The sequence below is a fragment of the Agrobacterium burrii genome, assembly GCF_017313405.1.
GTDB classification, from domain to species: Bacteria; Pseudomonadota; Alphaproteobacteria; order Rhizobiales; family Rhizobiaceae; genus Agrobacterium; species Agrobacterium burrii.
Window position 1 is genome coordinate 1 of sequence record NZ_JAFLNA010000011.1, and the last position, 112,744, is coordinate 112,744.

At 59.1% G+C, this 112,744-nt stretch carries 109 protein-coding genes, 1 tRNA gene and 5 pseudogenes; 40 read left to right on the forward strand and 75 right to left on the reverse strand.

Features of this window, described 5'->3' with window-relative positions; translation table 11 throughout:
* Both JZX89_RS19275 and JZX89_RS19280 read right to left on the reverse strand, forming a co-directional pair.
* Nucleotides 1-206 (reverse strand): annotated as a pseudogene (locus tag JZX89_RS19275) (recombinase); the annotation flags it as partial.
* Nucleotides 207-224: 18 nt separating this feature from the next.
* On the reverse strand, nt 225-944 hold the full coding sequence (locus tag JZX89_RS19280) for a GntR family transcriptional regulator (protein WP_046802150.1): 720 nt from the start codon (nt 942-944) through the stop codon (nt 225-227).
* 197 nt (nt 945-1,141) lie between these two features.
* On the opposite strand from JZX89_RS19280, the gene JZX89_RS19285 reads away from it, so the two are divergent.
* From JZX89_RS19285 to JZX89_RS19330, 10 genes are all read left to right on the forward strand, one after another.
* Entirely contained in the window at nt 1,142-1,975 is an 834-nt protein-coding gene (locus JZX89_RS19285; protein WP_207135056.1) for a substrate-binding periplasmic protein, read from the forward strand.
* A 67-nt stretch (nt 1,976-2,042) separates the two neighbouring features.
* The gene (locus JZX89_RS19290; protein WP_046802149.1) at nt 2,043-2,825 is read left to right on the forward strand and encodes an amino acid ABC transporter ATP-binding protein; all 783 of its coding nucleotides are present in this window, start codon (nt 2,043-2,045) and stop codon (nt 2,823-2,825) included.
* A gap of 9 nt (nt 2,826-2,834) precedes the next feature.
* A complete protein-coding gene (locus tag JZX89_RS19295; protein WP_207135057.1) occupies nt 2,835-3,497 on the forward strand; it encodes an amino acid ABC transporter permease in 663 nt (220 codons plus the stop codon).
* Between the two features lie 9 nt (nt 3,498-3,506).
* Nucleotides 3,507-4,172, forward strand: a complete 666-nt coding sequence (locus tag JZX89_RS19300; RefSeq protein WP_207135058.1) for an amino acid ABC transporter permease — start codon at nt 3,507-3,509, stop codon at nt 4,170-4,172.
* 25 nt (nt 4,173-4,197) lie between these two features.
* Entirely contained in the window at nt 4,198-5,076 is an 879-nt protein-coding gene (gene dapA, locus JZX89_RS19305) for a 4-hydroxy-tetrahydrodipicolinate synthase (RefSeq protein ID WP_174374755.1), read from the forward strand.
* Between the two features lie 57 nt (nt 5,077-5,133).
* On the forward strand, nt 5,134-6,372 hold the full coding sequence (locus tag JZX89_RS19310; RefSeq protein ID WP_369809571.1) for an NAD(P)/FAD-dependent oxidoreductase: 1,239 nt from the start codon (nt 5,134-5,136) through the stop codon (nt 6,370-6,372).
* Nucleotides 6,373-6,407: 35 nt separating this feature from the next.
* A complete protein-coding gene (locus JZX89_RS19315) occupies nt 6,408-7,883 on the forward strand; it encodes an aldehyde dehydrogenase family protein (RefSeq protein ID WP_207135060.1) in 1,476 nt (491 codons plus the stop codon).
* An 11-nt stretch (nt 7,884-7,894) separates the two neighbouring features.
* Nucleotides 7,895-8,929, forward strand: coding sequence for a proline racemase family protein (locus JZX89_RS19320; RefSeq protein WP_207135061.1), 1,035 nt, complete (start codon nt 7,895-7,897; stop codon nt 8,927-8,929).
* Nucleotides 8,930-8,937: 8 nt separating this feature from the next.
* A complete protein-coding gene (locus tag JZX89_RS19325; RefSeq protein ID WP_207135062.1) occupies nt 8,938-9,696 on the forward strand; it encodes an SDR family NAD(P)-dependent oxidoreductase in 759 nt (252 codons plus the stop codon).
* Between the two features lie 14 nt (nt 9,697-9,710).
* A complete protein-coding gene (locus tag JZX89_RS19330; RefSeq protein WP_207135063.1) occupies nt 9,711-10,466 on the forward strand; it encodes an SDR family NAD(P)-dependent oxidoreductase in 756 nt (251 codons plus the stop codon).
* 284 nt (nt 10,467-10,750) lie between these two features.
* On the opposite strand, the gene JZX89_RS19335 is transcribed toward JZX89_RS19330, so the two are convergent.
* Nucleotides 10,751-11,137 carry a GFA family protein gene (locus tag JZX89_RS19335; RefSeq protein WP_207135196.1) on the reverse strand — a complete coding sequence of 129 codons (387 nt, stop codon included), beginning with the start codon at nt 11,135-11,137 and terminating at the stop codon, nt 10,751-10,753.
* Here JZX89_RS19335 and JZX89_RS19340 point away from each other — a divergent pair.
* The 3 genes from JZX89_RS19340 (at nt 11,047) to mctR (ending at nt 13,619) form a co-directional block, all read left to right on the forward strand.
* On the forward strand, nt 11,047-11,286 hold the full coding sequence (locus JZX89_RS19340) for a hypothetical protein (RefSeq protein ID WP_153515625.1): 240 nt from the start codon (nt 11,047-11,049) through the stop codon (nt 11,284-11,286). The two genes, JZX89_RS19335 and JZX89_RS19340, sit on opposite strands and share 91 nt — an antisense overlap.
* Nucleotides 11,287-11,592: 306 nt before the next feature.
* A complete protein-coding gene (mctS, locus tag JZX89_RS19345; RefSeq protein WP_153515626.1) occupies nt 11,593-12,990 on the forward strand; it encodes a two-component system sensor histidine kinase MctS in 1,398 nt (465 codons plus the stop codon).
* Nucleotides 12,987-13,619 (forward strand): two-component system response regulator MctR, encoded by a 633-nt coding sequence (gene mctR / locus JZX89_RS19350; protein ID WP_046802201.1) that lies wholly within the window; start codon nt 12,987-12,989, stop codon nt 13,617-13,619. Before mctS ends, mctR begins: the two co-directional genes overlap by 4 nt.
* A 63-nt stretch (nt 13,620-13,682) precedes the next feature.
* Here the strand turns inward: mctR and JZX89_RS19355 are convergent, their stop codons facing one another.
* The 10 genes from JZX89_RS19355 to JZX89_RS19400 all read right to left on the reverse strand — a co-directional run bounded on the left by JZX89_RS19355 (nt 13,683) and on the right by JZX89_RS19400 (nt 24,311).
* Entirely contained in the window at nt 13,683-14,795 is a 1,113-nt protein-coding gene (locus tag JZX89_RS19355) for a TRAP transporter substrate-binding protein (protein WP_174374752.1), read from the reverse strand.
* An 81-nt stretch (nt 14,796-14,876) separates the two neighbouring features.
* Nucleotides 14,877-16,382, reverse strand: a complete 1,506-nt coding sequence (locus JZX89_RS19360) for a TRAP transporter large permease (RefSeq protein ID WP_369809575.1) — start codon at nt 16,380-16,382, stop codon at nt 14,877-14,879.
* 15 nt (nt 16,383-16,397) lie between these two features.
* Nucleotides 16,398-16,946, reverse strand: coding sequence for a TRAP transporter small permease subunit (locus tag JZX89_RS19365; protein ID WP_153515628.1), 549 nt, complete (start codon nt 16,944-16,946; stop codon nt 16,398-16,400).
* Nucleotides 16,947-17,503: 557 nt separating this feature from the next.
* Nucleotides 17,504-17,863: a hypothetical protein gene (locus JZX89_RS19370; RefSeq protein WP_207135065.1), complete on the reverse strand. Its 360-nt coding sequence runs from the start codon at nt 17,861-17,863 to the stop codon at nt 17,504-17,506.
* Nucleotides 17,817-18,437: a DsbA family protein gene (locus JZX89_RS19375; protein ID WP_207135066.1), complete on the reverse strand. Its 621-nt coding sequence runs from the start codon at nt 18,435-18,437 to the stop codon at nt 17,817-17,819. The genes JZX89_RS19370 and JZX89_RS19375 overlap by 47 nt, the downstream gene beginning before the upstream one ends.
* An 18-nt stretch (nt 18,438-18,455) precedes the next feature.
* Complete coding sequence (locus tag JZX89_RS19380; RefSeq protein ID WP_305820700.1) at nt 18,456-19,247, reverse strand: amino acid ABC transporter ATP-binding protein; 792 nt, start codon at nt 19,245-19,247, stop codon at nt 18,456-18,458.
* A gap of 10 nt (nt 19,248-19,257) precedes the next feature.
* On the reverse strand, nt 19,258-20,547 hold the full coding sequence (locus JZX89_RS19385; protein ID WP_207135067.1) for an amino acid ABC transporter permease: 1,290 nt from the start codon (nt 20,545-20,547) through the stop codon (nt 19,258-19,260).
* 1 nt (nt 20,548) lies between these two features.
* Nucleotides 20,549-21,802 carry an amino acid ABC transporter permease gene (locus tag JZX89_RS19390; protein WP_207135068.1) on the reverse strand — a complete coding sequence of 418 codons (1,254 nt, stop codon included), beginning with the start codon at nt 21,800-21,802 and terminating at the stop codon, nt 20,549-20,551.
* Between the two features lie 104 nt (nt 21,803-21,906).
* Nucleotides 21,907-22,923 (reverse strand): amino acid ABC transporter substrate-binding protein, encoded by a 1,017-nt coding sequence (locus JZX89_RS19395; protein ID WP_153515634.1) that lies wholly within the window; start codon nt 22,921-22,923, stop codon nt 21,907-21,909.
* A gap of 149 nt (nt 22,924-23,072) precedes the next feature.
* Complete coding sequence (locus tag JZX89_RS19400; protein ID WP_369809572.1) at nt 23,073-24,311, reverse strand: MalY/PatB family protein; 1,239 nt, start codon at nt 24,309-24,311, stop codon at nt 23,073-23,075.
* Nucleotides 24,312-24,429: 118 nt separating this feature from the next.
* Here JZX89_RS19400 and JZX89_RS19405 point away from each other — a divergent pair, with 118 nt between their 5' ends.
* Entirely contained in the window at nt 24,430-25,329 is a 900-nt protein-coding gene (locus tag JZX89_RS19405; protein ID WP_153515635.1) for a LysR family transcriptional regulator, read from the forward strand.
* Between the two features lie 58 nt (nt 25,330-25,387).
* Here the strand turns inward: JZX89_RS19405 and JZX89_RS19410 are convergent, their stop codons facing one another.
* Nucleotides 25,388-26,836 carry a multicopper oxidase family protein gene (locus tag JZX89_RS19410; protein WP_207135069.1) on the reverse strand — a complete coding sequence of 483 codons (1,449 nt, stop codon included), beginning with the start codon at nt 26,834-26,836 and terminating at the stop codon, nt 25,388-25,390.
* A gap of 98 nt (nt 26,837-26,934) precedes the next feature.
* Nucleotides 26,935-27,204 (reverse strand): hypothetical protein, encoded by a 270-nt coding sequence (locus JZX89_RS19415; protein ID WP_153515637.1) that lies wholly within the window; start codon nt 27,202-27,204, stop codon nt 26,935-26,937.
* A gap of 174 nt (nt 27,205-27,378) precedes the next feature.
* On the opposite strand from JZX89_RS19415, the gene JZX89_RS19420 reads away from it, so the two are divergent.
* Both JZX89_RS19420 and JZX89_RS19425 read left to right on the forward strand, forming a co-directional pair.
* Nucleotides 27,379-28,098: a response regulator gene (locus tag JZX89_RS19420; RefSeq protein ID WP_153515638.1), complete on the forward strand. Its 720-nt coding sequence runs from the start codon at nt 27,379-27,381 to the stop codon at nt 28,096-28,098.
* Entirely contained in the window at nt 28,095-29,522 is a 1,428-nt protein-coding gene (locus JZX89_RS19425) for an ATP-binding protein (RefSeq protein ID WP_207135070.1), read from the forward strand. Before JZX89_RS19420 ends, JZX89_RS19425 begins: the two co-directional genes overlap by 4 nt.
* A 39-nt stretch (nt 29,523-29,561) precedes the next feature.
* Here the strand turns inward: JZX89_RS19425 and JZX89_RS19430 are convergent, their stop codons facing one another.
* The 11 genes from JZX89_RS19430 to JZX89_RS19480 all read right to left on the reverse strand — a co-directional run bounded on the left by JZX89_RS19430 (nt 29,562) and on the right by JZX89_RS19480 (nt 41,212).
* Nucleotides 29,562-30,419: an alpha/beta hydrolase gene (locus JZX89_RS19430; protein WP_207135071.1), complete on the reverse strand. Its 858-nt coding sequence runs from the start codon at nt 30,417-30,419 to the stop codon at nt 29,562-29,564.
* A gap of 45 nt (nt 30,420-30,464) precedes the next feature.
* Nucleotides 30,465-31,697: an MFS transporter gene (locus JZX89_RS19435; protein ID WP_153515640.1), complete on the reverse strand. Its 1,233-nt coding sequence runs from the start codon at nt 31,695-31,697 to the stop codon at nt 30,465-30,467.
* A gap of 52 nt (nt 31,698-31,749) precedes the next feature.
* Nucleotides 31,750-32,430: a cupin domain-containing protein gene (locus JZX89_RS19440; RefSeq protein WP_153515641.1), complete on the reverse strand. Its 681-nt coding sequence runs from the start codon at nt 32,428-32,430 to the stop codon at nt 31,750-31,752.
* Nucleotides 32,417-33,457 carry an alcohol dehydrogenase gene (locus JZX89_RS19445; RefSeq protein ID WP_174374740.1) on the reverse strand — a complete coding sequence of 347 codons (1,041 nt, stop codon included), beginning with the start codon at nt 33,455-33,457 and terminating at the stop codon, nt 32,417-32,419. Before JZX89_RS19445 ends, JZX89_RS19440 begins: the two co-directional genes overlap by 14 nt.
* A 3-nt stretch (nt 33,458-33,460) precedes the next feature.
* The gene (locus JZX89_RS19450) at nt 33,461-34,597 is read right to left on the reverse strand and encodes a flavin monoamine oxidase family protein (RefSeq protein WP_207135072.1); all 1,137 of its coding nucleotides are present in this window, start codon (nt 34,595-34,597) and stop codon (nt 33,461-33,463) included.
* A 38-nt stretch (nt 34,598-34,635) separates the two neighbouring features.
* Complete coding sequence (locus JZX89_RS19455; protein WP_207135073.1) at nt 34,636-34,917, reverse strand: hypothetical protein; 282 nt, start codon at nt 34,915-34,917, stop codon at nt 34,636-34,638.
* Between the two features lie 119 nt (nt 34,918-35,036).
* Entirely contained in the window at nt 35,037-35,963 is a 927-nt protein-coding gene (gene gcvA, locus JZX89_RS19460) for a transcriptional regulator GcvA (RefSeq protein ID WP_207135074.1), read from the reverse strand.
* A gap of 32 nt (nt 35,964-35,995) precedes the next feature.
* Complete coding sequence (locus JZX89_RS19465) at nt 35,996-36,499, reverse strand: TetR/AcrR family transcriptional regulator (protein WP_207135075.1); 504 nt, start codon at nt 36,497-36,499, stop codon at nt 35,996-35,998.
* 80 nt (nt 36,500-36,579) lie between these two features.
* Nucleotides 36,580-40,089: a Hint domain-containing protein gene (locus JZX89_RS19470; RefSeq protein WP_207135076.1), complete on the reverse strand. Its 3,510-nt coding sequence runs from the start codon at nt 40,087-40,089 to the stop codon at nt 36,580-36,582.
* The gene (locus JZX89_RS19475) at nt 40,073-40,636 is read right to left on the reverse strand and encodes a hypothetical protein (protein WP_153515654.1); all 564 of its coding nucleotides are present in this window, start codon (nt 40,634-40,636) and stop codon (nt 40,073-40,075) included. The genes JZX89_RS19470 and JZX89_RS19475 overlap by 17 nt, the downstream gene beginning before the upstream one ends.
* Before the next feature lie 54 nt (nt 40,637-40,690).
* Nucleotides 40,691-41,212 (reverse strand): GNAT family N-acetyltransferase, encoded by a 522-nt coding sequence (locus JZX89_RS19480; RefSeq protein WP_207135077.1) that lies wholly within the window; start codon nt 41,210-41,212, stop codon nt 40,691-40,693.
* A gap of 254 nt (nt 41,213-41,466) precedes the next feature.
* On the opposite strand from JZX89_RS19480, the pseudogene JZX89_RS19485 reads away from it, so the two are divergent.
* Nucleotides 41,467-42,193: pseudogene (locus tag JZX89_RS19485) on the forward strand (IS66 family transposase); the annotation flags it as partial.
* A 5-nt stretch (nt 42,194-42,198) separates the two neighbouring features.
* Here the strand turns inward: JZX89_RS19485 and JZX89_RS19490 are convergent.
* The 6 genes and pseudogenes from JZX89_RS19490 to hutC all read right to left on the reverse strand — a co-directional run.
* Nucleotides 42,199-42,473: pseudogene (locus JZX89_RS19490) on the reverse strand (transposase); the annotation flags it as partial.
* A 199-nt stretch (nt 42,474-42,672) separates the two neighbouring features.
* Nucleotides 42,673-43,623, reverse strand: a complete 951-nt coding sequence (locus JZX89_RS19495; RefSeq protein ID WP_207135078.1) for a Csu type fimbrial protein — start codon at nt 43,621-43,623, stop codon at nt 42,673-42,675.
* On the reverse strand, nt 43,620-46,058 hold the full coding sequence (locus tag JZX89_RS19500) for a fimbria/pilus outer membrane usher protein (RefSeq protein WP_207135079.1): 2,439 nt from the start codon (nt 46,056-46,058) through the stop codon (nt 43,620-43,622). The genes JZX89_RS19495 and JZX89_RS19500 overlap by 4 nt, the downstream gene beginning before the upstream one ends.
* A complete protein-coding gene (locus JZX89_RS19505) occupies nt 46,030-46,749 on the reverse strand; it encodes a fimbrial biogenesis chaperone (RefSeq protein WP_174374730.1) in 720 nt (239 codons plus the stop codon). The genes JZX89_RS19500 and JZX89_RS19505 overlap by 29 nt, the downstream gene beginning before the upstream one ends.
* 21 nt (nt 46,750-46,770) lie before the next feature.
* Nucleotides 46,771-47,268, reverse strand: a complete 498-nt coding sequence (locus JZX89_RS19510) for a Csu type fimbrial protein (RefSeq protein ID WP_153515797.1) — start codon at nt 47,266-47,268, stop codon at nt 46,771-46,773.
* Nucleotides 47,269-47,598: 330 nt separating this feature from the next.
* On the reverse strand, nt 47,599-48,339 hold the full coding sequence (gene hutC / locus JZX89_RS19515) for a histidine utilization transcriptional repressor HutC (RefSeq protein ID WP_149901308.1): 741 nt from the start codon (nt 48,337-48,339) through the stop codon (nt 47,599-47,601).
* Nucleotides 48,340-48,976: 637 nt separating this feature from the next.
* Here hutC and JZX89_RS19520 point away from each other — a divergent pair.
* The 4 genes from JZX89_RS19520 (at nt 48,977) to JZX89_RS19535 (ending at nt 53,296) form a co-directional block, all read left to right on the forward strand.
* A complete protein-coding gene (locus JZX89_RS19520) occupies nt 48,977-50,014 on the forward strand; it encodes an ABC transporter substrate-binding protein (protein WP_149901307.1) in 1,038 nt (345 codons plus the stop codon).
* Nucleotides 50,015-50,117: 103 nt separating this feature from the next.
* Complete coding sequence (locus tag JZX89_RS19525) at nt 50,118-50,975, forward strand: ABC transporter permease (protein WP_207135080.1); 858 nt, start codon at nt 50,118-50,120, stop codon at nt 50,973-50,975.
* Nucleotides 50,968-51,798 carry a quaternary amine ABC transporter ATP-binding protein gene (locus tag JZX89_RS19530; RefSeq protein ID WP_153515659.1) on the forward strand — a complete coding sequence of 277 codons (831 nt, stop codon included), beginning with the start codon at nt 50,968-50,970 and terminating at the stop codon, nt 51,796-51,798. The genes JZX89_RS19525 and JZX89_RS19530 overlap by 8 nt, the downstream gene beginning before the upstream one ends.
* On the forward strand, nt 51,791-53,296 hold the full coding sequence (locus tag JZX89_RS19535; RefSeq protein ID WP_207135081.1) for an HAL/PAL/TAL family ammonia-lyase: 1,506 nt from the start codon (nt 51,791-51,793) through the stop codon (nt 53,294-53,296). Before JZX89_RS19530 ends, JZX89_RS19535 begins: the two co-directional genes overlap by 8 nt.
* An 80-nt stretch (nt 53,297-53,376) precedes the next feature.
* Here JZX89_RS19535 and JZX89_RS19540 read toward each other — a convergent pair whose 3' ends face one another.
* The 5 genes and pseudogenes from JZX89_RS19540 to JZX89_RS19560 all read right to left on the reverse strand — a co-directional run bounded on the left by JZX89_RS19540 (nt 53,377) and on the right by JZX89_RS19560 (nt 57,145).
* A complete protein-coding gene (locus tag JZX89_RS19540) occupies nt 53,377-54,159 on the reverse strand; it encodes a pyrroline-5-carboxylate reductase (protein ID WP_207135082.1) in 783 nt (260 codons plus the stop codon).
* Nucleotides 54,160-54,164: 5 nt separating this feature from the next.
* Nucleotides 54,165-54,506, reverse strand: a pseudogene (locus JZX89_RS28650) (FCD domain-containing protein); the annotation flags it as partial.
* A gap of 264 nt (nt 54,507-54,770) precedes the next feature.
* Nucleotides 54,771-55,517: a F0F1 ATP synthase subunit A gene (locus JZX89_RS19550; protein WP_207135083.1), complete on the reverse strand. Its 747-nt coding sequence runs from the start codon at nt 55,515-55,517 to the stop codon at nt 54,771-54,773.
* A 98-nt stretch (nt 55,518-55,615) separates the two neighbouring features.
* The gene (locus JZX89_RS19555) at nt 55,616-55,939 is read right to left on the reverse strand and encodes a hypothetical protein (protein WP_207135084.1); all 324 of its coding nucleotides are present in this window, start codon (nt 55,937-55,939) and stop codon (nt 55,616-55,618) included.
* A gap of 54 nt (nt 55,940-55,993) precedes the next feature.
* A complete protein-coding gene (locus tag JZX89_RS19560; protein ID WP_210348549.1) occupies nt 55,994-57,145 on the reverse strand; it encodes a calcium:cation antiporter in 1,152 nt (383 codons plus the stop codon).
* Nucleotides 57,146-57,462: 317 nt separating this feature from the next.
* Between JZX89_RS19560 and JZX89_RS19565 the strand changes: the two genes are divergently transcribed.
* On the forward strand, nt 57,463-57,747 hold the full coding sequence (locus JZX89_RS19565) for a K+/H+ antiporter subunit F (protein ID WP_207135085.1): 285 nt from the start codon (nt 57,463-57,465) through the stop codon (nt 57,745-57,747).
* A gap of 258 nt (nt 57,748-58,005) precedes the next feature.
* Here JZX89_RS19565 and JZX89_RS19570 read toward each other — a convergent pair whose 3' ends face one another.
* The 5 genes from JZX89_RS19570 to JZX89_RS19590 all read right to left on the reverse strand — a co-directional run bounded on the left by JZX89_RS19570 (nt 58,006) and on the right by JZX89_RS19590 (nt 64,216).
* Nucleotides 58,006-59,697: a flotillin family protein gene (locus tag JZX89_RS19570; RefSeq protein ID WP_149901299.1), complete on the reverse strand. Its 1,692-nt coding sequence runs from the start codon at nt 59,695-59,697 to the stop codon at nt 58,006-58,008.
* A 28-nt stretch (nt 59,698-59,725) separates the two neighbouring features.
* Nucleotides 59,726-60,364 (reverse strand): OB-fold-containig protein, encoded by a 639-nt coding sequence (locus JZX89_RS19575; RefSeq protein ID WP_207135086.1) that lies wholly within the window; start codon nt 60,362-60,364, stop codon nt 59,726-59,728.
* Nucleotides 60,364-61,476, reverse strand: coding sequence for a PspA/IM30 family protein (locus JZX89_RS19580; protein WP_149901297.1), 1,113 nt, complete (start codon nt 61,474-61,476; stop codon nt 60,364-60,366). The genes JZX89_RS19575 and JZX89_RS19580 overlap by 1 nt, the downstream gene beginning before the upstream one ends.
* A 92-nt stretch (nt 61,477-61,568) precedes the next feature.
* Entirely contained in the window at nt 61,569-63,107 is a 1,539-nt protein-coding gene (locus JZX89_RS19585; RefSeq protein WP_207135087.1) for an FAD-dependent monooxygenase, read from the reverse strand.
* A gap of 254 nt (nt 63,108-63,361) precedes the next feature.
* A complete protein-coding gene (locus JZX89_RS19590) occupies nt 63,362-64,216 on the reverse strand; it encodes a LysR family transcriptional regulator (RefSeq protein ID WP_207135088.1) in 855 nt (284 codons plus the stop codon).
* A 133-nt stretch (nt 64,217-64,349) separates the two neighbouring features.
* Between JZX89_RS19590 and JZX89_RS19595 the strand changes: the two genes are divergently transcribed.
* Nucleotides 64,350-65,870 carry an MFS transporter gene (locus JZX89_RS19595; RefSeq protein ID WP_207135089.1) on the forward strand — a complete coding sequence of 507 codons (1,521 nt, stop codon included), beginning with the start codon at nt 64,350-64,352 and terminating at the stop codon, nt 65,868-65,870.
* Nucleotides 65,871-65,950: 80 nt separating this feature from the next.
* Here the strand turns inward: JZX89_RS19595 and JZX89_RS19600 are convergent, their stop codons facing one another.
* From JZX89_RS19600 to JZX89_RS19640, 9 genes are all read right to left on the reverse strand, one after another.
* Nucleotides 65,951-66,235 (reverse strand): copper-binding protein, encoded by a 285-nt coding sequence (locus JZX89_RS19600; protein WP_149901293.1) that lies wholly within the window; start codon nt 66,233-66,235, stop codon nt 65,951-65,953.
* 20 nt (nt 66,236-66,255) lie between these two features.
* The gene (locus JZX89_RS19605; protein WP_153515669.1) at nt 66,256-66,735 is read right to left on the reverse strand and encodes a cupredoxin domain-containing protein; all 480 of its coding nucleotides are present in this window, start codon (nt 66,733-66,735) and stop codon (nt 66,256-66,258) included.
* A 34-nt stretch (nt 66,736-66,769) separates the two neighbouring features.
* A complete protein-coding gene (locus JZX89_RS19610) occupies nt 66,770-68,128 on the reverse strand; it encodes a multicopper oxidase family protein (RefSeq protein WP_207135090.1) in 1,359 nt (452 codons plus the stop codon).
* 14 nt (nt 68,129-68,142) lie between these two features.
* Entirely contained in the window at nt 68,143-69,603 is a 1,461-nt protein-coding gene (locus tag JZX89_RS19615) for a TolC family protein (RefSeq protein WP_207135091.1), read from the reverse strand.
* The gene (locus JZX89_RS19620) at nt 69,603-69,827 is read right to left on the reverse strand and encodes a hypothetical protein (RefSeq protein WP_149901289.1); all 225 of its coding nucleotides are present in this window, start codon (nt 69,825-69,827) and stop codon (nt 69,603-69,605) included. The genes JZX89_RS19615 and JZX89_RS19620 overlap by 1 nt, the downstream gene beginning before the upstream one ends.
* Nucleotides 69,828-69,913: 86 nt before the next feature.
* Nucleotides 69,914-70,276, reverse strand: a complete 363-nt coding sequence (locus JZX89_RS19625; RefSeq protein WP_246746768.1) for a hypothetical protein — start codon at nt 70,274-70,276, stop codon at nt 69,914-69,916.
* A 104-nt stretch (nt 70,277-70,380) separates the two neighbouring features.
* On the reverse strand, nt 70,381-71,388 hold the full coding sequence (locus tag JZX89_RS19630; RefSeq protein ID WP_207135093.1) for a DUF535 family protein: 1,008 nt from the start codon (nt 71,386-71,388) through the stop codon (nt 70,381-70,383).
* A 139-nt stretch (nt 71,389-71,527) separates the two neighbouring features.
* Nucleotides 71,528-72,685 carry an ATP-binding protein gene (locus JZX89_RS19635; RefSeq protein WP_153515674.1) on the reverse strand — a complete coding sequence of 386 codons (1,158 nt, stop codon included), beginning with the start codon at nt 72,683-72,685 and terminating at the stop codon, nt 71,528-71,530.
* Entirely contained in the window at nt 72,682-73,380 is a 699-nt protein-coding gene (locus tag JZX89_RS19640; RefSeq protein ID WP_149901286.1) for a response regulator, read from the reverse strand. The genes JZX89_RS19635 and JZX89_RS19640 overlap by 4 nt, the downstream gene beginning before the upstream one ends.
* 171 nt (nt 73,381-73,551) lie before the next feature.
* On the opposite strand from JZX89_RS19640, the gene JZX89_RS19645 reads away from it, so the two are divergent.
* Nucleotides 73,552-74,355 (forward strand): phosphatase PAP2 family protein, encoded by an 804-nt coding sequence (locus JZX89_RS19645; RefSeq protein ID WP_207135094.1) that lies wholly within the window; start codon nt 73,552-73,554, stop codon nt 74,353-74,355.
* 54 nt (nt 74,356-74,409) lie between these two features.
* Here the strand turns inward: JZX89_RS19645 and JZX89_RS19650 are convergent, their stop codons facing one another.
* The 3 genes from JZX89_RS19650 to JZX89_RS19660 all read right to left on the reverse strand — a co-directional run bounded on the left by JZX89_RS19650 (nt 74,410) and on the right by JZX89_RS19660 (nt 76,907).
* Complete coding sequence (locus JZX89_RS19650) at nt 74,410-75,342, reverse strand: hypothetical protein (RefSeq protein ID WP_207135095.1); 933 nt, start codon at nt 75,340-75,342, stop codon at nt 74,410-74,412.
* 119 nt (nt 75,343-75,461) lie between these two features.
* A complete protein-coding gene (locus tag JZX89_RS19655) occupies nt 75,462-76,361 on the reverse strand; it encodes a helix-turn-helix transcriptional regulator (RefSeq protein WP_207135096.1) in 900 nt (299 codons plus the stop codon).
* Nucleotides 76,362-76,460: 99 nt separating this feature from the next.
* Nucleotides 76,461-76,907 (reverse strand): acetyltransferase, encoded by a 447-nt coding sequence (locus JZX89_RS19660; protein WP_207135097.1) that lies wholly within the window; start codon nt 76,905-76,907, stop codon nt 76,461-76,463.
* Nucleotides 76,908-77,149: 242 nt separating this feature from the next.
* Between JZX89_RS19660 and bioB the strand changes: the two genes are divergently transcribed.
* The 5 genes from bioB to bioZ are packed head-to-tail and all read left to right on the forward strand — an operon-like array spanning nt 77,150 to nt 82,228.
* Nucleotides 77,150-78,160 carry a biotin synthase BioB gene (gene bioB, locus JZX89_RS19665; protein WP_369809576.1) on the forward strand — a complete coding sequence of 337 codons (1,011 nt, stop codon included), beginning with the start codon at nt 77,150-77,152 and terminating at the stop codon, nt 78,158-78,160.
* Complete coding sequence (locus tag JZX89_RS19670) at nt 78,157-79,302, forward strand: 8-amino-7-oxononanoate synthase (RefSeq protein WP_207135099.1); 1,146 nt, start codon at nt 78,157-78,159, stop codon at nt 79,300-79,302. Before bioB ends, JZX89_RS19670 begins: the two co-directional genes overlap by 4 nt.
* On the forward strand, nt 79,299-79,937 hold the full coding sequence (gene bioD, locus JZX89_RS19675; RefSeq protein WP_207135100.1) for a dethiobiotin synthase: 639 nt from the start codon (nt 79,299-79,301) through the stop codon (nt 79,935-79,937). The genes JZX89_RS19670 and bioD overlap by 4 nt, the downstream gene beginning before the upstream one ends.
* Nucleotides 79,934-81,196 (forward strand): adenosylmethionine--8-amino-7-oxononanoate transaminase, encoded by a 1,263-nt coding sequence (locus JZX89_RS19680; RefSeq protein ID WP_207135101.1) that lies wholly within the window; start codon nt 79,934-79,936, stop codon nt 81,194-81,196. Before bioD ends, JZX89_RS19680 begins: the two co-directional genes overlap by 4 nt.
* Before the next feature lie 45 nt (nt 81,197-81,241).
* Nucleotides 81,242-82,228 carry a 3-oxopimeloyl-[acyl-carrier-protein] synthase BioZ gene (gene bioZ, locus JZX89_RS19685; RefSeq protein ID WP_207135102.1) on the forward strand — a complete coding sequence of 329 codons (987 nt, stop codon included), beginning with the start codon at nt 81,242-81,244 and terminating at the stop codon, nt 82,226-82,228.
* 71 nt (nt 82,229-82,299) lie between these two features.
* Here bioZ and JZX89_RS19690 read toward each other — a convergent pair.
* Together JZX89_RS19690 and JZX89_RS19695 are read right to left on the reverse strand one after the other, a co-directional pair.
* Nucleotides 82,300-82,373 (reverse strand) — tRNA-Gln (locus JZX89_RS19690).
* Nucleotides 82,374-82,496: 123 nt separating this feature from the next.
* Nucleotides 82,497-82,934, reverse strand: coding sequence for an Lrp/AsnC family transcriptional regulator (locus JZX89_RS19695; protein ID WP_065116260.1), 438 nt, complete (start codon nt 82,932-82,934; stop codon nt 82,497-82,499).
* Between the two features lie 130 nt (nt 82,935-83,064).
* Here JZX89_RS19695 and rocF point away from each other — a divergent pair, with 130 nt between their 5' ends.
* Together rocF and ocd are read left to right on the forward strand one after the other, a co-directional pair.
* Complete coding sequence (gene rocF, locus JZX89_RS19700; protein ID WP_207135103.1) at nt 83,065-83,985, forward strand: arginase; 921 nt, start codon at nt 83,065-83,067, stop codon at nt 83,983-83,985.
* A 13-nt stretch (nt 83,986-83,998) separates the two neighbouring features.
* Complete coding sequence (gene ocd, locus JZX89_RS19705) at nt 83,999-85,054, forward strand: ornithine cyclodeaminase (protein WP_174374703.1); 1,056 nt, start codon at nt 83,999-84,001, stop codon at nt 85,052-85,054.
* 27 nt (nt 85,055-85,081) lie between these two features.
* Here the strand turns inward: ocd and JZX89_RS19710 are convergent, their stop codons facing one another.
* The 9 genes from JZX89_RS19710 to JZX89_RS19750 all read right to left on the reverse strand — a co-directional run bounded on the left by JZX89_RS19710 (nt 85,082) and on the right by JZX89_RS19750 (nt 94,913).
* On the reverse strand, nt 85,082-85,966 hold the full coding sequence (locus JZX89_RS19710; protein WP_149901275.1) for a DMT family transporter: 885 nt from the start codon (nt 85,964-85,966) through the stop codon (nt 85,082-85,084).
* A gap of 246 nt (nt 85,967-86,212) precedes the next feature.
* Nucleotides 86,213-87,205, reverse strand: a complete 993-nt coding sequence (iolG, locus tag JZX89_RS19715) for an inositol 2-dehydrogenase (RefSeq protein ID WP_207135104.1) — start codon at nt 87,203-87,205, stop codon at nt 86,213-86,215.
* A gap of 232 nt (nt 87,206-87,437) precedes the next feature.
* A complete protein-coding gene (locus JZX89_RS19720) occupies nt 87,438-88,688 on the reverse strand; it encodes an adenylate/guanylate cyclase domain-containing protein (protein ID WP_207135105.1) in 1,251 nt (416 codons plus the stop codon).
* 222 nt (nt 88,689-88,910) lie between these two features.
* On the reverse strand, nt 88,911-89,141 hold the full coding sequence (locus JZX89_RS19725) for a helix-turn-helix domain-containing protein (protein ID WP_174374699.1): 231 nt from the start codon (nt 89,139-89,141) through the stop codon (nt 88,911-88,913).
* A 257-nt stretch (nt 89,142-89,398) separates the two neighbouring features.
* Nucleotides 89,399-90,514, reverse strand: a complete 1,116-nt coding sequence (locus JZX89_RS19730; RefSeq protein WP_207135106.1) for an RHE_PE00001 family protein — start codon at nt 90,512-90,514, stop codon at nt 89,399-89,401.
* A gap of 172 nt (nt 90,515-90,686) precedes the next feature.
* Nucleotides 90,687-92,024 carry a sensor histidine kinase gene (locus JZX89_RS19735; RefSeq protein WP_207135107.1) on the reverse strand — a complete coding sequence of 446 codons (1,338 nt, stop codon included), beginning with the start codon at nt 92,022-92,024 and terminating at the stop codon, nt 90,687-90,689.
* Between the two features lie 53 nt (nt 92,025-92,077).
* Nucleotides 92,078-92,731 (reverse strand): response regulator, encoded by a 654-nt coding sequence (locus JZX89_RS19740; RefSeq protein ID WP_207135108.1) that lies wholly within the window; start codon nt 92,729-92,731, stop codon nt 92,078-92,080.
* A gap of 66 nt (nt 92,732-92,797) precedes the next feature.
* Nucleotides 92,798-94,453, reverse strand: a complete 1,656-nt coding sequence (locus tag JZX89_RS19745) for a phosphoethanolamine transferase (protein ID WP_207135109.1) — start codon at nt 94,451-94,453, stop codon at nt 92,798-92,800.
* 196 nt (nt 94,454-94,649) lie between these two features.
* Nucleotides 94,650-94,913, reverse strand: coding sequence for a spike base protein, RCAP_Rcc01079 family (locus tag JZX89_RS19750; RefSeq protein WP_207135110.1), 264 nt, complete (start codon nt 94,911-94,913; stop codon nt 94,650-94,652).
* Between the two features lie 187 nt (nt 94,914-95,100).
* Between JZX89_RS19750 and JZX89_RS19755 the strand changes: the two are divergent.
* The 6 genes and pseudogenes from JZX89_RS19755 to JZX89_RS19780 all read left to right on the forward strand — a co-directional run.
* Nucleotides 95,101-95,358 (forward strand): annotated as a pseudogene (locus JZX89_RS19755) (TonB-dependent siderophore receptor); the annotation flags it as partial.
* Between the two features lie 27 nt (nt 95,359-95,385).
* Entirely contained in the window at nt 95,386-96,288 is a 903-nt protein-coding gene (locus tag JZX89_RS19760; protein ID WP_207135111.1) for an iron-siderophore ABC transporter substrate-binding protein, read from the forward strand.
* On the forward strand, nt 96,285-98,252 hold the full coding sequence (gene fhuB / locus JZX89_RS19765; protein WP_207135112.1) for a Fe(3+)-hydroxamate ABC transporter permease FhuB: 1,968 nt from the start codon (nt 96,285-96,287) through the stop codon (nt 98,250-98,252). The genes JZX89_RS19760 and fhuB overlap by 4 nt, the downstream gene beginning before the upstream one ends.
* 30 nt (nt 98,253-98,282) lie before the next feature.
* On the forward strand, nt 98,283-99,092 hold the full coding sequence (locus JZX89_RS19770) for an ATP-binding cassette domain-containing protein (protein ID WP_207135113.1): 810 nt from the start codon (nt 98,283-98,285) through the stop codon (nt 99,090-99,092).
* Nucleotides 99,093-99,340: 248 nt separating this feature from the next.
* On the forward strand, nt 99,341-99,868 hold the full coding sequence (locus tag JZX89_RS19775) for a DUF992 domain-containing protein (RefSeq protein WP_149901263.1): 528 nt from the start codon (nt 99,341-99,343) through the stop codon (nt 99,866-99,868).
* A 149-nt stretch (nt 99,869-100,017) separates the two neighbouring features.
* Entirely contained in the window at nt 100,018-100,365 is a 348-nt protein-coding gene (locus JZX89_RS19780) for a c-type cytochrome (RefSeq protein ID WP_369809577.1), read from the forward strand.
* A gap of 3 nt (nt 100,366-100,368) precedes the next feature.
* Here the strand turns inward: JZX89_RS19780 and recX are convergent, their stop codons facing one another.
* From recX to JZX89_RS19810, 6 genes are all read right to left on the reverse strand, one after another.
* The gene (gene recX / locus JZX89_RS19785) at nt 100,369-100,959 is read right to left on the reverse strand and encodes a recombination regulator RecX (RefSeq protein WP_207135115.1); all 591 of its coding nucleotides are present in this window, start codon (nt 100,957-100,959) and stop codon (nt 100,369-100,371) included.
* Between the two features lie 72 nt (nt 100,960-101,031).
* Complete coding sequence (locus tag JZX89_RS19790; RefSeq protein ID WP_207135116.1) at nt 101,032-101,952, reverse strand: SMP-30/gluconolactonase/LRE family protein; 921 nt, start codon at nt 101,950-101,952, stop codon at nt 101,032-101,034.
* A gap of 34 nt (nt 101,953-101,986) precedes the next feature.
* Entirely contained in the window at nt 101,987-102,934 is a 948-nt protein-coding gene (locus tag JZX89_RS19795) for an ABC transporter permease (RefSeq protein WP_174374691.1), read from the reverse strand.
* Complete coding sequence (locus JZX89_RS19800) at nt 102,931-103,872, reverse strand: ABC transporter permease (protein ID WP_153515699.1); 942 nt, start codon at nt 103,870-103,872, stop codon at nt 102,931-102,933. Before JZX89_RS19800 ends, JZX89_RS19795 begins: the two co-directional genes overlap by 4 nt.
* Nucleotides 103,869-105,332: an ATP-binding cassette domain-containing protein gene (locus tag JZX89_RS19805; protein ID WP_207135117.1), complete on the reverse strand. Its 1,464-nt coding sequence runs from the start codon at nt 105,330-105,332 to the stop codon at nt 103,869-103,871. Before JZX89_RS19805 ends, JZX89_RS19800 begins: the two co-directional genes overlap by 4 nt.
* Nucleotides 105,333-105,427: 95 nt before the next feature.
* Nucleotides 105,428-106,441: an ABC transporter substrate-binding protein gene (locus JZX89_RS19810; protein ID WP_207135118.1), complete on the reverse strand. Its 1,014-nt coding sequence runs from the start codon at nt 106,439-106,441 to the stop codon at nt 105,428-105,430.
* Between the two features lie 303 nt (nt 106,442-106,744).
* Here JZX89_RS19810 and JZX89_RS19815 point away from each other — a divergent pair, with 303 nt between their 5' ends.
* Nucleotides 106,745-107,980, forward strand: coding sequence for a GAF domain-containing sensor histidine kinase (locus JZX89_RS19815; RefSeq protein WP_149901255.1), 1,236 nt, complete (start codon nt 106,745-106,747; stop codon nt 107,978-107,980).
* Between the two features lies 1 nt (nt 107,981).
* Complete coding sequence (locus tag JZX89_RS19820) at nt 107,982-108,704, forward strand: response regulator transcription factor (RefSeq protein ID WP_207135119.1); 723 nt, start codon at nt 107,982-107,984, stop codon at nt 108,702-108,704.
* Nucleotides 108,705-108,707: 3 nt separating this feature from the next.
* Here JZX89_RS19820 and JZX89_RS19825 read toward each other — a convergent pair whose 3' ends face one another.
* Complete coding sequence (locus JZX89_RS19825) at nt 108,708-109,724, reverse strand: DNA topoisomerase IB (protein ID WP_207135120.1); 1,017 nt, start codon at nt 109,722-109,724, stop codon at nt 108,708-108,710.
* A gap of 87 nt (nt 109,725-109,811) precedes the next feature.
* Nucleotides 109,812-111,038, reverse strand: a complete 1,227-nt coding sequence (locus JZX89_RS19830) for a PQQ-dependent sugar dehydrogenase (protein WP_207135121.1) — start codon at nt 111,036-111,038, stop codon at nt 109,812-109,814.
* Between the two features lie 183 nt (nt 111,039-111,221).
* Here JZX89_RS19830 and JZX89_RS19835 point away from each other — a divergent pair, with 183 nt between their 5' ends.
* Nucleotides 111,222-111,407, forward strand: a complete 186-nt coding sequence (locus JZX89_RS19835) for a hypothetical protein (protein WP_153515707.1) — start codon at nt 111,222-111,224, stop codon at nt 111,405-111,407.
* Here the strand turns inward: JZX89_RS19835 and JZX89_RS19840 are convergent, their stop codons facing one another.
* Nucleotides 111,408-112,034 (reverse strand): class I SAM-dependent methyltransferase, encoded by a 627-nt coding sequence (locus JZX89_RS19840; RefSeq protein ID WP_207135122.1) that lies wholly within the window; start codon nt 112,032-112,034, stop codon nt 111,408-111,410.
* An 8-nt stretch (nt 112,035-112,042) separates the two neighbouring features.
* The gene (locus JZX89_RS19845; protein WP_153515709.1) at nt 112,043-112,711 is read right to left on the reverse strand and encodes a pseudouridine synthase; all 669 of its coding nucleotides are present in this window, start codon (nt 112,709-112,711) and stop codon (nt 112,043-112,045) included.
* Nucleotides 112,712-112,744 lie beyond the last annotated feature (33 nt).

Below are 112,744 nucleotides of genomic sequence, written 5' to 3' on the forward strand. Positions count from 1 at the left end.
AGCTTTTTTTGTTTCTGCTCCGTGTCGATCTCACCAGCCTCCAGCCTCTCGATGAAATCCGCATGCACTTCGGCAACAAAACGGCGTTCCATCAAGTCGAGAACGTCCATCTGCGCGAGGATGCTGGCGATCAGGCCGTGGACTTCGAGGGTTGCCGGCTGGTGGCCTGGGGCCATCGCTTCTGAAATTGTCCCGACGAAGCCCATGCTGTTGATGCTCAGTATCTACTCCGCAGCTCGCAATGGACCGAGCGTGACATCCGTTGTGTAGTTCTCGCGCATGAAGTTGATGAAATTGTCCTGGAACTGCCGCGTGTGAGCGTGGGCCAGCTCGTCAGCCAGATCGATATTCCGATCGCGGACGGCCTCGAACATCTTGGTATGCTCGTCAGTCAGGAGATAGCCTTCGTGGGTTCTCTCAAGATACTCGAAATGCAGATGAAGCATACGCTGTCCCTGCGAGAGAAGCTTCTCATAGAAGGACGCGAGATATTGGTTCTTGCCGGCGTAGGCGATCGCCATATGGAATTCTTTGTTGGCCTCCGACATGGCGAGGTGGTTTCCGGTCTTGACCGCGGCGGCGAACGCCTTGTCGCGCTTTGCGATAACCTTGAGGTCGGCGTCCGTTCGTAGCGCCGCTGCCAGCCGCGTGTTCATCCGCTGGGCGATATCGAGCGCCTCCACGTACTTTGGAAACGTCGCGACTTCGATCGGGGCGACGATCGTGCTGCGGTTCGAAAGTGTTACGACCAGCTCGTCCGAGCCGAGACGGATGAGAGCTTCGCGCACCGGAGCGCGGGACATGTTGAAGCGCTCTGCGAGCGTCGTCTCGTCTAAGAGCTGGCCCGGAGGAAGTGCGAGCGAGAGAATCTCATTTCTCAGGCTTTCATATACGCTTCGCGAGCCGGTTCCGCGCGCCCGCTTCGTTTCAGTCTCGTCAGACACTTAGGTCCCTTTCTTTCGCAATGCGGCATTGGGCCAGAAAACCCCGCTGCTCGCAATGTAATTTTTTCGCTTGACTTTGTCGACACGCTGTTGACATTTTATCTTCAGTCGACACCAAGCCGACAGATAAGAACAAAAGAACGGCTGAAGCCGACGAGTGGAACAACGCGCTTCGCGCACAGCAAAGAGGAATGCCGATGCTTTCGAAGATGATAACGTCCGCCTTGCGGGCGATGCCCGCGCTCGCCCTGGTGGCAGGTCTGTCCGCCACCTCTGCCCACGCCCAGACCGCCGAAGGATACTGGCAGGGCGTCCAGAAGGCCGGCGTTCTGAAATGCGGTGCGGCCGTCGCCCCGCCTTACATCATGCGTGATCCCGCGACTGGCGAATACTCGGGCTTTTACGCCGATCTTTGCCGTGAATTCGCCGACGCCCTCAAGGTCAAGCCTGAGTTCGTCGATACGACCTGGGACAACATAGTAGCGGGCCTGCAGGCGAGTAAGTGGGACGTCTCCCTGGCGCTCAACCGCACTCCGGCGCGCGCCATGGCCGTCCAGTTCTCGATCCCGGCGATGGAGTACCAGATTTCTCTCGTCTACAACAAGAACAACCCGAAGATCCCGCAGGGCGCAACGTCGGTCGCTGACGTTGACAAGGCTGGCGTCACGATCGCCGTCATGTCGGGTACCGCGCAGGACAAGGCCATTTCGGCCGCGGTCAAGACCGCCACGATCATGCGCCTGCCGGGCAACGACGAGACGCGCCTGGCGCTGACGTCCAAGCGCGCAGACATCCTGGTTGATGCCTCCGACACCAATTTGCTTCTGACGCAGGCGAATCCAGACTGGGCGGTCGCACTCAGCCCGACGCCGGCTCTCGCCAAGCAGGGCGTTTCGTTCGGCCTGCCGCACAACATGTCTACGGCCGATGTCGAAGTGGTCAACATCTTCCTTGAAGAGAAGGTCGCAACGGGTCACGTCAACGATCTGATCAAGAAGGCGGTCGATCAGGTCCTCAAGGGCTCGAACTAACATCGCCAACAGCGCTGACGCCTATTGGTCGGCGCTGTCCCGCACTCGATGTAAACCGAGATCGGCCATGACCATGTCTTTCAATTTACCTCTCGTTAAAATGCAGGCCTTGCACAAGAGCTACGGCGACGGTGCGATTCAGGTGCTCAGGGGCATCGACATCGAAATGAAGCCCGGCGACCGCGTCGTCGTCATAGGCCCGAGCGGCGGCGGCAAGAGCACGCTTCTCCGCGTCATGATGGGCCTCGAACAGATTGACAGCGGTTCGATCAGTTTCGACGGCAAGCCTTACATCTCTTCGGAAGGGCCAGCCAAGAAGACCCTCATCGACACCAACGTTCGTCGTTCGATCGGCATGGTGTTTCAGCACTATACGCTGTTCCCACATCTCAGTGTCATCCAGAACTTGATGCTCGCACCATGCAAGGTCCGGGGCGAACCGAAAGCGTCGGCGCAGGCCCGTGCGCAGGCTCTCCTTGAGCGGTTCGGCCTAGGCGCGAAAGCCAAGGCCTACCCGGCCCAGCTATCGGGCGGCCAGAAGCAGCGAGTCGCCATCGCGCGCGCCCTGATGCTCGATCCCAAGCTGATGTTGTTCGACGAGGTGACTTCCGCGCTCGACCCGGAACTTGTCAGCGAAGTCGAGCAGGTGATCATGCAGCTCGCCTCGCAGAACATGCCGATGATGATCGTCACGCATGACATGTGGTTCGCAAAGAACATCGCGTCCCGCGTCATCTTCTGTGCCGGCGGCGTCGTGGTCGAAGACGGTCCGCCCGAACAGGTGCTCGGTTCTCCGAAGGAGGAGCGCACCAAGGAATTCATCGACCGCGTTTTCCACATCAAGCAATAGGAGGTGGCGATGAACTACACGTTCGACTTTAACTCCATTTCCTTTGCGCCGCTTTTGCGGGGGCTGGTGGTATCGCTCGAGCTGACGGTCGCTGCGAACATCATAGGCGTTATCGCCGGCTTCGGCCTCGCCCTGCTGCTGATGAGCCCGTACCGGCTCCTTCGCATGCCGTTCATGCTCTTCGTCGAGTTCTTCCGGTGTACGCCTGCCATCGTCCAGATCGTGTGGATCTTTTACTGCGTGCCAATGCTGTTCGACGTCTTCCTCGATCCAATCACGATGGGGGTGATGGCGCTCGGCCTCAACCTCACAGCCTTCAACGCCGAAGCTTACCGCGCGTCGATTCAGGCGGTTCCCAGGGAGCAGCTCGACGCCGGGATCGCGCTGGGGCTCAATCCTTGGCAACGCGTTCTCTACATCGTGTTTCCGACCGCGTTCCGCGCCTCGGTTCCGGTGCTTTTAACAAACGGCATCGTCATCTTCCAGCAGAGCGCGCTCGTCGCCATCGTTGCAATCGCCGACCTTATGTATGAAGCGAAATCGCTTGCCACCGAAACATATCGTCCGATCGAAACATTCACCGTCGTGGCCCTCATCTATTTCGCCGTGTCGTTCCCCGTCACCCAGATCGTCGGGTTTCTGGAGCGCCGCCGTCAAATGCTCTCAAGCTAGGAGGTTCATATGTCGCTTGATTTCTCCGTCCTCGCAAGGTTCGAACATGCGCTCCTTCTCGGGCTCATGACGACGTTGGAGCTCACGGCGGTCTGTATTTTGTTGGGATGCATGCTTGGCTTCCTTGTCGGCCTGGCGCGAACATCGCGCAGCACCTTTCTTCGCCTGATTTCCGGAACCTACGTCGAGTTCTTCCGCGGCACGCCCGTGCTCATCCAGCTTTTCTGGATCTTCTTCTGCCTTCCTCTGATCCTGGGCGTCGAACTCTCTAATTTCGCCTCCGGCGTCATCGCCCTGACGCTCTACATGGGAGCGATCACCAGCGAGACGTTTCGCGCCAGCCTCAAATCGATCGGGCCTGAGCAGAGGGATGCATGCGTCGCCCTCGGTCTGCCGTCGTGGGTGCAGGTGACCAGCGTCATTCTTCCCCAAGCCGTCCTGCGCGCGATCCCGACGCTTCTGTCGAACTGCGTCAGCCTCTTCAAGGAGAGCGCACTGGTCTCGGCGGTCGGCATGGCAGACCTGATGTTCGTCAGTCAGAACATTTCCAACAACACGGCCAGGCCTGTCGAAGTGCTCACCGTGGTCGCTCTCATCTACTTCGTCATCGCTTTCCCGGTCACACGAGCAGTCACGCTCGTCGAGGGACGTATCCTCAAGAAACTCGCAATCTAGCGGCCCGTTACAGGAGAACAATTCCATGAAACTTTCCGGCGTCATGCCTGCGCTCATCACCCCGTTCGACGCGAACGGCAAGGTCGATTTTAAGGCCTACGAAAAGCACCTGACTGCGCTGCGTGCCGCCGGTGTCACGGGCTGGGTCCCGATGGGCTCGACTGGCGAGTATTCCGCCCTTTCCAACGACGAGCGCCTTGAAGTGCTCAAGTTCGTGAAGGACTTTGCGAATGACGGCGAGATCCTCATCGCGGGCACTAACGCGCCAGCCACCCGAGAGGTCATCGAGAACACGTTGACGGCCAAGGAAATCGGTTACGACACGGTGCTGCTCGCAACGCCGTTCTACACCCGTCCGACGCAGGACGAACTCCTCTCACACTTCAAGACGGTGCTGAAGGAAACCGACGTCAATCTCGTTCTCTACAGCTACCCCTACAAGGACGGCGTTGAGATTGGCTTCGACATCCTGGACGCGCTCGCCGACGATCGGCGCGTGCTGGGGATCAAGGAAAGCTCGGGATCCCTCCAGCGCGCCATCGACATCCATTCGCGTTACAGTGGCCGCATCGACCTCGTATCCGGTTCGGATGACATCGCTCTCGACTTCATGTTCTGGGGTGCTGACTCCTGGATCTGCGGACCCGCCAACTGCATGGCGAAGGCCTGCGTTGACCTCGACCGGACCTTCCGCTCGGGCGACCTGAAGGCCGCGCGGGAGAAGATGATCGTCCTCTATCGCGCGATGAACATCCTCGAAAGCGGGAAGTTTGTGCAGAAGGTGAAGTACGGCTGCGAGCTGCAGGGGCTTCCGGTAGGTATCACCCGCGCTCCGCTCGGAGAGCTGACCGCCGAAGAGAAGGCCGAATTCAAGGCTGCGATGCAGCCGATCCTGAATTGGTAAAAGATGCGGCCGGCCGGGACAGACCTCCGGCCGTCTTCCCAAGACCGAGGAGCTGAAGTGTCTCAAACTATCGTCGTTGGCGCCGGGATCATCGGCACAGCAATCGCATACCAATTACAGCGTCGTGGCGAGACCGTGGTGCTCCTTGATCGCAACGAGCCGGGGACGGGCGCGTCCTATGGCAACATGGCGAGCATTGCCGTGACTGAATTCATGCCTGCGTCCCGTCCGGGAATCTGGGTGCAGATGCCGGGATGGATACTCGATCCCGAAGGCCCGGTTCGTATTCGACCCTCCTACATGCCAAAGCTTATCCCCTGGTTCCTGCGCTTTCTATCAGCCAGCCGACCTTCAAAGCTTCGCGAGCTGGAGTCGGCGGGCGCTGTCCTGTGCCGTCGCGTCTACGAAGACCTGGATGCGCTACTCGACGAGACCGGCCTCCGGCACATGATTTCCGCCGAGGGTTGCCTCAGCGTCTACACCGACGAGGCCGAGTTCAGAGCCGACCACGAACATATCGAAATTCTCGACCGGTTTGGCTTTCGATATGAAGTCCTTGGCAGCAACGCCATTCGCGACCTCGAACCTGCGATCACCACGAAGATTGGCAAGGCGGTGCTCTTCCCGGACAACCGGTCCATAACCAATCCCTATGAGCTCGTCGTAGCGCTTGCGGACCAGTTCAAGACGCTGGGCGGTTCCGTTCAGACCGGCGAGGTCGTGGGTTTTGAACATGAAGGCGGTGGCGTCAGCGCCGTGGGCTTGAAAGACGGACGAAGGATTGAAGCGGGTAGGGTGGTTCTCGCCGCAGGGGCATTCACTGGGCGACTGTCGGCCATGCTCGGCGAGCCGATCCCCCTCGAGACCGAGCGCGGCTACCATACGCAAATCCAGGCGCCCGGCGTCTCCATGCGTCACTCTCTCATCTGGCCGGCTCGTGCCTTCATGGTCACGCCGACCGCAGGAGGCATCCGTGTTGGCGGCACGGTCGAGATGGCGGGGCTGGACGCCGCCCCTGACTACCGTCGGGCTAAGGTGCTGGTGAAGCGGGCAAGGGAAGCGCTTCCCGAGCTGCAGGTGGAGGGCGCCACGGAATGGATGGGCCATCGGCCGGCTATGCCCGACACGGTGCCGGTGATGGGCCGGTCCGCAAAGAGAACGAATGTCTGGTACGCAACGGGTCACGGACATCTTGGCCTGACTTACGGGGCCACCACAGCCCGTCTGATGACGGATCTCATTACGGGCGCTGCGCCGCCCGTTGACATGAAACCCTATCGCGTCGACCGGTTCTAAACCGGCTGCGACCAACGAAGGCAAGGGAACTGACAATGCGAACCGAACTCTATATCGATGGTAAGTGGGCGAAGCCGGTCAAGGGTGGCTCTTCCACCGTGACGAACCCGGCGACCGAGGAAGTCATTCAAACGATTGCTTCCGCCACGGCCGAAGACGTCGACATCGCGGTGAAAGCTGCTCGCCGGGCGTTCGACAAGGACGGTTGGCCTAAGCTCACGGGAGCGCAGCGCGCCAAGTATCTGCGCGCGATCGCGGACGGTATCCGCGCCCGGCAGTCGGAGATCGCCAAGCTTGAAGTCCTCGACAATGGAAAGCCGTTTCCCGAAGCGGACTGGGATATTGCGGACGCGGCCGGTTGCTTCGACTTCTACGCGGACCTCGCCGAGCAGCTCGACAACAATCCGGAAGAAATCATCGCGTTGCCGGACGATCGCTTTACATCCAAGGCGGTCAAGGAACCGGTCGGCGTGGCCGGCGCGATCATCCCCTGGAACTTCCCACTTCTGATGGCCGCCTGGAAGGTGGCTCCGGCCCTAGCGGCAGGATGCACGATCGTCCTGAAGCCTGCAGAACTCACCTCGCTTACGGCGCTTGAGCTTGCGGCGGTCGCAGATGAGGCGGGGCTTCCTCCGGGCGTCCTGAACGTCTTGACCGGCACCGGCTCGGTCGCCGGGCAGGCCATCATTGATCACAAGGGCGTCGACAAGCTGGCCTTTACGGGCTCTGGCCCGGTGGGCTCGAAGATCATGGCCGCCGCTGCGCGCGACATCAAACGCATCAGCCTCGAACTCGGTGGCAAGTCGCCATTCGTGGTGTTCGAGGACGTGGATATCGACGACGCGGTCGAGTGGGTCATGTTCGGCATCTTCTGGAACCAAGGACAAGTCTGCTCCGGCACGTCGCGCGTTCTGGTCCAGGATACCATCTACGATCGTTTCATGGCCCGATTGGTCGAGGAGACGAAGAAGATCAAGATCGGTAACGGCCTCGACGAGGGCGTGCTCCTTGGACCGCTCGTATCAAAGAAGCAATATGAGAACGTCGTCGCCGCGATCGAGGGCGCGCGAAAGGCGGGAGCTACCGTCGCCAGCGGCGGCGAACGTCCGGAAGGCTTTGACAAGGGCTACTACCTGCAGCCAACGATCCTCACCGACGTGCCGCTGGATAGCGACGCCTGGATCGAGGAGATTTTCGGACCGGTCGTCTGCGTCAAGCCGTTCAAGACCGAGGACGAGGCGATCGAGCTTTCGAATGATTCCCGTTTCGGTCTCGGAGCGGCCGTGATGTCGAAGGACGACGCTCGCGCCGAGCGCGTCGCAGCCGCCTTCCGCGCCGGCATTGTCTGGATCAACTGCTCGCAGCCGACATTCACGGAAGCGCCATGGGGCGGCTACAAGGAATCGGGTATCGGCCGAGAACTCGGACACTGGGGTCTCGAAAACTACCTCGAGACCAAGCAGATCACCAAGTACGTGACCAACAAACCCTGGGGCTGGTACATCAAGTGAGGCCAGTGAGCATGGAATTCGGAAAGCACCTCGACCTTATTCTGGTTCATTGCCAGGGAGAACTTGGCCACGTCCTCGTCGGCGGCGCTCCGGAAATCCCCGGAGCGACCATGCTGGACAAGATGAACCATATCAATAACGTGGACGATAGTCTTCGCAGGTTCGTTACGTTCGAACCGCGTGCCAACGTCGCCATGTCGGTGAACCTGCTGGTCGCCCCGACACGGCCGGACGCCGACGCCGGCTTCATCGTGCTTCAGGCTGATCGCGCTCATCCCATGTCTGGCAGCAATTGCATCTGCGTCGTAACTGCCCTTCTCGAGAGCGGCCGCATTCCTATGGTCGAACCTGAGACGACCGTCAGGCTGGATACACCCGCGGGCTTGATCGTGGCCCTGGCCCGCTGTGAGAACGGTCGTTGCGTCGGTGTCAGCCTCAACAACGTGCCGAGTTTTGCAGAGCTGCTGGACCATGAGATCGACACCCCGGCGTGGGGACGCATTAAGGTCGATATTGCGTTCGGCGGCGTCTACTACGCCTTGGTGGACGTTGGGCAAGTCGGCCTCACGATCGCGCCCGACAACGCCCGAAAGCTCGCGGAGGCAGGGATTGAACTCAAGTGGCTTCTTGCCGAGCAGGTAAGCGTGTCGCATCCGACGCTCCCTGGCGTCGACGAGATCGCCTACGTCATGTTCCGTGACAACGAACCGGACGGTGCCGTACGCACTTGCACCACACTCCAGCCGGGACGCGTCGACCGCTCTCCGTGTGGCACTGGAAGCTCGGCGAATCTCGCAACGCTTCACGCGCGGGGTCTCGTCACCGTAGGCGATGCGCGGACGTCCAGATCGATTATCGGCGGTGAGTTCATTGCCGAGGCAATCGGAGAGACCGAGATTGGCGGTCGCAAGGCCGTGCTTCCAAGTATCACAGGGCGTGGCTATGTGTACGGTCGAACCGAATTGCGAGTGGAAAGTGATGACCCGTTCATGACGGGTTTTGCATTGTCGGACACTTGGGGACCGCAGGTCGGCCTCCTGAAATGAGGTGAGAGATGACTAAGGCACTCGAAGGGCAGAACGTACTCGTGACCGGCGCCTCGGGCGGCATCGGCGTGGCTGTCGTCAAGCAACTAGCTGCTGAAGGCGCTCGGCCGATCATCCACTACGGGCGAGGCATCACGAGTGCCGAGCGATTGCTTTCCGACATCGGCGAAGTTGGCTGGATCGTGCAGGGTGACCTTTCATCTGACGAAGGCCCCTTCGAACTGTGGGAGAGATCCCTGGCGGTGGCGGGAAGGATCCATGCGCTCGTGAACAATGCAGGGATCCGTACCGAAATCTCCATCGAGGCTTCCGCTTCGGACTGGAAGGCCGCCTGGCAACACGAGTTCCAGATCAACTTTTTCGCCGCCGCGGATCTCTCCAAGGAAGCTATCCGGCACTTCAAGGCGAACGGCGGTGGGCGCATCGTCAACATGGCGAGCCGGGCAGGCCAGCGCGGCTATGCGGCAGACGCGATGCCGTATGGATCGACGAAAGCTGCCCTCGTCAATCTGACAAAGTCGATCGCCCATAGCTTCGGCCCCGATGGTGTGACTGCGATCGCGATCGCGCCTGGATGGGTACGCACCGACATGGCGGAAGAGTTTATCGCGGCGCATGGAAAAGCGGCGGCGGTATCGGACATTCCGATCGGCGAGATGGCCGAACCGGGCGAAGTCGCCGAACTCGTTGCATTCATTCTACGGCCGGGACAGGCGTCGCTTAACGGCGCGACACTCGACGTCAACGGTGGAAGCTATATCAGATAACTGGGAGAGATTCCATGAAACGGTTTGAGAACAAGGTTGCGATCGTGACGGGTGCGGGCGGCGGCATCGGCTCTGCGATCGCGCGTCGCTTGGCGTTGGAAGGCTCGTTGGTCGTGGTCACCGACGTAAACGAAGAGGCGGCTCGGGAAGTTGTGAAGGGCATCGAGGCGGAAGGCGGCACGGCACTCGTGATCGCTGCCGACATCTCGAAGAAGGATCCGTGCTTCGATCTAGTCCAGAAGGCATTCGCTCTCAAAGAGCGGATTGACATCCTTGTCAACAATGCAGGCATCAATCGGCGCGGAAACTTGCTGTCACTGTCCGACGAGGACTGGGACATCAGCTTTACTGTAAACCTCGACTCGATGTTCCATCTCTGCCGGGCTGCGCTACCGCATATGATCGCCGGGGGTGGCGGGGCGATCGTCAACACCGCTTCGCAGTGGGGACTTTATCCGGCCCCGAACCACATCGCCTACAACACGACCAAAGCCGCCGTCGCCGCGTTCACGCAGAACCTTGCGCGCGACTACGCACCGGACAAAATCCGCGTAAACGCCGTCTGCCCAGGTGAAATCCATACGCCGATGCTCGAAGCCGGCGTTAAACGCTCGGGGCGGACGATGGCCGACCTCGACAAGATGGTTCCGTTCGGCCGGATCGGCAAGCCTGAAGAGGTTGCTGCGCTTGTCGCCTTCCTTGCCTCCGATGAGGCGGCGTTCATGTGCGGTTCGCTTGTCGAAATCACCGGCGCACAGGCCGTGGCCTGAACTGCCTCGGTGGCGACAAGGTGGCTTACGGCGGCCACGACTGCTACGATCAGGCCGCTGGAAATGGCTGGGCGGGAGCTGTTGTTGGTTTCGGGACTGAAATCCGACGGCAGCCGTCTGAGGTTCCATAGTAGTGGTTATGGCGCAGCCGATAAACTCGCAACGAATTCGGCTGTTTCCAGTGGCTTAGTACGCGATGGGCAAGGGTCGGAGGTTCAGATCCCTTCAATAGCCATTGTGTGTAACCTCCTGAAAGCTCGTGCTGAAGCCTTCGGCCTTCATCTCTATCCAGAATCTCGAAAAGATAGAGAAACCCATGTATGGCGGGTCGCTTCATACACGCTCTGAGTTGGTTCCATAGCATCTGGGTCTTCAAAACAGCCCAAGGCGATAGCGACGAGGTTAGGCCGAAATTCCGGTATCCAGTAGACGGTTGATCCGCAAGTGGGGCAAAAACGGAACTCTAGGCGCTTTCCGCTATCTCCAGGTCGTATATAGGTTTGGTGTTTCCCCGACGCCCTGATTTGATCGGTAGCATAAAACACTGCGACACCGAACGCTGAACCGGTACGATGCTGGCATGCACGACAGTGACAAACGGATATCTTATGGGGTTCGCCGTTTGTCACCACTGTTAGCTGATGACATGAACAATGGGCTAGGCGCACAATGTTGCTCCCAATTCCAAATTTTTTTGATCCTGAATATGCGCGATGACGACGATATCGGAGCGGTCAGCTTTGAGCAAATTGACATTCGCAAGGTCGTACCGATCATGATCATCCTTGCGGTATCCTACACTATTCCGTTGCCGGTGTAGTCGCCAGCTTTATTGCCGCATCGAGCCGCCCACCGCAGGCGCGGTCCTGCGATATCACATAAGCGACCAGATAGGGCGCATAACACGGACGAGGGTGGGAACCTTTCAGTCCCCCCGGCGAGGGCGAATTGTTCTATCTCAGCGGTTGGGTGACACTATTCGGAGGGCGTCACACTGTTCCTCGCGGCACAGATTTCCCGAACCTCTTTCTATCTCGCCTTAGGATCACGTTCTGACACGCTCGACTTGCCGTATGAAGTATTGTTAGCTGAGGGTAAGTGAGAGCGAATGTGTCGGAGGGGCCGCATGAGACTCAGGAACCAGATTCTCGCATTGGCCATCGGGCCTCTCGTTCTTGCGATTATCGTTATCACAGCGCTGATTACGTGGCAGTCTATGACGCTGGCGCGCACGAGCATCGATGCGTTCGAACGAAACATGCTCGCTGCAAAGGAGGCTGAACTCCTTAACCTCACCAATTTGGCCCTTTCGGCGATCCGTTCGGTCTATGACAGGGCGGGAACTGATGACGAGGCTGCGAAGGAGGAGGTCAAGCGAATTCTGACTGACCTCGATTATGGTACGGACGGCTATTTCTTTGTCTATGATTATGACGGCGTGAACGTCGTTCATCCGCGACAAAGCTTTCGTCCAGGGAGTAATTGGCTGGATCTTTACGATCCCGACGGCAACCGCGTCATCTATGACCTGATAGTCAAGGCGAAAGGAGGAGGCGGTCTCGTCCAGTATAAGTGGGAGAAGCCCTCGACCGGGAAGATGGCTGATAAGCTTTCTTTTGCAGCCGGCCTCAACAAATGGCACTGGATGATCGGTACAGGGGTTTATCTGGATGATGTTTTTGCCGCGACAGCGGCGGCGAAGGAGGAAATGCGCCGTTCCATTACATGGAATTTCCTGATTGTTGCACTGTTTGCGGTCCCTGCCGTGTTGCTGGTGTTCGCCACCTGCATGCTGCTCAATCTGCGTCAGCAGAGGCTGGCAGACGGAAGGCTCAAGGAACTGATGCAGAGGGTTATCGATACCCAGGAAGAGGAGCGCCTGCGCATTGCTAGAGAATTGCATGACGGCATTTCTCAAAATCTCGTCGGAGTGCGCTTTGCGATTGATCTCGCGCGGCGCAAGGTGGCGCCTGACAATGTCGGAGCCGCCGAGGCGATCGGCAAGGGCGCCGTCGCATTAAATGAGGCGATCAAGGAGGTACGTCGTATTTCCCACGATCTTCGACCGCGTGTCCTCGACGATCTGGGGCTGACGGCAGCTCTGGAATCCCTCATCTCGAGTTTTTCCGAACGTACGGGAATAGCGGCGATGCTTGAATCCGTGGCCTTCAAGCATATGCTTGTCCCGGAGGCACGGGTTGCGCTTTACCGTGTCGCACAGGAGGCGCTGACCAACATCGAGCGCCATGCCGGCGCGACACAGGTCGCCATCCGGTTTTCCAGTCGCGATGAACGGGTACAGATGGATGTCAGCGACAATGGCCGCGGCTTTCCGACCGTTCGGACAGAGAACGGGATGCCGGCAAGCAAGGGGCTCGGTTTGAGAAACATGCAGGAACGCATGACGCATTTCGGGGGCAGGCTGGATGTCGAAAGCTCCGCAAGGGGAACCGTTCTGCGGGCGGTGCTGCCCATCACCGCTATGAAGGATCGCAATAGCGGCTTACAGGAGGCCGCCGAGTGACCGTTCATCCGATCCGTGTGCTGCTGATCGACAACCATCCTCTGGTTCTGGATGGGTTGAGGGCCGTCCTCGAGACTTACGAGCATCTCGCAGTCGTTGGAACCGCATTGTCCGCCATGGCCGGTATCGACGCAGCTGTCGCCACGCGGCCCGATGTGGTACTGATGGATATCAACATGCCGCAGATCAATGGCATCGATGCCCTGGAACTGTTCAAGGAAAAGCAGCTTTCCGCCCGGGTGCTGATGCTGTCGATGCATGACAGCCGGGAATATATATCGACATCGGTCATGTATGGTGCGGCCGGCTACATTCTGAAGGACGTGGCGACCGAAGAAATAGTTGCCGCAATCGAAACCGTGGCTGCCGGCGGCACCTATTTTTCCTCTGGCGTTCGCGATGTGCTGATGGAGGGGTCTTCCGGCAGGCTGAAGGCGCTGACGACACGCGAGCAGGAGGTTCTGCTGCTGATCGCGCGCGGAAAGAGTAATCGCGACGCTGCCCTGGCGCTCGACATCGCCGAGCGCACGATGGAAACCCATCGCAAGAATATCAAGAGGAAACTGGATATAGCGACGACTGCCGGTCTCATTCGCTATGCGATAGATAACGGGCTTATCAAAGAATAGCCGCCAGAGGCTCGAGGCCCCGGAATGTCGCCATCCAGGGGCCTCGGTAAAGTCTATGTCGGCTTATTTGCCGGCCGTCTGCATGGCATAGCCGTAGCTGTCATAGGTATATTCGGCAACGCGGAACCATTCGAAGCTCTCGTCGCGGAATTTCTTCCAGCCCGGATAGATTTTGGCCCATGCGGGATGCTTCTGTGTGTACTCGTCATAAAGCTCGAAGGTCGCCTTGTAGGCGGCGTCGAGCACATCGCGGGGCAGCGGGCGAAGCTGCGTGCCCTTGGAAACCAGCGAGCGGATAGCATCCTTGTTCTTGACGTCGTAAAGCGCCTGCATGTTGATGTTGGCGGCCTTGCAGGCGGCGTCGAGTGCTGCCTTGTATTCATCAGGCAGGGCTGCATATTGGTCCTTGTTGACGAAGAAGTGGATCGTCAGTCCGCCCTCCCAGAACGCGGGGTAATAGTAGTATGGCGCGATCTGGTAGAAGCCGAGCTTTTCGTCGTCGTAGGGACCGACCCACTCTGCGGCATCGATGGTGCCCCGTTCCAGCGCCGGATAGATGTCGCCGCCCGGGAGCTGCTGTGGCACGGCACCAAGCTTGGCAAGCACCTGCCCTGCGACGCCGGCAATCCGCATCTTGAGGCCCTTGATATCCTCGACGCTCTTGATTTCCTTGCGATACCAGCCGCCCATCTGGGCGCCCGTCGCTCCACCGGGAATGCCGATGACGCCGTAGTCGGAAAGGAATTCGTTGTAAGCCTCGTTGCCGCCGCCATGGTAGAGCCATGCGTTCTGCTGGCGGGCGTTCAGGCCGAAGGGGATGGTCGAGCCGATGGCGAATGTCGGATCTTTCCCCGTGAAATAGTAGCCGCAGGTATGGGAAATCTCGACGGTATTGGCTTTTACGGCGTCGATGGCCTGGGCGCCGGGAACGATTTCACCGGCCTGGAAGACCTGGATTTCAAACTTGCCGCCGGTGATTGCCTTCAGCGCATTCGCCATGACCACGGCGCCGCCGTAGATGGTGTCCAGATTGTTCGGAAAGCCTGACGTCAGGCGCCAGCGAACGTTCGGCAAAGATTGCGCTATGGCCGGCGTGGCGAGCGTCGAAGCGGCCGCAGCCGCCCCGGCAAGCACGCCGCCGGACAAGAAGTGTCTGCGGTCCAGATTGTTCCTCATAAGATTACCTCCTCTTATTGAAGTGACCGACGCTTGGTGCGTCGATGGGGTGTGGCGGGCGCTTGTATGCCCGTCCGAATGTCAGGGGTTGCTTGGCTTGCCGAAGCTTGGTGCGTTGCCGCCAGGGGCGAAAGGATTAGCGAACGGATCGGCGTCGCCACCTGCGCCGGGCATCGGTACATTGATATGGACGGCCGAGGGATCGGCGACCTTGGCACCCGACTTGTAGTGCATCACTATTCCGGGGAAGGCGATGATGATAATGACCATGGCGAGCTGGATGAAAAGATAGGGAATGGCACCGAGATAAATCTGGGTCGAGGTGACCGGCTGGATCGTCTGTCCCGTGATCCGATCCTTATAGGCACGCGTCGGTGCGACGGACCGCAGGAAGAACAGCGAAAAACCGAAGGGCGGGTGCATGAACGACGTCTGCATGTTGACCGCCAGCATCACGCCAAACCATATCAGATCGATGCCAAGCGCATCGGCGACCGGCGCCAGCAGCGGGATGATGATGAAGGCCAGCTCGAAATAGTCGAGGAAGAAGGCCAGGAAAAACACCAGCAGGTTGGCGACGATCAGGAAGCCGATCTCGCCACCGGGGATCGATGTCATCAGATGCTCGACCCAGACGTGACCGTTCACGCCATAAAAGGTCAGGGAAAAGACGCGCGCGCCGAGCAGGATGAGCAGAACGAAGGACGACAGCTTTGCCGTGGCGTAGAGCGACTGCTGGAGCAGGCCGAAATTGAGCTTACGGTTGGCAAGCGCAAGGGCGAGCGCGCCGACAGCACCCATGGCGCCACCTTCCGTGGGGGTGGCGATCCCGAGAAAGATCGTGCCGAGCACGAGGAATATCAGGACGAGCGGAGGCACCAGCGAGGTGATGACCTTGAGCAGCAGCTTGGTGCCGCGCAGGGTCCGCGCCTCCAGCGGGAGGGCCGGGACCTTTGCAGGGCTGATGATTGAGGTCACGATGATATAGAGCGTATAGGCCGCCACGAGCATGAGACCCGGAACGAGCGCGCCCTTGTACATGTCGCCCACCGAACGGCCGAGCTGGTCAGCCAGCACGATAAGGACGAGGCTGGGCGGGATGATCTGCGCCAGCGTGCCGGAAGCCGCGATCGTGCCGGCGGCGACCTTGCGGTCATAACCATAGCGCAACATGATGGGAAGCGAGATGAGGCCCATCGAGATGACCGAGGCGGCGACGACGCCGGTGGTGGCGGCCAGAATTGCCCCGACGAAGATCACGGCAAACGCAATGCCGCCGCGGACCGGTCCAAACAGCTGGCCGATCGTGTCCAGCAAATCCTCCGCCATGCCGCTCTTTTCAAGAATGAGCCCCATGAAGGTGAAGAACGGTATCGCCAGCAGCGTTTCGTTCGACATCTGGCCGAATATGCGATCGGGAATGGCCTGGAACAGCGTGGCTGGCAGCAGGCCGAGTTCTATCCCGATGAAGCCGAAGACAAAGCCGACAAAAGCCAGCGCGAAGGCGACCGGATAGCCGAACAGCAGCACGATGATGAGCGCGGCGAACATGATCGGCGCGAGATTTTCCGCAAGGAATGCCATTATTGTTTCTTCCTTCGATCAGAGCATTGCTGCCGCGGCATCAGCCGCTGCAACCGGATCGGGGATATCGCCGCGCAGGATTGCGACGCGTTTGATGAGTTCCGACACGCCCTGAAGGGCGAGTAAGCTGAAGCCGATTGGTATCAGCGCCCAGACCGGCCATTGAATGAGCCCGCCCGTGTTGTTGGAAACTTCACCGGAGGCAAATTTCTGCAGGAACACCGGCCAGGAGAGATAAACCGTGATGAGGCAGAAGGGCATAAGAAAGAAGATGGTCCCGAGGATATCGACCCACAATTGCCCCTTGCGCGGCAGGCTTCCGTAAATCAGATCGACCTTAACATGCTCGTTGTTGAGGAGCGTGTAGGCGGCGGCGATCAGAAACACAGCGGAGAACAAATACCACTGGGATTCAAGCCAGGCGTTGGAACTCATCGAGAACGCCTTGCGCATGGCGGCATTGATGGCGCTGATGAGAATGGCGGCGAGCAGCAGCCACGAAATACCTTTGCCAATAGCAGAATTGGCGGTATCAATGGCGCGCGAAAGCGCCAGAAAAAACTTCATGAAATCCTCCCCGGAAGCGGCCGCGTACTCCTCGATACGCGTGCTGCCGCTATAGTTCGGGCACGATATCAATGGCGTCTTCACGCTCAAGGGCTGCTGCCGGTGAATTTCTTCAGGCGTACCGAGAACTGGGTATGTGAGGGGCAACTTCAGTAGGACGGCAAGGGATAATGAAATGAAAGAGCGTGCTTGGGCACCCAATACTTTGTCGTGCTCGACATCAAACCAGAGGGCAAGCGAAATACTCTTGGCCAACTGGTCCAGTTTAAAGGATTAAGATCGAATCGGAGTTGGAGCGAGCTTCCTTTTGATTCCCGCATGGTCATGGAAAGAGGTTTGACAGTTCGTCCTGCCGTCAGTTCATCTTCACGCCCCGTTGCTCCAGCTTATCGAGAATCTCACTCGTCGCGTGGTTCGCTTTAAAGTGGCCGCTTTCTTAAATGATAGCATATCCAGCAATGCACAGAGGTTTTCCGACGGAATGTTGATCTCCGTAGGCTTCGTCACGGTTGGTCTCGCCACCAGTATACCCGTGCTTGTTATTGCTGTTGTGTGTGTCAGCGTTGGTGATGCCCTTGCAAAGCCGACTTACCTTGCGGCGCTGACGCCGGCGTTTGCTTCAGGCGCGCTTGGAGCCTGGCCAGGCGCTCCTCAAGGTTGTCGAGTAGATCGTCGAGCGCAGCCAGACGAGGGCGGCCCTCGGCGGCACGGTCGCTGATCTGCTGGATGATCTGGCGCTGCTCGTGTTCGGCAGCCTTCAACTCACCGGAAATGCGCTGGCGCTCGTCGGGTTCATTTTTGACGGACCGGCGCGGCTTCTTCGTTGTGCGAATTGTGCTGTTAGGCTTGCGCGCCAGTCGGCAACAGAAACTATTTTCTTTCCAGAGCCGCGGCGATCTCGCGCCGCATTGCTTCAAGGCTTGGGGCGCCGGTAATTTTCTTGCCGTTGATGAAGAATGTCGGCGTGCCCTCCACCTTGAAGTCGTTCTGCGCCTGATCGGTAAGCGTCTTGAGGTTGTTTAATATAGATTGGTTCGCCACTGCCGCATTAAAAGCGTCGCGATCGATTCCCACAGAGGCTGCGATTTCGCGTAACGTCTGTTCCAGATTACTGGAGTTCGAGATGTCGTCCTGACGGGCGTAGAACCTGTCCAGAACGGGCTTTGGTTGCGGCTGTGTCTCTGCCAGCATGAAGATAACAAGGTCCACATTATTGCGAACCAAAGGCCGGAACAGAATTCTAATCTGCCCGCTTTCAACAAATTCCTCCGCGATCTTCGGCGCTGTCTCGTTTCTATATGTCGCACAGTGAGAACAGGTGGGAGATGAGTATTCGATGACCGTGACCGGAGCGGTCGCGGAGCCCACCGGACGGTCCGCGCGGCCGAGCGGTTGCAGAAGATCGGTCGCGCCTGCGGCAAACGGTAGAAAGAGCACGATACCGAGCAGTACCGCGGCGCGGCGGATCGGTTTGAATAGCAGTGTAATCATTTTTAGTCCGTCAAAAACTCAATGTCCCAATATCTGACCGAGGAATGCCCGCGAGCGTTCCGATTGCGGGGCGCTGAAGAAGGCCTTGGGTTCGTTTTGCTCGACGATCTGACCCTGGTCCATGAAGATCACCCGGTCGGCCACAGCCTGCGCGAATCCCATCTCGTGGGTCACGCAAAGCATGGTCATACCGTCTTCGGCAAGCGCGATCATTGTATCGAGTACCTCCTTTATCATCTCCGGATCAAGTGCGGAGGTGGGCTCATCGAAGAGCATGATTTTCGGCTTCATGCACAATGATCGCGCGATCGCCACGCGCTGCTGCTGGCCGCCTGATAATTGGCCCGGATATTTGTGCGCCTGATCCGGTATCCTGACCTTCTCCAGAAAGTGCATGGCAAGCTCCCGGGCTTCTTTTTCCGGCAACTTGCGGATCCAGATAGGGGCAAGAATGCAGTTTTGAAGGATGGTCAGGTGCGGAAAGAGATTGAAGTGCTGGAATACCATGCCGACTTCACGACGGACTTCTTCGATTTTCTTCAGGTCGCTGGAGAGTTCGATGCCATCAACGGCGATTTTGCCGGATTGGTGCTCCTCGAGCCTGTTGATGCAGCGGATCATGGTCGATTTTCCAGAGCCGGACGGTCCGCAGATGACGATCCGTTCTCCCCGCCGAACCGTCAGATCGATATCGCGCAAGACATGGAAGTCGCCATACCACTTGTTCATGGACGTGATTTCGACAGCGATACCTGCAAATCCGATCCGGTCGTCCTGCAAAAGCGTGCGTTGCGTGTTTGTATTGGTCATCCATATTCTCCTAACGATGATCCGTTTTCAGCCGGCGCTCGAGATACATCGAGTAGCGCGACATGCCGAAACAGAAGACAAAGAACACGGCACCGATGAAGATGTAGAGTTCCCAATATATGCCTTGCCAATTGGTGTTGGCGCGAATGGCGGCGGCGAGAGCGATTGGGTCGAGAAGGCCGATGAACATGACGAGCGTCGTGTCCTTGAAGAGCCCGATGAACGAGTTGACGATGCCGGGTATCGAGATTTTCAGCGCTTGCGGGAGAATGACCAGGCGTTGTGCTTTCCAATAATTCAACCCCAGCGCCTCGGCAGCCTCGTATTGACCGCGCGGCAGTGCCGCAAGTCCGCCGCGAACGACCTCGGCCATATAGGTGCTGGCAAAGAGGGTCACCATGATCACGACACGCAGGATGAGGTCGAAATTCGTGCCCGGCGGCAGGAAATAATTGAGAAGGAGCGAGGCCGTGAACAGCAGCGTGATCAGCGGAACGCCGCGGATGAATTCGATGAAAACAACACTCAAAGTCCGAATGAGGGGCATGCCGGAACGCCTGCCGAGTGCGAGCAGGATGCCGAGCGGCAGCGACATTGCGATACCGGTGACCCCGATGATCATCGACAGCAGAAACCCGCCGATTTGCCTCGATGCCACGCTTTCAAGCGAGACCGGGGCCGCTTTTTCGAGGAATGTCGCGAGTGGACCGGCGAGATAGACCCACCAGAGGATGGTCGTGAAGATTGCCGTTGCGGTTGCCGCCGCCGCGTTTTTCCGCGTCAGCAGGGCGAAGGCGACCGCGCCAGCGGCGAAGGCAAGATAAAGCGTGACGGGAAACCAGAACGAGCCACCCCAGATCAGCCAGTAGACCAATCCCGGATAAACGGCGCTGAACCAGAGCATCTTTCGGGGCAGGGCTGCAAAAAGGGCCGGCGCCAATGCAGGCAGAAGGAGCACGAAGGCCGCGACCGGCCGCCAATAGGATTGCGGCGGATAAAAACCGAAAAGAAGCTGCGTCCATCGATCCCGAATGACGCCCCAGCAGGCGCCAGACGCTCCATCGAGAATCTGCCGACACTCGGCAAGGGAATTGGCTTTCCAGATGGAATTGCCAAGCCATGGGGCGATAGCCGATACGAGCCATAGGACCGCGGCCACCGAAGCGATGCTCAGAAGTGTGCTCGTCCAACTGTTAAACAGGTTCTTCTTCATCCATTGGAAGATACCGGTTTGGCCTGCCGGCCGCTCATAGGGGGGCAACATGTTTTCTCGGACCCAGGAGACACTATGGACGTTCATCTCAGCGCTCCTTCAGCATGATACGATTATTGTAGACATTCATGACGCAGGAAATGGTTAGGCTGATTGATACGTAGATCAGCATCATCATCAGCATTCCCTCGAGTTCACGGCCCGTCTGGTTGATGGTGATGCCGCCAAGTGTTGAGCGCAGATCCATATAACCCACGGCAAGGCCAAGCGATGTGTTCTTGGTGATATTCAGATATTGTGAGATGAGCGGCGGAACGATGATGCGCAGGGCCTGCGGAAGGATCACCAGACGCATCGTTTGTCCCGGCCGCAGGCCGAGCGCATGGGCCGCTTCCGTTTGTCCCCGCGAAACTGCAAGAATACCCGAGCGAACGATCTCGGCGATAAACGCCCCGGTATAGATGCTGAGCCCGATCCAAAGCGCGATCAGGGAATTTCGAAGCTGCAAGCCACCGGTGAAATTTAGTCCCTTCAACTCAGGACATTGCAGGTGGAAGCCGAGCGCGTACAGCAATGCCAGAACAGGTATCGCGAAAGCGGCGATGCTTTTCCACCAGATATGGGGACGCTTGCCGGTGCGGCTTTGCCGCCGCCGTGCATTGTCTAGGAGGAGGCGGTGCATGGCGAACGAGCCGGCAAGCACGGCAATCATTGTCAGCAGATCGAGACTGATGGACCCAAAGGGGAGGTCGAGTTCTCCGAGACTGCTCGAAAAGCTGGGCGAAGGGACGTAGATTCCCCGGTTTGTTACCGCGACGCTGTTCCATAAAAGCATAGAGGCGCGAGCGTTCTCGCCGCGGAAATCGGTGGGTGCAGGCATTGCCTCGGACATGACGGCGGCGATGACGATAATCCACAGAAGTGCCGGCACATTGCGGAAGCTCTCCACGTAGAGCGTCATCAGGCGCCCAACGATCCAGTTGTTGGAAAGCCGCAGGACGCCTGCGAATATGCCCAGAACAGTTGCGGTGATGCATGCCATAGCGGCAACGATCAAGGTATTGAGTAGTCCGACCAATGCGGCGCGGGCATGATTACTCGCGCTCGAGTAGTCGATCGGCCGTTGTGATATGTCATAACCGGCGGTGCGCCACAGGAATTCAAAGGAGAAATCCTTACCCAGCGCGGCGAGGTTCCGCACCGTGTTGTCGACAAGCCAGAAAAGACCGATTGCCAGAAGGGCGAAGGTTATGACCTGGATCGTTCCATTGCGATAACGGGTGTCGCGAAGGAGCATGCCCAGGCGAAACGGCCCGTTCCGAGCGGCGTTTCTCGTAGTCATGAGTTCTCACCATGTAGCGTGAAGGTTATCGTGGCTCGCGCCGGCTGCGCGAGGTTCTGTTCGTAACATGCGATGCGGCGCGGTGAACCCGCGCCGCGAAGACATCAACGAAACGGCAGCGCGTACATCAGGCCGCCCTGTTCCCACAATGCGTTTTGCCCACGGGACAATTTGATCGGTGTGTGCTCACCGAGGTTTTTGGCGAAGAGTTCACCGTAGTTTCCGCCCGCCGCGATCGCGCGTTCGGCCCAGACCGCGTCGAGGCCAAGCTGCCGGCCGAGATCGCCATCCTTGCCCAGAAGACGTTTGATTTCCGGATTGTCGGAGTTTGCGGCGAGTTGTGTCACATTCTCGGCGGTGATGCCGAGTTCCTCGGCGGAGACCAGAGCGTTCAGCGTCCAGCGCGCAATGTCGGCCCATTGGTCATCGCCCTGGCGGACCAGCGGTCCGAGCGGTTCCTTTGACATGATATCGGCGAGGATGACGTGATCATCAGGGTTCGCGAAACTGGAGCGGATCGAGGCCAGATCGGAACCGTCACTCGTCATGACGTCACATGCACCGGCCAGATATTTCTGCTGGTTTTCAGCGCCGTTTTCGACGGGGACCGGCTCATAGGTGAGGTTGTTCTTTTTAAAGTATTCGGCGAGATTGAGTTCTGTCGTCGTTCCGCTGGTGATGCAGACGGTTGCGCCGTTGAGATCCTTTGCGGAGCTTATCCCCAGAGACCGGGGAACCATGAATGTTTGACCGTCATAAAACGACACGCCCGCAAATGTGAATTTCAGATCGACATCGCGTGAAAAGGTCCAGGTCGTCGTGCGGGACAGAATGTCGATTTCACCCGAAGCGAGAGCCGAAAAACGGGTCTGCGCCGTCGTGGGAACGAAATTTACCGCCTTGGGGTCTTTGAGGACGGCCGCCGCAACGGCGCGACAATAGGAGATGTCCAGGCCCTGCCAGGTGCCGGAGGCATCTGGCGCGGAGAAACCGGGCTGGCCGGTGGTCACGCCGCAATTCAGTTTGCCGCGCGCCTGAACATCGGCCATGGTGCCGGCTGAAACGATACCGGCCGTCAGCGTCGCCGCCGCAAGCGTGGCAAGAGCAGTCGTCATTTTCATTGCTATTCTCCCAGTTGCGATCCGGCGGCGGGTGGCTTTTACCGATTTCTCCGCGGCCCGGTTCGGTTGCGTTTCCCTATTTCATTCGGTCCTGTTTGATCCCGCGTTCGGCGAGCGGTGTTCGATAGGCTATGATATTGGCTTCGCCCTCACAGTCCGGCGACGGCGGCGGTTATGCGCTCGATCGCTTCATCGACCGTGGAGCGTGGGCAGCCGAGATTGACGCGCATGAAGCCATGGCCTTCAATCCCGAATTTCTGGCCCTTATCGAGCCAGACCCGCGCCTTGGTCAGCATGAATTTATTGAGCGCTTCGGCATCCAGCCCAAGACCGCGGCAATCCATCCACGCCAGATAGAGGGAGTCGGTCGGAAGGACTTTCAGGCGCGGGTCCGCTGCGTTGATCGATTTGGCGAAATGTGCGTGATTTGCGCGCAGATAAACCAGCATCTCCTCAAGCCACGGTTCGCCATGGGCGTAAGCCGCTTCTGCGGCGACCATTCCCATGACGTTCACCAGCTCGAAGACGTTGCGCTCATACTGACGGCGCAATTCTTCCCGCAGCCTTCTGTTCGGGACAAAGACATTGGCGCTTTGCAGGCCGGGCAGATTGAACGTCTTGCTTGGGGCGGTGCAGGTGATGCTATTCTGCGCGAATTTTTCGCCGAGCGAGGCGAAAGGAATGTGTTTCCTGTCCGGATTGAGGATGAGGTCCTCATGGATTTCGTCGGAAATGACCAGCACGCCATGGCGGGCGCAGATTTCGCCCATTGCGCGCAATTCGTCTTCCGACCAGACATTTCCGGTGGGATTATGGGGGTGACTCAGGATGAAAATTTTCGTGTTGCCGCGTATGGCCGCCTCGAAGCTCTTTTCATTGAACCGGTAGCCGTCGCTGGTAAATTCGAGCGGCGCAAAGGCTAGATGACGGCCGTTCAGCAGAACGTCGTTATGGAAATGCGCGTAGACTGGCGGTTGGATCAGAACGGTGTCGCCCGGGGCCGAGAAAGCCTGCACGGCCGTCTTCAGCGTCGTGATGATGCCGGAGGTCTGGAGAACCCATTCCTTCGGCACATCCCAGCCGAAACGCCGCTGCTGCCACCTGACCACGGCGTCCACATAGGATGACGTAGCGCCGCCGGGATAACCGAATACCCCGTGTTCGACGGCTTCATGGAGTGCGTCAATGACTGCTTGAGGTGCTTTGAAATCGGTATCGGCGACCCACATTGGCAGGGGATCGGCCGCAGCTTCGTCCGGCGTCAGCAGCTTGCCCGCATAGGCCCATTTCATCGAGTTGCTGTTCTGGCGATCAATGACCTCGTCGAAGATCGACGGAGAAAATCCATTGCGTGTCGCATGCTGGGCTGCAGTCGCCGGTTTTGTCACTGCTATGTCCTTTCGTCCATTCAGGCTGGCATCGATCCACCTGTTGACGAAAAGGTTAGCTGCAATCCATTATGAGTGGAAATGGTATGATTTCATTATTCGATGAGGTTTTTTCATAATGCTCGATAGACACCATCTAGCGATCCTGCGGGAAGTCAGCCGCCGCGGTAGCGTCACCGCCGCCGCCGAGAAGCTGAATGCCACGCAGTCGGCGCTCAGCCATATGATTGCCAAGTTAGAGGAGCGCCACGGCATCAAAGTGTGGACGAAAACCGGTCGCGGACTGCGATTGACTCAAACGGGCGAATATCTGCTAAGCGTCGCAGAGCGAATTTTGCCGCAGATGGAGCATGCGGAACGGGTTCTAACCGACTTCGCGTTGGGACGAAGGGGCGCGTTGCGCGTCGGCATGGAATGCCATCCCTGCCAGCGATGGTTGTCGCGCATTGCCACTCCCTATCTCACTCACTGGCCTGACGTCGATTTCGACGTTCGGACCGCCTTTCGCTTTGATGGCATTGAAGCACTCCTGGGCTTCGAAGTCGATCTACTCATCACCCCGGATCCGGTCGATGTGCCGGACCTGCTCTTCACGCCCGTTTTCGATTATGAATTGGTACTGATGGTACACGAAACACATCCGCTTGCAGCGCGGCGTTTTGTGTTACCTCAGGATCTGATCGATCAGGAGCTGATCACTGTGCCGGTAACCCTGGAACGACTGGATATTTATACCCAGTTTCTGGTTCCTGCCCATTGCCGGCCCCGCCGGCACCGTACCGCCGAGACCATCGATCTCATGCTGCAACTCGTTTGCGCGGGCAGGGGAGTCACTGTCCTGCCGGATTGGCTTTTGCAGGAAGATGCTGCGGGATTGCCAATCAGGGCGCTCAGCCTTGGCGAAGCGGGAATTCGCAAGAGCATTCATCTCGGTGTACGCCGTGGCGAGGAGACGACGTCTTATATCGAAGGCTTCCTCGAACTCGCACGGGGGATGGGACGCTCACCTTTGCCGTGATGCTGTATGTCAATCATAACGTGCGGCCGGGTTAGCAGACGCCCCTTTCCCCTGCACGCTAAGCCTGAACTTGGAGTTCCGTCATCATGCCGGTTTCCAGGTGTCCCATGTGGTGGCAATGGAGCATCCACGGTGCGGCTTCGCCGGCATCGAATGCGATGGTTACCCTGTTCATCGGCGGAACTTGGACAGTATCGCGCAACGCGCCTGCGATCCGCCGCATGCCGACACCGACCACCTGAAAGACATGGCCGTGCAGGTGCATGGGATGGGCCATCATCGACATGTTGTGGAACGTTATTTCCACCCGCTCGCCGGTTCGGGCCGGGATGGGGGTGCGATCGCCCCAGCCCCGGCCATTGATTGTCCACCGATAGGGCATCATCGAGCCATCCAGCACGACATCGTGGCGTCGAACGATCTCGCTCTGCATCAACGGCGTCATGGCGCGCAATACCGTCTCCTGGTCGAGATTGCGGGAAAAGGCGGGATGTTGCGTGTCCGCCATGTCGGCCATCCGGGCAATGGATGCGCGTGCGGGCGCAAGGATGATACCCGTCCGCTGCCGCGCGCCTTCGCGAAGGCAAAGCACGGGCAGCGCCGATCCGTCCGCCGGCATGTCGATCTCGATGTCGAGCCGCTGGGCTGGCGCAAAGCCGAAACGGGTTGCCTCGTGCGGCACGCAGGCTTCGCCATCGGTGGCGACGAGCCGTCCGCGCACGGTTCCGAGGTCGATCCAGAATGCGGTCATGGCCGAGGCGTTTACCGCCCGCAGGAGAACCCGTCCACCGCGTTCGACGCGCACCACCTCCGGGTCGCCGAGCGTGCGATCATTCGCCAGATAGGCGTCAAATTCGAAATCGTTCAGATCCGTCTTCATGGACGCCATGTCCATCATACCCGGCATTTCCGGCATCGCTTTTGTGTCCGGTGCGCCGCCATGGCCCATCGCGGCGTGATCCATGCCCGTTCCGCCTGCCACTTCGCTGAGCACGGCCTCAGGCGTCTTGAAGGAGAAGTCGTGCAGAAACAGCACAACCTCCTGCCGGTCAGCGGCAAGATCGGCTTCAGAACGCACGATCAACGGCGCAGCCAGAAGGCCGACCTCCTGTGCCGGAATGTGGCTGTGCATCCAGAAGGTGCCTGCTCTCGCGGCATAATCATAAGAACGCGTTTCGCCCGGGCGCAGCATCGGGCTGGTATTGGGCACGCCGTCCTGGGCGTTGGGTGGAATCTGGCCGTGCCAATGGATGATCGTCTCTTTGTCGAGCCCGTTGGTCAGATCCACGCGGAAGCGTTGCCCGGGGTCAAGGGTAAGTCCGAGTTCCCCTTTCGCATTGATAAGTCCCATGACGGTGGCGGCGCGTCCTGCCACCTCGATCGTGCGTGTCGTGGCAGTGAGCGTGGCTACGCTGGGGGCGGCCCCGGCGCGGGCGGGCAAGAACAGTGCAGCGGTCGTGGCGGCGGAAGCCGCAAGAAAGCTACGGCGTGAGATAGGATGGGTCATTGTTCAATCTCGCGATTTTTCCCACAATCGGACCGTCAATGAGGTCGGGTCCGCAGGTGGCAGGAGGACCAAGGCTATGAAAGGACAGCCGGCGACTGTCAGTCGGGCTTTGCCGGAGACTGGGTAAGCGAGGTGATCAGCAAAACGGTCAGGGCAACAAAGCCGCCGAAGGTGAGGAGCATGGCGAGCGGCCCGAACAGCATCATCCAGCCCATTTCGTTCCTCATGTCGGTCATGAGTGACATTCCGTTAAAGCCCGCCGGTGGGAAGGGCGGAACCGGGCGGAAATTGTGATACAGGGCCATTGTTGTCACGCCGGTGAGCAGCGAGAGGATGGAAATCGTGGCGAGTTTCGTTCTGTGGGTCATGGTTTTCTCCAGGTGGTTTTAGCCGTTCAATGGCCACCATCTGGCGCGGCAAACGTCACCCAAGTTTTTCAGGGCGCTGCGCTTTTGTGACAAGTTGTTACAGAGAGGCTTTCAGGCAAAACTTGTTTCATCTTTTCCCGGCAGTCTCTTCACGATTGGGATAAGTTGAAAGTCATGCAAAGCAGTCCTCATATACTCATCGTCGACGATCACCGCGAAATCCGCGAACTGGTCTCGCGCGCGCTCGTCAAGGAGGGTTTTCGCACCAGCGTCGCCGCCGACGGGCGGGCGATGCGAAAGGTCATGGCGGATGCTCACATTGACCTCATCATTCTCGACCTGATGCTGCCGGGGGAGGACGGCCTCTCCCTCTGTCGCGGGTTGCGCGCGCAATCGACGATCCCGATCATCATGCTGACGGCCAAGGGAGACGAGATCGACCGTGTCGTCGGCCTTGAGCTCGGTGCCGACGATTATGTCTCGAAGCCTTTCGGCAGCCGTGAATTGATCGCCCGGATAAGGGCCGTGCTGCGCCGGAGCGAGAATGATGCGGCGTCAGAGCAGACCCGGCGCGCCAGGCAATATTGTTTCGACCGTTGGCGTCTCGACACCGGCACAAGGGAACTCCAGCGGGAAGACGGGATCGCGGTGCCGCTCAGCACCGGCGAGTTCGATCTTCTGCTTGTCTTGATAGAAAGGCCCGGACGGGTGCTGAGCCGCGATCAACTTCTGGATCTGGCCCGGGGAAGGGCCGCCGGCTCGTTCGATCGCAGCATCGACACGCAGGTGAGCCGGCTGCGTAAAAAACTCGAGGTCGATCCCGCCACACCGAAAATTATCAAGACCGTCTGGGGCGGCGGCTATATGTTTGTGCCAGAGGTAACATCCGAATGAAGCGCTTGCTTCCACAGAGCCTGTTCGGCCAGACTTTGCTCATTCTTCTGGCCGGTCTGTTGGCGTCCCATCTCATCGGCACATGGATATACAGCGCCGATCGGGGACAGATCGTGCGTGCGGTCGGCGGTTTCGCGATAGCGCAACGGATCACGAACCTGACACGGCTCGTGCGCGATGCACCTGCGGAGTGGCGGGATCGTATCACGCAGGATTCCAGCGACGAGACGTTTAACGTCGCGCTTTCGCCAGAGCCGCCCCCGGCGATATTGACCGATAGCGACACATCTGCTGCGGAGGCACTGAAACAGGTCCTTATCGAGCGCCTCTCGCTGCACGGTTCTTCTGAACCGCGGGTCTCGGCCTCACGGCCGCGCGGCATGATGGCAGGCATGGCAGAACGAATGATAGCGCAGCATGGTATGGGCGAGACCCCGATGATGTCCGGGTTTGGCAGCTTGGGTCCGTTCGCGGGATTTCGTGAATTGCAGGTCGCCATTCCGGTTGAGCAAGGACAGTGGCTGACCTTTAAAACGGTTCTGCCCGAAAGCGGCGGCGCCTTTTCCCTGCGCTTCCTCGTGTCGATGGGGATGATGGCGGCGATAACCGTGCTGGTGACGATCTGGGTTGTTCGGCGGGTATCGTCACCGCTGACAGCGCTTTCAAAGGCAGCCTTGCGACTGGGGGAAGACCTGAACGCGCCGCCGATGCTGGAGGTCGGAACGGTCGAGACCCGGCAGGCAGCACGCGCCTTCAACGCCATGCAGGCGCGCTTGCGCGGCATGATCGACGATCGCACGAAAATGCTGGCCGCCATCTCTCACGATTTCCGCACGCCGCTGACGCTGTTGCGGCTTAGGGTCGAGAATGTCGAAGATGCGGCCGAGCGGGAGAAAATGCTCTCGACCATAGCCGACCTCAATAAAATGGTCGCAACGACACTGGAATTCGCAAGCGGCGCGACGCAACAGCCTGTCCGCCGTCCGACGGACCTCGCGGCCCTGATCGAGAGCATGACGGACGATCTTTCCGATGCCGGCCTGCCGGTGGTGTGTATGGATGCTGCTCAGCCGATCATCTACGCCTGTGACCCGGCAACGCTGAAACGCGCATTGACCAATCTGATCGACAATGCCGTGAAATATGGCGGCCGCGCCGAGCTTGCAATCCATGAGACGCCGCAGACGATTGAAATCATGATCGATGACGCAGGCCCCGGTATTCCCGAAGAGGAACTCACGCATGTTTTCGAGCCGCTTTACAGGCTGGAAAGTTCACGCAGCCGGGAAACAGGCGGGATGGGGTTGGGGCTCGCGATCGCCCTGTCCATCATTCGCACCCATGGAGGGCAGCTCACACTTTCAAACCGGGCTGAAGGCGGGCTCCGTGCACTGATATATTTTCCGAGAGCCGAAGCAAGTTAGCCAGTTGAACCCGGACGCTCGTTTTCGCAACCGGGAAGTTCAGTCGCCGAGTGTTGCCTGGAGTCCCCACATGAAACCCGGCCTTACGGCGCTGATATGGTCCGTGCCCTCTATGACCTTCGAGGACATATTCAATCTCCCGTAGCCGCGTGAGCGAAGACGGGACTGGAACTTCTGCATGCCGGCCACCATGTCGTTCGTCTTTCCCTTCCGCGCAGGATCGTGGCGAGACGTCTCAAGACCCCCGACATAGAAGAGTACATGCGCGTTAAGTTGGTGGCGCCTTTTGGCGTAGTCGTCTTCGAGTCTGTAGATTACTTCGTCGGCGAACCAAAAGGATGGGCTGCCGAGGATGTAAGTCTGGAAAAGCGAAGGTTCGGTCAGGAGGATATGGGCACCCAGCAACCCTCCATAGGAATGTCCCCAGAAAATGCGGCGACCGGATGCAATCCGGTAGCGATCCTCGACATAACGCAGGACGACGTCGCGCAGGTAGTTTTGATAGGCGGCCGCGCCGCCATAAATCCTACCGCTTCCCGGGAGCGTTACAGGCGTGTAGTCGCGACGGCGGCTGTCCTCAAGCGCCTCGCCGAGCGCGTAGGAAAGGCCGACGACAACGGCCTCCTCGACTTGACTGTTTTCTGCAAGCAGGCGGGCGTCGCAGCTCAACTTTGGAAAGGCGCGCCCGCCATCGGCGATGACTACGAGGGGATAGCTTCTTTCTCGACGCTCCAAATAATCTGCGGGCAGACTGATATAGATCTCGTAGCGGCGGCTCGACGCGGGATCCGGTAGTTGCACGGTCAGGGCTTCACTTTTCGAACAAAGCGATTTCGCTTCGGATGGCGAGGAGAATGCGGGCGCTGCTGTCGTGACGAATGTCGCAATGAAAACCAACGCCAATCTCCAGATCGATATGGATGTCATCTTTTGTCGCTCTGTTTATCGGCTCTTCTTCAGTCGGGCGGCCTGCCAGACCAAAGGTACAAGAATGATCGCAACGGCGGGCAGGACGAGCCTGTTGATGCTGCCCCATCCCGAATTATAGAGAAGCGAGCCAGCGAAGAACGAAGCGCAGGCGACCGTTCCGAAAACCAGAAAATCGTTTGCGCCCTGTGCCTTACCGCGCTCCGCCGGCGTATGGCAATCCGCGACCATGGCCGTGGCGCCGATGAAGCCGAAATTCCAGCCGATACCCAGCAGGATCAGCGAACCCCAGAAATGCGCGATGTCGAGACCGCCGAGTGCGATCAGGGCCGATATGCCGATCAATAGAAGGCCGACGGCTGCAACCCGCTCCTTGCCGAAACGGGCCATCAGACGACCGGTGAAGAAACTGGGCCCGAACATTGCCAGGACATGCCATTGGATGCCGAGGGCAGCGGAATCGACGGAATGACCATGGCCCACCATCGCCATCGGGGCGGCGGTCATGACAAAGGTCATGAGCCCGTAAGACACGATACCTGTGGCCACGGCCAGCATATAGCGCGGCGAAAGCAGGATACCGGAGAGCGGACGGACGCCTGTCGTATCGGCCCTTGTCAGTCCCGAAAGGGGCGGGCGGCGGAGGTATAGCAGGACCGGTATGGCAAGGCCGGCCAGCACCGCCTGACTGAGAAAACTGCCCGCGAAAGAATGACCCGGAAAAGCTTCGCGCGTCCAGATCACCAGTTGCGGTCCGATTACGGCCGCGATCAGGCCACCGATCATCACACGGGAGATCGCCCTGTCGCGATCGGCGCCTGTGAGACCGTCCGTAGCCGCGAAGCGGTAGCTCTGCACGTAGGAGCTATAAAAGCCGGCAAGGAAGGTGCCGATGCAAAAGAGCGCAAAACTGGACTGGACGATGCCGGCCGTCGCCACCAGACCGGCTGCGATGCCAAGGATTGCTCCAAGGAGATAACCCGCCCTGCGGCCGAACCGGAGCATCATGGCAGCCGCCGGAAGCGTTCCGACAGCAAGCCCGAGATTGAGGAGACTGACCGGCAGGGTAGCGGCAGCCGGGTGCGACGCCAGTTGCTGACCGACCAGCCCTCCCAGCGAAATGACGATGGGAGAGTTGGCCCCGCCAAGGGATTGCGCCGCCGTCAATATCCAGACGTTTCTTGAGGCAATGGTTTTGTATTCCGATGAACCTGCGTCCTTGCAGGGGGTCGGTTTGACGATGTTCATTCGTCATATTCCTTCAGATCGAGCTATTCATATGTGGCGGCAGTCGATGCGCCTACTCCGGCATGCGCAACACGTCAGGATGCAGGAGAGGGCCTTGCTTCAGCCATATCCGCACGCCATCGGCACCGGTGGTGACGTCCATATCCGCTCCGGCCGGCAATCGCCCCCAGCATTCGGAGGACAGTATTTCTCCGTCCCGGATCATGCTCCCTGAAATGACGAGAAATTCCAGCCCGGAAGGGTTTTCGACGCGGACCTGTGTGTTCCGGCGCCATTGTTCGATGCAGACGCGCTCGTGACCGTCATCGAACAGTATCCGAGAGGATATGCTTTCGCTGCGCGCGGTGCCTTGAACACCATCTCCCGCTTGTTGGACGATCTGCACGTCATCGCCTTCACGAAATTGCCAGAGGCGAACGAAAATCGTGCAGCCGTTGATGGATGCCGGCACATGGGACGTGCCCGGCGGGTTGCGGAAATAGGTGCCGGCCGGGTAGTCGCCGTGCTCATCCTGAAATGCGCCTTCGAGAACCAATATTTCCTCGCCGCCGGCGTGGACATGGCGCGGAAATGCGCTGCCCGGTGCATAACGTACAATCGACGTTGCTCGCGCCACCTCCGCTCCGACGCGATATAGCATCCGTCGATCAACGCCGGCTGCCGGGCTCGGAATCCAGTCCAGCCTGGATGCGTGGACGATGACGGGTACGGTCAGGTCTTCATTGATCAGCATCGGCCCGATCTCCCATGGTCAGCACCATCCGGAACTGGACATCGCCGGATCTCATGCGTTCCACCGCCTCGGGAGCGCGCTCCAGCGGCATGGTTTCGATCATCGGCCGAATTCCGGTCAGGACGCTGAAATCCAGCGTCTTTTCGTTTTCGAAGGGAGAGCCCGTGATCGAGCCGATCACTCCGCGCTCGCCGCCGACGAGGAAGCCGGTGGAAACGGGAAGCGGGTCCTTGCCGATACCGAGCACGACAAGACGCCCGCCGGGAGCCACCGAGGACATGAGATCGGCGACCGCTGTAACATTGCCAATCGTTGTCAGGATCGCCTTTGCGCCGCCCATTCCGCGGAGGATGTCGACCGCGCTTTCGGCATTTGTATCGATGTATCGGTGAGCGCCAAGGCTGAGCGCGACCTCGGCTATATCCGCACCGCGGCCAATGGCGACTACACGAAATCCCATCTTCCGGGCATATTGCAACGCCATATGACCGAGGCCGCCAATGCCGAGGACGACCACCGTATCGCCTGCTTCCGCGCCGCTTTTCTTGAGCGCATTGAAGGTGGCGATGCCGGCGCAAAGGATGGGGGCCGCTTCCTCCGACGAAAGATCGTCGGGGATCGATACAAGCCCGGTTGCCCTGGCCGTCATCATCTCCGCATAGCCGCCATCCCTCGACGATCCCAATACGGGCTGGTTGCGGCAGAGATTGAAGCGCCCGCGCCGGCACTGGTCGCATTCGTTGCAATGGCCGCCGAGACGGCCGACACCCACGCGCTGGCCGATTTTCCAGATCGCCGGCGTATCGGCGCCGAGAGCGACGATCCGTCCGACGACTTCATGACCCGGCACCCGGAGCGGCTGAAGCGCCGGGTCGGCGCGATCGATGTCGCCGGCATCGGCACCGCAGATCCCGCAGGCTTCCACGGCGATCAACACTTCGCCAGCCGGCGGTGAGGGCGTCGGCCGCTCGACAATTTCCAACTTTCCGGGGCTGGAGATCTGCACGGCCTTATAGGTGGATTTCATGAGCTATTGCCCTTTCGGTGAGGCAGGTTCAATGACATCTGAATTGCAGCGAATAAGGTTCGCCGCGGCCCTCTCGCCTGCTTCAATGGCTCCCGCCAGATAGCCGGGCGAATTGGCTGAGGTTTCACTGCCGGAGAGGGTAATCCACTTGCTCCAGTCAGCATCGACCCAGTCGCGCTGGCCGCCGGCGGGATGTCCTGCCGCCGTCAGGTCAAGCTCCGTAGCGGTCAGGGTGTCGATGGCCCAGTCCTTGTAAAGCGTGGCAATTGGATGGAGGGCTTCCGCACCGAATATCTGGCCGAGTTGGGCGATGGAGGCGGCAAGCAGGGCCTTTTCATTGAGTTGCATCCGGCTCCGGGCGGGAATGCCGACAAATCCGAAAAGCGCAGCCTTGCCGGACGCCGTCGTCGCATCGTGGATTTCAACCAACGGTCCGGCCATGCTTTGCGCAGCACCTGACAAGCCGGCTTCGCGCCAGAACGGCCGCTCGTAAACGGCGAAAAACTTCGCATGCGGGGCCATCCAGGTCGGTGTGGCTCGCCACAGGGCGCGTGTCGCGTTCCGGGGCGGTGGCGAGAATTCCACCGTGGCTTCAAGGAGACGCGGCGGTAATGCGAAGACGACATGTGTGGCTTCGATTGTTTCAACACCTGGTGCCTTCGAAACTGTCACGGTAAGGCCGGTCTGCGCGCGGGCGATATTGGTGACCCTGGATCCGAGGTACAGACAATCCTGCGGGAGGCGAGCGGCCAGCGCCGAGACCATTGCGCCGGTGCCGCCCGCCAGCCGCATTGATGATGGTTCTTGACGGAACGCGGGATAGCGCTCTGGCATTCCGCCTTGCGAGCGCTGGAAAAGCATCAAGCCGTCGGTGTATTGCGGAACGAATGTCAGCCCGAGTTCATCGACAAGAGGCAAAATCTCCGGCGTCATGTCCGGCCAGAACCAGGACGGTCCGAGGTCGAGGCCGTCATCCGACGGGCGGTTGTCCTCGCCCGCCGACAGGATGCGGCCGCCGAGACGGCTGCGGGCCTCGATCAGGCAGATAGGCAGGCCCGCCCGATGCAGCCTGTAGGCCGTCACCAGGCCGGAAAGTCCGCCGCCGACAATGAGTACGTGTTTGGTGCCGATAGGGATCATCTGATTGCTGGAACCTGAAGTCAGCACTAGGCCAGACCTCAGACAACCTCGTAGATGCGGATTTCAGGTGCGGCCACAAGCAAGGGCTTCAATCCTGTCACGACATCGTCGTTGAACATTGCGCTCTCGAGATAGGCTTTCGCGTGGTCGCTCGTGTTGAAGCCGTGCAGGACCTGGACGTCATCCGGGCGGATCAATAACTCCTTGGATGTGGCTCCGGCGATCTCAGACAGGAATGATTGCTTGTATTTCTGATAGATGCGCGCGGCAGCGGCGCGGTCGCTTTCCTTGATTTGAAGCGTAATTTCGAGGTAGGCCATGATTTCCCTTTCGGTTCGCGCACGGCCGGCGGCCGTCAGCAGTTTGCGTGCGCAAACTTCAACGGAAGTCGCCCCTTGGACAAATGAGACTTTCTTCGTTGCGGGAAAGAAAAACTATCTCACGATATGAAACGTGCCTGCGCTTCATCGAATAGCCAATCGCGGAACGCCTTCAGTTTAGGCAGCGCGGCATATTCTGTTCGGTAGACAACATAATAGGCCAGTTTCGAGGCCACCCGGATATTGGGAAAAAGCTTCCGTAGCCGGCCGGCGGCGAGATCGTCATGGGCGAGAATGCTTCTCGCCAGGGCGATACCTCGTCCCTCTATCGCGGCCTGCAGCACAGCGGCCGAGTTGTTGATCCTCATGCCCCGTTGTGGCGGCGGCCCGGCGACGCCCGCAGCCTCTAGCCAAGCCGGCCAGCCAATGAAACCCACCGAAGGGTCAACGGACAGATCATGAATGAGAGGCGCGTTTTGAAGGTCCTGTGGTGACGCCAGATCATGTGCGGCGTGAAAATCGGGCGAGCAAACGGGAAAAACATCCTCGTCCATCAGTTTCTCGGCGATAAGCTCCGGCCATGTACCGTCGCCGTAGCGCACGCCGATATCGAGGCTCTGCGCCTTGAAATCGGCAAGTTTCAGGCTCGTCTCGATCCGGATATCCGTGTCCGGGCATCTAGCCTGAAAACGGTCGACCCGCGGCATCAGCCATTTGGCTGCAAAAGCGGGACTAACGGTGACGTTGAGGATACCGCTTGTCGTCGATTCGTGCAGGCGCTGCAGCCCGATGCCGAGTCGGTCGAGACCGGCGCGAATGTCCGGAAGCGCATTTTCCGCCGGCTCCGTCAGCTTCAGCCGGGTTTTGCCCGAGGTGCTGCGATGGAACAGCGGCATGCCGAGCCACTCTTCAAGTCCGCGTACAAGTTGGCCTACCGCTGCCGCGGTAACGTTGAGTTCCTCTGCCGCTCCGGAAAAACTGCCGTGCCGGGCGCTGGCTTCGAAGGCGCGTAGCGCATTGAGATAGACCGGCGCTTTCTTCTGCATGGCGGACTTTCCTCCCTGGCCGGCGCATGCTCTCATACGAGGGCAGCGCTGCCATTCTCGAATATTGACGGGTTCTCCAGGACGTTTGCGATGAGCATCGCGCCTTCCAGCGTCGCCAGCGCATGAAACGCCTTATCTCTGTCCAGGCCGGCAGCCTCCAGTTTTTCGATGCCCAGCAGGAAGAAACGTTTCACTTCCATTCGCACATCTTCCGGCAGGTCGTGTGAGGTCGCCGCCAGCGTGCCGCACAGACACATGCGCCCGTCACGCCGCAAAGCGATGAAAAAGGTTCGTTTCCAGGCTTCTATGGCACCCGTTCCCCGGTCGATCTCGGCGTCCACGGCAGCCATGAAACGGTCCGTGTAACGTTTGGCCACAGCCGCGGCGAGCTTCTCCTTCGCCGGAAAATGGTAGTGGACGGAAGAAGCTTTCACGCCGACATCTGCGGCCACGTCCCTGAAGCTGAAACCGCTGTAGCCGCCGCTTCGAATTCGTCTTTCCGCGGCATCCAGAATAGCGCCTGTCGTATCGGTCATTCTCAAAATCCTCTCTATCTAATGTTAGATAGGGCTTGCATCCGCGAAGTGCAATCCATAAGTAGGTTGTCTATCTAACGTTAGATAGGCAACAAGGAGACAGAGAATGCGTTTTGAAAACAAGGACTGCCGTCGCTATTGAGCACGACGCTATCGACTGTCTGGCGATCGGCAACTCCATCGCCATCGAGATCTTCGGAAAAGTTCCGGCTCGTCGCATCAGGGCTTGTCTTCGATATCGTTTGCGAGACAAGCTTGCCATTCCCCGTCAGGGTCTGTGTCGTCACGGTGGAACTCTTGTCAGGTGCCGTGATTTTCGTGGTGACAATCTTACTATCAATGACGCCATCGCCATTGGCGTCATTCGTGACTGTTGTAGAATTACCATTCGATGACGTAACAATCGACGAACGGGAAACGACCGAGCGGTCGGTATTGAACCGTGTTTCCGTCGTGGTGGTGGCCCCGTCGGATCCGGTCGTCATAACCAGACTTTTATCGAACAAATCGTCGCCATTTATATCGAATGTTTCTATGTAGCTTTTGCGATCAGGCTGCATTTTGAAAGTCCACTGGGAAAGAAGCGGTCCGGCGGCGCTTCTCGCTCTCTTGGTCCGCACCCAGGCGCCTGCAGCATCCAAAGCGATGATATCAGAGGTATAGGTATCGACTTTGCCGTCGCCGTCGATATCTGTAGAACTGAAGTTTGAACGCCCGTCAGCCGTTACTCGGAAAACTTCCTCTTTCAGAACGGCGTTGTTACTGCTGTAGCTCGTGCGTTTCGTGATGACGTCGCCGACGTTATCAGTGGATGTCCGTTCCTGAACATAGCGATCGCGCTTGCCGTCGCCATTGAAATCGTTGTCGGTCAGAGTTGTTACAGCGGCTGCGATAGTCGTGGTCGTGGTGGTTTCTTTGGAGAGGAGGGCGCCGTTGCCCGCGAGCTCGGTAACCACCCGTTCCTGCGCCGTTTTTCCTGACGTCTTGATGTCCGAAACATAACGGTCCGCAACGCCGTCGCCCGTCAGATCGGTGGACGTTGTTTTGCTCAAACCATCGGCGGAGACATTTATGATAACGGTTTTCGATGCCGCGCCGTCCAGATGCAGTTGCTGAGTGATTGTCCGGGAAGAACCATCTGCAAAACTTTCCAGCAGCTGCCGTTCGTCCGCCGCGCCGTCTCCATTCTTGTCGAGTGTTGTCGTGATTTTTCGCCCATTAGGGCTTCTGTCGGTTTTATCGCTATTGGTCAAAGAGCCGTCGGGGTTGAAATTCTTGACGGTCTCGATACGATTTCCGGATATTTCGATCGAAACAAACTTGCTCTGGCTGCGCTCAAAAATACCGTCACCATCATCATCGAATTTCGTCGTGACGGTCGAACCGTTTGCGCTTTTGCCAACCAGATTGCGGAACGCGACATTGCCGTCTTTGGCGTAACCGACGATCAGTTCGCTGGATGTGCCATCGGCATTCTTCGTGGTTGAGCGAGAAATTTTGTAGTCGTTTTGATCGTTTGCAAGGATTGCGTCACCCACCATACCCGTGCTGCCATCAGACCGCGTGAAAGTGGTCGTACCAACAATCGCCGAGCCGTCGGAAAAACTCTGCCCGCTACCTTTGGGCGTCAGATCGATGGACGCGATGCCCAGTTCCTTCAATGATTTGAGCTGACCATTGATCGACACCTTGAACGCATTCCAACGCGTATCCCCAGCATCGAGCTTGCCATTCCGGTTCGTATCGAAAACATTCTTGACGGCTTCCAGATCGCCGGAAGCTGACGGGTCCCAATCCGTAAATACAAATTCGCTGGACCTTGTGATCACGCCATCGCCGTTTGCATCCAGAATGAGTACGCCGTCACCATTTTGTGCCCAAGCCGTGCGTCGCAGATAACCGTCGCCGTCAAAATCGATGAATTGTGAGGATTCACGCAGCCTGTCAATGGAAAGACCGTCGCCGTTTAGATCGAGAAGAATTGGCTTGCCGGAACTGCCGGAGGACGATTCCGATCTACTTGAGGATCTGGAATTTTCCGACTGGCCGTCACCGCCGCCGCCCTTGCCGGAGGAACCGGACGGTTGCGCGCCGGTTTTCGTCCCTCGAGAAGCAGCTTGTTGTCTCATCGCACGGTCTATTACTTGGTCAAAGCCTTCGTATGTATCGAGACCCCACCTTTGCGCCTCGCCATAGGCCGCCGCTCGAGCATCAGATCTGCTAGCGCCTCTTTCTATTGCTCCGCGCGCTGCGATTTCAGCTCGGTCTATGGTAGAAGCGGTCTCGCCGCCACGCTCGGCAAGCAAAGTAGTATAAACCGTACGATCTAATGGAATGGCGCGACCGGCCGTTGTAAAGCCAACAAGCTGCCCCGTCCGTCGATCTTCATCAACACCCCTGACGCCTTGCCCGAGGCTAACCGCATATTCGATAGGTACCTTACTGACAACGAGAGCCTGTAGGGTTTTTGCAAGAGCTCGATCCTCATCGTGCGCCCAATCGGCGGAAATGTTGTGAACTCGCACACCACCAGCAACGTAGGTGTGAAGGTCCTCAACTTCGAAATTATAAGTCTGCCAGCCCTCTACAACAACGGGCTGAAAGGCGGTGGCGCCCGCCACCGCGCCCTGGACTTTGGCCTTCTCGAACAGATCAGCCGTCTCGACCGAATAAACAATGCGCTCGGCGGAAACCTCGACAAGCTCGCCCGATGCTAGAACGAGGGTCGCCCGGCCTGCCGCTATCAATTCTTCGATTGGTGGGAAATTGCCAAATTGATCGAGAAAATGGTGGCCGGGGGTGCAGATGAGTTCATGCGGTTCGCCGGCTTCCTGCCACGTCAGTTTCAGCCAAGACGTCGTCACATTGCGGAACAGATGCGTAACCCGACGCGGCACGAAGGCGCCGCGCCCAAGGGCAGTTGATGGATCGAAAGCTAAAACGACGTCGCCGATACGAAGGTCGGATATGAATACAGATTTGCCGGAGCCGGATGTGATGAGAACATCAGCAGGGAAGCACTGAGCTGACATTTTCAACTCATTGAGGATGTCTGGTTTCATTTTGTCTAAGGCAGCATACACATTGCGATGGGCGGCATAATTCAATGGAACGCCAAGGTAGACGACCGCCTTCAACGCGTTTCCCCAACTACCTTCTGACTTGGTAGCAGATCGCTCGATTTCGCCGGCTCTGGCTAGTCGACTTACTACAACATCAATGTCTGCGTTGGTGGCCGGTCGATTTAGACTGCCTTTCAGCCACGAAGCCGCGGCCATCCCCACCTCATTATTATACATATCTTTGATGTGTTCATTCCACCCGTCTCTCCCTTTCGCTCCGGCAACAATCTCATTGCCATATCCTCTAAGACTTGTAGTAAATCTACCTTCAGCGTTGGCCCCATAAGCTGCGGCGATAGTGTGCTTCAATGAGTCCATATTCTCCGTGGTAAATCCTAAATTGTTTTTAGAATTCAAACTTACCGCTGCGTCTTGATAGTGAGCGTTTTGAGACTTGGCCCAATCTTCCCAACCTGCAGGGGTAAAGTTGCTATAAGACCATTCTTTAACGTCACTCCACCAATCCATCACTTATCCCCAAATGGTTATCACTTATGTACGCCGCCACAATTCCGTCCTTAATTGTAAAAGAAACACGAGCAACCAAATCAAACCTGCAACCAAATTTGTCGTGATTCCGTGGTTCCGGTCCAAACGAGATAGCAAATCGACGCTCATCAAAGTTCCACACGATTGCTTCACCAGATTTATTGACCCAGTAAACACGAAAAAGATAACCAAGCGGGAAAACATCAACATCCTCACCGCCAACTATTTTTTTTATTGAGATTCCTTCGAAAGCTGCACTTTGCTTTGGATCGCTTTCATCATTCGGAAATACACATACAGTTTTAAACCCATTATTATAATAATCTTGGATTATCATATCCGGTGTAGCTGTCCTTACATGGCGATTGGCCCAAAGATGGTACTCAGCAGGGTTTCCCTCGAAATATGTTTGAGATCCCCTTAAGTCTGTGAACCCGTACCACAACAATCCCGCAACAATGAGTACAAAAAAGGAAATAAATAATATATATATAGTGTATCCGAATAATATGGCTATCCTTTTCATGCGGATTCCGTGTTTTTTGATAATAATGATATTTATTAAAATAAACTCGAAATTTTATGTAACATATGCCCCACCCACTAACATAGCCCCCGCAGCTTTCATCAACCGATCTGTTGTCTCAATACGCGAGCCGGTTGTCACGTGAATGAATGAGTGGCTTGCATGGAGAGACGCGGCCCATTTTTTGATGGCCGCCACCAGTGCCAGAAACACTTTCGCACGACGGATTGCAGGCAACGTCAAATCCACAGCAATGACCTGTACGGTTACAAACAAAGGCCCATCGCTCAGCATATAGGAATCGGCAATTGCCCATGCCACGCCAACCGGCCGGCCATTCCAAAGCGCCACAGGGCAAACCATGCGCGGAGGGCGTGACAGGATCAGATTGAAATGCTCGTTGAGCTTCCAGTCCGAAAATGCCTGATCGCGAAAAACTGTCGAAGCGTGATGCTGCTTCATGATTTCGCGCACCTGGGTCGTATCGCGCTCTTCAAGCAGCCGAACGCGCAAACCAGTTGCGACATTTTCGCTTTCGGAACGTTGCGAACCAGTATCGTGGGCCAATGTCGTCACACAAATTTCCTTCCGGGTCTTTTGTAGTATCTTCCGCGGAGGCCTAATTCCGGCTCTTCCTTGTTTGGACGTGCCTCCACACGACAATGCCGCGTAATTCTCGAATTTCATCACGGCTAAGTATTTTTTCAATTTTTCAAATAATATTCTAAATAAACAATATACCTCTAATTATTACTACAAATAATCTGAGAAATACGCAATGGCGATAGTTTAATATTTTAATTTTTCGACGCGCTCACTGGGTCGAGCCCCATCTGGGATGGGGCAACAAGGCTCTGCAGAATGTTCGGCTCAAGTACGCTTGCCGCCATTGCGACCGCACGGGGGATCAACACGCCTGTCGTGATCGCTCCGATGCCGACACGACCCCTGCCTGGCAGCATTGCTACGGCTTCAACGCTGGCCTTCACGCTTGTTCACAAATACGTCGATGGCGCACCGCTCTACCGCGTTGCCCAGACCTTCGAGCGGGCCGGCGTACCGCCGGAACAGGCACTCCGGTTCTTCGAGCAACTCTACCGGATCGAAAAGCAGGCAGGAGACAACATCCCATATGCCGGGGAGACGAAGGTCGACTGTATACGCCGTTTCCGCCGACAGCACAGCTTGCCCCTCCTGAACGCCCTAAAGGTGTGGCTCGACAACATTGCGCCAAAGGTCTTCCCGGACACCAAGCTGGATGACGCCGTGTCCCACGCTCTAAACCAGTGGGCGTCTCTGACGCGCTATACCAGTGACGGCAGAATGCCGATCGACAACGACATTCTTGAACGCGATATCAGAGTTTTTGCGACCGGAATAAAATCGTGGCTGTTCAGCGACAGCGTCGAGGGCGCCAAGGCCAGCGCGGTGATCTGCAGCCTGATGCTTACTCGTCGCGCCTGTGGCGTCGACCCACTCACCTGTCTGAAGGCCCTAACACGGTTGCCTCAACGCGCTCCCGACACCGGAATTGACGACCCCCTGCCGTTCAACTTCGTGGTAGTTCGAGGTGTCGAACCTCAGGACTTTGCAAGCCCGTCAATCGAAATCCCCCAATCAACCTGCATCCCGCCGATCAGCTTACGCTTGCGTGCAGACCTCAGAGCTTTGCGCGGATAACGTCTTGCAACATTTCCCGGTCCAGCGTCAGGTCGGCGGCAATCCGCTTCAGGCGGCTGTTCTCCTCTTCCAAAGCCTTCAGGCGACGCATATCGTCAGGCAGAAGGCCTGCATATTTCTTACGCCAATTGAAATAGGTCGCCTCGCTGATCCGCGCCGGGATTCTGGCGCGAAAAACTCCAATCAAAAACGGTCCAGTTTTTGGCGATCAGGGCACCCTTTGATGACACCCGAATGCCTTCCGGCGCCCGCTACAACGTTGTTCTGCCGATCAAGTCGCGAAGGACAATGGCGATCGACCGCGCGGCGGCCTGGCTTACTGCGGCGCTGCATGGGTAATCGGCGCGGTACATCACTCAGTAACTCACCGTCACAACGACGGTATCGCTGTAGATTCCCGGTGCTGGTGTGTTCTGCGCCGGGACGCGACCATAGACGGGCAGTGTCTGCAGGCTGCCGGTTCCGGTGCCGGTGGTGATTTGGCCAGCCGTACTTCCCCAGACATTCGTGCGGTTGACGTCGCGATAGAGCCCGTAGGTTATCGATCCGCCGGCCAGTACCATCTGGCGCGAAGCCGGTGGGCTGTTGCTCAGGCCGCCGTTGAGCGCGACGCTGTAATTCAGGTTGCTGGTACAGGTAAGAGCGATGGCCCCCGTTGCGTCGACTGCGGTGTTGAGAACGCCATGACTGCCGAAATTGATGTTTTGCGCCGAGACAATGCAGGTCGGTGATACCGCAGCCGTAACGTTGAATGGCACCTGTGTCGGGTTCTGGGTTATGTCGGAGCAGTTCGGTGCCAATAAAAGAAATGACGTATAGGTAAAGTTGGTTTCGGCGCCGGCAAAGCTGGAGAGGTAGGGGCCACGGGCTGCGGCGGCCTGACCGGCGGTAATCCTGCCGTAAACGGTACGGCTCGTGCTGTTGAGGAGGAGGGGCAGCGCCATATCGATAGGCGGAGGTGATCCGAGCGCGGGCTGGGTGACCGAGCCCCAGGGCGTTGTGCGTCCGGAATTCTGGTACAGCTGATAATTGAGGATGTTACTGCCTTGCAGCATCCGTCGGATACCGCCCGATTGCCCGCCGCTGCCGGCGTTGATGTTGGGGCAGATGCGGATGGAAAGTGCCAGCGACAAAGGGTTGGAGCAGGTGACCGACAATGTTGCGGTTGTATCCACGGCGCTGCCGCTTGTAAGGTTGACGAAGCCGAAACTCATGTCCGACATGCTGAAGCTGCAGCTTTGCGCCAGAACCGGTGTCCCGAACAGGAAAGCGGCGATGGCGAGGGCAGCGCGGGTCAGAACCTTCATTGAACGCTCCTGCATATGGCTTCAAGGGTGGCGCGTGTCTTGGCGGCAGGGGAAACGGCAATCTGCGCTTCGCACTCTCCCTTCGTGGGTTGCGTGATGGAAAGCCGATGTGTTTCGCCGATATTATCGAGATAGGCCTGTCCGTCATAACCGACGACGAAGTCACGCTCACCGTCTATCTTGCCGGTCGATCCGGTCTCGATAAACTGGCCGCTTTCGTCCTTCAGCGTCACCAGCGCCACCTGCCCCCCGGTTTCCACCTTGAAGTTGACGACTGCTCCCGTGCGCTCTGTCGGTGTGACCGTTTGTTTTGTCGTGTCGATGCGGGCATCGACGGGAAGATTGCTGGGGTCCAGCGTGATGTTGTTGACGTCATAGGACCGCAGGTTTGGAAGCAGTATCTTTCCGCGTCGGTTCGTCTGGCCGATGGGGCGGTTTTCCAGCAGAATATCGACGCCGGGCGCGCCGGCATCCACGACGGCGAAGGCGTCATCGATCCGGTTTCCAATAAAGACATCGCCGCCGGCCAGCGCTATCGATCCGTCGATCTGGGCATAGGCCTGTGTCGTGCGGTTGAATTGATCGACACCGGCCGACACACGTGCGACGCTGCCGCGATAACTGCCGGAGGCGGAGGCGATATCGTTGCCCCCCATCGAACCGCGCAGACGCCAGCCATAACTTCCCTCCGCCTGTTCCTCGGATTTTCCGACTTCGGCCGTCAGGGAATATCCGTCCGCATCGGACGACATGCCGGCCGAACCGGAGACGCCGCCGCCAAACGACCAGGAGAGGCCGGCATAGATGCCGTAGGACTGGCTGTCCTCGAGGTCCTTATAAGCGGTGATGAAGATATTGCCGTTTTCGCCGAAGGGTCGCGTGGCGGAAAGGCCAAGCAGCCGGGATTTTCTTTCATCGAAAGTTTCCAGCTGTGTGTAGGAGAAGTTAAGGCTCGTCTCATCGAAACCGAGTTGCTTGGAAACGGAAATCTGGTCGAGCGCGCGCGGCGGCCGCGCACTGAGCAGGCCGGCTATCGTGCGGACTTTCGATGTATCGGCGGAAACGGATGCCATATCGTTATAGTCGCCGAATGTGCGTTGCGAGCGGGCGTTCAACCGTACTCCAAGCAATTCGGCTTCGACATTCGCGGAAAGCTGATAACCGTTTTCCGCGCCGAAACGGCTCGATGCGCCCGAAATCGCCGCCAGCCCATGGGCTCCAAGCGTGAAGACGCCGCCGAAGCCGATATTGTAGAAATCCTCACCGCCTTCGGCGTGACCCTCCAGCGTCAACCCGTCCGACAATCCATAACGCACCGTCGCAGAACCGAGTGGTCTGTCATCATAGTCGAAAGACGAAGTGCCGTAATTGCGCCGGGCAAAGCCAAGCTCGGCCGAAAAATCGATGAGACCCTGCGCGAGCAGATCCGGCGAGGTATAAAAAGGCGTTTCGGACACGGTTTCGCGCCCCAGCGCATCCCGCACCACCAGTCTTGCATTGCCCGCACCGCTGATGACCGGAAGATTGGTGATGGAGAATGGCCCCTCGGGAACCTCCTGCGACAGGCGGCGGATATTGTTGACATAGACATCGACGGTGGAAGGTACCGCTGCGGAGCCTGCAAATTCAGGCATCGGCATGGTGACGATATCCGGCCGCAGATCGAAGTTTCGGCGGATCTGCAAACCGCCCAACCGCGTCGGACGTGTCCAGCTCAGCCCGCCGGTGATCAGGTCTCCGGCCCGGTATGTCGTCAGGCTGTCCTCATCGGAGTAGCTCCAGGTGGTGTCGAGGCGCTGGGTGTCGAATTGCGACAGGCGGGATGTGCTCAAGACCTGAGACGAAGACAGCACGCCCAGCGGGCCGAACACCCGGCTTTCCAAAAGGGCGGAGACACCGTTGAAGTCGGTCAGGTCCGACCATTTGCTGCCGCCGGACGAGCCGTAGATCGTGTAGTTCACCAGACCTCCAAAATCGCTTGTGGCCTTTTCCTGCACATCCTCGTCTTCCTCCTCAGCGCTCCTGCCGGATGCGTCGATGACTTTGCTCGCCCGTGCCGCCGTGGGCAGGGTGAAATGGACCGACTGCGTGCTTTCATCATAACGCGTCACTACATCCGGCAGCCTGGAGACATCGATCCAGCCATCATCGCCTGCAGCGTTTTCAACCGGAGAAATCCCGATGTTGTTCAGCTGCTCCGGTTCGATAAGAAGCGACCCGGCGTCGTTTTGACGAAATGTGGCGATCAGTTCCGTTGAAACATCATTGATGTAGACTTCGAGCTGCAATTGCCCGGCTTCTTTTGCGGCAAAAGAAGCGGGCGGCGTCGCAGGGGGCAAATCCTGCGCCACGGATAAACTGCTCGATGAAAAGATCGTCAAACCTGCAATCGTCAAAACGGCAAGGTTAGCCGCCGTTGACGCGCGCCGTCGCATTGACGGGGCCGCCTTCGCTCTCAGCCGAAATCTTCAGTGCGCCACCAGCTTTTTTGCCGCCGGTTGCCGGAACAAGAAAGCTTGCACCGGATTTGCCGAGCACGTAGCCCACCAGGCCCTGCTGCTGGGCAACCGCTTGCCCGTTGCTGCCCAGAACTTTCAGGTTGGCGATCCGTATCCGTTTCTGACCATTATTGGCAACGGACACCCTGTAACCTTTGCCCTGTGGCGTTATCGACCAGACCGGCTCGGCATCGCCTGTGGAAGCGGGCGAAAAGAAAACCGGTATGGAGTGGCGAACGACCAGATTGACGGTGCCGGACTGGGGTCTCCCCGCAGCGGGCAATTCGTCCACGATGACGCGATAGCTCTCTTCCGCCCTGATGGGGGTTTTGGAAAGCCGGACGATGCGGATAAGGTTCTCGGCGCCCGGTTTCAGCTGCGTCATTGGCGGGCTGGCGACGACGTCCCCTGCCGCGGTGTAGACGTCTGAGCCGTTTTGCTGGGTCCAGCGGAATATCCTGACCTGAACGTTGATGGGCGTTTTCGCATCATTCCATATGCGCAGGCTGGACGCCGCCGCGGGCGCTCTTAAATCCAGAATGACTGGTGAAACCCGCAAAGATGCGGCGTGTGAAGGTGAGACATTCAAACCGGCAATAAACGCAGCCGCTAAGGTAAAAAGACGCATGCGCGATCCTCCCTATGGCGATCAGTAATTGAGCGTGGCCGTCACCGTATCGGTATAGACGCCGACCGCAGGTGTCGTCTGGGCAGGTACGCGCCCATAGACCGTGAATGTTTGCGGCGCTCCGGTTCCCGTTCCTGTCTGGCGATCCGTCCCCACGGTATTGCCCCACACCGTGGTATGTGCCGCAGTCGTATAGAGCGAGTATGCAATGGTGGCACCCGCCGGGGAGGTCATCAGACGGCTGGCGACAGTGGCGCCCGAACCGGCGCCGGCGCTCAGGCCAAGACTGAAGGGTGTGCTGGAGGTGCATTGAACGACGACCTGACTGGTCGCGTCAATATTGCTGCTGATGACACCATTGGTGCCGAAATCCAGATTGCCGGCCGAGTTTATCTGGCATGCTGCCTGAATGGTGATCTGTACCGTGAAGTTTGAGGTGGCGACCTGCGCCATGCCTGATGACGGCGCAAGGGCGCACGCCGCAAGTGATAATAGGTAGCCTGATGTTGCGAACTTCATGCTCTCTCCCCAAGCGGCTGCGCTGCTGATTTCCTCGGTCATAACGCAGGATCACCCCAATAGCGGGTAATTAGAATAATCTAATACTCGTCTCGATTTGGTTAACAAATCCTTAACGGCGGGACCTAGAAAACTACAGGATGAAATACAGCATAAAGTACAACCGCAAATTCTGTGGTATTCGCGGATGAGAAAATAGATAAATTCTCGAAAAAACTTAGCTAATCAGTAGCTTGCCAATTTCCTCGCAGCGAGGTTCGATGTGATGGTGCACACTTGGATGAAGACGCCAGATTGTGACCCTTTGGCCAATGGCCACATTGACAGCCCTTATTCCTGACTTTCGAGTCGATAGCGGCTTCCGGGATATAATAACCGTACCGATGTTACCGCGCGGCTGGAAGACCAGGTCCGCCGCCGAACCTGCAGGCAGGGCTCGTGCCGGCCGATCGCCAGCAATTTGCATTCCCATGGCTGGGGCGCTGCGGCTTCGATGAACTGTTCGGTTCGGGAAATTGGCGCCAATGCCGTCAGATAGGCATTCGGGGTCATGGAGCTGAAATCCTGCTGTAAATAGTCCGGGGCAACCGCTGCATTCACGAAACGGTCTTCCAGCTGGATCGGCACGTCGTCTTCGTGATGAACGATGATCGAATGGAAAATCTTGGCACCAACGTCGATCTCCAGCGCCGAGGCAAGATCGGGACCGCATACCTCGGTCTGCGCCAGGATCAGGCTCGCCTGGTGGGAAGAGCCTCGTTCCTTGATCTCGTCGGCGATGTTTCGCACACCCATCATGGCGGCGCTTCTTTTTTTCGATGCGACAAATGAACCGCGTCCCTGAACACGTACGATGACACCTTCGGTCGCAAGTTCCCGCAGGGCGCGGTTTGCCGTCATCCGGCTGACGCCCAGCATCTCCACCATCTCGTTTTCGGAAGGGACCCGGTGGTGGAGGGGCCATTCGCCGCTCGCGATCTTCGCCTTGATTTGCGTTTTCACACGCTCATAGAGCGGTAAAGAAGGATACTCGCTGGATGTAGCAAGGTCGCTTTCGATCACGAACGGCATTTAAACTCCCTAAAAATCGGCAGATTGCCTAAAATATAACCAGCATTACGGACGCATGCAAAATATCATCTTTGCACTTGCTTGTCTCCTAAAACCATGCAAAGTTACATATACAACTTGTGAAGCATCGATGGGGAGTTGAAAAATCGATCTTTTGCAGGCGCATTTTTCTCGTGAGTGGTTGAGGTGAGGATGTCCGCGTGCCGACCGGCTCCGAAAGGAGAATGCAGGCTGGCTTGCCGATATCGGGAGAAAGGGCTGTGAATGCGTGGTTATGAACCGTTTATGGTTCCGATTGTTTGCAGACGACCGCATAGGTTTCGGCGCGAGACGGCTGGATTGGCCGCGTTCAGGGTTCGGACGATGCCGGCTCTCCAGTCGCTCTTCCAATGCCGTTCCGGCTTGCTGCCATTCTCTATCACCCAAGCTGTTTCATCAAAGTTGTATAGTGAACTTAAGGGAAGTTACTTTCGTTGCCGGCAGGGAATAGGTGTCTTGTTAGGGCCTGCTGCGAACGATCCTGCTGACCCGACGAAAGGTCAATATTCCTTCATCATATTTTCAGGGAGATCCTGCGCCGGCACCGCATGAATTTGTGCCGACAACATGCCAACCATCAATCAAAAAGGGGAATAAGATGTTGAATGCAAAATTTAAATTCGCGCTTGCCGCCACTGCCCTGTTTGCGGCGTTGCCCTTGGGGTCGGCCCATGCAGCCAGCTATTGCGGCGAGGGGAAGACCGTTACTTTCGCCGGCATCGACTGGGAAAGCGGCGCCTTCGTCACCGAAGTCATGAAGGCCATTCTGTCGAAGGGATATGATTGCAAGGTTGATTCCATTCCCGGCAATTCGGTGACCCTGGAACAGGCCACGGCCAATAACGACGTTCAGATTTTCGCCGAGGAATGGATCGGCCGGTCCGACGTCTGGAACAAGGCCGCTGCCGCAGGACAGGTTACCTCGGTCGGCAAGACCTTCGTGGGCGCCTCCGAAGGCTGGTTCGTTCCTGAATATCTGATCAAGGGCGACGCCACAAAGGGCATAGAGGCAAAGGCCCCCGACCTGAAAAGTGTCGAGCAGCTTTCCGATCCGAAGATCGCCGCCCTCTTTCAGGATCCCGAAGAGCCGTCCAAGGGGCGTTTTCTCAATTGCCCATCGGGCTGGACCTGTGAGGGTGTCAATACCGCCAAGCTTCAGGCCTACAAGCTCGACACGACCTACGTGAACTTCCGCCCCGGCACGGGCACGGCGCTGGATGCGGGGATCAGCGCCGCCTATCTTCAGGGCGAACCGCTGCTGTTCTATTACTGGAGCCCGACCGCAATCATGGGCAAATACAAGCTCGTGCAGCTTTCCGAGCCGGCCTACACCGAAGCCTGCTGGAAGGACCTGACAAGCGCCGATGGCAAGCGGGAGGCGGGATGCGCTTTCCCGGCGGTTGAGGTTGCTTATGGCGTCAACAGCGACTTCGCCAAGGCTGCGCCGGATATCATCGAAATCCTCGGCAAGGCGACCTTCCCGCTCGAGGAGGTCAATTCCAGCCTCGCTTACATGGTTGACGAAAAGGCCGATGCGGTAGCCGCAGCGACGCGCTTCCTGAAGACCAAGGGCGATATCTGGGGCGCATGGGTGTCGCCGGAGGCCAAGACCCGCATCGAAGCCGCGATCAAGTAGCAATCACGTGGCCGCATGCCGGATTGGCATGCGGCTTTTTCTTTTCCCGTCAGAGCCGTGACCGTCGGGGACGGAAGACGGCAAAGTGCGAGGACGCCACCCGATGTTTCCTGAAACTTTTCATATTTCCATTCGTGGCCCGATCAACGAGTTCGTCCAGTCGCTGGTCGTCAATTACGGCTTCGTGTTCAAGGCGATTTCGCAGACCATTCTGCAGGTTATCCTGTTCATGGAATGGATATTGCGCGGCCTGCCATGGTGGCTGGTCCTGCTTGCCTTTCTGGTGGTGGCATGGTTTGCTGCGCGCAAGATTTCGCTTGTCGTCATGGTCGGGGTCATGCTGCTGGTCGTCGGCGCCCTCGGCCTTTGGGACCTGACAATGCAGACGCTGGCGCTGATGCTCATCGCCAGCCTGATTTCTATTATCATCGGTGTCCCGGTCGGCATCTGGCTCGCAAAGAGCCAGATCATGCGGCGTATCACGCTGCCTGTCCTTGACGTCATGCAGACGATGCCGAGTTTCGTTTATCTGATCCCGGCAATCATGCTTTTCGGTCTTGGCAAGGTCCCGGCAGTGCTCGCGACCATCATCTATGCCGTACCACCGCTGATCCGCCTGACCGATCTCGGCATCCGCCAGGTGGATCGCGAAGTGGTGGAGGCGGCAACCGCTTTCGGCAGCAGCCCGTCGCAGATCCTGTTCGGGGTCGAACTGCCGCTGGCCACACCCACAATCATGGCCGGTCTGAACCAGACGATCATGATGGCTCTTTCCATGGTGGTGGTCGCTTCGATGATCGGCGCGCGTGGTCTGGGCGAACAGGTCCTGAACGGGATTCAGACACTGGATGTCGGAAAGGGCCTCGAGGCGGGTCTCGGCATCGTCATTCTCGCCATCGTCCTCGACCGTATTACGCAGGGCTTCGGCCAATCCAGCCGGAAGGAGCGCGGCGATGACTGATATCGCAATCCGTAACGTTTCCAAAATTTTCGGCGGTAACTGGAAAGCCGCGCTCGCCATGACGAAGGACGGTGCCGACAAGGCTGAAATATTGGCCAAGACCGGTTGCAGCGTCGGCCTCGATGATGTCAGCCTCGATATTGCCGGCAGCCGCATCTTCGTCATCATGGGATTGTCGGGTTCCGGAAAATCGACGCTTGTGCGCCATATCAACCGTCTGATCGAACCGACGAGCGGTGAAATCCTGGTTGGCGGCAGCAATGTGCTTGATCTGAGCGCCAAGGACCTGCGCGACTTCCGCAATCGCCGTGTCAGCATGGTGTTCCAGAATTTCGGCCTCATGCCACACCGCACGGTTATGCAGAATGTCGTTTATGGCCAGCGTGTACGCGGCCTCTCAAAGGCGGAAGCAAACCCGATCGGCATGCAATGGATCGAGACCGTCGGGCTTGCCGGCTATGAAAACAAGATGCCCCATCAACTGTCCGGCGGCATGAAGCAGCGTGTCGGCCTTGCGCGGGCTCTCGCTGCCGATACCGACGTTATTCTGATGGATGAGGCATTTTCCGCTCTCGATCCGCTGATCCGCGCCGATATGCAGGATCAGCTTCTGCAACTGGAGAAGAATCTCTCGAAAACCATCGTCTTCATCACGCATGATCTTGATGAGGCGCTGCGGATCGGTGCGCAGATCGCGATTCTGAAGGACGGGAAACTGGTGCAGGTCGGAACGCCGGACGATATTCTCAATCGCCCCGCCAATGATTATGTCGCCCGCTTCGTGCAGCGCCGCACCGGTGCGGCGGTCGCCCACCATGATTGAGACCGTTATCATCGATCAGGGCATCTCGTGGCGGGATGTCGCCATGGTGGCAAAAGGTGCACGACTGCAGCTTGCCGATGCCGCGTGGAAGCGTATCGCTGCGGCGCGTGACATTGTCGAGGCGCTGGTGTCAAAAGGCGTGCGCGGCTACGGCATCAATACCGGTGTCGGTGCCCTGTGCGATGTGATCGTGGACAGGGATCGGCAACAGGCCCTGTCGCGAAACATCCTGCTCAGCCATTCCTGCGGGGTCGGAGAGCCGCTGGGGCGGGAGCAGACACGTGCCATCATGGCCGCGCAGATTGTCAATTTCGCCCATGGTTTTTCCGGCATCCGTGTGGAAACCGTCGAGGCGCTGCTGGCCCTTTTGAATGCGGATGTTTTGCCCGTCATTCCCTCACGCGGCTCGGTCGGATATCTCACCCATGCCGCGGCAATCGGGTTGGTATTGATCGGCGAAGGCGAGGCGGTGCGTGATGGTGAAAGGCTTTCCGGCGGGCAGGCGCTGGCAGCGGTCGGTCTCTCTCCGCTTGTGCCTCTGGCCAAGGAAGGGCTGAGCCTCGTAAACGGAACGCCCTGCGCCACCGGACTTGCCTGTCTGGCGCTGTCGCATATGGAAAATCTGCTGGATTGGGCGGATGCGGCCGCAGCAATGAGTTATGAAAATCTGGGCGCGCAGCCCGATCCTTTCTCGGCGGTGCCGCTTGCTCTGCGCACATCCCCGGGGCTTCAGACCGTTGGAAACAATCTCCGCCATCTGCTGGCGGATAGTCCCCTCTTGGCTCGCTCGGCTGGGTCGCGCACGCAGGATCCGCTCAGTCTTCGCGCCGTGCCGCAAATCCACGGCGCCATTCGCGACAGCGTCGCTCAGATCGGCGAAGTGGTGAATCGCGAACTGGCAAGTGTTACGGACAATCCGGTGGTTACCGGTTCGCCTGATATGCCGCAGGTGCATTCGCAGGCCCATGCGGTTGGCGCGGCATTGGGGCTTGCCATGGATAGTCTGGCCGTAGCAGCTGCAGAACTGGCAAGCATTGCGGAGCGTCGGATCGACCGTCTCGTCAACCCGCTGGTCAGCGGCCTGCCGGCCTTTCTGGCGGAAGGCAGCGGTGTCTGTTCCGGTTTCATGATCATCCAATATACGGCGGCGGCGCTGGTGGCCGAAAACCGGCGGCTGGCCGCGCCAGCCAGTCTGGATGGCGGCATTACCTCCGCCTTGCAGGAGGATATTCTCACTCACGCCACGCCGGCGGCCGACAAGGCGCTTTCCATCATCGCCAATCTGGAAACCATTCTTTCGATTGAGATCATGTGTGCGACGCAGGCCTATGACATGCAGCCGGGAGAAGCCGTTATGGCGCCCGGCACCCACGCCCTCTACCGGCGTGTTCGCGCAGACGTTCCCTTTTACCGTGACGACCGGCCACTCAATTCTCTGCTTGCGATGGTGGAGAAGTTGCTGCGTAAGACGAGCGCCGGGATCGGGCATCTTCCGTAAGTATCGGCACTAATCCAGCATCGCCATCTGCGCGGGCAGTTGGTCTGTTTATCGCGGGCCTTGTCATGCACCGCCGCGGGCTATTTTGTGATCCGCTCAAAGACACGGCTCAACGCTCCCTTCAGCGCGCTGGAGCCGCCACTACGGTCAAAATCCTGCAAAACCTGCTCGTTTAGCCCGCCTTTGGTGGCAAATTCACCGCTGAGATCAAGGAAGCTGGTGTCCTTGTCGGCAAGCTGTGCAACTTCGGAAAGACCGGCGAAGAGCGGGGCGAGATAGGCGCGACCCTTTTCGTCCGGCAGGCCGTTTTCGGCCAGCCATTCGGTCGTATGCTGCATGATGCCGAAATAGGTGGCCATCAGGGCACTAGCGGCGGCGAGAAGATCGTATTCCGCCTTTGTCTCGCATTCGACCGCATTGCCAAGACTGTTAAAAATTTCCGATGTATTGGCATCTGGCGGATAGATGGCCGTGACACCCCTGCGCCGTGCGACGAACGGCAGGGGAATCGCCTGCGTTAGGCTGACATCCGCGCCGATCCAGTCGAAAAGCACTTCGCGGCTGGTTGCGGCAACGACGCTGATGACCTTCTGCCCATTCCGGAATCGCAGCGGGCGGATGACGTCTTCGGCGATCTGCGGCCGAATTGCCAGCACGACGGTATTGCAACCGTCGACGATAGCCTGATTCTCGTCAGAAACAATCACCTGCCGAAAATCGGCAGCGAGCCCGGCCGAGATGTCCGCGTTGCGCGCTGACACCATGACATGCGGCACGGCCGCAGGCTTCAGGAGCAAGCCCCGCACCATCGCGTCGGTGATCGCTCCGGTTCCGATAAAACCAATTTTCTGAGAAAGGGACATGATGACTCCGCGGCTGCAGACGGACCGAAGGATATGTCGGTCGTGTAGTTTTCACACAGGAAGGCGATGAAATTGTCCTGAAACTGCCTGAGGTCGGCATGGACCAGTTCATCGGCCAGCTCGACATTCTTCGCCCGGATTGCTTTCAGCATCGGTTCATGCTCGTCCGTCAAAAGATTGCCGTCGCCGGTTCGTTCCAGATATTCGAACTGGAGACGTAGCATATGCTGGCCCTGATTGAGAAGCCGCTCGTAGGAGGCGCGATGGGCATTCTTGGCGGCATAGGCGACAGCCATATGAAATTGGGCTGCCGCATGTCGGGGTGATGAGACTTGCTCCGTCCGGATCAGCCGCCGTGCTGAGTATCGGTGACAGGTTCCATCCAGTCGACATTCCTGCCGTCGAGGCGCTCCTGGATCGGCGAGGTAAATGGCGTCAGCTACGGGATCAGCGATCTTCCGGCAGAAGCGGGGAAATCGCCATTTTGCGTGCCGGCGGGCTTCTGCGTTTGATCCTTGAATGCAGACACCGGCCTTCCGGGGAACGTCAGCGCGCCTGACGTCCCTTTTGCGGGCCTTGCGGACAAGGACGTTCGGCACGCCGCTGATGTTTCAGTGTCCCGGATGCAGTGCGTCGTTAAGATACATGCAGGTGAGCATAGTGAATACATAGGCCTGAATGCCGGCCATCAGGAATTCGAGAGCCGTGATCGCGACCGTCATGAAGAGCGGCGCGATGGCGCCGATTACCCCCAGCGCATTGACGCTGGCGAGGGAGACGACAAACCCTGCAAAGACCTTCAGGGTGATATGGCCCGCAAGCATGACCGCAAACAGGCGGACGGAATGGCTGACGGGGCGCGAAATATAGGAGATGATTTCAATCGGCACGATGATGGGAGCCAGGATTGCCGGGATTCCTGCGGGTTTGAACAGGCCGAAAAAACCAATGCCGTGTTTGAACAGGCCATAGAGCGTGACGGTGCCGAACACCATCATGGCGAGGCCGAAGGTGACGATGATCTGGCTCGTTACTGTAAAGGCATAAGGAAACATACCGATCATGTTCGCGAACAGGATGAACATGAAAAGCGAGAACACGAAGGGGAAGAACCGCATCCCCTGTTCGCCGGCATTGTCACGCAGGGTCTTGGCGACGAACTGGTAAAGCATCTCCACGCTCGATTGCCAGCGGCCGGGCACGAGACGGGCTTTGCCGGTTGCCAGAAGCAGGAATGAACTCGCCAGTGTGACGGTGAGAAACATGTATGCCGAAGCATTGGTGAAGCTGAGGTCGATATCCCCGACTGTAATTTCAACGAGAGGTTTGACTTCGAATTGATCGATGGGGCCGGCCATGACAGGTCCTTCACTAAATTGCGACAATGACGGGGATGCGCCGGTGTTCGAAGTCACGGCTGTGCCGGACGCAGGAAGACCGTGCGTGTGGTGGAAAGTCAGAAATAGGGAGGGTGTTGGGTATATCGGCCATTCTGATCCCAAGATTGAGAGTCAGGGCCGTCCCCGGAACGTTTCAAGGCACGGGTCGTCCCGCGCGAGGGCTTTCTAGCCAAATCGGTGGCAGGTGGCAATCGTTTTCGGGCAAACGCATCGGCGCGGGAAAACCGGACCAGATGGTTGGCGACGAGAACGAAGATCAAGGCCGCTGAAATCCGCGTCACCCAGCCTGGCGAGCGTTGATTTGCACTTTGTGCGACCGTTTCAGAAATGTCCCGATAGAGCATCCGCGGCGCGTTCCACATCATGAATCTCGCGATCATGGGGCCGTCCCCGTTTGGTTTGAAGCGCGCGGGCCGTCCCGCGATGCCGTGGTCTCAGGTCGTAAACAACAGGAGACCAAAGATGACGAACAGCATCAGATGCAACAGTCCCTGCGCTGCCGAGGTTCGTCTCCCCAGATAGGTCAGGGTTGTCAGCGCAACCGTCAGGGCAAACAGGATGGTTTCGGTGGGCGAAATTCCGAAGATCACTGTTTTGCCGGTGACGAGGCCGACCGTCAGGACCGCCGGGACCGTGAGCCCGACAGTTGAAACAAATGCGCCGAGGCACAGATTGATTGCCCGTTGTGTCTCGTTGTGCAACGCGGCCTTTACGGCCGTGATCGATTCGGGCGTAAAGACGATGATCGCAATAAGAACGCCGCCAACGGCCACCGGAGCGCCAGCCTGCGCAACGCCGTAATCAATGACGATGGCGAGGTCGTGTGCGAGCAGCACGATCGGCAGCATCAATCCGATCAGAAACATCGAATGAACGATGTTCTTTTTGCTGGCATGACCGTCCGTCGGATGATCTGGAGCCTGACGCGTGAGGGGTTCTGTCAGCCTGATCGACATCCGGCCCGGTGCGGGCTGCATGAAGTGGCTGCGGTAACGGCCCATCTGGAGGGCGAGGAAACTGCCGTAGACAATCACGGTCACGAGGGAGATGACGATGGCCTGGAGAGCGGTAAACGTGCCATTGCCTGCGGGGAGCGTGTTCGGCACAAGAAGCGCGACGCCGGCCAGAACGACCGTCATTGCAATGAAAGAAACAGCGCCGGGCGCATTATATTCCTGCTCGCCATAACGCATTGCGCCCGCCAGAAGGCAGATACCTGTCACGAGGTTGAGGATGATCATCATCACCGCGAATATGGAATCTCTTCCGATTGTCGGGGCCTCATTCGGCCCCAGCATCACCGCCGCAATCAGGATCACTTCGATTGCAACGATCGACAGCGTGAGAATGAGCGTTCCGTAGGGTTCACCCAGTTGATGGGCTAGTTCATCGGCCTCTTTCACGACCCCGAAAGCCGCCATCAGGATTGTGGCGAAGAGCACGAGAAAGCACGAGATGGCAATGGCTGGCGTCATATCAGGCGAAAGCCATGACTGGCCGGACAGATGGAAAACGGCGACGACCAGCCAGGCCACGACGAGTTTCGGCCAGGGAGTGCGGAGAAAGGATGGAGATTTGTCAGACATTGCAGGCGACCTCTATCTGGGGTCGTCCCCGGCAATCTGTCGCATTCGGGTCGTCCCGAACGAAGCTCTGTCAAGCTGTTGATGTCAGCGATAGCATAGCAGGGCTCCTGAAAGCAATGGCGCAGTCGGGCCGCCGCCTTGATGATAAGCGCCATTGGTGATAGCACGCAGTCGTGCAGGACGACCTGCGCCATCCGGATCAAATGGGGACGGCCCCGTGTCTAAAGAACACGTGGAGCAAGGCCATGATCTCTCATAATTGCCCTGAACAGACCGGTATTTTTTCTTCGGCGCGACCCTGTTGAACGGTGCCGTTGATGTTGATCGCAGATATTATTTACTGGTCCACCACCCTTGCCCAGGGGATGCTTCTGCTTGCCATGGCATTCGCCGCATATCGCCTGATCAAGGGGCCGAGAGTGCAGGATCGTGTCATGGCAATCGATACGATCTACAATATTGGAATATTGCAGGTGCTGGTGCTGGCGATCAAAACCGGAAACGCCCTTTATCTTCCTTTCATTCTGATACTCGCAATTCTCGGCTTCGTTTCGACCGTCGCGCTTGCGAAGTTTCTGATGCGAGGTGAGGTGATTGAGTGATGTGGCAGGTGACTGTGCCGCTGGTGGGATTGAGTGCTGCACTCATCGTCGGATTGCAGGCACGGAAAACTGCTCGAGGTGAATTGAATGCCGGCTAATTTATAGCGAACACCGGAAGATTAATGCGCATTCCTTTCGATGCGCATGGCAGGTCTCGCGGAGAATGTCTCTAGAACAGAAAAAGCGCGGCCATCGTCAGATTGACCGCGCTTGATGTCATTGCCGGGAGTGCCGGCCGGAAGGAGTGCCGGGGCCTCCTTACGTCTCTTTACGTGGCTGCTTTTCCGACGTTGGCCGGCCCGTGCCATTCGTGATCGAAGCTGCGAGAAGGGCCTGTGTCGGGTCCGCCCCCTTGAAGCCTGCCTGTGCAAGGATTTCGTCTAGAACTGGCTTCTGCGCAGTAAAGCTCAGCAGCTGGCTTGAAAGATCGCCCAGGCCATTGCCGCTTTGGCCGTCGCTGCCGCCGCCGAGCGCACCGGCCAGATTGCCGGCGCTGAAGATGCGGATGTCGGAAATCTTCTCGATGGGTTTCATCGCTTCGGCCAGCGCCTCGGGGATGATGGCGATCCTTGCGCGGGCAAGTTCGAATTCGATGATGTCGCCGGAAAGTGCGTTGCGTGCATCGTTCTTCGCCCGCTCCGCCTGCGCCTCCGCATCGCCAAGCGCGATGATGCCTTCGGCGCGGATTTTTGCGGCCTGTGCCTCGGCGTCGGCACCGATCTTGGCGGCGGCGGCGAGGTTCTCCGCAGCTTCGCGCTCCGCTTCCGCCTTCACGGTGATCGCCGTCGCTTCCTGTTCGGCAGCCTTGCGGGCGTCGATCACGGCGATGCGTTTGGCGCGTTCGGCGATTTCCACTTCGCGGGCGGTTGCCACCTGCTCTTCGGCGGTAATGGCCGCTGCCTTGGCTTCATCCGCCTTGGCACGTGCAGCCTGTTCCTGCTCCACCTTCTGGGCAACGGCGATTGCTGCTTCGATCCGGGCGGTTTCGGTGATCTTGCGGGCTTCCGCCTCGCGCTCAGCAATGCCGCGCTCGGCCTCGATGCGGGCGGTTTCGCGGGCCTGACGGGCTTCCGCGTCCCGCTCGGCAATGCCGCGTTCGGTATCGAGCTTGGCGGTCTCCTCGTTCAGGCGTGCGGCCTGTTCGGCGCGTGCCGCCTCTGCACGGGTTTCCGCAGTCTTGTTGGCGATATCGCGTTCCTGCGTCAGTTCCGCATCGCGCTGTTCGCGTTCGATCGTCAGGCGACGCAGGACTGCCTCGCGGTCCTTGGTGGCGATTTCGACTTCGTTGTCGCGGACGATCTGGTTGCGCTCGCGTTTGCGCTCCTCGGTGATCCGCGTCAGTGCCGTCAGGCCTTCGGCATCGAAGGTGTTGTTGGGGTTGAAATGCTTGATGTCGGTCTGGTCGAGCCGCGTCAGCGACACCGATTCCAGTTCCAGTCCGTTGGATTGCAGGTCATGCGCGACGGCCGCCTGCACGGATTTGACGAATTCGGCGCGCTGTTCCTGCAGGTCGCGCAGCGACATGGTTGCGGCAACCGAGCGCAAACCGTCGACAAATTTCGCTTCGACTAGGGATTTCAGCGCATCGGCATCATTTGTCCGGTCGCCGAGTGTCTGGGCAGCGAGTGCGATATTTTCGGCGTCCGGCTTCACGCGCACGTAAAATTCGGCGGTGATATCGGCGCGCATGCGATCCTTGGTGATCAACGATTCAAATTCGGACCTCTTCACCTCCAGCCGCAATGTGCTGAGCGAGACCCAGGAATAGGAATGGAAGATCGGCAGAATGATCGCGCCGCCGTCGAGAACGACTTTTTTGCCGCCAAGGCCGGTTCTGACATAGGCTTTATCGCGCGTCGAACGCGTATAAAGCGATGCCATGATGATGCCGATGACGACGATTGCTGTGACGATGACCCCGGCAATCAGGCTCAAAGAAAAGAAGTCCATGGTGAGTTAACCCCTGTTGTGCCCGCTATTATGAATTTTCCAGATCCGGCGGTGCGGGGATGGCCTGGAAAAGGCCATCCGCCCCATCGACGATCAGTACCTGCGCACCCGTATCGATCGTGTGACCGGATGCGGCCTGTGCGCGCAGGAAGTGAATATTGTCATGCCGGTCCTTGACCCGCACGGTGCCGGGCTTGCCCTGATCGAGAGGCCCGATGGTGACCGTGCCGACAAGCCCCAGAAAGTCGGCCTGCTCGAGCGCGTTGGTTTCATCGCGCGGAATGATCTTCGCAACCGCACGGCTAAGCGACCGCGTGGCCGGAATGGCGGCGGCAATGGCGCCGGTCACGGCCACGGAAAGCGGCAATGGCCCTAGAAGCGTTGCGGAAGCCAGCCCCTGAATGAAGAAACCGGTGACGGAAAAGGCCGAAAGCAGAATGACCGCGAGAACCAGAAGCGGCACGCCGCCGGCATTGAGCCAGGACATCCAGCTGCCAAGTAATCCCGCTTCGGTATCGCCGGGCGCATGGTGGCTGAAACTGTCGTCCAGCAGTCCCGAGGCCGACACGCCGAGCAGGACCGAGACGAGTTCAACGATGCCAAGGCCGGCGACCGTCAAGAGGGCGATCCAGAAGGGCGCTGTGCCTGGCTGGACAATGCCCTCCATCAGCGTTGTCCCTCACGGAAAGCCTTGAGCCGTGCTTCGATGGCGCTCTGGCGCTGCATGCGACCAAGTTCTTCCACCTCCGCTGCTCCGGTATTTGGCTTGGCGGGGGTGCCGGTCACCCTTTCGATGGCTTCGAGCGCTTCGGCCAGGCGCCGATCATTGCGCTGCGACGGGGTTGCATCGACCGCCGCCGGTGTGGCGCGTTCGGCGCGCTTGGCGTCTTCGAGCCGCTTTTGCGCATCCGCTTTTGCGGAAGCGATGCTGCGCAAGGTTGTTTCCGCTTCGGCAATTTCGGCGGCATTCTCAAGGATCGCCTTGTTCAGCGCTTCACGCTGCGCTTCCAGATCGATCTGCAACCCGGTTGCGGCTCGGGCCAGATCCTCGCGACCGTTCTCCAGCCCGATCCTGATCTTGTCGTCGAGGTCCTGAATTTCCTCATCGAGATCGGCGGCCTTGGCCTTCAGACGATGGCCTGCGGCAACCGCCACGCCGAGGGCGGAGCGGGCTTCCTCGGCGATCTTTGCAATTTCCCGCACCGCCTGCTGCGCGACGGCAACCGGATTGGATGCCTCCGCCGCATCGACGGCGTTGTTCATGACACCGGCGATGACACGCCCGAGCCGCCCGAGAATACCTTCATTGTTCATCGAAGCCTCCCTGTTCGGTTGGAAGCCGGTTTTTATGCCGGCATGGATGCTGATGGTTTCGCCTTCAAAAACGAGACGCGCTTCTGAAAAGTCATTCCAGCCGTCGTGATAGCCACGAACGGTATAGGGCACGACGACGCGGCCCGAGAGGGTGGCGATGCTGAGGCTGTCCGGCCCCTTCACCGAAAACAGCTTGCTGTCGAGCGGGATGTCGCGCACCGGTTCCTGCGGATCACGCTGGCTGTGGTCGCGCAAAGCCAGCGTCACCATGCGGGAGGGAAGACCTGTCTTGACCCTGATTTCCTCGTAGGCGGCCGCATGCAGCGCTACGAGGTTGGCGCCTTCGGTCTGATCGAGGATCGCCATCGCACGCCGATAGGCAAGCAGCGTTTCTTCGAGGGAAGACCGGTCTTCCTTCGAAAGATTGAGTGCCAGAACGACGTTGGACAAAAGTTTCGTGCTCATGCGAAATAGATAAAGCACTTCATTGGTGCTTTCAAGGAGGTGGTGCGAATTTTTCAACCTGACATAAGCTGATTTCCCGCTTCAGCTGTACTTTAAGCCGCGCCGAACCATCGGTCAGCGGCTTCTATAAGTTCCTCCCTGTCAGGAATGGACGCCGTGGCCCAGGCGACGATGCCATCAGGACGTATCAGCAAGGCGCTCAATCCGAGCTCATCCATGGCGTTGCCTGCGACATAGGAAACCCGCCCGTTCCAGCGGCCAGTCAACGCTTCGAGCGATGCATTCGCGCCAAAGTCCAACAGCAGAGCTTTTCCCTCTCTCAGAAGTTCGCCGGTCTTCCTTCCATCGGTCAGTATGAAATCCGGAACGCTGCGGCCGAAAAGTGGGTGTTGGTCGCCAAGCTCATAACGAAGGGAAACACCCCATACACGCTCGGCGAAATATGTCGCACCATCGCGGGTCTCGATGAGGTCGCGGATGATGGCCTCCAGCGCCCTCGTGCTCCGGCTTGGGCGCGTGAGAGCGACCTGGGCGCGCGACCAGTCGAGGACCTGTGCTCCCACCGGGTGCCGCTCGCTGGTATAGGTGTCCAGCAATCCGTCCGGCGCATCGCCACGGATCGTCGCTGCAAGTTTCCAGCCAAGATTGATCGCATCGCCAAGCCCGAGATTAAGTCCCTGCCCGCCAAGCGGGGAGTGGATATGCGCGGCATCGCCTGCCAGCAATATCCGGCCGTTGCGATAGGTCGTGGCCTGATAGGCGCGATCCGTCCATGTCGTTGCAAGTCTGAGGCCAGTAACCGTGACGTCGGTGCCGGAGACATGCCGCAGGACAGTCTGCACATGCTCCGTTGTCATCGGCTGGGTTCGGTGAAACCGGCCGCCGTCGAAATCGACCATCGCGATGGTTCCGGGCTTTTGATAGGTATACATGCCGGTCGACGTGTAGTGGCGGCCCGGAGCGAGTTTTTCAGGATCCGCCATTTCGATCTCAACGGAATAGCCGGTAAATTCAGGAGCTGTGCCGACGAAATCGAAACCGCCCGCCTTGCGCACCGTGCTGCGGCCGCCATCGCAGCCAACGAGCCACCGTGCGTGAAATATCTGGCCACCGGCGCGAATGGTCACGGCCTCATCCGACTGTTCGAAACCATCAACGCCGGCGCCCCGCCTGATTTCGGCCCCCATGGCGGTTGCGCGTTTCTCCAGAACGGCTTCGATCTCTTCCATGCTGGAGGCCAAGGTAACCGGCGTCGAATCCGGTAGGCGATACGGCCATTTGGACGTATCGATGTTGTCGTGAAAGAACTGGATACCGGCGAAATGGCCGCCTGGCCGGCGCTGCTGGTGCATCCAGTGCGCGGTCAGTCCATGGCTGCCGTCTGGCTGTTCTTTCTTCGGCTGATTTTCGGCTATGTCCTCCAGCAGGCCCCGGCGATGGAAACTTTCGACGGTGGGTGCGGAAAGACCGCGCATGCCGAAGGGAAGTTTTTTGAGCGGCGAGGAAGGGTCGCTGGCCTGCTCAAGGACCAGCACCGAGAGCTTTGCCAGCCGCAGCTCACAGGCGAGAAACAGCCCAACGGGACCGGCGCCGACAATCACGACATCGTAAATCTGAGGGATATTTGACATGAGATGCTCCTTTGGTCGTTCGACCGGAGCGGCTCGTCGTTTTGACAACCACACGGACGAACAATTGGACGCCTTGAAAGCGTCGTTGTTCGTCGTGGGACTCATGCGCGGGGCATGGACAGAGCTTTCGTTTCCGAAAGGACTTGGGCTAGACCACACCAAGTCGTGCCTTTTTCGACATTTCTTCTATAACGCCGGAAGGGTGGGTCGGCAAGGCAAATCCAGCGTCCCGTCTGTCCGGCAATTCTCATTCCTTACGACCCCGGCCGATGCTCCCGGAATGCGGCGGCAAGCGTGCGCAGCGCCTCGCGGGATCTGCTGTCGGTGAGGGTGGAGAACATCACGACCTCGGTGGAGGGCAGAGACGGCAGGCCGAAGCGCTGGCTGACCTCGATCGTGCCGGGCGGTGCAAGACGGCAGGAAAAGGCGGAAATGGCAAGACCGGCCGAGACCGCGGCCGTAACCATCGACGAGGTGCCGCCAAGAAACACCTCCGTCCAGGCGATGGCGGCCGAATCCAGCGCGCGGGCGGCGATGTCGCGCACGCCGCAGGCGGGTGAAAGTGCTGCCAGTCGCAGGGGTTCACCCTGACGGTGTTCGAATTGCGGAGCGGCGTACCAGCCGAGATGCTCCGGCCCCAGCACCTCGCCGTCGCGCCGGTCGTCTTCACGCCGGATGATCGCAGCGTCGATTTCGCCACGGTCGAAGGCGTCCAGCAGCACACGGGAATTGTCCATGCGCACTTCGATCGTCAGTCCGGGATCATGGGCATTGAGCCGGGCCAGAAGGGTCGGCACCTCTGGCCCGGCAACATGGGCGGCAATGCCAAGGCCGAAGCGGCGACGCGGAGATGAAAGGCCGGCGAGGGCACGATCATGCGCGGCGAGGAATTCGCGGGCGGGGGCGAGAAATACCGCACCTTGCGCCGACAGCCGCACCGAACGGGGCGTGCGTTCGAGCAGCCGTTGGCCGAGCCGGTCTTCCAGCCGTTTGAGCTTGACGCTGATGGCGCCCTGCGTGGTTCCCAGCGCTTCGGCAGCGCGGGTGAAGCTCTGCATATCGGCGATGGTGACAAAAGCCTCGACGGCATCCACATCCAGCGTGCGCATATCGGTAATTCCAATTTGTTGTCTCTGAAATAGCCAATCATCCAATTCAGTTATGGTCAAGCTTTGGCTAGGTTGCGTCCAATCTCGCAGACCGGATTTCGCTTTGGCGATCCGACCCTTGAAAGGTTGAAGAATGACCCTTGCCGTTACTGCACAAGCAGGCAGCAGAAGCGCCATGGCGCTGGCTGCCGTCTGTCTTTCCGCCCTGATGTTCGGACTGGAGATTTCCAGCGTTCCGGCGATCCTGCCGACACTCGAACAGGTGCTGCATGCGGATTTCCGGCAGCTTCAGTGGATCATGAATGCCTATACGATCGGCGTGACGGTGGTGTTGATGGCGACAGGTGCGCTGGCCGACCGCTTCGGCCGCAAGCGTGTCTTCATTGCCAGTATTGCCGCTTTTGCGCTTTCGTCTCTCGCCTGCGGAATGACGGAAAATGTGGTGGTGCTGATTGCGGCACGTTTCCTTCAGGGACTGAGCGGCGGTGCGATGCTGGTGTGCCAGATCGCCATCCTGTCGCACCAGTTCCGAATGGCCAGCGAGCGCGGCATGGCATTCGGCTGGTGGGGCATCGTCTCCGGCGTAGGGCTGGGCTTTGGCCCGATCATCGGCGGAGCCATCGTCGCGCTGTGGAGCTGGGAATGGGTGTTCCTCGTTCATGTGGCGCTCAGCGTGGGCACCTTGCTGCTCGCGGTGGGCGGCGTGCGGGAATCGCTTGATCCGGAAGCGACCCGTCTTGATCTTGCCGGTATCGCCACGCTGTCGCTGGCCGTGTTCCTCCTTGCCTTTTTTATCACCCAAGGCCCTGAGCTCGGCTTTGCCAGTCAGGCCGCGCTTTTGATCCTTGCTGGGTCCATCGCGAGCTTCATTGCCTTTCTTATCGTGGAAAAGCTCACGCCAAGGCCGATGTTCGATTTTTCCGTGTTCCGCATCCGGCCGTTTTCCGGGGCCATCATTGGTTCGGCGGCAATGAACATCAGCTTCTGGCCCTTCATGATCTATCTGCCGATCTGGTTTCAGGCGGGTCTCGGCTATGACAGCGTCACCGCCGGTCTTGGCCTGCTTGCCTACACGCTGCCGGCGCTGGTGATGCCGCCGCTGGCAGAGCGTCTGTCCCTGCGTTATCAGCCAAGCCTTGTCATACCGGCCGGGCTGTTCACCATCGGTCTCGGTTTCATGCTGATGAAATTGGGCAGCGGCATCGAAAATGCGAACTGGCTTACCATGCTGCCCGGCTGCATTCTTTCCGGCATCGGGCTCGGCTTGACCAATACGCCAGTCACCAACACGACCACGGGTGCGGTGCCGCCGGCGCGTTCCGGCATGGCATCGGGCATAGACATGAGTGCGCGCATGATCTCGCTCGCCATCAACATTCCGATCATGGGCTTCATTCTGGTTGAGGGCGTCCGCTCTTCGCTTCAGGCGAACCTGCCGTCCGGCACGAATATGAACACGTTGCAGTTGCTCGCTGAAAAGGTTGCTGCGGGAACTGCCGGATCGTCGGCGCAGGGCGTATCGGAGGTGCTCGTCCATCAGGCGCTGGCGGATGGCTTCGGTCTGGTCATGCTGTATGCCGGCATCAGCGTCTGGCTGCTTGCCGCCATCAGCTTCGTGGTCTTCGGCCCGGTGCGAAAACCTGCCTGCGACTAGCGCGTCGCAGGCGAATGAGGCGCACCCCCACCGGTTTTGCCGATAGGGGTGCGCGCTGGTCCTTGCAGATTCCGCTGCTGTTATTTCAGCTGCGTCACGGTCAGCTTGCCGTTCACCCGTTCGGCGACGAATTGCACCTTGGCGCCTTCCTGCAATTTCGCCAGCATTGCTTCGTCCTTGACCTCGAAGACCATGGTCATTGCCGGCATCTCCAGGTTTTTCAGCTCCTCATGGATAAGCGTAACCTTTTTGGCCTTGGTATCGAGTTTCTTCACCGTGCCGGAGGTGAATTCCTGCGCGAAGGCGCCGGCGGCAGAGGCGAGAAAGAGGGCTGTGGCGAGGGTGGTGTTGATGATTGTTTTCATGGGTTGGTTTCCTTGTTTGCTTACTTTTTGGCAACGGTGACATCGCCGTGCATGCCGGCGTCGTAATGTCCGGGCACAAGGCAGGCGACCTTGAAGACGCCGTCATTGGTGAACCTCCAGACGATTTCCCCCGTCTTGCCGGGCGCCAGACGGATGGCGTTCGGATCGGCATGTTCCATCTCGGGGAATTTTTCCATCAGCCCCTTGTGTTCCATGACCTTTGCTTCTTCATCGAGAACGAATTCATGATCGAGCTCGCCTTCGTTCTTGACGGTGAAGCGGATGGTCTGGTCCTTGCGGACCTTGAAGTTGTTGGGCGTGAAGATCATCTTGCCATCCGGCGTTTCTTTCATGCTGACGCGGATGGTCTGGGTGACTTTCGTGGCGTCGCCGGGCTCACCGACGGCCATGGTTTCACTGTGTCCGCCGGCGTGGCTGCCGGCCGCCAGAGCGGGGGTCGCAAGTGCTGCCAGCACAAGGCCAAGAATTGCAGTGTTCATGATGCTTTCCTTTTTTGTTTGGGAATGTTGATGATCAGCCATGGTTCGAATGGGCCGATGGGGGCTGCGTGTTTGCATCTTTGGCTTTGGGTGCGTCGGGCAGGTTGCCCGTCCACTCAAAGGCCTGTGTGCCGGGCGGGTTTTCATACCAGCCCGGATCGGCGTAATCGCCCGCGGAGATACCTTCGCGGACCTTCACCACCGAGAACATGCCGCCCATTTCGATGGGGCCGTGGGGACCCCAGCCGGTCATCATGGGCACGGTGTTTTCGGGTATCTCCATCGACATTTCCGCCATGTCAGCCATGCCGGCGGTGCCCATCGGCATGTATTCGGGGCGGATCTGCCGGATTTTCTTGGCGACTTCCTTTTTATCGACACCGATGAATGTCGGGATTTCGTGACCCATGGCGTTCATGGTGTGGTGCGACTTGTGGCAATGGATCGCCCAGTCGCCCTCATATTTGGCGTCGAACTCGTAAGCGCGCATCGCGCCCACGGGAATGTCGATGCTGACTTCCGGCCACCGCGCTTCCGGCCGTACCCAGCCACCGTCAGTGCAGGTAACCTCGAAGTCGTAACCATGCATGTGGATTGGGTGGTTGGTCATGGTGAGGTTCCCGACGCGCACCCGCACCCTGTCGTTTTTCGACACGACCAGCGGATCGATGCCGGGAAAGATCCGGCTGTTCCAGGTCCAGAGATTGAAATCGGTCATCTCCATGACACGGGGCACGTAAGTTCCCGGGTCGATGTCGAAGGCGCTGAGCAGGAACACGAAGTCCCGGTCCACCGGCATGAACGCCGGGTCCTTGGGATGGACGACGAAGAAGCCCATCATCCCCATGGCCATCTGCACCATCTCATCGGAATGCGGGTGGTACATGAAGGTGCCGGATTTCACGAGATCGAACTCGTAAACGAAGGTTTTGCCGACCGGGATATGCGGCTGCGACAGGCCGCCGACACCGTCCATGCCCGAAGGCAGGATCATGCCGTGCCAGTGAACCGTCGTATGTTCGGGCAATTTGTTGGTGACGAAGATACGCACCCGGTCACCTTCCACGGCCTCGATGGTTGGGCCGGGAGACTGGCCGTTGTAACCCCACAGATAGGCGGTCATGCCCTCGGCCATCTCGCGTTCCACCGGTTCGGCGACGAGATGGAATTCCTTGACGCCGTTGTTCATCCGGAAGGGCAGGGTCCACCCATTGAGGGTGACGACCGGATTGTAGTCCGGGCCGGTTGAGGGGCGGGTGGGTGTCTGGGTCGCAGCACCTTCCATGCTGGCTGCCTCCGGCAGGCCCATATTGGACGTCTGCGCCCAGGTTTTGGAGGATACGAGCGCGGCACCGGCCGCACCTGCTCCAAGCAATTGTCTTCTGCTGAACATTCCCGTTTCCTTTCTCAATGACCGCCGCCTGCCGGCGCTTCAGCCGACGCGACTTCAGTTTCGGCCGCAGCACTGCCCGTGCTTCCGCCATAGATGACGGGGGCAAGGTTGGCTTCGGCCAACCAGAAGTCGCGCTTGGCGTTGACTGCGAGGATGGTGGATTCGATTTTTTCGCGGGTATCGGCGATCAGTTCGAAGGTGCTGGTAATCATGCCGTTATAGGACAGCAGTGATTGCTCCTCGATCGCGCTGCGCAGGGGCAGGACATTGTTGCGGTAGTGGCGCGCAATGTCGTAATTCGACCTGTAGGCCAGATGGGCGGAACGGGCCTGCGAACGGATGTCGACGGCCAGCCCGGCCAGCTGGTTGGCCGCGCGCATATAGGCGAGTTCGCCCTTGCGCAGACGCGCCTGCCCGGAATCGAAAATCGGGATCGTGAAGGACAGTGAGCCGGTTCTTGCAATGTCCGAACGGGTGGCACCGTCCTCGCGTTCGCGTTCCTTCTCCCAGTTTCCGGCCAACTCGATATCGGTGACGATGCGGGTGGCGTCTTCCAGGCGATAGGATTGCGCGGTTGCCTGCAATTCGAGGCGGGCGACCTGCAAATCCATGCGTTTGTGAATTGCTTCCGCTTCGATATCGTTGCGCGCTATCAGGGTCTTCGGCAAGGAAGGAAGCCGGTTCGGGATCTGGAACTCGGCGTCCATGCCGGAAAGTCCCATCAACCGGATCAGCTCTTCCTTGGCGAGTTTTGCTGCCAGTCGCGCCTTTGCCGTTTCTCCCGTCAGCTCGGCATAGAAAACATGCTCACGGGCCTGATTGGCCTTGGGCATCGATCCCGCTTCACCGATCTTTTTCGCAAGTTCCGAAGAGGCGTCGGCTGCGACCTTCGCCTGGTTGAGATAGGCGACGTTTTCCCAAGCGGCCACGGCGTTGATCCATGCCCGACGGGTTTCAGCGGCAAGCGATACGGTGGCGATCGCCGCATTGACCTGAGCCTGGCGGAAGCGCGTATCCGCCAGTCTGATATTCTTGTCATAGGTCGCCAAGGCGAGAATATTGGCGGTGACGGCCCCTTCGAGGACGCGATACATGGCGAGCCCGGGCGTTCCGATGCCGTTTAAGCTGACGGAAAAGGTGGGAAAGACGGAAAGTTGCGTCTGCCAGGCGTCGGCAGCGCTGTCTCCAAGATCCGCATAGGATGCCTGCAGCCCCTTATTGTTCAGCAAGGCGACCTGAACGGCGGTTTCGACATCGATGGTCTTTTTGGCCATCAGCGTTTTGACACGGTCGCGCACCACCTGCGCCTGCTGCTGGTTCTGCACCCAGACAGTCTGTTTGCCGGTTGCTTCGGCGGTTTTTAGCGTTGCATCGGCAAAGCCCGCATCCTTGGCGGCATAATCAGTCGTAACGCAGCCTGCCGCGATGAGCGGAAACAGGAGGGAGGATATCAATCTGACAGGACGTGGGATCATCACGCGCCTCCCTTCGCTGGCGCCTGTGCATCGTTCAGGCCACGCCAGGGTTTCGGATCGACGGGAACGCGGTGCGTGTAAGCTCCGATCGGATTTTGATACGGAATGGGCCTGACGCTGGAGAGAGTGTCGGGGCTGTCGGTCGATATGACGACTTCAGGTAAGGTGGCTGCGCATCCGCCCGCAAAAAGCGGCAGGGCAACCACCAGGAACAAACGTTTCATGGTGAAAATCCGGGAATAAGATCATGATTGCTCCAGCACGCTCACGCGTGCAGGCGCAGGAAAGCCCGCAAAGCGGTTCCGGATATTCAGATGTTAGGGGGGCGCTGAAGCTTCGGTGCCAGACCGGCAGCGTTCGTATCGTCGATGAACGCACGCAGGGAAATGACGGTCGGATGGCTCAGGGATGAGGAGGGACACGGAATGGCCGCAACGCCACAATAATCCTGGCAGCAGGAATTTTTCGATTTTTCCTTGCTGGCGTGGTCGTGTTGATCGGCATGGTCGCCGTGATCCTGAACGGCGGTGTCGTGGTGACCCCGGCCTGACGAATGGTCGTTCTCGATCTGAGAGATCGGGACGTCATTTTCGGCATGCATTGCGGCATTGACGGTGGAAACGCTGTAGCCCGCCAGTGACAGTACCATCACTAGCCTGAACAACAGGGCCATCAATTTCGATGCTCGCAACATCCCATTCATGCGCCGTAGAAGAGCCGTAGTCCTGAGATTTGTCAATGGGTATCGCCCATAACCATCAACAAATGCATTGGGCTCTACCGACCCAGCACATTTGAGATTGTCGACCGCATTGCCGCTCGGGTTGGAATATCCTGATCGCCTTTGCCGGGTTCGCCTTCCAGAAAGCGCCTGCCGATATCAAAGAAAGACAGCTTCATCCGGCTGCGTTTGTCCGCACCCTCAAGACTGGAGACCGGTACTTTGAAACCGAATGTTTCGTCCGGCTCCGCAGAGCGTTCGCGCCAGAACGCGTCGACATCCGCAATCATCATTTTTTGCCGCCGGGCGCGGCGATAGTGGATCGGGTGTCTGGAGCGGGCGACGGCGAAATAGGCACTTGCGCTTTGGGGCATCAGTCCCTGCAGAACCATCAGGACCGCCTCCTTGGGGCGAAGTCCACAAAGATCGCGCGTGACTGACACCATCTCATCTTTTGCGGCGCGCGGCCCCTGCATACCGCCCACGACAATCGTATGGTAGTCGCGCTCGTATCGCCCCAGAAAAATGAACTTTGCGGTCCACAGAACGGCCTCGTCGCGGCTGCGCATCAACCGGACAGCAAAAGCCCCCTCGTGGCGGCCACCGCAACAATCCGCGAGAGCAAGGGTGCACCGGTACTCATCCTTTCGGCCATGAACGATGCCCATCTCCAGTGTCTTTCCTGCCCAGAGCCCGCTCATGACGGTCTTCGTGAAATGACGGTCCGCAACTATGAAATTCTCCACGAGAAAAAGCAGTCGCCTCTGCTGGGAAATTTCGCCGACGAGAAACTTCGACAGCGGTTTCTGCAGCAGTTCATCATGGGGCGGCGGCAATTTCCGCTTTGCCGAAAAAGCGGCCAGAAATCCCCACCACCGAAAGGTGACGACGGGATTGGCGGCAAAGCGCATCCAGAAAAGGACGGCCCGCTTCCAGTGCGCGCGCCCGACGAAGGTCACGATGGTCCAGAACAAGGTGAATTCGGTTGTGCCCGATGCCTTCTGCAGATCATCCGTTGCCGGAAATTTTTCTGCCTGAATGGCGGCATCGTTGGTGTGCGGCATAGGTTTGGCTTCCGGCGAGCATGGGTGTTGCAGCCGTGCATGCGCCGGATTTGTGAAGATTGTGTCGAGAAACGGTGGAGCCTGCGCTGAGCCCGGATCGCCCCCTGCGCAGGGAAAAAAGACGATAGGCGTCAGTTTTTCAGGCGGTTGCCTTGAAGAGGATTGTCACGATCGTTCCGCCATCCTGTCCGGCCGCGATCTGCATGTCGCTATTGTGTGCCTGTGCAATGGCTCGGGCGATCGATAAGCCGAGCCCCGTACCCCCGGTGGTGCGGGCACGTGAAGGTTCCGTGCGCCAGAAGAGTTCGATGCCGTGCGCCTCGACGCCGGGTGGAAAGCCCGGCCCCCTGTCTTCGATGGCGACAAAGGGACGCCCCTCCCGAATGCCGGTTGAACAGCGCAGGCTTTTCCCGCTTGCCGCATAACGGCGTACATTGTCGATCAGGATAAGGAGCAGCTGCCGAAGACGTTGACGATCGCCATGAGCGGGAGCCGGGTCCAGCGACAGGTCGAGACAGATACCGGCCTCGTCGAGAAGAGGCCGCGCGGCTTCCACTACCGCTGCACATTCGGTTGCGAGATCAAGTGGCTCAATGTCTTTCACGAGGCTGTTGGTTTCCGCCAGAGAAAGTGTCCGCAGATCATCCACCAGCCGTGCCAGCCCTTCCACCTGGACAATGAGATGGCGAATGGCCTGCTTGTCGAGGGGAAAGATATCATCCGCAATGCCATGCAGACGGCCTTGCAGGATGGTAAGCGGGGTTCGCAGCTCATGGGCAACTGCCATCGTATTAAATTTCAGGCGGCGCTCCATCATCTGAAGCTCCTGTTTCAGGCTGTCGAAACTGTCGACCAGAAAGACGATTTCGACGATACGGTTTGCCTTGACCTTTTCGCCGCTGCTGAAGTCGCCGGCGGCCATGCGCTGGGCGGCCATGGTCAGCTCCCGCAAGGGGGCGGCAATGCGCCGGGAGATGATATAGCCGAGCAGACTGCACAGCAGCACACCGGCCAGTCCGAAGACGAACACCGATGCGACGAGCTCGTCATCGCCCGCACTCTGCACAAGGGGCAAAACGTCGAGGAGCGCCTGGAGCTGCTGTTGGTCCGGCATCACACCGCGATCTATGTCCGAGAAGGCTTTGGCGGCGTCCGGCGACAGCCCGGCAATCGCGCGTTCTTGAATGTTGTCCGCATACCAGGACACGCCGTAATAGACCATTGCAACGGCAAAGATGAGCATCGTGGTGATCGTGATCGCCGTCATCGTGCTGAGGCTCAGGCGCCGGAACCTCATGGTTTCTGCTCTCCGGCAAGCCGATAACCAATACTGCGCACCGAGACCAGATAGCCGCAAGCGCCATGATCCGTCAGCTTCTTGCGCAGATTGGCAATGTGCGTGTCGATCGTGCGCGCCAGCGCGTCGCTCTCCGGCAAACAGGCGTCGAGAATATCTGCGCGCTGAAACGCATGGGTGGGGCGGCGCGCCATATGGGCAAGTATCCGGAATTCGCTGAGCGTCAGGGGCAGAATGGTTCTGCCCGCCTCACCATAAACCGCCGCTATATAGGATTCCGTATCGATTTCGATGGTGCCGAAACGTAGGATACCAGCACCGGCCGGCTGTCGCGTGCGCTTCAGGACGGCATTAACCCGCGCGATTATTTCCTGCGGATTGAAAGGCTTGATGATGTAGTCGTCGGCGCCGAGGCGCAGGCCGGTCAGCTTGTCGATATCTTCCGCAAGTGCTGTCACCATGATGACCGGCGTATCCCGCTCACGCCGGATGCGCGTCAATACGTCGATGCCGTCGAGCTTTGGCAAACCAATGTCGAGAAGAATGAGATCCGGTCTCAGCATGGAGAAATGCGTGATCGCCGTTTCTCCATCACCCGCCCTGACGGTTCTGTATCCATCGCGAATGAGATAAGCGTCCAGAATCTGCATGATATCGGGATCGTCTTCGACGATGAGAATGAGCCCTCTGTCCATGCTGTACCTGCAATTTTACGTATATAAGCCGCGTTAATACTGCGACGCTAAGCCGGTGCGAAGCATCGGGCAAGAGTTCGCGTGTGAGATATCGGCCGTGGGAGCTGTTTTCCTCACGCTCTTGGGTATTTCTCCGCAAAGGCTTGACATTTCTGCGGAAAAGAACCGGCCATGCGCCAGTATCTCCTCAGTAAAACCGAATGCGAAAAGCTGAAACGACCCGTAAGGCCAAAATTTCGCGCCAGCGCCGGTCGCACCGTAAGTCGGGCTTTCCGCGACCCCTCCCTGCTCGCTCTGTCGGTCGCATTCGCGATGATGCTGTTCTTCTCCAAGTGGCCGAATATCGATCTCGATGTCAGCCTCGCATTCTGGAGCGACGGCTTTCGCCTCGGGGAGGACAGGTTTTTAGTTTCCGTCCGCGATCTGAACCGTGTTCTGCCGTCTGTTCTGTTGCCTGGACTTGTATGCGTGCTTTTTGCCGTGCCCTTTTTTGCCGGCTTCAGGCGGGTTTTTCGCCCTCACAAATTGCTGTTGATCCTTACTTTTTACGCCTTGGGGCCGGGGGCGACTGTCCACCTCCTGAAGAGCCTGTTTGCCCGCGCAAGGCCGCAGGAACTCGGCGACTTTGGAGGAAACCTGTTTTTCACGCCGGTTCTTTCGTTTGATGGAGCCTGCGCGCGCAGTTGTTCTTTCCCGTCTGGTGAAAGCTCCACCGCAATCGCTTTGCTGGCCTTCACCATTCTCCTGCCCAAAAAACTCCAGCTTATCAGCGCAGCGACATTGATGCCGTTTATCGTGATTTTCTCGCTGAACAGGGTTGCGATGGGAGCACATTTTCTGTCCGATGTCCTGATCGCATGGCCATTGATGCTTGCGGTGTTTCTTTCACTGCACCGGCTGTTTTCAAAACATCGGCATGCGATTGATGCCGTTTTTTTACGCAGGGTCAGCGGGACGCGGCAGGCTGCAGGATAATGACCATGCCCGGATCCACGATCTTCGCGATCACGGCAGCGATCTTATCCATTCCTAGAAAATCTCCATGAAGGCATCATCGAGAATGAGCAGCTTGCGCGCCTGTGTGAGGGCATATTCCTCGTAAAAACCCTGTGAGATCCAGAGGGCGGAACGGCCCCGCCGCCCGCTCCAGCCGATGCCGCCGATCATTTCGGCCGCTGCAAGTTTACGGCTGACATGGGTTCGCGACAGTGAAAGCGATTGCGCCAGTTGTGAGGCGGTCTTCACATCCGTCAGGTGCCTGCCATGTTCAAGAGGGCTTTCCCAGTCGATACCGGCAATCAGCCGGTCCATCAGCAAGCCGCCAGCATCGAACCAGTTGAAGATGATGGAAAGCGGGCCGGGGCAGCGCACTTCCGGATTGGACAGCAGCGCCTGTGCCACGCGAGGATGGATATGTGCGAGCATGGTTTCGGACCGCTCGATGAAGCGTGAGGCCCTTAATCCTTCGTCGATAAGGTCCAACGCCTGAAAATGGACGTCATACCAATGGGCGAGCATCGCCAGCGTCAATGGTGAAGGCGCCACGCCATCGACCCTGTCGCTGTCGGATTGGGTCACCGGTCTCGTCAGCCCGCGTTTCAGCGCCTGCTTGAAGAAAATATAGGCGACATCGTGGCTGGCGAGGCCGTTCTTCAGCGCCAGTTGCGCGAAATCCACCGGGGTCAGGAAAGGTTCGCCCCTTTCAGTCTCGCAGATGCTGCGCTTCTGGAAATAAAGCGCCACCAGCGCGTGGCACAGAAGCCGGCTCTGGCGTGTCGCGAAAAGCGCGATCATCTCGGGTGAACCTTCATAAAGGGTTATGAAGCTCCCGGCCAACAGGCGCAGTGCGGCCGTAAAAGAAGCGGTTTGAACCAGCGCGTCGATTTCGCTCAGTGGTGGCCTGCCGGCCCTCGTGGCGGTATCCGGCAGCCCGGAAATCGCAAAATCGAAAAAATTGGTCATGGCGCGCGCTCCTCGAATTGCCGGCATCACCTCTCTTTGGAGGTGATTGGATTGAACGATCCATGGGCCTTACAGGGCCGGGGATGAGGCGTCTTCTCATTGCGCGCAGAGGCGAAATTTTAAACCGTGGGCAGGCCCATGGTGCGGGCGTCGCCCGGCGCCATGCCGTAGGCGGCGGCAAACACCCGGTAGAAGGTGGCGAGGCTGTCGAAACCGCAGCCATATGCGATCTGCGTGATCGGCAAAACGGGAACCTCCAGCAGCAGCCGTTTTGCCTCCTCGACCCGCATGGAGGACAGGGTGCGGGAAAATGACAGTTCAGCACCCTCGAACACGACGTGCAATTGCCGCAGCGAAATTCCCAGTTCTTTCGCCACTGCGGCGGGCGTCAGGTTTTGCCGGGATTTTTTCCGCATCATGATGTCCTGGGCTGCGTAACAAAGACCGGTGCGAAGGGCGGCGCGCACCTCCGGCATGGCGGGAGAAAGCCGCCCGCGCGCCGTCATCGCAAGCCGGGTGATGTGGGTCACATCGCGGGCGGGATCGATGAGCCGGCCATGATCGGCATTCAGCGCGTTGAAGAGCGCCCGGAACGGCGCGGAGAAGGCGGCATTGTCCGCATAAGGGGCCGCAAACAGGTCATAGGCCGTCTGGCCAAGCATGGCCTCGTAGTCGACGGGGATTTTGAGCATCCTGAAATGAAAATGGTCTTCGTCGCCCGGTATTCCGGCATAGGGCAAATCCGAATGGTTGATGGTGATATCGCCGCCGCCAACGGCATGAACCCGGTCCCTGCCCGTATAGAGCAACCCGGAACCTCTGATCTGCAGGCCGATGCAGAGGCTGTCACCGGCAATGCGGGCAATGTCGGCTTCCGTGCGATCGACCCGGTAGGAGGAGGCGCGCATCTCGCTCACGACGGCGTTGGCGATGGCTCGTGCCTGAAATGACCCCTGAAAGCTGTGGCGGCGATCCCGCGCAAGCTCGATCGTTACGCCAAACAGGCTTTTGCCGCGCACCTCGCGCCATTGATCGAAGCGGTGCTCGGGCAGGAAATCGTCGGTTGCGAAACGGATGTTGGTATTCGTGGCCTGGCCCTCCCCGACGATCCCGGCGGCCTATTTTTCTGTTGCGCGAAATCGAAGATGAACGAGCGGGTAGGGCCGCCCCTGTCCGTCAAGATCGGAGCGGCCTGTCGGTTCGAACCCCAGCTTGCGGTAAAAGCCCATGGCCTCGATGTTCTGTTCGTTGACATCGGTGGTCAGCTCCGGATGTGCGGCGATTGCCGCCTGCACCAGCGCCTTGCCGATGCCTTTGCCGTGATGATCCGGATCGATGAAAAGCGCCTCCATGTGCCCTTCATGCAGAAACATGAAGCCGAGCGGGTCATCCGAAGCATCCACCGCAAGCGTCAGGGGCATTTGCGGGAGAAAGGCTTTGACTTCCTCTCCGATCGCGGCGCGATCCGCCGGAAGAAGGAAGCCGTGGGTGGCGTCGACGGCCCGGCTCCATATGTCGAGGATGCGGGGTGCATCGCGGGTGGTGGAGGGGCGAAGTGTGATCATGTCCCACCCTTAGCAATTGCGATCTTTTCACGCCATGGGGCCGCCTTCATCTTTTTCGCGAGTACCTTTGCGGTCGATGAATTTCCGGGGCGGAAGCTGTCGATTTTAGCTCCGTTGTCCAGCCGGATTCACGGCGCAGAGAATTTTCGCGAAAAAAGCGCTTGCAAAAACAGAGATAAAAAAAATAGATAAAAAAGAGTTCTATCTATTTATTTTGAAGGAGAGGCTGTCAAATGGATCAGATGATTGCGCAAATGGCCCGAAATCAGGTTGCGGTTCCAGCAATTGAGGCAAGCTCGGCACTGGAAGAAGCAAAAATTATCTATAATTTACCGTTTAACGACCTGCTTTTCCAAGCCCAACAGGTGCATCGCCGTCATTTCGATGCCAATGCCATCCAGATGAGCAGGCTCCTGTCCATCAAAACGGGTGGATGCCCCGAGGATTGCAGTTACTGCAGCCAATCCGCCCGCAACCCGACGGGTCTGAAGGCCTCCAAGCTCATGGAAGTGGAGCGGGTGCTGGCGGAGGCGCGCAAGGCGAAGGAAGGTGGGGCGACGCGTTATTGCATGGGTGCGGCCTGGCGCAACCCCAAGGAACGCGACATGGAGGCCGTGGTGGCGATGGTCGAGGGCGTCAAGGCTCTCGGTATGGAGACCTGCATGACACTCGGCATGCTGACGCCGGAGCAATCCGAACGGCTTGCCGATGCCGGGCTCGATTATTACAATCACAATGTCGATACGTCCGAGCGCTTTTATTCGCAGATCATCACCACCCGCACTTTTGAAGATCGGCTGGAAACGCTCGCCAATGTCCGCGATGCGGGTATCAAGGTCTGTGCCGGCGGCATTCTCGGCATGGGGGAAACGGTCGAGGATCGCATTTCGATGCTGGTGACACTTGCCAATCTGCCGGTTCCGCCGGAGAGCGTGCCGATCAACATGCTGATCCCGATCCCCGGTTCGAAGCTTGCCGACGCCGATCCTGTCGACCCGATCGATTTCGTCCGCACCATCGCACTGGCACGAATCCTGATGCCGCGTTCGCATGTGCGGCTTTCCGCCGGACGCACCGAGATGAGCGACGAGACGCAGGCGCTCTGTTTCCTGGCCGGGGCCAATTCCATTTTCGTCGGTGAAACGCTGCTGACAGCGGATAATCCAGGTGAGGATCACGATACGGCACTGTTCCGGCGTCTGGGTCTTAAGCCGATGGAGTTGCAGCCTGCACCATCAGGAGAGGGCCGGTGAACGCATCGGCACTCTCCGCTTACGAGGTGAAACTTGCCGGCCTGCACCGCAAATCGCGGCTACGGGCTCTCGTTCCCCAACAGGGGATCGATTTCACCTCCAACGACTATATCGGGCTCGCCGATGCGCCCCGGCTGAAGGCGGCGATTACCGAAGCAATCGAAAGGGGCGTGCCGGTCGGCGCGGGCGGCTCACGGTTGCTTCGCGGCAACCACCCGGAACATGAGGCGCTGGAGGTGGAGGCGGCGGCGTTTTTCGGGGCGGAAAAAACGATCTATTTTGGCAGCGGTTTCGCCGCCAATGTCGCGCTTTTTTCGACGTTGCCGCTGCGCGATGATCTCGTCCTTTATGATGCGTTGATCCATGCGAGCGTGCATGATGGTATCGCGGCCGGCAAGGCGCAGGCGCTCGCCGTGCCGCATAACGAGGTCGAAGCGTTCGAACGGGAAATAAACCGCTGGCGACAGGCTGGCGGTCGTGGACGGCCGTGGATTGCGGTTGAGAGCCTTTATTCCATGGATGGCGACCGGGCGCCGCTAGCTGGCCTTGCCGATCTTGCCGAACGGCATGGCGGTTTTCTTGTGGTCGATGAAGCGCATGCCACCGGCGTTTTCGGACCGGGCGGTCGTGGTCTTGCGGCAGAGCTGGAAGGGCGGGGCAATGTGGTGGCATTGCACACCTGCGGCAAGGCGCTTGGGCTTTCCGGCGCACTTCTGAGCTTGCCTGCGGTTCTCGCCGACTACCTCATCAACCGCGCCCGGGGTTTCATCTATTCCACCGCGCCTTCGCCGCTGATGGCGGCGGCGGTGCGGGAAGCCTTGCGGATCGTCGCTGACGAAAGTTGGCGGCGGTCGCGGCTGGCGGCACTGATAAATTTTGCCGGTGAAGAACTACGCTCCCGGCTCGGGGTGACGTCAAGCGGTTCGCAGATCATGCCGGTGATGATCGGCGACAATGCCCGTTCGCTCGGCATAGCCGCGCGCCTGCGGGAAGGCGGTTTTGACGTGCGGGCGATCCGCCCGCCGACGGTGCCGGAAGGAACGGCGCGCCTGCGTCTTTCCATCACGCTGAATGTGGATGAGAGCCAGATTGCCGATATGGTTGGGCTGCTGGCCCTGACGCTGAAGGAGGAGCGGGCATGAGCCTTCGTTTCGTCATTTCCGGAACCGATACGGGCATCGGCAAGACGGTTTTTGCCGCAGCGCTCACCCACGCCCTGCAGGCCTCCTACTGGAAGCCGGTCCAATCCGGGCTGGAAGAAGAGACCGACAGCGAGACGGTGGAGCGGCTGGGTGGTGCGCCGCGCACCCGGATCCTGCCGGAAGCCTATCGTCTCCAAATGCCGGCCTCGCCGCATCTTTCAGCCCGTCTCGACAGTGTGACGATCGATCCCACTCTCCTGCAACCGCCGGAAACGAAGGGGCCGCTGGTAATTGAAGGGGCGGGCGGGCTTCTGGTGCCGCTGACCGACAGATTGCTATTTGCCGATATCTTCACCCGCTGGCAAATTCCGCTGATCCTGTGCGCCAGAACTGCGCTCGGCACCATCAACCACACGCTGCTGTCGCTTGAGGCGCTGCGGTTGCGGGCCATTCCGGTGCATGGTCTGGTTTTCATCGGCGACGAGCACGCGGAAAATGAGCGCATCATCACCGATATCGGCGGGGTTCGTGCACTCGGCCGTCTGCCGCGTCTGTCTCAGATGACCGCCGGGGCGCTGCATCAGGCTTTCGCCCAACAATTTAATCTTGCCGATTTTCTGGAGGTTACGGCATGAGCCGTTCGCCCATCTGGCATCCCTTTACCCAGCACGGGCTGGAACCGCCGATGAAACGTATCGTGTCCACGCAAGGTGCCTATCTCGTTGATGAGGATGGCGCTCGGCTATTCGATGCGATTTCATCCTGGTGGGTCATTACCCACGGTCACCGGCACCCGGCGATCATGGCCGCCATCCGTGCCGCGACGGAGGCCCTCGATCAGGTCATTTTTGCGGAATTCTCGCACGAGCCTGCCGAAGCACTGGCAAAAGGGCTGATCGACATTGCCCCCGCCGGGCTGGAACACGTGTTTTATTCCGATAGCGGATCGACCGCGGTGGAGGTGGCGCTGAAAATGGCGCTCGGTTATTTCCATAATCGCGGAGAAAGACGTGATCGCATCGTGGTGATGGAGCATGGCTATCATGGCGATACGATCGGCACCATGTCCACCGGCGAACGCGGTGTGTTCAACGCCGCTTACGAGCCGCTGCTCTTCGGTGTCGACCGTCTGGCTTTTCCGGACCAGGGCAGAGGGCAAGCCACCCTCGATATGTTTGAACATTTCTGCCGTTCGGGCCGTGTCGCCGCCCTGTTGATCGAGCCGCTGGTGCTCGGCGCCGGCGGCATGAAGATGTATGGCGCAGATGTTCTGGCCGGGTTGAAGCAGATTGCCGAACGCCATGGCTGCCTGTTCATTGCCGATGAGGTAATGACCGGTTGGGGCCGGACGGGATGCCTTTTCGCATGTGAGCAAGCCGGAATTTCTCCGGATATCCTGTGCACTTCCAAGGGCCTGACCGGCGGTTCCCTGCCGCTGGCGGTCACGCTGTGCAGCGGCGATATCTTCGATGCGCATTTTTCGACCGATCGCCGCAAGACCTTCTTCCATTCGAGTTCCTACACCGCCAATCCGATTGCCTGCGCCGCCGCCGTCGCCAATCTTCAAGTCTGGCGGGATGAGCCGGTGGCGCAGCGTATCGGGCAACTGGAACAGATGCTGGGGGACCATCTGCGGCGCTTTGCGGATGATGGACGTTTTGCCAATATCCGGCAGGCGGGCACCATAGCCGCACTCGATCTCGTGGTGCCTTCCGGCGGTTATCTGGCCGAAGTCGGGCCACGCATGCGGCGTCTGTTTCGCGAGCGCGGGTTTGTCATCCGGCCCCTCGGCAACGTGGTTTATCTGATGCCCCCCTATTGTTCGACATCAGACGATCTGAGCCGTGCCTTCGATGCCATCGATGAAGTGGCCTCGATCGTGACCGAAGCGTGAGACCGGATATCCGCACCCTCAAAGATATTTTCGAAAGACCAGACAATGCAGATACTTTCTTCGCGCATGGCCGGCTTTGGACATGCCGTTCCGGGGCGATGCGTCGGCAATGACGAGATAGAGGTGCGCCTTGGGCTGGAGACCGGCTGGATCGAGCGGCGAACCGGCATTCTCAAGCGCTATTGGGCGCAAGAGGGTGACACGCTGAGCGGTCTTGCCGCCGAAGCTGGCCGCATGGCGCTGGAAGACGCGGAGATCGCCCCTGACGACATCGCGCTGACATTGCTGGCGACCTCCACGCCGGATCACCTTCTGCCGCCTTCGGCACCGCTGCTGGCCCATCGGCTGGGCCTGACGCAATCGGGCGGTATCGATCTTGCCGGCGCCTGTTCCGGCTTTCTTTACGCGCTCACCCTTGCCGATGGTTTTGTCCGCACCCATGGTCGCGCCGTGCTAATCGTTGCGGCCAATATTCTGAGCCGCCGCATCAACCTTCAGGAAAGGGCAAGCGCTGTCCTTTTTGCCGACGCTGCCGGGGCGGTTGTACTCAAGCCGTGTCGGGAGGCGCAGCGTGGCCTTCTGTCAGCCGACCTGCGTTCTGATGGCAGCGGTTACGATCTGATCCGGATAGCCGCAGGCGGCAGCAGCCAGCCGTTTGCCGCTGATACGCCCACCGAGGATACGCTGATGACGATGCGCGACGGCCGCGAGGTCTTCTCCCGCGCCGTGGCGCTGATGACCCGGACCTCACAGCGTGTGCTGCAACAGGCGGAACTGTCGGCCACCAATATCGACCGTTTCGTGCCCCATCAGGCCAATGCCCGCATGTTCGATGCCGTCTGCGGCAATCTCGGCATCGACCGGCAAAAAACCGTCCGCACGGTGGAGAGCTTCGGCAATTCCTCCGCAGCGACCATTCCGCTGTCGCTCTCCGTTGCCAACGCTGAAAGGCGCATCGCAAAGGGCGAGACGTTATTGCTCACCGCCGCAGGAGCCGGTTTGACCGGGGGGGCAATTGTCTATCGAGACTAGCCCCGTGACAGTGCGCAGAACGAAAAGCCAAACACGACGAATGATAGATGTTTAATTTTATTTGAAGAAATTGGCTGGGGAACCTGGACTCGAACCAAGATTAACGGAGTCAGAGTCCGTCGTTCTACCATTGAACTATTCCCCAAAAGCCTGAAGCGCGTTGCCGCGTTCGCTTCGGTGGGTCGTCATATAGATGATTTATGCTGGGGCGCAAGTCGAAAAAATCGAAAAATGCGTTTTCAGGGCTCTTTTGCGTTTTGTCTCTTGGCTAGAGCCGTGCGCGTGTGGAGCGCGGGGTGGAGAGCAGCAGGCTGGTTTCGCTGCCGGTGATGCCGGGCACCAGGCGGATGCGGCGCAGCACGGCGTCGAAATCGCTGAGCGTGGCGGCGTTGAGTTCCACGATCAGGTCCCAGCGGCCGTTGGTGGTGTGGATTTCGGATATTTCCGGGAAGCCGCCGAGGGTGCGGATGACGCGGTCCGTCACATGACCTTCAATCTCGATCATCATGATACCGCGGATTGCCGCCTCCACAGCATCGGCGCGCAGGATGACGGTGTAACCGATGATGGTGCCGTCGTTTTCCATTCTTTCGATGCGTGAGCGAACCGTCGCGCGCGAGGTTTCCGTCTCCACTGCCAGATCGGAAATGCTGCGTCTGCCATTGTGCCGCAAAAGGGTCACGAGCCGTTCGTCGAGATTATCCATGACTACCAGTTTGATAAAGTGATTTTATCAGATTGATAATTCATTTCGATAATCTTGCCAATATTTGATGTTCAATCCGCCATGTCTCTATGGTTTAGTGATGTTGTTGGTCGGGAAAGCGAGGACGGGAATGGATATCAGGCTTATTGGTGCACCTCTGCAGATCGGAGCGGGGCAATTGGGATGCGAAATGGGGCCGAGCGCCTATCGCATCGCCGGTCTCGTGCGGGCGCTGGAGGATCTGGGGCACCGGGTGGTCGATACCGGCAATGTGACGCCGGCGCCGCTCAGGGAATTTCGCCACCCCAATCCAGCCGTGCATCATCTGGAGGAAACCGTGGCCTGGACCGAGGCGCTGACGGAGGCGGCCTATCGTGAAAGTGCGGATGCCGTGCCCATCTTTCTTGGCGGCGACCATGCGATTTCGGCAGGAACGGTGGCCGGCATGGCGCGCAGGGTTGCCGAGACGGGTCGGCCGTTTTTCGTACTCTGGCTCGATGCCCATACCGATTATCACACGCTGGAGACGACACGCAGCGGCAATCTGCATGGCACGCCCGTCGCCTATTTCAGCGGTCGTGACGGGTTTGTCGGTTATTTCCCGCCGCTCTCCCACGCCGTGCCGGAAGAAAATATCGGCATGATCGGTATCCGCAGCGTCGACCCCGCCGAAAGGGCGGCGCTGGAAGAGAGCGGCATCACCGTTCACGACATGCGCTCGATAGACGAGCACGGCGTTGCGGTTCTGCTGCGCGAATTTCTGGCGCGAGTTCAGGCGGCGAACGGCCTACTGCATGTCAGTCTCGATGTCGATTTTCTCGAGCCGTCGATTGCGCCTGCGGTTGGCACCACCGTTCCGGGCGGCGCGACGTTCCGGGAAGCGCATCTGGTGATGGAAATGTTGCATGATAGCGGGCTGGTCTGCAGTCTCGATCTCGTGGAACTCAACCCATTTCTCGACGAGCGCGGCAGGACGGCGACGCTGATGGTGGATCTCGCCGCAAGCCTGATGGGCAAGCGGGTCATGGACCGCCCGACGCGGGCTGGCTGAAAGGGATGATGCGATGACCGTGATACCGAACCTCAATATCGTTCCCTTCGTCAGCGTCGACCATATGATGAAGCTCGTGCTGCGGGTGGGAATCGACACCTTCCTGCGTGAGCTTGCCGATGTGGTGGAGGAGGATTTCCGTCGCTGGGAGAGCTTCGACAAGACGCCGCGCATCGCCTCACATTCGAAGGAAGGCGTCATCGAGCTGATGCCGACCAGCGATGGCACGCTGTATGGCTTCAAATATGTCAACGGTCATCCAAAGAACATGAAGGAAGGCCGCCAGACGGTGACGGCCTTCGGCGTGCTTTCTGATGTGGGCAATGGTTATCCGCTGCTTCTCACCGAAATGACGATCCTGACGGCGCTGCGCACTGCCGCTACATCGGCCGTTGCCGCCAAGCACCTTGCCCGCCCGAATTCGCGCTCCATGGCGATCATCGGTAATGGTGCTCAGAGCGAATTTCAGGCGCGGGCTTTCAAGGCCATTCTCGGCATTGATACGCTGCGGCTTTTTGATATCGACCGGTCGGCCAGCGAAAAATGCGCCCGCAATCTGGCCGGACAGGGCCTTGCGATCAAGATATGCGGCAGCGCGGAGGAGGCGGTCGAAGGGGCTGATATCATCACCACAGTCACCGCTGACAAGCAATATGCGACGATCCTGACCGACAACATGGTCGGCCCCGGCATTCATATCAATGCTGTGGGTGGTGATTGTCCCGGCAAGACGGAATTGCACAGGGATATTCTGCTTCGCTCCGATATTTTTGTCGAATATCCGCCGCAGACGCGCATCGAAGGCGAAATCCAGCAATTGCCGGCGGATTATGCGGTGACGGAGTTATGGCAGGTCATTGCCGGCGAAAAACAGGGCCGGACGGATGAGAGGCAGATCACCCTGTTCGACAGCGTCGGCTTTGCGACGGAAGATTTCTCTGCGCTGCGTTACGTGCGCTCGAAATTGCCGGGCACCGGTCTTTATGCGGAGCTGGATCTTCTGGCCGATCCGGATGAGCCACGCGACCTGTTCGGCATGTTGCTGCGTTGTGAGGCGGCTCTCGCCTGAGACGACGGATTTATGGTGGGCGGGCTCTCAGCCGGCCCCCCCGCTTTTCTTCCGGCCGACCACATGTTCCCGCCAGACGGTGAAAAGACCGGCGGCAATGACGATGGCGGCACCCATGACCATATTGGATGTGACGACCTCGCCATAGACGGTGACGCCGATGATGGAGACGAGCACGAGCTGGTAATAGGAGAAAGGCTGCACGGAAGCCGCGTCGGTCAATTCAAATGCCTTTATCAGGCAATAATGGCCGGAAATGCCGGTAATGCAGAGCGCCAGCATCCATCCCCAGTCATAGGGTGCAAGGCTGACCCAATAAAACGGCCCGACCAGCGTCAACGCCGCTGCACCGGCCGCGCCGGTATAAAAAAAGCTCGTCATCGCCGTATCGCTCCGGCTGCCGAGGCGGGTGAGCACGCCGTAAAGCGCCAGCATGAAGGCGGCGATAAAGGTGATGATCAGGCTATTGTCGAAACCTTCGCCATCGGGCTTCAGAATGACGAGAACACCGATGAAACCGACAAAGATGGCGCACCAGCGCCGCCAGCCGACCTTTTCCCCAAGCAAGGGTACGGAAAGTGCCGCAACGATGAGCGGCGCGGAAGCGATGATCGAGTGGCTATGCGCCAGTCCGACAATGGCGAAAGAGAAGATCGAAAAAACGATCTGTACCGCCAGCAGAACACCGCGGCCGATCTGCAGCCAGGGACGGTTGGCCATGACGGCGCCCCGGATGCCGCCCGCCGACCTTGCGGCCATCAACAGAACGAAGACGGCGAAGGCCCAATATCGCAGCATGGCGATGAAGACGGGCGGATAGGCGCTGCCCAGATGTTTCGAGATGCCATCCTGCGCCGCAAAGATCGTGAAGGCGACAAGCGCATAAAGAAAACCGGTCTTGGGTGATGGCATGAAAAAACCGCTGTCGGCTGCGTGCCGGCAAAAGAGGATTCGGCGTGAAAGAGGTGGGTAGCAGCCATATGTTACGGCCGCACCTTGTCAGACAACCTTATTTTCCGAATAGCAGCTATGCAAGTCCGAAGCTGCCTTTCTGACAGGCAACCTGTTTCCGGAAGCGCGGGGAATAATCGGCTTTTCTTAAAAAAAACCGGAAAATTCACCCCCGGGCCAAACCCGAGGGTGACGATGAGACCGGCTTCAGCCGATTGTAACGGCCGTCTTCGATGTTGCGGATTTCAGCGCGGCGTCGGCCAGCTTCAGCGCAATCAGCCCGTCCTTGATGGAGGGCGACGGTGCGACGTTGTTTTCGATGCTGTCGATGAAGGTGGCAATTTCCGCCGCATAGGCCGCCGTATAACGCGTCATGAAGAAATCATGCAGCGGCGGACGAGTGTAACCTTCCGCATTGGCGATTTCGATGGAGACCGGGCGCTGGTTTTCGGCCGCTGCCGAACCCAGCGAACCATGCACTTCGATACGCTGGTCGTAACCATAGGTCGCGCGGCGCGAATTCGAAATCACCGCCTGCCTGCCGCTTTTCGTCGTCAGAATGATGCTGGCGCTGTCGAAATCACCAAGCGCGCCGATCTCCGGATTGACGAGAACCGAACCGGTGGCGAACACGCTGTCCACTTCTTCGCCCAGCAGGAAGCGGGCCATGTCGAAATCATGAATGGTCATGTCGCGGAAGATGCCGCCGGACACCTTGATATATTCGGCCGGCGGCGGGCCGGGGTCGCGGCTGGTGATGGTGACCATTTCCACCTTGCCGATGCGGCCATCTTCGATTGCCTTATGCACGGCCTGAAAATGCGGGTCGAAACGGCGGTTGAAACCGAGCATCACCTTCGCGCCGGTTTCTTCGACCACCTTGGCGCAGGCTTCCGCGCGGGCGACATCGAGATCAACGGGCTTTTCGCAGAAGATGGCCTTGCCGGCACGAGCGAAACGCTCGATCAGGTCGGCATGGGTGTTGGTTGGCGTGCAGATGATGACGGCGTCGATTGTCTTGTCGGCCAGAACCTCGTCGATCGTGCTGACCTTGCATTGCGCCTCGCGGGCAATTGCTTCGGCAGCGCCGGCTATGGCGTCGACAACGGCCACCAGCTTCGCACGGCTGTCGGTGGTGATCGCCTTGGCGTGGACCTTGCCGATCCGTCCAGCGCCGAGCAGTGCCAATTTCGTAACCATCTTTCCTCCGGTTCCTCACACCCGCCCTCACTCCCGGAGAGACAGAATATGAATGCAAACAATGTTTCGATATGGAATATATGTTCCATTTTGCTAGATCGACATCGGAGGCGTGTCAAGCGTTTTGACAGCGGCAGGCACGGCCGAAATCATTCGCCCTTGGAGGTCACGCGATGTGGCTGCTGATCATGCTGAAAGGCAGGTTGAGCCGAAGCCCAAACGCTGCCGAGGGTCAGTTGGTGGAAGGTATCTGCACGGCATTTTGGGGAAGCGCGTAGACCTCGACTGGCGTTTCAAGGCCGCGCAGCAGCCATGGACCCAGATTTTCCAGCCTGTCCCCATTCCCCGCCATACGGACGAATTCCTCGGAAAACAGCACGTTGCGGCCGGTTTCCTTGGTCAGCGTTTCAAGCCGCGAGGCGATGTTGACGGCGGGGCCGATGACGGTGAAATCGAGGCGGGTTTTCGAGCCGATATTGCCATACATGACATCACCGACATGCACGCCGATACCGTAACCCAAGGGGTCGTGGCCCTTTTCACAATTGATGTCGTTGAGGGCGACGAGACCCTTTTGCGCGCTGGCGATGGCTTTCAGCAGGTTTTCGCAGGCCTGCGGATCGCTCAGCGGAAAAATCGCCAGCAGCCCGTCCCCCATGAATTTCAGAATTTCACCGCCGAACTCCTCAATGGGATCGCACATGGCGTCGAAATAGCCGTTCAGAAGCTCGATCACGTCATCGCGCGGCCAAAGGTCGGAAATATGGGTGAAATTGCGCAGGTCGCAGATCAGGATCGCCGCGCCCACCGTTATGCCGCTACCGCGTGTTGTGGCGCCGTTGAGAATTTTCTCGCCCGCATGCGGACCCACATAGGTTTCCAAAAGGGTGCGCGTCATGCGGTTTTTGAGGCGTATTTCGCTGACCAGCGCCAAAGCCGGCAGCAGGTTTTTCAGGGCGGCGATTTCGCTGTCGGAAAAACCGCCCGGCTGGTCACTGGAGAAGGTCGCGACATGGCGCTTTCCGAAAGTGTGTTCGATCGGCCAGGCGCAATAATCCGTCAGCCCTTCGGCCCGCAACTCGGCATAGATCGTGTAACCGGGTTCGTCGATGTCATCGCCGTTCAGCCGGTGGCGGACTTCCGTCGCACCCTGATGGATATCGTTGATGGGGCTGTTGAGATATTCGGGCGTACTTTCCGAGCCGTAACCATAGGTGACGATTTCGGCAGCGGGCAGGCCGGCTTTCCACAATATCCGCGCGCCAAGCCATTGCGGGTGGCGGATGCGGAAAGCGAGCACGCCCCTGGCGATGGAGATTCCGCTTGCCCGCAGCCTGTCGCAAAGCTCCACGAATATCTCGTCGATAAAACGCTCGTCCTTGGTGCCGGTGACGAGCCAGTCGAGAGTTTCGGTCTTCTCCGCCGGCCACAATTCATCCAATGCTGAAGAAACCCGTTCTTCGGTGTTGAGGCTGAGTGTCATGGCAGGATTCCGGAGGTTGTTGCTGCTCTCGCACGGGCAAAGCACATGTCGAACATGGTCGCTCGTGGACCCCATGTGGTGCCGGATAACGAAAATGTTAAGAGAGGGCTTCAGAAAATCTTGCGGAAGAGATTGGCGGCCTCAGGCCACGCGCGCCGCCCGGATGTTCTTTTGAACATCGTCCCCGGCGGCGCTGAGATTTTTCGTGATCGCTGGAGGCGATCAGATAACTGTTTCGACAGGAATATGCAGGGCGGCGGCAACGCGTCTGATACGCGATGGATCGCTGTCGGTGCCGTCTTCCAGTGCGTGGATTTCGGTGGTGGTGAGGCCGCAGGTGACGGCAAGCTGTTCGACGGTATAGCCGGCGAGCGTGCGCGCCGTCAGGACCTTTTTGGCGAAAGGAGCATCTGTTTCTTGATCGGAACTAAGTTCTGAGACTGAAATTGTCATTATGCATCTCCCTGATGATGGACACTTAAATGCGGGCGGCAGAAAAAAGTTGCCGGGGGCCGAATGCGACCGCGTTGCCGGAGAAGAAATCGTGCTGCAACGCAGCGAGGAACATAGACGCTTCGCCCACCTACGCAATAGTTAAATTTTGTTAAGATTCGTGATCGCCGCGTTCCTGCGGCATTTTTCGTGGTGGAAACGGCTGGACGACATGGAATTTTCCAGTTTCGTGCAGGCCGTATTTCAGAATGCCACGCTTAAAGCATGCCCCAGGCACGGAAACGGCCACGACCCGTAACCTCCCGCAATTCCAGCTGATTGGCGAGCCCGATTGCACCCTGCGGCGTGGTGCCGAGTTCCTTGACGATCATTGCCGCCGAAACCACCGGCCGGGAAACCACCAGTTCAACCAGTTCCGGCAAACGTGAGGATGAGCGCCGGCCGGTGAGCTTGCGCATCATGCGATCACGGGCGTGGGTCAGCCGGTCATGTTCTTTCAAACTGGCCTGCGCCGCTTCGTAAAAACTGTCCAGAAGCGCCTGAAGCCGCTGCGTCTGGCTTCTGGCATGTCGGCGCTCGCGCGGAACGGCGCGAAGACCGGCGCTGAGCGCCGGCAGGTGATCAGGCGTCACGGCCCCCTCACGCAGAAAGGCGGCGGCCAGAAGCCGACCGAGCCAGGGGCTGCGCTGCAGCACCTCGATCATGTTCCACGCGTCGAGCAGAATGGCGGTGCGAAGGATGGCCGGCAGTTCTGCCGTCCGTGCATGCAGTTCCAGCCATTCTTTCAGCCGTTCCTCTTCGTCCCAGTCAGGCTCGTTGATGACCGGGTGGCCTTCCTGCCGCTGGTTCATGGGCGCGGGCATGTTGCCGGCGGTAATCGCCTCCAGTGCCGCGGAGCTTCGCGCCAGAAGCGCATCCAGTTCGGAAAAAGCCCCATCCAGCAGCGCTTCCCCATCCGTCTCGTTCTCGTCGCTGCGGGCGTGATCCCCGGTTTCACGGGGACGTGCTGCCTCGTCGGCTGCAAGTGTGGCTCTGCCCCGTAATCTGGAAAGGCCGGGTGCGGTGAAGGCCCAGCCGGCGGCATTGGAAAAGATCAGCCGCCGCGACCGCAAAATCCGGTGCGCGGCCGTCATTTCGTGGGTTGGCGCACGCACATCCATATGCGCGTCATGCAGGACCAGATCTTCCATATGGACGAGTTCGCCATCGACCCACATGGAGGAAATCGCGTCGGTGAAATCCTGCCTTTCGATGAAGCCGTGTTTCATCGGCGAGCGGCTGATCCGTTCGTCCAGCCGCGCCAGCGCTTCGCCTGCCCGTGCGGCGGCGATGAGAAGCTTTTCGATCTGGATGTCCAATATATCATAAATCATTGATATTTTTTTAGTTTGAGCGCAGGCGGGTAGCAAGACGGATTACAATGGTCTGGTGTTGCCATCCCTCGGTCTCATCACCAAAACCAGCGAGACCGCAATCGTCATGCTGCAATGCAACATAAAATAATGCGCCGCAGCATGGCGGCCGCACTTTTTGTGTCAGCGCCCCTCACGCGATTTCTACGGGAAGAACCACGCAAGCTTCGAAGCCATCTTGCCGGCCGGGTGCCGGTGAAGAAAGCAGCAATTCGCCGCCGGTCTGCTCCACCAGGCTTTTGACGATTGCAAGGCCAAGGCCGGTGCCATCCGCCTTGGTCGGGCCTCGGGCAAAACGCGTCGTCAGTTTGGGCAACAGCGCCCCGTCGATTGCCGGTCCGGAATTGATGATGCGGATCGTGCCTTCCTGTTCGGCCAAAATCTGCACCGGGCTTCCCGCCGGGCTGTGGATCAGGGCGTTTTCGAGAAGATTGCGAACGATGATGCCGAAGGCGTCCGCGCCTATCCTGCAGGGCAGGCCGTCCTCGCAGTGATTGGTGAAACGGATACGGGATTTGCCAATCGACGTTCTCACCATGTCATCGATGACGAGTTCGAGAACGGGGATGACATCATTCGCCGTATCGGTCACGCCGATCCTTGCTTCGGCCCGTGACATCTGCAGCAGCTTTTCGGCGAGATGGCCAAGGTGCTGCAGGGATTTCTCGATATTCTCGACGCGCGGCGCAAGTTCCGGCGGAATGTCGGCGTGCAGCCGTTGCGCCTGCGCCAGCGCGCCGGCAATTGGTGTGCGCAATTCATGGGCGCTGTTGGCAGTGAATTCCCGCTCCGCCTCGATTGCCGATCGCAGCCGTCCAAGCAGCAGATTGACCGAGCGGGCGATAGGATGCAGTTCGCCGGGAAAGGGCTGCGTTTCGAGCGGCGCAAGATTGCCGCCATCCTTTTTGCCGATTTCGTCGCGCAGGGTCTGTATCGGTTGCAGGGTTCTGCGCACCACCACGATGACGGCAAAGATGCTGGCGGGAATGAGGATGAGCACGGGCAAAAGCAGCGCGCTGCCCGCTTCCTCGATCGCCTCGCGCCGGTTGGCGAAGGCATCGGCGACCTGCAGGAAATAATTGCCGTCCGGCGTTGCAACCGTGTAGATGCGCTGTGTCGCGGTTTCGGAAAAACCGGGATCGAGTGAGACTTCGAAAGGCTCCGTCGAGCTGTCATGCGAATGCAGCACGACCTGTCCTTCGCGGTCGCGCACCTGATAGGTCAGATATTCCGCGCCTTCCGCCGAAGGGTTGAGCTTGCGCGAGGCGGGGGCGGTGTTGTTTTCCCTAAGATCGTCGGCCAGAAGCGGCAGCAGCCTTTCGGCCGTCTCCTGCACGCCGGCATCGAAAATCTCGGCAAATTCGTCCTGCATCACCATGACGCCCAGCCCACAGGCGAGGAGCCAGGATATGGCAACGACGCTGGTCAGCGCCGTCACGAGCTTGCGGGTCATGCTGGTCGGTCTGGCCATTTCTGCCTACTTGTTATTTGCTTGCTTGCCGTCTGGCCTATCTGCCGTCTGACTTACTTGATTGTGTAGCCGACGCCGCGCACGGTCTCGACGCGGTCATGGCCGATTTTCTTGCGCAGCCGGCTGATATAGACCTCGACCGTGTTGCTTTCTATTTCCGCGCCGAATTCATAAAGCGTGTCGTGCAGCTGGGCCTTCGAGACGACCGCGCCGGGATGTTCGACTAGTTTTTCCAGCACGGCCCATTCGCGGGCGCTGAGTGTCTGGGCCGTTCCGTCGACCATGATATTGCGCGCCACCTGGTTGATCTCGATGCCGGGCAGGCGGATGACGGGTGCCGAGCGGCCCTCGTAACGGCGCGAGACCGCCAGCATGCGCGCCGAAAGCTCATCAAGGTCGAAAGGCTTGACCAGATAGTCGTCCGCGCCGGCATTCAGCCCGGCAATCCGGTCGGAAACCTGATCATGTGCCGTCAGGATGATCACCGGCGTCGCGTCGTCGCGCTTGCGCAGGGTTTGCAGAAGGGTGATGCCTTCGCCATCCGGCAGGCGCATGTCCAGCAGGATCAGGCCATAGGCCATGGTCAGCGTTGCCACTGTGGCGTCGCCCAGCGTCTTGAACCAGTCAACAGCATGGCCGGCCGCTGCGACATGGTCTCGCAACGCCTCTCCAAGGACATGATCGTCTTCAACAAGCAGAACCCGCAAGACAGCTCCCTTTATCGCGTCGTCCTGCGTATCGCTTTCACGGGATAAGCGTCAAGCACTGTCTGTTCAGCTGTTCTGGCGCTGGGTGCAGCCGCCGAACACGTCCAGCGAAGGATCGTAGACGGAAGTGGAGACGTTCATCATGCCAAGGATGCTGTGGAAATAATTGTCGTGGGAGCGTCCACCCTCTGCGGCACTTTTCGCAAGGCAGGCCCGGTTGAGCCCCATGGATTTGGCGAAGTCATCGTCGAACCAGACGAGAAACGGCACATGGGTCTGCTGGTCGGGGGCAAGCAGATAGGGTGCGCCATGCAGGTAGACACCGTTCTCGCCAAGCGATTCGCCGTGGTCGGAGGCATAGATCATGCCGGTTGCCAGCTTGTCGGAGCGTGCTTTCAGCTTGTCGATCACGGTCGAGAGGAAGTGGTCGGTGTAGAGAAGCGTGTTGTCATAGGAATTGACGATCTCGGCATCGCTGCAATTGCCAAGCTCGGCAGTGCGGCAATCCGGGGTGAATTTGCGGAATTCGTCGGTATAGCGCAGATAATAGGTCGGCCCGTGGCTGCCCATCTGGTGCAGCACGATGACGCTGTCCTTCGTGACGTTGTTGAGCCAGGCGTCGAGCTTGTCGAAGAAGATATCGTCGCGGCATTCGCCACCGGTGCAGAAGCGGCTGTCATTGGTGGAGGGCAGGTCGAAATAGGGGATACGGTCGGCGACGTTCTTGCTGCCGGTATTGTTGTCCAGCCATGTCGCACTGACACCGGCGTGGACGAGGACGTCCATGACGTTTTCATTCGCGAGCGCCTTGCTATGGCTATATTGCGAACGCGGGAATTTCGAGAACATGCAGGGAATGGACATGGCCGTCGCGGTGCCGCAGCTGGTCGTGTTGGGGAAATAGATCACGTCGCGCTTGGCCAGTTCCGGATTGGTGTCGCGCCCATAGCCGTTCAGGGAAAAATTCGCGGCGCGAGCGGTTTCGCCCGCAACGATGACGGTAATGCGCGGCTTATGGACACCTCCAGCTGCGGGGAGAACCTTCGCATCCTTGCCGATTGGGCTGACCTGAATTTCGGCTTCCTGGCCGGCTTGCGTGAAATAATGGACGGCGGACATCATCGGCGACAACGGGTTGGCGCTTTTGACGATATCCTTGTGCTGGCGGATGGCCGTGGTGAATGTCTTTGAATTCGCAAAGCTGATGATGCCTACGACGCCAAGGCACACCAGGATGCTGACGGTGTTCCACAGAAGCTTGTCGAGGATTGGCCGATGCCGGATGCGGATGGCGGCGATGACGATGGAGGGCACCAGTCCGTAAATCGCCATATGCCAGACAAAACCGGGGGTAATCAGATTGCCCGCCTCTGCCTGCGTGGTTTCCATGGCGTTGCGGATCATGTCGCTGTCGATGACGACGCCGTAACGGTCCATGAACCAGGAGGCGGCAGCCGCCGCGAATATGACGAAGACCAGAAACGGCTTGATGAGATATTTGGCGGAAAAAATGGTGAGGAGGGCGCCGAAAAGCGCCGCCATGGCGACATAGAGCGCGACGATGGCAACCGGATAAGCGGAAAGATAGGTGTGAACCTTTGACCAGAATGTCTGATTCATGAAAAACAGCAGATAAGCCGCCGTCAGCAGGCTGAGCGGCACGCTGCCGATCTCCGGACGATACGATTCAATTCCTGTCGCTTTCGCGGTAAAAAGAGCCAATGCTAGGTCCCACCAGATTTCAAATGTGCCGGCGGCAACGAAAAACGAGCAAAACGCCCTGTTCACGCTGCCGCATGGGCCTATTGATGGCGGATGCGTTATTTAGCTGACATCAACCTGAAAGCTTTGTCATGAAAGTGTCATATGAAGGCGGTGGTGCTTTCAGGTCGATGGCTGAGCGGCGGCAATATATCACCTAGCTCAACCCGATTATACCCGTCACGGTGGTGCGGGTTGCAAATACACGTGTTGCTCTGACCGGTAACAGGCTGCCTGCGGAAAGATTCTGGAAAGTGACGGTCGTTCCGGAAAGCAGGGTGAGGCAAAGCTGGCCGCCATTGCCGACATAAATTGCACGCGTGGGCGAAGGAAGCGGGACCGCATCGTCAGGAACGATGTCGAAACCGTGGGATGCCGGCGATTCCAGGCCGGCGGCGTAGTGTTCGTAAGTCTCAGCCATTGCTGTCTCCTGTAAATCAAAATCTGTCGCGATTATGCGACGCGCCGGGGCAGCGGGGACAAGCGGGGACGATATATTTGTGGCGGGCATTTTTTCCCGCAACCGGCTTCTCCGAAAGACCGGTATTTTTCTGTAGCCTCATGCGGTTGGCGTTACCGTGCGTATTGCTATCCCCGTTGGGCAATCGGATTCGGCGCTGGAGGGCTTCGGTATCGGCGGCGGTCTCCGTTATGTCGGAAAGCGTTACGACGACGCCGCCCACGCCGCGGAGATGAAGGGCCTCGCCCTCCTCGATCTCGGTGTGCACTACGAGAAGAGCGACTACCGCGCTTCGCTCTTCGCGCAAAACTTGACTGATAAAGAATATATTTCTAGTTGCTCCACTTTCGGATGCTATTACGGTGACGGAAGAACGGTTATGGGCAAGCTGACCTATCGTTGGTGATGTCATATCAAGTGAAGCAGCAGGGGCATGACGCGCAAGGATCGATGGGTGCCTCCCTTTTGGGGGCGGCGGGAATTTCTCGGGTTACTTGCCGCTTCGGCTCTTGCAGGCAAGGCGCGGGCGGCGGTGACACCGCGCATAGCCGCTATCGACTGGGCCATGCTCGAAACCTCCGTGGCGCTCGGCGTCATGCCGGTGGCGGCAACCGAACTCATCCAGTTCAGGGTCGGTGCGGTCGAGCCGGAAATCCCTGAAAGCGTTGCTGATCTCGGTCTGCGCGGCGCACCCAATTTCGAGCTTCTGCAATTGACCCGGCCGGATCTCATTCTGATTTCGCCTTTCTACACACGTTATACCAGCAGGCTGGAAGCGATTGCGCCGGTCTTCTCGCTGCCCTTTTACGTGCAGGGCGAGCCGCCTTTCGAAAAGGCGCTCGCAGCGGTCTCGGCTCTTGGCGAGAAGCTCGTCCGGGTCGATGAGGCGCGCAGGGTTCTGAGCGAGACGGACGCCGCGCTGCACGCCATGCGGATCCGCCTTGCCGGTTTTTCCGCGCGGCCGACCTATGTGATCAACATCGGTGACGCCCGGCATTTTCGCGCTTTTGGTGCGGACAGCATGTTCGGGGATGTCCTTGGCCGGCTGGGGCTGGCCAATGCCTGGGTGGACCGGTCGCAATTCACCTTCGCGGCGCCGGTGCCGCTTGAAAATCTTGCCACTGTGCCTGAGGCGCGTATCGTCATCGTCTCCGATATTCCGGTGGAGGCTCGTCAGAGCCTGCGCAACAGCGCCATCTGGCAGGCCCTTCCGGCTGTGCGGGAAAACCGGGTGGTCACGCTCGGCAATGTCAGCCCCTATGGCGGCATCACCGCCGGCATGCGTTTTGCGCGGCTTCTGACCGAGGCTTTGACGGCGCAGGGAGAAGCTCTGTGACGACGCGGCCTCTCCAGCTTTTCTTCGGGCTTTTATTTGTTGTGGCCTGCGGGCTTTCCCTGCATGCCGGCTTGCAGCGGCTACCTTTCAGCGCATGGCCCAGCCTGCCGTTTGATGCTGCCAAGCTGTCAATGGATCAGGTTATTTTCGCCTTCAGCCTGATGCCGCGGGCAGCTGTCACCATTCTCGCGGGCGCGATGCTCGGCCTGTCGGGTGCGCTTTTCCAGCAATTGCTGCGCAATCCGATTGCCGATCCGTCTACCCTCGGCATTTCCGCCGGCGCGCAGCTGGCCATCGTCATCGCAACCCTGTTCCTTCCCTCGGTGCTGGATGGCAACCGCGCATTGGTGGCACTCACTGGCGCTGCCGTTGCCGCCGGCATTGTCTTCCTTCTCGGCTGGCGGCGGTCCTTCGAGCCGGTGACCATGGTAATATCAGGGCTTCTGGTCGGTATCACGGCTGCTTCCGTTTCCGCGGCGCTGACGCTGGCGCAGGGCGAATATCTGATGTCGCTTGTCGTCTGGAACGGCGGCTCGCTCAGCCAGCAGGACTGGTCGAATGCCTTTTCTCTCGCCTTCCAGCTCCTCGCAGGCCTTGTTCTCACCGGCTTGCTGATAAGGCCATTGACGGTTCTCGGTCTTGGCGATGCCGGCGCGCGATCGCTCGGCGTATCGCTGTTTTCGATCAGGCTGGCGGTCGCGGCCGTTGCGGTTGCGCTGGCCGCCTTCGTTGCCGCTGCGGTCGGCCTCGTCAGTTTCATCGGCCTTGCCGCACCGGCGCTTACCCGGGCGCTCGGCGTGCGGCGGTCATCCGCCGTGCTCCTGGTTTCGCCGCTGCTGGGCGGGTTGCTGCTCTGGTTCTGTGATGGTCTCGTTCAGCTTCTGGCAAGCACGACGGCCGAAGTTTTCCCCACGGGCGCGGTAACGGCGCTGATCGGCGGACCCCTGCTTCTGTGGCTGTTGCCGAAAATCCGGCCGACCGACGTCCACCGCAGCGAAGGCGGCGATGTTGCGGCAAGACGCCGGCTTGCCGCGCTGCTGCCAGTGCTTGTGATCCTGGCTGTGCTGATCTTTGCCGCGCTGGCCATCGGCAAGGGGCCGGATGGCTGGACGGTGCTGAGGGCGGGTGACCTGCAAAGCCTTCTGCCCTTCCGTTGGCCGCGGCTGGTGGCGGCCATGGCCGCTGGCGGTCTGCTGGCCATTGCGGGCGCGCTTCTCCAGAGGTTGACCGGCAATCCCATGGCAAGCCCGGAGGTGATCGGCGTCAGCGGCGGGGCGGGTCTTGGTTTTGCCGCCGCCATCACGATCTTTCCGGCGGCAGGCCTCTTTGAATTGTTCGTGGGCGCGGGCATCGGCTCGGCGGCCGTCATGACCCTCGTGTTGTTCTTTGCGGTGCGCCGGTATCTGGCGCCTGAAAAAATACTGCTTGCGGGCATTGCCGTCAGTTCGCTCTGCTCGGCGGTGCTTTCAGCGCTGCTTGCCATTGGCGACCAGCGCGCCTGGCAGATTCTTGCCTGGCTCAGCGGTTCGGGTTCGACTGCAACACCGGCTTCGGCGATATTTCTTGCGGTGCTTTCCGTCGTTCTTCTTTCAGGTGCGCTGTCGGTAACGCGCTGGCTGACAATCCTGCCGCTCGGCCGGGATGTGCCGCTTTCCCTCGGGCTGCCGCTCAGCCTCGCGCGCATCGCCGTCATTGCGGTTGCCGGCATCGTCACCGGTGCCGCATCGCTGCTCGTCGGTCCCTTGAGTTTCGTCGGTTTGATGGCGCCGCATATCGCGCTTCGCGCCGGCTTCACCACGCCGCGCGATCATCTGTTCGCTTCTTTCCTTTTCGGAGCGGTGCTGATGGCGCTTTCCGATCTCGGGGCGCGAACGGTCACCTTTCCCTATGAGTTGCCGCTCGGGCTTTTTGCGGCTCTGGCCGGCGCGCCTTACCTGATCTGGCTTTCAGGTAGGCGCCAATGATGTGTCTGGGCATTTACGGAGATAAAAACCATGGGTGAGGCAGCATTTGCCGCCGACTACGACGATACCCCGCTTTTTTCACTGGATGGGGTGACGATGGAGGTGCCCGGCCGAACATTGCTGCAGCCGCTGACGGCAAGTTTTGCGACCGGCAAGACCATCGGCCTGATCGGCCATAATGGTTCGGGAAAATCGACGCTGCTCAAGATTCTGGCGCGGATTCAGGAGCCGACGGCGGGTAGTGTGTCGTTTGAAGGAAAGGCGCTGGGCGCCTGGGGCAACCGGGAATTTGCGCGAAAACTCGCCTATCTGCCGCAATATACGCCGGCCGCCTCCGGTATGCTCGCCAAGGAACTGGTGGCGCTCGGCCGTTATCCCTGGCATGGCGCGCTTGGCCAGTTCACCAAGGCGGATCAGGAGAAGGTCGATGAAGCCATTGAGTTGACCGATACCGTGGCCTTCCGCGACCGGCTGGTGGACACGCTTTCCGGTGGCGAGCGCCAGCGCGTATGGCTTGCCATGCTGGTGGCCCAGAATGCCGAAAGCCTGCTGCTTGACGAACCGATATCGGCGCTCGATCTGGCACATCAGATCGAAGTGTTGTCGCTGGTGCAGAGACTTTCGCGCGAGAAGGGTCTCGGCGTCATCGTGGTGCTGCACGATGTCAACATGGCGGCCCGGTTCTGCGACGAGATCGTCGCCCTGCATTCCGGCAATCTGATTGCCAGGGGAACCCCACAGGAGGTCATGACGCCGGAGACGCTGGAGCGCATCTATGGGGTGCGCATGGATGTCATGACGCATGCCGCCACCGGCTTTCCCGTCGCCCTGCCGCTTTGAGTTTGTTGCAGCAAAACAACGCCCGGAAGCGCTTGTTGTTGACAGTAATTTTCAACGCATTTTCCGCCCTAACAATGTCTTAATGGCACCCTACCGCGATTAGACATTGTTAACTGTTTTGCTTTCCTTGCATCCAATTAAGTTGTTTTGGATCGATTTCAGGGAACAAACGTTAACAGTGCGGAATTCAATATCCGGAGAGGGCAAGAAGGGCTGCTGCGGGTAGGACTAAAACAGGAGAAAATAAAATGAAAAAGGCTGTTGCCGTAACTTTTGCCGCAATGACGATGGGCCTCGGTGGGGCTGCATCCGCACTGGCTGCCGACCTTGCGAGATATGAACCCGCTCCGCAGGAGCAGGACGAACGCAACGGCGTCAAGATCGGTTATCTGAGCTGCGATATCGGCGGTGGCGTCGGTTACGTGATCGGCTCCGCCAAGGAACTGGATTGCACCTTCCAGTCCACCATGGGCGCACGCCGCACCGACCACTACACTGGCGCCATCCGCAAGATGGGCGTTGATCTTGGTTTCACCACGCAGGGCCGTCTCGTCTGGGCCGTGTTTGCCCCGACGGCAGGTTACCACCGCGGTTCGCTCGGCGGCCTTTATCAGGGCGCCACGGCTGAAGTGACCGTCGGTCTCGGTGTCGGCACCAACATCCTGGTCGGTGGCACCTCCGGCTCCATCCAGCTGCAGACGGTCAGCGTGACGGGTCAGGTCGGCCTCAACCTTGCTGCCACCGGCACCTCGGTTACGCTGACGGCCATGAACTGATCCGGCAAGCGCCCGGTGCGTTGCGCCGGGCATTCTGTCGCATATGAAAAAGCGCCCTCTTCGTTGTTAAACGGGGAGGGCGTTGTATTATCCAGCCTATGATTTCGGTACCCAAACGTGCTGCGGCAGTGACCGCTCTTTTCCTGCTTATGTTTACGACGGCCTTCGCCGAAGGCGATGCGGCGCATGGGGAAAAGGTTTTCAGCCGCTGCTCCACCTGTCACAGCGTCGATACACCCCGCACCCGGATGGGACCACATCTGATGGGCGTGGTCGGCAGGCCGATGGCTTCCGTGGCCGACTACGGCCATTATTCACAGGCGCTGAAGGATGCCGGTGCAGCTGGCCGGGTCTGGACGGAAGACGAACTTCAGAAATTCATCGCCAGCCCGAAGAAGGCGATCCCAGGAAATGCGATGCGGTTTTTCGGGCTGTGGAGCGAAACGGATATTGCCGATCTGATTGCTTATCTGAAAACGCATCCCCTGCCGCAATAGCCGTCAGAGCGGCGCATCCGCGAGAATCTCTTCCGCTTCTTCCACTGTCATGGCCATGACTTTTGCGCCAATGTCGAAGCCGAAGCCGTTGCGGGCAAAGGCGGAAAATTCCCTGGCGTTGCGTTTGTCATCGAGTTCGACACGGCGGAAGGGGCCGAAGGCGCGCTTGCGCGCAAAGATGACGGCGGCGACCAGATCGTTGGTCTCCTGCAATGCGGCCGTCGCCGTTTCCCGGGCGATGCCCTTGATCTGCAGTTTCTGCGCCAGCCCGCGTTTCGATTTGCCGCTGCGCTGGCCGCTCCGCACGGCTATTTCCGCATAGGCGGTATCATCAAGCGCCTTGATGCCATAGGCGAAGGTCACGGCGAATTCGCCGAGTGCCTTTGCCTGTGCGGTGTTGATATCCACGAATTTTTCCCGCGCCTTGCGCGTGATCGCGTCGCGCAGCTGCTGTTCCGTCATCATGCGCTGCCCCAGCCGATAGAGAGCGGAATTGCGCGCCCATGACAGCATCCGGCTGCTGGGTTCTATGGCCGGGGTTTCGCCATCCATTGCCATATCGTCCGTGAAGAAGGGGCAGGAATCGTCATTCATACCGCTTTTATAGCGCGGTGAAGCCGTCTTGCCAGTTCCTTCCTGTAATTTGCGCCGTGGTTTTTCAGCGCCTCACGGTATCTGCGCACCGGTTGCGGCCACATACACCGAATAGAGCGATTTCGTCGCGGTGATGAACAGGCGGTTCTTTTTGGGACCGCCGAAGGTAAGGTTCGCCACCGTCTGCGGCACCTTGATCTTGCCGATGAGCGTGCCATCGGGCGCAAAGCAGTGAACGCCATCACCGGCGCTGGTCCACAGATTGCCGGCCGTATCCAGACGGAAACCATCCGGCAAGCCGTTGTCGAGATTGCAGAATTCCCGGCCGTTGGCGAGCTTAACGCCGTCCACCACGTCGAAGACGCGGATATGGCGCGGACGGGAGACATCGTGGCTGTAGGAACTGTCGGCGATATAGAGCTTCGTTTCATCAGGCGAAAAGGCAAGGCCGTTCGGCTGTACGAAGTCGTCAATGGCGACGTCGATCTTTCCGGTTGCGGGATCGAGCCGGTAGACATTGCGCGTCTTCTGCTCCGGCTCGGCCTTGTAGCCCTCATAGTCGGAGAGGATGCCGTAGGTGGGGTCGGTGAACCAGATGCTGCCATCGGACTTCACCACCACATCGTTGGGCGAATTGAGCCGCTTGCCGCCATAGCTGTCGGCGAGAACCGTGATCGAACCGTCGACCTCGGTACGGGTAACGCGGCGGCCGCCATGTTCGCAGGAAACCAGCCGTCCCTGCCGGTCGCGCGTGTTGCCATTGGTGAAGTTGGAGGGGTGGCGGAACACGGAGACGCCGCCATCCGGCACCCAGCGCAACATGCGTTCATTGGGAATATCGCTGAACAGCAGGCAGTTCAAATCGGCAAACCACACCGGCCCTTCGGCCCAGCGGCAGCCGGAATAAAGCTCTTCCAGCTCGGCATTACCGACGATCAGATGGCGGAAGCGGTCATCGTGGATTTCGTATGGGGAGGTCTTGTCTGTGGTCATGAGCGTGGTCCGCTTGTGGGCTTGTTGTTTGGGGTTAGCGCGTGGCCTTGGGGCCGCTTGCCAGAAGAATGACGGAGATGATGATAAGGCCGGTGAGGATGAGGCGGATGCCGGCACCGAAACCATAGGTATTCAGCATCGAAACCACCAGGAACATGAAAAGCGAAGCGCCCCAGATGCCGGGAACGTTGGAATCCCCACCCGCCACCGCCGTGCCGCCGATGACGACGACGGCGATGGACATCAGGAGATATTCCGAGCCCATGTTGAGGGCTGCGCCGCCGGAGAAGCTGGCGAGCAGATAACCGGCAATCGCCGCCAGCACCGCGCAGAGCACATAGGTGACGAAACGGGCGCCATCCACGGGAATGCCGGTCATGCGGGCGGCAAAGGTGCTCTGGCCGATGGCGGAAATCCAGCGGCCGTAAAATGTGCGGTCGAGCAGCAGCCAGGCGACGACCGAGAGGAGAAGCGCCACAAGTGCGACGTTCGGAATGCCGAAAGAGCTGGAGATGGCGAAAGTGGCCAATGTTTCCGGCGGCTTGATGCGCAGGCCGCGGTTCGACCAGATGGCGATGGATTGCACGATGAAGCTCATGGACAGCGTCGCGATGATCGGCGGGATGCGTAAGAGCTTGATCAGCGCATAATTGCCGATGCCGATGGCGATGCCAATCAGAATGGCGATCAGCAGCCCGGGCAGAATGAGACCATCGGACACATCCATGAATTTCAGCGCCAGCGTGCCAGATAGTGTCATCGTTGCGGGAACGCAGAGGTCGATATTGCCCGGCCCGAGCGTGATGACGAACATCTGGCCGATGCCGACAATCACGGAAAAGGCCGCGAAGGTCAGTGCCGCATGCGACAGGCCGAAAGAGCTTGCGCCGCCGGTGAAGAGCACGGTGACGGTCCACACCGCAGCCGTTGCGGCAAACGACCAGATCCACGGTTTTTTCGTGAGGGATGACAGCCCGTTCATTGGTTTTTCTCCCGCTTTTCGAGACGGTTGAGCAGGATGCGCAAGGCAAGCACAATGATGAGGATCGCGCCCTGCGCGCCGATCTGCCAGTCCGGCGAAATGCGCATGAACGACAGAAACGAGCCGGCAAGCGTCAGCGTCAGCGCGCCGATGACAGCGCCGATGGGCGAAACTCTCCCGCCGACGAATTCACCACCGCCCAGGATGACACCCGCAATCGACAGCAGCGTGTAGCGCAGCGCAATATTGGCGTCGGCCGCGGTCGTCAGCCCGACAAGGGCGATGCCGGACAGCACCGCGAAGAAACCGGCAAGCGCAAAGGTGGCGGCGCGAATGCCGATGACCGACCAACCGGAGCGCTCGACGGAGCGGAAGTTGCCGCCGACACCGCGCATCAAAACGCCGAAGGAGGAGCGCATGACGATGTAATGGGCAACGACCGCGATAAGGATGCTGGCGACGATGGCGATCGGCACCAGCGGCGGTTTCGCCGTCATCAGCGCCCGGATGAAGGCGGGAGCCTGACCACCCGGCGAGGGCAGGATGAGGACGGCAAGGCCACCCCAGACGAAGCTCATGCCAAGCGTGACCACGATGGAGGGCAGGGCGCGGATATGAATGATTGCTCCCATTGCGGCATACACCGCAATTGCACCGGCGAAAATCGCAATGCCGAGAAGCGGCGTCGTCTGCAGGAAGGTGGCGGTGACACAGGCGCAGAAACTGACGAAAGTGCCCATCGACAGGTCGAGATCGTTGACGGACATGATCAGCATCTGCGCAATGGTGGCAAGTGCGATCGGCACCGCCAGATTGAACAGCAGGTTCATGCCGTTATAGCTCATGGCGCGCGGCTGCATGTAAAACACGGCGGCAAGGAGAAAGGCGAGCGAGGCGGCGGGAATGATGAGGCGAAGGGCGTTTGCCGAGAGTTTCATGCGTGCTCCTCTCCCGAAAAGGAGGCGGCAAGCACATTCTGCTCAGTGATTTCCTCACCCACCAATTCCGCCTGAATGGTGCCGTCACGGAACACATAGACCCGGTCGCACAGGCGGATTTCATCCATCTCGGTCGAATACCAGATGAAGGTGCGACCGTGGGAAGCTTCGGTTCTCAAGATATCGTAGACCTCCTGTTTGGTGCCGATATCGACGCCGCGCATGGGGTCATCCATCAAAACGGTGCTGGCGGTGGTGGCAAGCGCGCGGGCGAAAAGCACCTTCTGCTGGTTGCCGCCGGACAGAGAGAGGATCTTGTTGCCCATATCAGGCGTGCGGATTTCGATGCGCTGTTTCCATTTCGCGCCAAGCTCGGTTTCCTTACCCCTGTCCACCATGCCTGCCGAAGAAATATCCCGCAGCGAGGCGATGGAAAGGTTCTTCAGGATGCTCCAGAGCGGGAAAGTGCCATTCAGGCTGCGATCGCCCGCCACGAAGGCAATATCGGTCTTTCGCGGCGGCAGCCAGCTGCTGTTCTGCGCGAGATAAAGATCGAGCAATGCTTCGGTCTGGCCGTGGCCGCCGAGGCCGGCAAGACCGATGATCTCGCCGCGAAAGGCCTCAAAGGCGAGGCCTTCACCGCGCCGCGCCGGCATGGAGAGCACCTTATCGCCTGCCTTGCGGCTTTCGCCCCGCCGCCTGTCCTGTTCCTTGACGACGCTGCCCATGGCTTCGACGAGCGAGCGGGTGGTGAATTCCGCAGCCTTCCGGTCGGCCACCACCCGGCCATCCTTCATGACGACGATGCGGGTGGCGGTCGAAAGAATCTCTCCGAGAATATGTGAGATCAGCAGGACGGAGCCACCCTCGCGCACGAACCGGCGGACATAATCCATCAACTGCTCGGCAAGGCCGGCATCAAGCGAAGAGGTCGGCTCGTCGAGGATCACCAGTCTGGGAGCTTCCGGGGTGCGGCAGAAATTGATGGCGATTTCCACCATCTGCCGTTCGGCGATGGACAGTTCGGCAATCGTCAGCTCGCAATCGATGCCGTGGCCGGGGAAAATCTCGTCCAATGTCTGCCGGATCGTCCTCAGCGCCCGGCCGCGCCAGTTCCGGCCGCCGATTGCGGCATGCATGATACGGACGTTTTCGCTGATCGTGAGGTTCGGGCAGAGAGATAGCTCCTGGAACACGCAACGCACGCCGCTGGCGCGTGCCGCGGCGATGCCATGCCGGCTCTCATCGCCGCGATAGGAAATGGAACCCTCATGCGGCGTCAGCCCGCCATTGATGACGTTGACGATGGTGGATTTTCCAGCGCCATTGTGGCCGACAAGCCCAAGGCATTCCCCGGCACGGATGATGAGGTCAGCGCCGTCCAGCGCCTTGACCGCGCCGAACACGACCTTCACGCCGCGCGCGGCGACGACTTCTTCCGCCTGAATGGTGTCATTCATGAAAAATTACGCCAATGATCTGAAATGGAATATCGTGATGGTTGCGGCGCCTCTCGCAACGCGCCGCAATTTTTCATGTCTTAAAATCGTCCGGCCTATTTGGCGGCGATGGCCTTCTGTGCGTCCGCCTGCGAATATTCCACATTCGCCACGCCGCCCTTCTGGGTGGTCTTGAGGTTTTCCTCAAGATTGGCCTGATCGATGCGCAGGAATGGAACGGTCAGATCCTTCTTCACATCCTTGCCGTCGAGGATTTGCTGCGCCACCCAGAAAGCCAGCGTCGAAACGCCGGGGGCGATGGAGACGGACATGGTCTCGTAACCGCCCGCATCCTTCTGCTGTTTCCACCATTGCAGCTCGTCTTCGCGGTTGCCCATGACGATGGTCGGCGTCGGGCGCTTGGCGGCGGCGAAAGCCTGTGCGGCACCGTAGCCGTCACCACCCTGCGTTACCACGGCGGCAACTTCGGGAAGGCTTGGCAGGATACCGGCAACGGCGCGCTGCGCGACATCCTGCGCCCAGTCGCCATTGACCGAACCGACGATCTTGAACTGCGGGTTCTTTGCTACACCGGCGGCGATGCCGGCGTGGATTTCGTCATCCACCGAAACGCCGGCGAGACCACGGATTTCGAGCAGGTTGCCGCCCTTCGGCATAGCCTTGGCGAGATAGTCGATCTGGCTTTCGCCCATCGCCTTGAAATCGACGGCGATGCGCCATGCGCAGGGCTCGGTGACGACGCCGTCAAACGAGACCACGATGATGCCGGCATCGCAGGCTTCCTTTACCGCGCCATTAAGGGCGGTGGGGGAAGCGGCGTTGATGACGATGGCGTCATAACCCTGCAGAATGAGGTTCTGGATTTGCGCCGCCTGTTCGGTCGCCTGGTTTTCGGCGGTCGTGAAGGCGTCAGCGGCCGCGACCTGCTTGTCGGCGACGGCCTGTTTGGTGATCTTGTCCCAGCTCGTCAGCATTGCCTGACGCCAGGAATTGCCGGCGTAATTGTTCGAGAGCGCGATTTTTTTTGCCGACGTATCGGCATGAGCGGTGATCGGCAAGGCTGCGCACGCGACAGCAGCCGACGCCAGAAGCATCTTCCTGAAAGCCATTGATTTTCCTCCCTGGTGGCTTGCCCTTTCGGGGCCGGAACCCTCATCCGCCGCAAATCTCCTCGGCGGCAGACGAAATCCCGTTGCACTGGAGCTCCGTTCCCCAGTACAAGCGAGAATGACCAAGAAGATTTGGCTTGTATAGGCGGATCACGGCAATCTTGCTGCGGGTTTCCGCAGAAAGCATGCGGGAACCCGCAGGACGAAACGGTATTGCCGGGCGCAGAATAGATGATGCGGCGTTCTGAAAAGCCATCTTCGTCGCAACAGGTCGAAGGCAGACGCTTGGGAGGGTGTCCGCACATGCTGGATACACCGAAAAGCGCTCTCTTTCATCACTATATGGGCATATCGCGGCTGCTCGCCGGGCAGCTGGAATTCAACGCCATCATTCAGGCGGTCGCCACCGAGATCACCCACATCATTCCGCACGTCCATCTCGATGTCTGCATCAAGCAGCTGGATGACAAGTACCATATTGCCTATGAGAGCGGTCTCGTCAGCGCCTGGAGCCGACAGCCGCCCGCCCTGCTGACCGGCAGCCCGATCCGGTCCCTTCTCTCCGGTGCGGTCGAATATCTTTTGAGCGGCGATGCCTGCGCCGATCCGCGCTTTCATTTCGAAGGGTCGTTTTCGAGCCCGATCATCGAACTCGGCCTGCATAGCCGCCTGCATGTGCCGATGAAGGTGCATGGCGATATCATCGGCGCCCTCAGCTGCTCGTCGCACCAGTCGGACGCCTATACCATGGAGGATGTCGCCAACGCCCGCGCGGTTGCGGATTTGCTGGCGCCCTATTTTTATGCCATCCGCGCTGCCGAGCAGGCCAAGCGTTCCGCCATCGAGGAGGCGCGCGCCAATGCCCGCGAGGAAGGCCTGCGGCTGGGCGCCCTGCAATTGACCGAGGCGCTGGAGGCGGAGCGGCAACGCATCGGCATGGATCTGCACGACCAGACGCTGGCGGATCTGACACGGCTGGCGCGTCGTATCGAACGCATGAGCCATGCCCCCGACGTTTCGGGCGAGATGCTGGAGCCGGTGGTGCGCAGCCTGCAGCATTGCATGCAGGACCTGCGTGAGATCATCGAGGAGGCGAAACCCTCCATCCTGCAACTGTTCGGCGTGGTGCAGGCGATCGAGACCTATGTGGACCGTTCCGTGCGTGATAGCGGATATGCGATCGAATGGTCGGTGATGGACGAGACCGACGGGCTGGTGGAAGCACTCGACAAGACGGTAGCCATCTCGCTGTTCCGCATCGTGCAGGAAGCGGTCAACAATGCCATCCGCCATGCCCAGCCGGAAACCATTGCCGTGACGCTTTCGTCCGTCGATGGCGGTTTGCGGGTGACTGTCAGTGATGACGGCAGCGGCGGCGGTGGAGGCGCGGCCTCCGGCGGTCTCGGCATCGGCAACATGAAGACGCGGGCGCGGCTGATTTCGGCGCGGTTCGATATTGGCGGCAACGGCGCGGGAGCCGGAACCCGCATTACCGTAACGCTGCCGGAAAACGCTTTCGACCGGCGGGAGGAGTTATGACATGGACGTGCTGATCGTCGAAGACGATGCGCTGCACCGCGCCTATCTGAATGAAGCCGTGCGTGCCGCCCTGCCGGAATGCGACAATGTACTGGAGGCGGCAAACGGCAGAGCCGGGGAAAAGCTGGCGCGGGAAAACCGGGCCGCCCACATCGTCATGGATTTGCAGATGAATGAGCGCAACGGCATCGAGGCGGCGCGTACCATCTGGAAGGAGAGGCCGGATACCCGCATCCTGTTCTGGTCCAACTATTCCGATGAGGCCTATGTGCGCGGTGTTTCCCGTATCGTGCCCGAAGGGGCTGCCTATGGCTACGTGCTGAAATCCGCCTCCGATGACCGGCTGCGGCTGGCGCTGCGCAGCATCTTCATTGAGGCGCAATGCGTGATCGACCGGGAAGTGCGCGGTCTGCAGGAAAAGAGCCTCGGCAAGGCGCATGGTTTTACCGATTCCGAATATGAAATCCTTGTCGATGTCGCGCTCGGCCTTACCGACAAGGCGATTGCGCGCCGCCGCAACCTGTCGCTGCGCAGCGTGCAGAACCGGCTGCAAAGCCTCTATGAAAAGCTGAACGTGCATCAGGCGCCGGGTGATGATGATGCGGAAGGCCGGTATAATCTTCGAACCCGCGCCGTCACGGTGGCCTTCCTGCGCAAGCTTTTGAATTACAGCGCGCTGGAAAGGGCCGAGCGGGAACTGGCGGAATGGGCGGGGAGCCGCTGAGCCTTACGGCAGGAAGGCAAGCAGCCGTCTTTCATCCGCCCTGAGGCCGGAGACGGGTTTTGCCCCAACCTTCAAAATACGGCTGAGTTTCTTCTGAGCCTTCTCATCTGTCGCTATCTCGAGAACGGCAGGGTGCACATAACTCTTGCGGCAGATGGCGGGGGTATTGGAAAGCTCGGTCGCTGCCGCCTGACACATGCCCTTTATGCTTGGTTTTTCGCCTGCCGCCACATGCTCCATCGCATCGCAGAAGGCTGCCAGCGTGCCGCCCCAGGTGCGAAACGTCTTGGCGGAAATACCGGCTCCGCCGGTGCGGGAGAGGTATGCGTTGAGATCGCTGGAATCGACCGAATGCACCCGGTTTTCGCTATCCTGCCAGACGAAAAGTTCCTTGCCGGGCAGATCGGCGATTTCCTCGAGGATTTTCTGTAGGCGGGGATGGCGCAGCTGGCGCTTCACCTTCTGCCCACCCTTTGCTGCAAAGCGCAGTTCGATAGTCTCCCCGAAGGAGACGTGCCGTTTGAGCAGGGTCGTCGCGCCATAGGTGCCGTTAGTTTCGAGATAGGAACGGTTGCCGACGCGCAGATAGGCGGCGTCAAGCAGCAGCGTGAGTGCGGCCAGCGTCATTTCGGGACCGTGATCCTGTTTCTCAATATTGGCAATGGCCCGGCGACGAATGGCGGGCAAGGCCTTGCCGAAGCTTTTGAGCTGGAAGAATTTCGTCTCACCCCTGAGCGCGTGCCAGTCGGGATGATACCGATATTGTTTTCGCCCACGCGCATCGAAGCCGGTTGCCTGTAAATGCCCGGATGGATCGATGCATATCCATACGTCCCTGTAGGCGGGCGGCACGCCGAGCGATTTGATGCGTTTCAGTTCGATACTATCGGACAGGAGTTCGCCGCCCGGCATTCGGTAGCAGAAACCCCGCCCGCGTCTTTCGCGGGCTATCCCCGGTTCCTGATCGTTGACATAGGCAAGTCCGATTTTGGCAAGAAGGCGGGTGGGCGGTTGTGGCATGGTTTTTTCCGGCAGGTTTCACGCTGAAGCAAACGAAAACAGGCCGCCTTCGTTCCGGCGGCCTGTTGTTTCGACGGTCCGTTTTTATCAGCCGGCTTTGGCGATCCGAAGAATCTGCGATTCGCCGCCGCGCTGTTCCGTCAAGGCATAGACCGCGCCATCCGGCCCGATCTTGACGTCGCGGATGCGCGCTTCGAGCGGTAGCCGGCTTTCGGTCGCGACCTTGTCGCTATCGATATGCAGGATGACCAGACCCTGGCTCACCAGACCGCCAACGATGAAGGCGCCCTTCCATTCGGGAATCTGGTCGCCATCATAATAAGCCATGCCGGAAGGACCGATGACCGGGTCCCAATAATAGACCGGCTGCTCCATGCCTTCTTTGGCGGTGGCGCCTTCACCAACCGACCGGCCGCTATATTCGACGCCGTAGGTGATGACCGGCCAGCCGTAATTGAGGCCCGCTTTCGGCAGGTTCAGTTCATCGCCGCCCTTCGGGCCATGTTCCACGGTCCAGAGCCTGCCCTCTCCATCCAATGCCGCGGCCTGCAGGTTGCGGTGGCCATAGCTCCAGATTTCCGGCAGCGCATTCTGCTGGCCGGCGAAGGGGTTGCCCTCGAAAGCCTTGCCTGCCGCGTCAATGCGGAAGACCTTGCCAAGGCCACTCGAAAGATCCTGGGCCTGCACGCGCGGTGTGGCGTCCGAACGTTCACCAACGGTGACGTAAAGCTCGTTATTGGGTCCGAATACGAGGCGGGAGCCAAAATGCTTGTCGCCGTCATAGGTCGGCATCTGGCGGAAAATCACCGAGACATCTTCCAGTTTTGCCGCACCGCCCTCTTCGGTCAGCTTGGCCGAGGCGACGGAGGTGCCGTTGCCGCCATCACGTGGTTCGGAGAAGGAGAAGAAGATTTTACGCGATGTCTCGAAATCGGGAGCAAGCGCTATGTCGAGAAGACCGCCCTGTCCGGCGGATGCGACCTTGGGCACGCCCTCTATTGCGGGGCCTGCCTTGCCGTCAGCGACGAGATGCATGGCGCCTTCCTTGGCGGCGACGATCATGCGGCCATCGGGAAGGAATTCCATCGACCAGAGATGCGGCAGACCCTCGGCGACGACGGTTTTTTCAATGTTCGGCTGGGCCGCGGCCTGCGGCGCGCGCGTCTGGCCCTCAAAAGCCGGTTTCTGATCCGGCGCATTTGGCCGTTTCGTTTCGGCAGCCGGGGCGGTCTGGGCGTGGGCAGTGCCGGCAAGCGGCACGGCAAGCAGCGCGCATAAGATCGTCGAACTCAGAAATCGGTTGTTGTGGAACATGGGTCTCCCTTCCTTCGTTTACGTCATGCAGAGAACCATTTGGGGAGGATTTCGTTTCCTGCGATAGTTTCAAGAAAACTTGATGAGGCCGTGTGCTGCCGCAAGACCTTTTCTCATCCATGCGAATTCATAAGGAACCGCAAGCGCGCCGTCACGTTTTCCCTCTGGTTGAAGGAGGATGCCATGCAGATCATCGATAACAGGAGCGTAGACGGGAACCGGCCGAAGCCGATCCTGAACGTTGCGGAATTCTGCCGTCGTTACCGGCTGGACAAGACCGAAGAGACGAGGCTCAGAAAACTGTTCGGCGAATTCGCCTCGCGGCACGAGCTTCTGATGAATGCACAGCGCAAGCCCAGCTTCCGCTGATCATTCCTCCGGCTCGGTTGATTTCCCGAAAATCATGAAGACATCATAACGGGTATTCTTGCCGATTATCTGATGCGAGGGCTTGCGAATGCCCGGCATCGGCTCGGCGCGCAGCGGCCATTTCAGAACCACCCGCTTCGTTGCATGTTCAAGCGCCGCCTCCATCAGTTCCACCTGATCGGGATCGGAACCCACCAGCTCTCTCAGCACCCGCATTTCCTTTTTCACCAGCGCCGTGTTGTGGCGCGGCGGATGCATGGGGTCGACGATCACCACCTCGGGTGAAAGTTCCTGCAACAGCTGGCGTGAATCGCCCTGCAACAGCGTCATGCGCGCTGCCGCCTCGGCATAGGCGCCGCCTGCCTCCAATGCGCGGCGAATACCGTCCGCGAGATGGGCGTGCATGCCCGGTGAGCGTTCAATGAGGATGACCTCCGCTCCGAGCGATGCAAGCAGGAAGGCATCCCGCCCCAGCCCCGCCGTGGCATCGACGATTTTTGGCGTGCGGCCCTTCGTAAAACCGGCGGCTTTGGGCAGGGCCTGTCCACGCCCTTCCCCGGAGCGGAAACGGTGCCCGACCGCACCGCCGACAAAATCCACCACGAAGCTTTCGTCTTGTTCTTTCATAACAGGCCTCAGAACGGGCAGGGCACGGTATAAGTGACGTCACGGCCATCGGGATGGCGAAAGCCGACTTCCTGCGCATGCAACATCAGGCGCGGGGCGGCGGCGAGCGCCTCGCCCTCGGCATAAAATTCATCGCCGAGGATCGGATGGCCGAGCGCCTTCATATGCACCCGCAATTGGTGCGTGCGGCCGGTGAGGGGCGTGAGTACCAGCCGCGTTGCCGGAAGCGGCAATCGTTCCAGCACCCGCCAAAGGCTTTGCGCCGGCTTGCCGTTTTCATGGTCCACGCGATGGCGGGGCTTGTTGTCAGGGTCGATCGCCAGCGGCAGGTCCACCTCGCCCGCTTCGCCCGCGATCTCTCCCCAGACGACGGCCACATAGGATTTGCGTGTCTCACGGTTTTCGAACTGGGCGGCGACTGCCGCGTGTGCCCGCCGGTTCAACGACATCAGCACGATGCCTGATGTGTCCTTGTCCAGCCGGTTGATCATCAGCGCTTTCGGAAACTGTTTCTGCACCCGCGTCATCAGGCTATCGAAGAGCGCCGGATCGCGCCCCGGCACGGACAGAAGCCCGCTCGGCTTGTCCAGCACCAGCAGATCATCATCCCGGTGGACAATGGTGAGCCAGGGTTCGAGCGGCGGATTGTAGATGGGGTTGGAAAGCTCAGATGACATGGCGCTTCATTAGCACGAATCTCGCATTCGGAC

Coding starts and splice junctions, on each gene's coding strand:
- JZX89_RS19285 (WP_207135056.1), top strand. CDS start 1,142: ATGCTTTCGAAGATGATAACGTCCGCCTTGCGGGCGATGCCCGCGCTC.
- JZX89_RS19290 (WP_046802149.1), top strand. CDS start 2,043: ATGACCATGTCTTTCAATTTACCTCTCGTTAAAATGCAGGCCTTGCAC.
- JZX89_RS19295 (WP_207135057.1), top strand. CDS start 2,835: ATGAACTACACGTTCGACTTTAACTCCATTTCCTTTGCGCCGCTTTTG.
- JZX89_RS19300 (WP_207135058.1), top strand. CDS start 3,507: ATGTCGCTTGATTTCTCCGTCCTCGCAAGGTTCGAACATGCGCTCCTT.
- dapA (WP_174374755.1), top strand. CDS start 4,198: ATGAAACTTTCCGGCGTCATGCCTGCGCTCATCACCCCGTTCGACGCG.
- JZX89_RS19315 (WP_207135060.1), top strand. CDS start 6,408: ATGCGAACCGAACTCTATATCGATGGTAAGTGGGCGAAGCCGGTCAAG.
- JZX89_RS19320 (WP_207135061.1), top strand. CDS start 7,895: ATGGAATTCGGAAAGCACCTCGACCTTATTCTGGTTCATTGCCAGGGA.
- JZX89_RS19325 (WP_207135062.1), top strand. CDS start 8,938: ATGACTAAGGCACTCGAAGGGCAGAACGTACTCGTGACCGGCGCCTCG.
- JZX89_RS19330 (WP_207135063.1), top strand. CDS start 9,711: ATGAAACGGTTTGAGAACAAGGTTGCGATCGTGACGGGTGCGGGCGGC.
- JZX89_RS19340 (WP_153515625.1), top strand. CDS start 11,047: ATGCACGACAGTGACAAACGGATATCTTATGGGGTTCGCCGTTTGTCA.
- mctS (WP_153515626.1), top strand. CDS start 11,593: ATGAGACTCAGGAACCAGATTCTCGCATTGGCCATCGGGCCTCTCGTT.
- JZX89_RS19355 (WP_174374752.1), bottom strand. CDS start 14,795: ATGAGGAACAATCTGGACCGCAGACACTTCTTGTCCGGCGGCGTGCTT.
- JZX89_RS19365 (WP_153515628.1), bottom strand. CDS start 16,946: ATGAAGTTTTTTCTGGCGCTTTCGCGCGCCATTGATACCGCCAATTCT.
- JZX89_RS19375 (WP_207135066.1), bottom strand. CDS start 18,437: ATGATTACACTGCTATTCAAACCGATCCGCCGCGCCGCGGTACTGCTC.
- JZX89_RS19380 (WP_305820700.1), bottom strand. CDS start 19,247: ATGACCAATACAAACACGCAACGCACGCTTTTGCAGGACGACCGGATC.
- JZX89_RS19385 (WP_207135067.1), bottom strand. CDS start 20,547: ATGAACGTCCATAGTGTCTCCTGGGTCCGAGAAAACATGTTGCCCCCC.
- JZX89_RS19390 (WP_207135068.1), bottom strand. CDS start 21,802: ATGACTACGAGAAACGCCGCTCGGAACGGGCCGTTTCGCCTGGGCATG.
- JZX89_RS19395 (WP_153515634.1), bottom strand. CDS start 22,923: ATGAAAATGACGACTGCTCTTGCCACGCTTGCGGCGGCGACGCTGACG.
- JZX89_RS19405 (WP_153515635.1), top strand. CDS start 24,430: ATGCTCGATAGACACCATCTAGCGATCCTGCGGGAAGTCAGCCGCCGC.
- JZX89_RS19410 (WP_207135069.1), bottom strand. CDS start 26,836: ATGACCCATCCTATCTCACGCCGTAGCTTTCTTGCGGCTTCCGCCGCC.
- JZX89_RS19415 (WP_153515637.1), bottom strand. CDS start 27,204: ATGACCCACAGAACGAAACTCGCCACGATTTCCATCCTCTCGCTGCTC.
- JZX89_RS19420 (WP_153515638.1), top strand. CDS start 27,379: ATGCAAAGCAGTCCTCATATACTCATCGTCGACGATCACCGCGAAATC.
- JZX89_RS19425 (WP_207135070.1), top strand. CDS start 28,095: ATGAAGCGCTTGCTTCCACAGAGCCTGTTCGGCCAGACTTTGCTCATT.
- JZX89_RS19435 (WP_153515640.1), bottom strand. CDS start 31,697: ATGAACATCGTCAAACCGACCCCCTGCAAGGACGCAGGTTCATCGGAA.
- JZX89_RS19440 (WP_153515641.1), bottom strand. CDS start 32,430: ATGCTGATCAATGAAGACCTGACCGTACCCGTCATCGTCCACGCATCC.
- JZX89_RS19445 (WP_174374740.1), bottom strand. CDS start 33,457: ATGAAATCCACCTATAAGGCCGTGCAGATCTCCAGCCCCGGAAAGTTG.
- JZX89_RS19450 (WP_207135072.1), bottom strand. CDS start 34,597: ATGATCCCTATCGGCACCAAACACGTACTCATTGTCGGCGGCGGACTT.
- JZX89_RS19455 (WP_207135073.1), bottom strand. CDS start 34,917: ATGGCCTACCTCGAAATTACGCTTCAAATCAAGGAAAGCGACCGCGCC.
- gcvA (WP_207135074.1), bottom strand. CDS start 35,963: ATGCAGAAGAAAGCGCCGGTCTATCTCAATGCGCTACGCGCCTTCGAA.
- JZX89_RS19465 (WP_207135075.1), bottom strand. CDS start 36,499: ATGACCGATACGACAGGCGCTATTCTGGATGCCGCGGAAAGACGAATT.
- JZX89_RS19470 (WP_207135076.1), bottom strand. CDS start 40,089: ATGGATTGGTGGAGTGACGTTAAAGAATGGTCTTATAGCAACTTTACC.
- JZX89_RS19475 (WP_153515654.1), bottom strand. CDS start 40,636: ATGAAAAGGATAGCCATATTATTCGGATACACTATATATATATTATTT.
- JZX89_RS19495 (WP_207135078.1), bottom strand. CDS start 43,623: ATGAAGGTTCTGACCCGCGCTGCCCTCGCCATCGCCGCTTTCCTGTTC.
- JZX89_RS19500 (WP_207135079.1), bottom strand. CDS start 46,058: ATGCGACGGCGCGCGTCAACGGCGGCTAACCTTGCCGTTTTGACGATT.
- JZX89_RS19505 (WP_174374730.1), bottom strand. CDS start 46,749: ATGCGTCTTTTTACCTTAGCGGCTGCGTTTATTGCCGGTTTGAATGTC.
- JZX89_RS19510 (WP_153515797.1), bottom strand. CDS start 47,268: ATGAAGTTCGCAACATCAGGCTACCTATTATCACTTGCGGCGTGCGCC.
- hutC (WP_149901308.1), bottom strand. CDS start 48,339: ATGCCGTTCGTGATCGAAAGCGACCTTGCTACATCCAGCGAGTATCCT.
- JZX89_RS19520 (WP_149901307.1), top strand. CDS start 48,977: ATGTTGAATGCAAAATTTAAATTCGCGCTTGCCGCCACTGCCCTGTTT.
- JZX89_RS19525 (WP_207135080.1), top strand. CDS start 50,118: ATGTTTCCTGAAACTTTTCATATTTCCATTCGTGGCCCGATCAACGAG.
- JZX89_RS19530 (WP_153515659.1), top strand. CDS start 50,968: ATGACTGATATCGCAATCCGTAACGTTTCCAAAATTTTCGGCGGTAAC.
- JZX89_RS19535 (WP_207135081.1), top strand. CDS start 51,791: ATGATTGAGACCGTTATCATCGATCAGGGCATCTCGTGGCGGGATGTC.
- JZX89_RS19540 (WP_207135082.1), bottom strand. CDS start 54,159: ATGTCCCTTTCTCAGAAAATTGGTTTTATCGGAACCGGAGCGATCACC.
- JZX89_RS19550 (WP_207135083.1), bottom strand. CDS start 55,517: ATGGCCGGCCCCATCGATCAATTCGAAGTCAAACCTCTCGTTGAAATT.
- JZX89_RS19555 (WP_207135084.1), bottom strand. CDS start 55,939: ATGATCGCGAGATTCATGATGTGGAACGCGCCGCGGATGCTCTATCGG.
- JZX89_RS19560 (WP_210348549.1), bottom strand. CDS start 57,145: ATGTCTGACAAATCTCCATCCTTTCTCCGCACTCCCTGGCCGAAACTC.
- JZX89_RS19565 (WP_207135085.1), top strand. CDS start 57,463: ATGTTGATCGCAGATATTATTTACTGGTCCACCACCCTTGCCCAGGGG.
- JZX89_RS19570 (WP_149901299.1), bottom strand. CDS start 59,697: ATGGACTTCTTTTCTTTGAGCCTGATTGCCGGGGTCATCGTCACAGCA.
- JZX89_RS19575 (WP_207135086.1), bottom strand. CDS start 60,364: ATGGAGGGCATTGTCCAGCCAGGCACAGCGCCCTTCTGGATCGCCCTC.
- JZX89_RS19580 (WP_149901297.1), bottom strand. CDS start 61,476: ATGAGCACGAAACTTTTGTCCAACGTCGTTCTGGCACTCAATCTTTCG.
- JZX89_RS19585 (WP_207135087.1), bottom strand. CDS start 63,107: ATGTCAAATATCCCTCAGATTTACGATGTCGTGATTGTCGGCGCCGGT.
- JZX89_RS19590 (WP_207135088.1), bottom strand. CDS start 64,216: ATGCGCACGCTGGATGTGGATGCCGTCGAGGCTTTTGTCACCATCGCC.
- JZX89_RS19595 (WP_207135089.1), top strand. CDS start 64,350: ATGACCCTTGCCGTTACTGCACAAGCAGGCAGCAGAAGCGCCATGGCG.
- JZX89_RS19600 (WP_149901293.1), bottom strand. CDS start 66,235: ATGAAAACAATCATCAACACCACCCTCGCCACAGCCCTCTTTCTCGCC.
- JZX89_RS19605 (WP_153515669.1), bottom strand. CDS start 66,735: ATGAACACTGCAATTCTTGGCCTTGTGCTGGCAGCACTTGCGACCCCC.
- JZX89_RS19610 (WP_207135090.1), bottom strand. CDS start 68,128: ATGTTCAGCAGAAGACAATTGCTTGGAGCAGGTGCGGCCGGTGCCGCG.
- JZX89_RS19615 (WP_207135091.1), bottom strand. CDS start 69,603: ATGATCCCACGTCCTGTCAGATTGATATCCTCCCTCCTGTTTCCGCTC.
- JZX89_RS19620 (WP_149901289.1), bottom strand. CDS start 69,827: ATGAAACGTTTGTTCCTGGTGGTTGCCCTGCCGCTTTTTGCGGGCGGA.
- JZX89_RS19625 (WP_246746768.1), bottom strand. CDS start 70,276: ATGGCCCTGTTGTTCAGGCTAGTGATGGTACTGTCACTGGCGGGCTAC.
- JZX89_RS19630 (WP_207135093.1), bottom strand. CDS start 71,388: ATGCCGCACACCAACGATGCCGCCATTCAGGCAGAAAAATTTCCGGCA.
- JZX89_RS19635 (WP_153515674.1), bottom strand. CDS start 72,685: ATGAGGTTCCGGCGCCTGAGCCTCAGCACGATGACGGCGATCACGATC.
- JZX89_RS19640 (WP_149901286.1), bottom strand. CDS start 73,380: ATGGACAGAGGGCTCATTCTCATCGTCGAAGACGATCCCGATATCATG.
- JZX89_RS19645 (WP_207135094.1), top strand. CDS start 73,552: ATGCGCCAGTATCTCCTCAGTAAAACCGAATGCGAAAAGCTGAAACGA.
- JZX89_RS19650 (WP_207135095.1), bottom strand. CDS start 75,342: ATGACCAATTTTTTCGATTTTGCGATTTCCGGGCTGCCGGATACCGCC.
- JZX89_RS19660 (WP_207135097.1), bottom strand. CDS start 76,907: ATGATCACACTTCGCCCCTCCACCACCCGCGATGCACCCCGCATCCTC.
- bioB (WP_369809576.1), top strand. CDS start 77,150: ATGATTGCGCAAATGGCCCGAAATCAGGTTGCGGTTCCAGCAATTGAG.
- bioD (WP_207135100.1), top strand. CDS start 79,299: ATGAGCCTTCGTTTCGTCATTTCCGGAACCGATACGGGCATCGGCAAG.
- JZX89_RS19680 (WP_207135101.1), top strand. CDS start 79,934: ATGAGCCGTTCGCCCATCTGGCATCCCTTTACCCAGCACGGGCTGGAA.
- bioZ (WP_207135102.1), top strand. CDS start 81,242: ATGCAGATACTTTCTTCGCGCATGGCCGGCTTTGGACATGCCGTTCCG.
- JZX89_RS19695 (WP_065116260.1), bottom strand. CDS start 82,934: ATGGATAATCTCGACGAACGGCTCGTGACCCTTTTGCGGCACAATGGC.
- rocF (WP_207135103.1), top strand. CDS start 83,065: ATGGATATCAGGCTTATTGGTGCACCTCTGCAGATCGGAGCGGGGCAA.
- ocd (WP_174374703.1), top strand. CDS start 83,999: ATGACCGTGATACCGAACCTCAATATCGTTCCCTTCGTCAGCGTCGAC.
- JZX89_RS19710 (WP_149901275.1), bottom strand. CDS start 85,966: ATGCCATCACCCAAGACCGGTTTTCTTTATGCGCTTGTCGCCTTCACG.
- iolG (WP_207135104.1), bottom strand. CDS start 87,205: ATGGTTACGAAATTGGCACTGCTCGGCGCTGGACGGATCGGCAAGGTC.
- JZX89_RS19720 (WP_207135105.1), bottom strand. CDS start 88,688: ATGACACTCAGCCTCAACACCGAAGAACGGGTTTCTTCAGCATTGGAT.
- JZX89_RS19725 (WP_174374699.1), bottom strand. CDS start 89,141: ATGACAATTTCAGTCTCAGAACTTAGTTCCGATCAAGAAACAGATGCT.
- JZX89_RS19730 (WP_207135106.1), bottom strand. CDS start 90,514: ATGATTTATGATATATTGGACATCCAGATCGAAAAGCTTCTCATCGCC.
- JZX89_RS19735 (WP_207135107.1), bottom strand. CDS start 92,024: ATGGCCAGACCGACCAGCATGACCCGCAAGCTCGTGACGGCGCTGACC.
- JZX89_RS19750 (WP_207135110.1), bottom strand. CDS start 94,913: ATGGCTGAGACTTACGAACACTACGCCGCCGGCCTGGAATCGCCGGCA.
- JZX89_RS19760 (WP_207135111.1), top strand. CDS start 95,386: ATGACGCGCAAGGATCGATGGGTGCCTCCCTTTTGGGGGCGGCGGGAA.
- JZX89_RS19770 (WP_207135113.1), top strand. CDS start 98,283: ATGGGTGAGGCAGCATTTGCCGCCGACTACGACGATACCCCGCTTTTT.
- JZX89_RS19775 (WP_149901263.1), top strand. CDS start 99,341: ATGAAAAAGGCTGTTGCCGTAACTTTTGCCGCAATGACGATGGGCCTC.
- JZX89_RS19780 (WP_369809577.1), top strand. CDS start 100,018: ATGTTTACGACGGCCTTCGCCGAAGGCGATGCGGCGCATGGGGAAAAG.
- recX (WP_207135115.1), bottom strand. CDS start 100,959: ATGAATGACGATTCCTGCCCCTTCTTCACGGACGATATGGCAATGGAT.
- JZX89_RS19790 (WP_207135116.1), bottom strand. CDS start 101,952: ATGACCACAGACAAGACCTCCCCATACGAAATCCACGATGACCGCTTC.
- JZX89_RS19795 (WP_174374691.1), bottom strand. CDS start 102,934: ATGAACGGGCTGTCATCCCTCACGAAAAAACCGTGGATCTGGTCGTTT.
- JZX89_RS19800 (WP_153515699.1), bottom strand. CDS start 103,872: ATGAAACTCTCGGCAAACGCCCTTCGCCTCATCATTCCCGCCGCCTCG.
- JZX89_RS19805 (WP_207135117.1), bottom strand. CDS start 105,332: ATGAATGACACCATTCAGGCGGAAGAAGTCGTCGCCGCGCGCGGCGTG.
- JZX89_RS19810 (WP_207135118.1), bottom strand. CDS start 106,441: ATGGCTTTCAGGAAGATGCTTCTGGCGTCGGCTGCTGTCGCGTGCGCA.
- JZX89_RS19815 (WP_149901255.1), top strand. CDS start 106,745: ATGCTGGATACACCGAAAAGCGCTCTCTTTCATCACTATATGGGCATA.
- JZX89_RS19820 (WP_207135119.1), top strand. CDS start 107,982: ATGGACGTGCTGATCGTCGAAGACGATGCGCTGCACCGCGCCTATCTG.
- JZX89_RS19825 (WP_207135120.1), bottom strand. CDS start 109,724: ATGCCACAACCGCCCACCCGCCTTCTTGCCAAAATCGGACTTGCCTAT.
- JZX89_RS19830 (WP_207135121.1), bottom strand. CDS start 111,038: ATGTTCCACAACAACCGATTTCTGAGTTCGACGATCTTATGCGCGCTG.
- JZX89_RS19835 (WP_153515707.1), top strand. CDS start 111,222: ATGCAGATCATCGATAACAGGAGCGTAGACGGGAACCGGCCGAAGCCG.
- JZX89_RS19840 (WP_207135122.1), bottom strand. CDS start 112,034: ATGAAAGAACAAGACGAAAGCTTCGTGGTGGATTTTGTCGGCGGTGCG.
- JZX89_RS19845 (WP_153515709.1), bottom strand. CDS start 112,711: ATGTCATCTGAGCTTTCCAACCCCATCTACAATCCGCCGCTCGAACCC.